The organism is Nitratidesulfovibrio vulgaris str. Hildenborough (assembly GCF_000195755.1).
Taxonomy (GTDB): Bacteria; Desulfobacterota; Desulfovibrionia; order Desulfovibrionales; family Desulfovibrionaceae; genus Nitratidesulfovibrio; species Nitratidesulfovibrio vulgaris.
In genome coordinates, this window is sequence record NC_002937.3 from 2689763 (window position 1) to 2804288 (window position 114526).

General features: G+C 63.3%; 101 protein-coding genes, 3 tRNA genes, 3 rRNA genes and 1 other RNA gene (2 of these 108 cut by a window edge). 55 read left to right on the forward strand and 53 right to left on the reverse strand.

Annotation, left to right across the window (positions count from 1 at the left end; translation table 11 throughout):
* A protein-coding gene (locus DVU_RS12050) for an ABC transporter ATP-binding protein (RefSeq protein WP_010939846.1) crosses the window boundary here: on the forward strand, positions 1–499 show its 3' portion. Its footprint begins 467 nt before the window's first position; 499 of the gene's 966 nt are visible here — the last part of the coding sequence; its start codon lies beyond the left edge, outside the window; the stop codon is at positions 497–499.
* A 94-nt stretch (positions 500–593) separates the two neighbouring features.
* On the forward strand, positions 594–1244 hold the full coding sequence (locus tag DVU_RS12055) for a response regulator (RefSeq protein ID WP_010939847.1): 651 nt from the start codon (positions 594–596) through the stop codon (positions 1242–1244).
* A gap of 131 nt (positions 1245–1375) precedes the next feature.
* On the opposite strand, the gene DVU_RS12060 is transcribed toward DVU_RS12055, so the two are convergent.
* Positions 1376–1462 (reverse strand) — tRNA-Leu (locus DVU_RS12060).
* A 108-nt stretch (positions 1463–1570) separates the two neighbouring features.
* Here DVU_RS12060 and DVU_RS12065 point away from each other — a divergent pair.
* The gene (locus tag DVU_RS12065) at positions 1571–2260 is read left to right on the forward strand and encodes an Hpt domain-containing response regulator (protein WP_010939848.1); all 690 of its coding nucleotides are present in this window, start codon (positions 1571–1573) and stop codon (positions 2258–2260) included.
* Positions 2261–2908: 648 nt separating this feature from the next.
* On the opposite strand, the gene rrf is transcribed toward DVU_RS12065, so the two are convergent.
* The 5 genes from rrf to DVU_RS12090 all read right to left on the reverse strand — a co-directional run bounded on the left by rrf (position 2909) and on the right by DVU_RS12090 (position 7999).
* Positions 2909–3023 (reverse strand): 5S ribosomal RNA (gene rrf / locus DVU_RS12070).
* A 102-nt stretch (positions 3024–3125) separates the two neighbouring features.
* Positions 3126–6055, reverse strand: a 23S ribosomal RNA gene (locus DVU_RS12075).
* A gap of 148 nt (positions 6056–6203) precedes the next feature.
* A tRNA-Ala gene (locus DVU_RS12080) sits at positions 6204–6279 on the reverse strand.
* Between the two features lie 22 nt (positions 6280–6301).
* Positions 6302–6378: transfer RNA gene (locus DVU_RS12085), tRNA-Ile, on the reverse strand.
* A gap of 72 nt (positions 6379–6450) precedes the next feature.
* Positions 6451–7999: ribosomal RNA gene (locus DVU_RS12090) — 16S ribosomal RNA — on the reverse strand.
* The 16S, 23S and 5S rRNA genes sit together here with 2 tRNA genes alongside, the layout of an rRNA operon.
* 582 nt (positions 8000–8581) lie before the next feature.
* On the opposite strand from DVU_RS12090, the gene DVU_RS12095 reads away from it, so the two are divergent.
* The 7 genes from DVU_RS12095 (at position 8582) to DVU_RS12125 (ending at position 18722) form a co-directional block, all read left to right on the forward strand.
* Positions 8582–9211, forward strand: coding sequence for a tetratricopeptide repeat protein (locus DVU_RS12095; RefSeq protein WP_010939849.1), 630 nt, complete (start codon positions 8582–8584; stop codon positions 9209–9211).
* Between the two features lie 130 nt (positions 9212–9341).
* Positions 9342–13373: a response regulator gene (locus tag DVU_RS12100; protein ID WP_014524531.1), complete on the forward strand. Its 4032-nt coding sequence runs from the start codon at positions 9342–9344 to the stop codon at positions 13371–13373.
* A complete protein-coding gene (locus DVU_RS12105) occupies positions 13370–13810 on the forward strand; it encodes a response regulator (protein ID WP_010939851.1) in 441 nt (146 codons plus the stop codon). Before DVU_RS12100 ends, DVU_RS12105 begins: the two co-directional genes overlap by 4 nt.
* A 72-nt stretch (positions 13811–13882) precedes the next feature.
* Complete coding sequence (locus DVU_RS12110) at positions 13883–14470, forward strand: TetR/AcrR family transcriptional regulator (protein WP_010939852.1); 588 nt, start codon at positions 13883–13885, stop codon at positions 14468–14470.
* Between the two features lie 232 nt (positions 14471–14702).
* Positions 14703–15209 (forward strand): DUF1499 domain-containing protein, encoded by a 507-nt coding sequence (locus DVU_RS12115; RefSeq protein WP_010939853.1) that lies wholly within the window; start codon positions 14703–14705, stop codon positions 15207–15209.
* 461 nt (positions 15210–15670) lie between these two features.
* On the forward strand, positions 15671–16603 hold the full coding sequence (locus DVU_RS12120) for a magnesium transporter CorA family protein (protein WP_010939854.1): 933 nt from the start codon (positions 15671–15673) through the stop codon (positions 16601–16603).
* Positions 16604–16841: 238 nt separating this feature from the next.
* On the forward strand, positions 16842–18722 hold the full coding sequence (locus DVU_RS12125) for a methyl-accepting chemotaxis protein (RefSeq protein WP_010939855.1): 1881 nt from the start codon (positions 16842–16844) through the stop codon (positions 18720–18722).
* Positions 18723–19242: 520 nt separating this feature from the next.
* Here DVU_RS12125 and ettA read toward each other — a convergent pair.
* From ettA to DVU_RS12140, 3 genes are all read right to left on the reverse strand, one after another.
* A complete protein-coding gene (ettA, locus tag DVU_RS12130; protein WP_010939856.1) occupies positions 19243–20925 on the reverse strand; it encodes an energy-dependent translational throttle protein EttA in 1683 nt (560 codons plus the stop codon).
* Between the two features lie 191 nt (positions 20926–21116).
* Positions 21117–22502, reverse strand: a complete 1386-nt coding sequence (locus DVU_RS12135) for a sensor histidine kinase (protein WP_010939857.1) — start codon at positions 22500–22502, stop codon at positions 21117–21119.
* Positions 22471–23151 carry a response regulator transcription factor gene (locus DVU_RS12140; protein ID WP_010939858.1) on the reverse strand — a complete coding sequence of 227 codons (681 nt, stop codon included), beginning with the start codon at positions 23149–23151 and terminating at the stop codon, positions 22471–22473. The genes DVU_RS12135 and DVU_RS12140 overlap by 32 nt, the downstream gene beginning before the upstream one ends.
* A gap of 328 nt (positions 23152–23479) precedes the next feature.
* Here DVU_RS12140 and DVU_RS12145 point away from each other — a divergent pair, with 328 nt between their 5' ends.
* Entirely contained in the window at positions 23480–25045 is a 1566-nt protein-coding gene (locus DVU_RS12145) for a DUF438 domain-containing protein (protein ID WP_010939860.1), read from the forward strand.
* A 145-nt stretch (positions 25046–25190) separates the two neighbouring features.
* On the opposite strand, the gene DVU_RS12150 is transcribed toward DVU_RS12145, so the two are convergent.
* The 15 genes from DVU_RS12150 to DVU_RS12215 form a co-directional block, all read right to left on the reverse strand.
* Positions 25191–25700, reverse strand: coding sequence for a tail assembly protein (locus tag DVU_RS12150; protein WP_010939861.1), 510 nt, complete (start codon positions 25698–25700; stop codon positions 25191–25193).
* Positions 25693–26031 carry a hypothetical protein gene (locus DVU_RS12155; protein WP_010939862.1) on the reverse strand — a complete coding sequence of 113 codons (339 nt, stop codon included), beginning with the start codon at positions 26029–26031 and terminating at the stop codon, positions 25693–25695. The genes DVU_RS12150 and DVU_RS12155 overlap by 8 nt, the downstream gene beginning before the upstream one ends.
* A gap of 2 nt (positions 26032–26033) precedes the next feature.
* Entirely contained in the window at positions 26034–27086 is a 1053-nt protein-coding gene (locus DVU_RS12160) for a hypothetical protein (RefSeq protein WP_014524532.1), read from the reverse strand.
* 115 nt (positions 27087–27201) lie between these two features.
* Complete coding sequence (locus DVU_RS12165; RefSeq protein WP_164562126.1) at positions 27202–27624, reverse strand: hypothetical protein; 423 nt, start codon at positions 27622–27624, stop codon at positions 27202–27204.
* Positions 27621–28196, reverse strand: a complete 576-nt coding sequence (locus DVU_RS12170; RefSeq protein WP_010939865.1) for a hypothetical protein — start codon at positions 28194–28196, stop codon at positions 27621–27623. The genes DVU_RS12165 and DVU_RS12170 overlap by 4 nt, the downstream gene beginning before the upstream one ends.
* A complete protein-coding gene (locus DVU_RS16880) occupies positions 28193–29074 on the reverse strand; it encodes a hypothetical protein (protein WP_223295100.1) in 882 nt (293 codons plus the stop codon). Before DVU_RS16880 ends, DVU_RS12170 begins: the two co-directional genes overlap by 4 nt.
* Positions 29047–30150 (reverse strand): hypothetical protein, encoded by a 1104-nt coding sequence (locus DVU_RS16885; protein WP_223295101.1) that lies wholly within the window; start codon positions 30148–30150, stop codon positions 29047–29049. Before DVU_RS16885 ends, DVU_RS16880 begins: the two co-directional genes overlap by 28 nt.
* Before the next feature lie 141 nt (positions 30151–30291).
* Entirely contained in the window at positions 30292–30846 is a 555-nt protein-coding gene (locus DVU_RS12180) for a hypothetical protein (RefSeq protein ID WP_010939868.1), read from the reverse strand.
* A complete protein-coding gene (locus DVU_RS12185; RefSeq protein WP_010939869.1) occupies positions 30836–31279 on the reverse strand; it encodes a hypothetical protein in 444 nt (147 codons plus the stop codon). Before DVU_RS12185 ends, DVU_RS12180 begins: the two co-directional genes overlap by 11 nt.
* 140 nt (positions 31280–31419) lie before the next feature.
* Positions 31420–31821 (reverse strand): hypothetical protein, encoded by a 402-nt coding sequence (locus DVU_RS12190; RefSeq protein ID WP_010939870.1) that lies wholly within the window; start codon positions 31819–31821, stop codon positions 31420–31422.
* A gap of 26 nt (positions 31822–31847) precedes the next feature.
* Positions 31848–32762, reverse strand: coding sequence for a major capsid protein (locus DVU_RS12195; protein ID WP_010940670.1), 915 nt, complete (start codon positions 32760–32762; stop codon positions 31848–31850).
* An 11-nt stretch (positions 32763–32773) separates the two neighbouring features.
* Complete coding sequence (locus tag DVU_RS12200) at positions 32774–33526, reverse strand: hypothetical protein (RefSeq protein WP_014524534.1); 753 nt, start codon at positions 33524–33526, stop codon at positions 32774–32776.
* Entirely contained in the window at positions 33519–33926 is a 408-nt protein-coding gene (locus tag DVU_RS12205; RefSeq protein ID WP_010939872.1) for a hypothetical protein, read from the reverse strand. Before DVU_RS12205 ends, DVU_RS12200 begins: the two co-directional genes overlap by 8 nt.
* Positions 33916–35625, reverse strand: a complete 1710-nt coding sequence (locus DVU_RS12210; RefSeq protein WP_010939873.1) for a portal protein — start codon at positions 35623–35625, stop codon at positions 33916–33918. Before DVU_RS12210 ends, DVU_RS12205 begins: the two co-directional genes overlap by 11 nt.
* The gene (locus DVU_RS12215) at positions 35625–35843 is read right to left on the reverse strand and encodes a hypothetical protein (RefSeq protein WP_011791744.1); all 219 of its coding nucleotides are present in this window, start codon (positions 35841–35843) and stop codon (positions 35625–35627) included. Before DVU_RS12215 ends, DVU_RS12210 begins: the two co-directional genes overlap by 1 nt.
* A gap of 665 nt (positions 35844–36508) precedes the next feature.
* On the opposite strand from DVU_RS12215, the gene DVU_RS12225 reads away from it, so the two are divergent.
* Genes DVU_RS12225 through DVU_RS12235 form a run of 3 tightly spaced genes read left to right on the forward strand, consistent with a single transcriptional unit; the run spans position 36509 to position 38754 of the window.
* Positions 36509–37135, forward strand: a complete 627-nt coding sequence (locus DVU_RS12225) for a hypothetical protein (RefSeq protein WP_010939876.1) — start codon at positions 36509–36511, stop codon at positions 37133–37135.
* Positions 37136–37150: 15 nt separating this feature from the next.
* Positions 37151–37996 carry a flagellar motor stator protein MotA gene (motA, locus tag DVU_RS12230; RefSeq protein ID WP_010939877.1) on the forward strand — a complete coding sequence of 282 codons (846 nt, stop codon included), beginning with the start codon at positions 37151–37153 and terminating at the stop codon, positions 37994–37996.
* Positions 37997–38022: 26 nt separating this feature from the next.
* A complete protein-coding gene (locus DVU_RS12235) occupies positions 38023–38754 on the forward strand; it encodes an OmpA/MotB family protein (RefSeq protein ID WP_010939878.1) in 732 nt (243 codons plus the stop codon).
* 33 nt (positions 38755–38787) lie between these two features.
* On the opposite strand, the gene DVU_RS12240 is transcribed toward DVU_RS12235, so the two are convergent.
* Both DVU_RS12240 and DVU_RS12245 read right to left on the reverse strand, forming a co-directional pair.
* Complete coding sequence (locus DVU_RS12240) at positions 38788–39546, reverse strand: hypothetical protein (RefSeq protein WP_014524535.1); 759 nt, start codon at positions 39544–39546, stop codon at positions 38788–38790.
* Positions 39539–41098 carry a hypothetical protein gene (locus DVU_RS12245; RefSeq protein WP_010939880.1) on the reverse strand — a complete coding sequence of 520 codons (1560 nt, stop codon included), beginning with the start codon at positions 41096–41098 and terminating at the stop codon, positions 39539–39541. The genes DVU_RS12240 and DVU_RS12245 overlap by 8 nt, the downstream gene beginning before the upstream one ends.
* A gap of 535 nt (positions 41099–41633) precedes the next feature.
* On the opposite strand from DVU_RS12245, the gene DVU_RS12250 reads away from it, so the two are divergent.
* The 12 genes from DVU_RS12250 (at position 41634) to DVU_RS12305 (ending at position 54677) form a co-directional block, all read left to right on the forward strand.
* Positions 41634–42023, forward strand: a complete 390-nt coding sequence (locus DVU_RS12250; protein WP_010939881.1) for a PA2779 family protein — start codon at positions 41634–41636, stop codon at positions 42021–42023.
* Between the two features lie 46 nt (positions 42024–42069).
* Entirely contained in the window at positions 42070–42636 is a 567-nt protein-coding gene (locus DVU_RS12255) for a peptidase C39 family protein (RefSeq protein WP_010939882.1), read from the forward strand.
* A 212-nt stretch (positions 42637–42848) separates the two neighbouring features.
* Positions 42849–43328, forward strand: a complete 480-nt coding sequence (locus tag DVU_RS12260; protein WP_014524536.1) for a tetratricopeptide repeat protein — start codon at positions 42849–42851, stop codon at positions 43326–43328.
* A gap of 602 nt (positions 43329–43930) precedes the next feature.
* On the forward strand, positions 43931–44779 hold the full coding sequence (locus DVU_RS12265; RefSeq protein WP_010939884.1) for an ectoine/hydroxyectoine ABC transporter substrate-binding protein EhuB: 849 nt from the start codon (positions 43931–43933) through the stop codon (positions 44777–44779).
* A 17-nt stretch (positions 44780–44796) separates the two neighbouring features.
* Positions 44797–47799, forward strand: a complete 3003-nt coding sequence (locus tag DVU_RS12270) for a PAS domain S-box protein (RefSeq protein ID WP_010939885.1) — start codon at positions 44797–44799, stop codon at positions 47797–47799.
* A gap of 371 nt (positions 47800–48170) precedes the next feature.
* Positions 48171–49391: a sodium:calcium antiporter gene (locus DVU_RS12275; protein WP_010939886.1), complete on the forward strand. Its 1221-nt coding sequence runs from the start codon at positions 48171–48173 to the stop codon at positions 49389–49391.
* A 332-nt stretch (positions 49392–49723) separates the two neighbouring features.
* Positions 49724–50452: a DUF3298 and DUF4163 domain-containing protein gene (locus DVU_RS12280; RefSeq protein WP_010939888.1), complete on the forward strand. Its 729-nt coding sequence runs from the start codon at positions 49724–49726 to the stop codon at positions 50450–50452.
* A gap of 28 nt (positions 50453–50480) precedes the next feature.
* A complete protein-coding gene (locus DVU_RS12285) occupies positions 50481–51713 on the forward strand; it encodes an alpha/beta hydrolase family protein (protein WP_014524537.1) in 1233 nt (410 codons plus the stop codon).
* A 282-nt stretch (positions 51714–51995) separates the two neighbouring features.
* Positions 51996–52808, forward strand: a complete 813-nt coding sequence (locus DVU_RS12290; protein WP_010939890.1) for a hypothetical protein — start codon at positions 51996–51998, stop codon at positions 52806–52808.
* A gap of 495 nt (positions 52809–53303) precedes the next feature.
* On the forward strand, positions 53304–53651 hold the full coding sequence (locus tag DVU_RS12295) for a hypothetical protein (RefSeq protein ID WP_010939892.1): 348 nt from the start codon (positions 53304–53306) through the stop codon (positions 53649–53651).
* Positions 53648–54283, forward strand: coding sequence for a terminase small subunit (locus DVU_RS12300; protein ID WP_014524538.1), 636 nt, complete (start codon positions 53648–53650; stop codon positions 54281–54283). Before DVU_RS12295 ends, DVU_RS12300 begins: the two co-directional genes overlap by 4 nt.
* A 187-nt stretch (positions 54284–54470) precedes the next feature.
* Positions 54471–54677 (forward strand): hypothetical protein, encoded by a 207-nt coding sequence (locus DVU_RS12305; RefSeq protein WP_010939895.1) that lies wholly within the window; start codon positions 54471–54473, stop codon positions 54675–54677.
* Between the two features lie 42 nt (positions 54678–54719).
* Here the strand turns inward: DVU_RS12305 and DVU_RS12310 are convergent, their stop codons facing one another.
* Positions 54720–55097 carry a hypothetical protein gene (locus tag DVU_RS12310; RefSeq protein WP_010939896.1) on the reverse strand — a complete coding sequence of 126 codons (378 nt, stop codon included), beginning with the start codon at positions 55095–55097 and terminating at the stop codon, positions 54720–54722.
* Positions 55098–55108: 11 nt separating this feature from the next.
* Entirely contained in the window at positions 55109–55687 is a 579-nt protein-coding gene (locus DVU_RS12315) for a tetratricopeptide repeat protein (protein ID WP_010939897.1), read from the reverse strand.
* A gap of 103 nt (positions 55688–55790) precedes the next feature.
* On the opposite strand from DVU_RS12315, the gene DVU_RS12320 reads away from it, so the two are divergent.
* Together DVU_RS12320 and DVU_RS12325 are read left to right on the forward strand one after the other, a co-directional pair.
* A complete protein-coding gene (locus tag DVU_RS12320) occupies positions 55791–56276 on the forward strand; it encodes a hypothetical protein (protein WP_223295102.1) in 486 nt (161 codons plus the stop codon).
* A gap of 88 nt (positions 56277–56364) precedes the next feature.
* Positions 56365–57240, forward strand: coding sequence for a lipoprotein (locus DVU_RS12325; RefSeq protein ID WP_010939899.1), 876 nt, complete (start codon positions 56365–56367; stop codon positions 57238–57240).
* A gap of 240 nt (positions 57241–57480) precedes the next feature.
* On the opposite strand, the gene DVU_RS12330 is transcribed toward DVU_RS12325, so the two are convergent.
* Both DVU_RS12330 and DVU_RS12335 read right to left on the reverse strand, forming a co-directional pair.
* Complete coding sequence (locus DVU_RS12330; protein WP_011791730.1) at positions 57481–57777, reverse strand: hypothetical protein; 297 nt, start codon at positions 57775–57777, stop codon at positions 57481–57483.
* 26 nt (positions 57778–57803) lie between these two features.
* Positions 57804–58223 carry a hypothetical protein gene (locus DVU_RS12335; RefSeq protein ID WP_223294653.1) on the reverse strand — a complete coding sequence of 140 codons (420 nt, stop codon included), beginning with the start codon at positions 58221–58223 and terminating at the stop codon, positions 57804–57806.
* Between the two features lie 845 nt (positions 58224–59068).
* Between DVU_RS12335 and DVU_RS12345 the strand changes: the two genes are divergently transcribed.
* The 3 genes from DVU_RS12345 to DVU_RS12355 all read left to right on the forward strand — a co-directional run bounded on the left by DVU_RS12345 (position 59069) and on the right by DVU_RS12355 (position 61412).
* Positions 59069–59803, forward strand: a complete 735-nt coding sequence (locus DVU_RS12345) for a S24 family peptidase (RefSeq protein WP_011791726.1) — start codon at positions 59069–59071, stop codon at positions 59801–59803.
* Positions 59804–59881: 78 nt separating this feature from the next.
* Positions 59882–60091: a hypothetical protein gene (locus tag DVU_RS12350; RefSeq protein ID WP_014524541.1), complete on the forward strand. Its 210-nt coding sequence runs from the start codon at positions 59882–59884 to the stop codon at positions 60089–60091.
* A 187-nt stretch (positions 60092–60278) separates the two neighbouring features.
* Positions 60279–61412: a glycosyltransferase family 4 protein gene (locus DVU_RS12355; RefSeq protein ID WP_010939904.1), complete on the forward strand. Its 1134-nt coding sequence runs from the start codon at positions 60279–60281 to the stop codon at positions 61410–61412.
* A gap of 122 nt (positions 61413–61534) precedes the next feature.
* Here DVU_RS12355 and DVU_RS12360 read toward each other — a convergent pair whose 3' ends face one another.
* The 3 genes from DVU_RS12360 to DVU_RS12370 form a co-directional block, all read right to left on the reverse strand.
* Entirely contained in the window at positions 61535–62704 is a 1170-nt protein-coding gene (locus tag DVU_RS12360; RefSeq protein WP_010939905.1) for an HlyD family secretion protein, read from the reverse strand.
* Between the two features lie 62 nt (positions 62705–62766).
* Complete coding sequence (locus DVU_RS12365; RefSeq protein WP_014524542.1) at positions 62767–64392, reverse strand: cache domain-containing protein; 1626 nt, start codon at positions 64390–64392, stop codon at positions 62767–62769.
* Between the two features lie 165 nt (positions 64393–64557).
* Complete coding sequence (locus tag DVU_RS12370; RefSeq protein WP_223295103.1) at positions 64558–65637, reverse strand: hypothetical protein; 1080 nt, start codon at positions 65635–65637, stop codon at positions 64558–64560.
* A 231-nt stretch (positions 65638–65868) separates the two neighbouring features.
* Between DVU_RS12370 and DVU_RS12375 the strand changes: the two genes are divergently transcribed.
* From DVU_RS12375 to htpG, 5 genes are all read left to right on the forward strand, one after another.
* On the forward strand, positions 65869–66171 hold the full coding sequence (locus DVU_RS12375) for a TIGR03905 family TSCPD domain-containing protein (RefSeq protein ID WP_010939908.1): 303 nt from the start codon (positions 65869–65871) through the stop codon (positions 66169–66171).
* A gap of 352 nt (positions 66172–66523) precedes the next feature.
* On the forward strand, positions 66524–67264 hold the full coding sequence (locus DVU_RS12380; protein ID WP_010939909.1) for a hypothetical protein: 741 nt from the start codon (positions 66524–66526) through the stop codon (positions 67262–67264).
* A 21-nt stretch (positions 67265–67285) separates the two neighbouring features.
* Positions 67286–68020, forward strand: coding sequence for a lipoprotein (locus DVU_RS12385; protein ID WP_010939910.1), 735 nt, complete (start codon positions 67286–67288; stop codon positions 68018–68020).
* 65 nt (positions 68021–68085) lie between these two features.
* Positions 68086–68529, forward strand: a complete 444-nt coding sequence (locus tag DVU_RS12390; protein ID WP_010939911.1) for an alanyl-tRNA editing protein — start codon at positions 68086–68088, stop codon at positions 68527–68529.
* 180 nt (positions 68530–68709) lie between these two features.
* The gene (gene htpG, locus DVU_RS12395; RefSeq protein ID WP_010939912.1) at positions 68710–70623 is read left to right on the forward strand and encodes a molecular chaperone HtpG; all 1914 of its coding nucleotides are present in this window, start codon (positions 68710–68712) and stop codon (positions 70621–70623) included.
* Positions 70624–71021: 398 nt separating this feature from the next.
* Here the strand turns inward: htpG and DVU_RS12400 are convergent, their stop codons facing one another.
* From DVU_RS12400 to DVU_RS12425, 6 genes are all read right to left on the reverse strand, one after another.
* Complete coding sequence (locus tag DVU_RS12400) at positions 71022–71693, reverse strand: GntR family transcriptional regulator (RefSeq protein WP_010939913.1); 672 nt, start codon at positions 71691–71693, stop codon at positions 71022–71024.
* A gap of 143 nt (positions 71694–71836) precedes the next feature.
* The gene (locus tag DVU_RS12405; RefSeq protein ID WP_010939914.1) at positions 71837–73237 is read right to left on the reverse strand and encodes a Na+/H+ antiporter NhaC family protein; all 1401 of its coding nucleotides are present in this window, start codon (positions 73235–73237) and stop codon (positions 71837–71839) included.
* Positions 73238–73299: 62 nt separating this feature from the next.
* A complete protein-coding gene (gene cuyA / locus DVU_RS12410) occupies positions 73300–74298 on the reverse strand; it encodes a D-cysteate sulfo-lyase (protein ID WP_010939915.1) in 999 nt (332 codons plus the stop codon).
* Positions 74299–74347: 49 nt separating this feature from the next.
* Positions 74348–74737, reverse strand: coding sequence for a RidA family protein (locus tag DVU_RS12415; protein ID WP_010939916.1), 390 nt, complete (start codon positions 74735–74737; stop codon positions 74348–74350).
* A gap of 1197 nt (positions 74738–75934) precedes the next feature.
* Positions 75935–76330, reverse strand: a complete 396-nt coding sequence (locus tag DVU_RS12420) for a hypothetical protein (RefSeq protein WP_223295104.1) — start codon at positions 76328–76330, stop codon at positions 75935–75937.
* A gap of 731 nt (positions 76331–77061) precedes the next feature.
* On the reverse strand, positions 77062–77643 hold the full coding sequence (locus DVU_RS12425; protein ID WP_010939921.1) for a hypothetical protein: 582 nt from the start codon (positions 77641–77643) through the stop codon (positions 77062–77064).
* A gap of 956 nt (positions 77644–78599) precedes the next feature.
* Between DVU_RS12425 and DVU_RS12430 the strand changes: the two genes are divergently transcribed.
* A complete protein-coding gene (locus DVU_RS12430) occupies positions 78600–79925 on the forward strand; it encodes a D-alanyl-D-alanine carboxypeptidase family protein (protein ID WP_010939924.1) in 1326 nt (441 codons plus the stop codon).
* Positions 79926–80282: 357 nt separating this feature from the next.
* Here DVU_RS12430 and queD read toward each other — a convergent pair whose 3' ends face one another.
* The 3 genes from queD to queC all read right to left on the reverse strand — a co-directional run bounded on the left by queD (position 80283) and on the right by queC (position 82283).
* Positions 80283–80645, reverse strand: coding sequence for a 6-carboxytetrahydropterin synthase QueD (queD, locus tag DVU_RS12435; RefSeq protein ID WP_010939926.1), 363 nt, complete (start codon positions 80643–80645; stop codon positions 80283–80285).
* Positions 80646–80907: 262 nt separating this feature from the next.
* Positions 80908–81558 (reverse strand): 7-carboxy-7-deazaguanine synthase, encoded by a 651-nt coding sequence (queE, locus tag DVU_RS12440; protein ID WP_010939927.1) that lies wholly within the window; start codon positions 81556–81558, stop codon positions 80908–80910.
* Positions 81555–82283 carry a 7-cyano-7-deazaguanine synthase QueC gene (gene queC / locus DVU_RS12445; RefSeq protein ID WP_010939928.1) on the reverse strand — a complete coding sequence of 243 codons (729 nt, stop codon included), beginning with the start codon at positions 82281–82283 and terminating at the stop codon, positions 81555–81557. Before queC ends, queE begins: the two co-directional genes overlap by 4 nt.
* 377 nt (positions 82284–82660) lie before the next feature.
* Between queC and DVU_RS12450 the strand changes: the two genes are divergently transcribed.
* Entirely contained in the window at positions 82661–84226 is a 1566-nt protein-coding gene (locus tag DVU_RS12450; protein ID WP_010939930.1) for a multicopper oxidase family protein, read from the forward strand.
* A gap of 146 nt (positions 84227–84372) precedes the next feature.
* Positions 84373–85137 (forward strand): substrate-binding periplasmic protein, encoded by a 765-nt coding sequence (locus DVU_RS12455; protein WP_010939931.1) that lies wholly within the window; start codon positions 84373–84375, stop codon positions 85135–85137.
* A 24-nt stretch (positions 85138–85161) separates the two neighbouring features.
* Here the strand turns inward: DVU_RS12455 and DVU_RS12460 are convergent, their stop codons facing one another.
* Genes DVU_RS12460 through DVU_RS12480 form a run of 5 tightly spaced genes read right to left on the reverse strand, consistent with a single transcriptional unit; the run spans position 85162 to position 89209 of the window.
* Positions 85162–85638, reverse strand: a complete 477-nt coding sequence (locus DVU_RS12460; protein ID WP_010939932.1) for an HAD family hydrolase — start codon at positions 85636–85638, stop codon at positions 85162–85164.
* Positions 85639–85640: 2 nt separating this feature from the next.
* Positions 85641–86507: an ABC transporter ATP-binding protein gene (locus tag DVU_RS12465; protein WP_010939933.1), complete on the reverse strand. Its 867-nt coding sequence runs from the start codon at positions 86505–86507 to the stop codon at positions 85641–85643.
* A 31-nt stretch (positions 86508–86538) separates the two neighbouring features.
* A complete protein-coding gene (locus tag DVU_RS12470) occupies positions 86539–87411 on the reverse strand; it encodes a PstA family ABC transporter permease (protein ID WP_223295105.1) in 873 nt (290 codons plus the stop codon).
* 47 nt (positions 87412–87458) lie between these two features.
* The gene (locus DVU_RS12475; protein WP_014524545.1) at positions 87459–88331 is read right to left on the reverse strand and encodes a PstC family ABC transporter permease; all 873 of its coding nucleotides are present in this window, start codon (positions 88329–88331) and stop codon (positions 87459–87461) included.
* Complete coding sequence (locus tag DVU_RS12480) at positions 88331–89209, reverse strand: phosphate ABC transporter substrate-binding protein (RefSeq protein ID WP_010939936.1); 879 nt, start codon at positions 89207–89209, stop codon at positions 88331–88333. Before DVU_RS12480 ends, DVU_RS12475 begins: the two co-directional genes overlap by 1 nt.
* Positions 89210–89654: 445 nt before the next feature.
* Here DVU_RS12480 and glmU point away from each other — a divergent pair, with 445 nt between their 5' ends.
* The 8 genes from glmU to DVU_RS12520 all read left to right on the forward strand — a co-directional run bounded on the left by glmU (position 89655) and on the right by DVU_RS12520 (position 96691).
* Positions 89655–91022 carry a bifunctional UDP-N-acetylglucosamine diphosphorylase/glucosamine-1-phosphate N-acetyltransferase GlmU gene (glmU, locus tag DVU_RS12485; protein ID WP_010939937.1) on the forward strand — a complete coding sequence of 456 codons (1368 nt, stop codon included), beginning with the start codon at positions 89655–89657 and terminating at the stop codon, positions 91020–91022.
* Between the two features lie 31 nt (positions 91023–91053).
* The gene (locus DVU_RS12490) at positions 91054–91290 is read left to right on the forward strand and encodes a cell division protein ZapB (protein ID WP_010939938.1); all 237 of its coding nucleotides are present in this window, start codon (positions 91054–91056) and stop codon (positions 91288–91290) included.
* Positions 91291–91309: 19 nt separating this feature from the next.
* A complete protein-coding gene (gene zapA / locus DVU_RS12495; protein ID WP_010939939.1) occupies positions 91310–91573 on the forward strand; it encodes a cell division protein ZapA in 264 nt (87 codons plus the stop codon).
* A gap of 22 nt (positions 91574–91595) precedes the next feature.
* A non-coding RNA gene (gene ssrS / locus DVU_RS12500) (6S RNA) lies at positions 91596–91779 on the forward strand.
* 185 nt (positions 91780–91964) lie between these two features.
* Positions 91965–93524, forward strand: a complete 1560-nt coding sequence (gene rny, locus DVU_RS12505; RefSeq protein WP_010939940.1) for a ribonuclease Y — start codon at positions 91965–91967, stop codon at positions 93522–93524.
* Positions 93525–93621: 97 nt separating this feature from the next.
* A complete protein-coding gene (locus DVU_RS12510; protein ID WP_010939941.1) occupies positions 93622–94245 on the forward strand; it encodes a trimeric intracellular cation channel family protein in 624 nt (207 codons plus the stop codon).
* A 555-nt stretch (positions 94246–94800) separates the two neighbouring features.
* The gene (locus tag DVU_RS12515; RefSeq protein WP_010939942.1) at positions 94801–95970 is read left to right on the forward strand and encodes an FAD-dependent oxidoreductase; all 1170 of its coding nucleotides are present in this window, start codon (positions 94801–94803) and stop codon (positions 95968–95970) included.
* Position 95971: 1 nt separating this feature from the next.
* Positions 95972–96691 (forward strand): succinate dehydrogenase/fumarate reductase iron-sulfur subunit, encoded by a 720-nt coding sequence (locus tag DVU_RS12520; protein WP_010939943.1) that lies wholly within the window; start codon positions 95972–95974, stop codon positions 96689–96691.
* A 221-nt stretch (positions 96692–96912) separates the two neighbouring features.
* On the opposite strand, the gene DVU_RS12525 is transcribed toward DVU_RS12520, so the two are convergent.
* Complete coding sequence (locus tag DVU_RS12525) at positions 96913–97665, reverse strand: LuxR C-terminal-related transcriptional regulator (protein WP_014524547.1); 753 nt, start codon at positions 97663–97665, stop codon at positions 96913–96915.
* A gap of 181 nt (positions 97666–97846) precedes the next feature.
* Here DVU_RS12525 and DVU_RS12530 point away from each other — a divergent pair, with 181 nt between their 5' ends.
* The 3 genes from DVU_RS12530 to DVU_RS12540 all read left to right on the forward strand — a co-directional run bounded on the left by DVU_RS12530 (position 97847) and on the right by DVU_RS12540 (position 100903).
* Entirely contained in the window at positions 97847–98113 is a 267-nt protein-coding gene (locus DVU_RS12530) for a phage regulatory CII family protein (RefSeq protein ID WP_010939945.1), read from the forward strand.
* Between the two features lie 127 nt (positions 98114–98240).
* The gene (locus DVU_RS12535) at positions 98241–99704 is read left to right on the forward strand and encodes a hybrid sensor histidine kinase/response regulator (RefSeq protein WP_010939946.1); all 1464 of its coding nucleotides are present in this window, start codon (positions 98241–98243) and stop codon (positions 99702–99704) included.
* Entirely contained in the window at positions 99701–100903 is a 1203-nt protein-coding gene (locus DVU_RS12540) for a pseudouridine synthase (RefSeq protein ID WP_010939947.1), read from the forward strand. The genes DVU_RS12535 and DVU_RS12540 overlap by 4 nt, the downstream gene beginning before the upstream one ends.
* A 13-nt stretch (positions 100904–100916) precedes the next feature.
* On the opposite strand, the gene DVU_RS12545 is transcribed toward DVU_RS12540, so the two are convergent.
* Positions 100917–103934, reverse strand: a complete 3018-nt coding sequence (locus DVU_RS12545) for an ATP-binding protein (protein WP_010939948.1) — start codon at positions 103932–103934, stop codon at positions 100917–100919.
* Between the two features lie 338 nt (positions 103935–104272).
* Here DVU_RS12545 and DVU_RS12550 point away from each other — a divergent pair, with 338 nt between their 5' ends.
* Positions 104273–104719, forward strand: a complete 447-nt coding sequence (locus DVU_RS12550) for a flavodoxin (RefSeq protein WP_010939949.1) — start codon at positions 104273–104275, stop codon at positions 104717–104719.
* A gap of 121 nt (positions 104720–104840) precedes the next feature.
* Here the strand turns inward: DVU_RS12550 and DVU_RS12555 are convergent, their stop codons facing one another.
* Complete coding sequence (locus DVU_RS12555) at positions 104841–105023, reverse strand: hypothetical protein (RefSeq protein ID WP_010939950.1); 183 nt, start codon at positions 105021–105023, stop codon at positions 104841–104843.
* A 432-nt stretch (positions 105024–105455) separates the two neighbouring features.
* Positions 105456–106097, reverse strand: a complete 642-nt coding sequence (locus DVU_RS12560; RefSeq protein WP_010939951.1) for a DedA family protein — start codon at positions 106095–106097, stop codon at positions 105456–105458.
* A 784-nt stretch (positions 106098–106881) separates the two neighbouring features.
* Here DVU_RS12560 and DVU_RS12565 point away from each other — a divergent pair.
* Positions 106882–108432, forward strand: a complete 1551-nt coding sequence (locus tag DVU_RS12565; protein ID WP_010939952.1) for an L-lactate permease — start codon at positions 106882–106884, stop codon at positions 108430–108432.
* 148 nt (positions 108433–108580) lie between these two features.
* Here DVU_RS12565 and DVU_RS12570 read toward each other — a convergent pair whose 3' ends face one another.
* Entirely contained in the window at positions 108581–109261 is a 681-nt protein-coding gene (locus DVU_RS12570) for a flagellar brake protein (protein WP_011791700.1), read from the reverse strand.
* A 567-nt stretch (positions 109262–109828) separates the two neighbouring features.
* Positions 109829–110611 (reverse strand): LexA family transcriptional regulator, encoded by a 783-nt coding sequence (locus tag DVU_RS12575; protein ID WP_010939955.1) that lies wholly within the window; start codon positions 110609–110611, stop codon positions 109829–109831.
* Positions 110612–110869: 258 nt separating this feature from the next.
* Here DVU_RS12575 and DVU_RS12580 point away from each other — a divergent pair, with 258 nt between their 5' ends.
* The 3 genes from DVU_RS12580 to DVU_RS12590 all read left to right on the forward strand — a co-directional run.
* Positions 110870–111328 (forward strand): hypothetical protein, encoded by a 459-nt coding sequence (locus DVU_RS12580; RefSeq protein ID WP_014524550.1) that lies wholly within the window; start codon positions 110870–110872, stop codon positions 111326–111328.
* Positions 111329–111562: 234 nt separating this feature from the next.
* Positions 111563–113758 (forward strand): Mu transposase C-terminal domain-containing protein, encoded by a 2196-nt coding sequence (locus DVU_RS12585; protein ID WP_014524552.1) that lies wholly within the window; start codon positions 111563–111565, stop codon positions 113756–113758.
* Between the two features lie 8 nt (positions 113759–113766).
* Positions 113767–114526 carry the 5' portion of an AAA family ATPase gene (locus DVU_RS12590; protein ID WP_010939958.1) on the forward strand. The gene runs 26 nt beyond the window's last position, so 760 of the gene's 786 nt are visible here — the first part of the coding sequence; the start codon lies at positions 113767–113769; its stop codon lies off the right edge, out of view.

Genomic DNA, 114526 nt, shown 5'->3' on the forward strand with positions numbered 1-114526 from the left:
CAGCGGGGGCATGCGTCAGCGCGTCATGATAGCCATGGCCCTTTCATGCGGCCCGCGTCTGCTCATCGCCGATGAACCGACCACAGCCCTCGACGTGACCATTCAGGGCCAGATACTCGGCCTGCTTTCGGATATAGCAGCCACGGGCCGCGCATCGGTACTGCTCATCACCCATGACCTCGGCGTCGTGGCCGAGACTGCCGACGATGTCATCGTCATGTACGCAGGAGCCATCGTCGAACACGCCCCGGTGCAAGAGCTTTTCGCATCGCCGTTGCACCCCTACACCAGAGGGCTGATGCGGTCGGCCCCGCCCGTGCATGGCGAACGTTCACCGCGACTCGAGGCCATTCGCGGCAATGTACCTCCACTGGACGACCTGCCCTCTGGCTGCGCCTTCCGAGACCGGTGCGAGCACGCCTTCGAACGTTGTGCAACGGCAGCACCTCCATTGTTTACTCTGGGAAAACAGATGGTTCGATGCTGGCTTCATGCCTGAGCCGCCCCGAATCAAGAAAGGTTTACAATTCAGGGCTAGCCAATTATACATTGCATCATAGACACATTCACAACTTCAGCACGGTGCAGCCTCTATGCCCATTACCGTCGTCATCGTAGAAGACCTCGATATCGTCCGCGAAGGCATCAAGGCCCTGCTCGACGCCAATGGCGAATTCATCATCGTCGGCGAGGCCTCGGACGGCATCGAAGCCTTGCGTATTGTCGAGAAGCACGCCCCTGACATCGTGCTCATGGACCTCACACTCCCTGTCATGGAGGGGGCCGAGGCCATCCGTGAAATCAAGCGCAGGCGCGAGACAACCAAGGTCCTTGCCCTGACGGCACACAAGAAGGACAGCCTCATCTACAAAACGCTCAGTGCCGGGGCGGATGGCTACCTTCTGAAGAACGCTTCGCGTGACATACTCTTTCAGGCCATGCAGACCGTACTGGCAGGACGGCGGTATATCAGCCCTGAAATCTCGGACCTGCTCATCGACGACTTCCTCCGGCACGGTCGCCGCGACGAGGCTTCGATGCTCGACCTCTTGAGTGACCGCGAAAAACAGGTGCTCAAGCTGGTGGCGGAAGGCCACGGGAACAAGGCGGTGGCCGAAAAGCTGTGCATCAGCCACAAGACCGTGGAGAAGCACAAGGCCAACCTCAAACGGAAACTCGGTACAGCCAGTACGGCTGAACTTGTCACCTTCGCCATCGAACACGGGCTGACTGTCCCTGCCTGACAGCAATCGCAGACGATACGAGGCCCTTCGTACCCTTACATGTACGAGGGGCCTCGTTCTTTGTGGATGATTCATAGGTGATGAACAGACAGGAAAAGGGTCGCAACTTGCGTTGCGACCCTTGCTTCCGATGGTGCCGAAGGGGAGACTCGAACTCCCACTGGGGAACCCCAACTAGACCCTGAACCTAGCGTGTCTACCAATTCCACCACTTCGGCGCGAGAGAGGTGTATAGTCCTGATGTCCGGTCTTTGCAAGCAATTTTTCTATTGGCTTCCCTCTGAACGAGAGCGTACGACAAAACTGAATCCATACAAGGAGGGGCTATGCGCCTTCTCGTCGTCGACGATGTTGCAGTCAACAGGACGTTGCTTGCAATGTGGCTTGAAAGGATGCTCCCCGGTTGTACCATCGAAATGGCGGCAGGCGGGAAGGAAGCGCTCGCATTGTACAAGGAAAAGCAGTTTGATGGCGTACTTCTTGATTACCGCATGCCTGACATGGACGGGCGCGAGGTCGCCATCGCCTTGCGGCAAATCGCTACGGGTATGGGGCATACACTCGCCATCATCATGCTCACTGCTGATACCGGCGTGGATGTACGGGATATCGCCGACAAGCTTGTGGAAAAACCGCTACATATCGGTGATATCATGACAGCACTCGCAACTGTAGGCCTCTTGCGACTGGTTCAAGGCCAGTTGAACACTTCGCAGACAGCCGGAGTTCCCGAAGAACTACGAGGGCTGCTGCCAAAGGTCGTGGAAACGCTGCAGGGGCAAGTGCATCGGGCCTGTGTTGCTCTCTCGGCCCAGGACTGGAACGCGCTACGGTTTGAGGCCCACGGCATGCGTGGTGTCGCAGCGAACTTCAACCTTGCGAGTGTCCTTGTCGCTGCCGAATCACTGGAGGCCGCGACCGAAGAACGAGACCCCGGCTGTATCGGGCAGATAGTCGAATGGCTCACGGCAGCCATTACCCGCTGCGCAGCCGAATGCACATGTTCCCAGGAATAGCCAGACTCAATCCGGAACCTCGCAAATGGACTCTGGGCCTCCCCGGCAGTGTCCAGAGGGGCATCTGCCGCTGAGACCGAACCTCTGCGCGCCGCTCGTGAGTTCATCGCCAAGGCACCTCGTGTGGTCAGGCCGCCCACATAGACACGCACGCTTCCCTCAAGAGACACAGACAAGCCGCCCTTCCGTGTGCACCTGCCGTTGTTCTCTATCGAGATAGCTACCGCGATATGCCGGGGAATGTTCGCCATATTGTCTTCACCCACTCTGATGAAGTCTGCACAGTCAAAGTGGGAAGCTGGTGTCCCGACTGCACCCTCATCCTTCAGTCGGATAGCAGCTTATAGGGCTGATATTGACGCCAAGGAGCGAGCCTTTCCAACAAGGCTATGCAGGCTTGGCGCAGCAGAAAGAGGGCATCAGAGGGAGAGCCCAGACAGGGGCCTATCCTGCGGCAAGGAGGGATGCTCCGAGCGGATGTCGGCGAAGGGGTCAGAGGGCTTGATACGCTCCAATGGGGGGCCTCGAGGAGGGACGTCATGCGGCCCAGAGGGGGTGGACTTCGCAAGGCGGCGCGGCTGGTGCCAGAACGCACGAAGGGGCGGCGACCGATATGGTCACCGCCCCTTGTGTTCTGAAAAAGAAAAGTCCTGGCGTCGGCCTACTTTCCCACGAGCTACCCCGCAGTATCATCGGCGATGGAGGGCTTAACTTCCGAGTTCGGAATGGGATCGGGTGTACCCCCTCCTCCATGGACGCCAGGACAGATTCTTTGGTCACCGTCCGGGAAGGCTGGCTATGCTCACGCCGCCACTTCGCACGGGACCGAAATAGAATCAAATAGGGTGGAAAGGAATTTTATGAAGAAAACAAGGCGCTCGGGCTATTAGTACTGGTCAGCTCCATGCGTCGCCGCACTTCCACCTCCAGCCTATCGACCAGGTAGTCTACCTGGGCCCTTCAGCTCTAAAAGAGGGGAGAACTTATCTTGAGGCAGGCTTCCCGCTTAGATGCTTTCAGCGGTTATCCCTTCCACACATAGCTACCCTGCTATGCCGCTGGCGCGACAACAGGACCACCAGAGGTATGTCCATCCCGGTCCTCTCGTACTAGGGACAGGCCCTCTCAATTCTCCTACGCCCACAGAAGATAGGGACCAAACTGTCTCACGACGTTTTAAACCCAGCTCGCGTACCACTTTAAACGGCGAACAGCCGTACCCTTGGGACCTGCTTCAGCCCCAGGATGTGATGAGCCGACATCGAGGTGCCAAACCGCGCCGTCGATATGAACTCTTGGGCGCGATCAGCCTGTTATCCCCGGCGTACCTTTTATCCAATGAGCGATGGCCCTTCCATGCGGAACCACCGGATCACTAACGCCGACTTTCGTCCCTGCTCGACATGTCTGTCTTGCAGTCAAGCTCCCTTATGCGTTTGCACTCGACGCCTGGTTTCCAATCAGGCTGAGGGAACCTTTGCGTGCCTCCGTTACAATTTGGGAGGCGACCGCCCCAGTCAAACTACCCACCAGACACTGTCTCCCTCCCGGATCACGGGTAGGGATTAGAGCCTTAGACTTGCAAGGGTGGTATTTCAAGGATGGCTCCCCCCATACTGGCGTACAGGGTTCACAGCCTCCCACCTATCCTACACATGCAAGCCCAAAACCCAATGTCAAGCTATAGTAAAGGTGCACAGGGTCTTTCCGTCTTTCTGCGGGTACACGGCATTTTCACCGCGACTTCAATTTCACCGAGTCTCTGGCCGAGACAGTGTGGAGATCGTTACGCCATTCGTGCAGGTCGGAACTTACCCGACAAGGAATTTCGCTACCTTAGGACCGTTATAGTTACGGCCGCCGTTTACCGGGGCTTCGATTCGGAGCTTCGCTTGCGCTGACCCCTCCTCTTAACCTTCCGGCACCGGGCAGGCGTCAGTCCCTATACGTCGTCTTGCGACTTCGCAGAGACCTATGTTTTTAGTAAACAGTCGCCACCACCATTTCACTGCGGCTCTCCGAGGCTTTGGATGTATACCCTACACCTTAGAGAGCACCCCTTCTTCCGAAGTTACGGGGTCATTTTGCCGAGTTCCTTGGCCAGAGTTCTCTCGAGCGCCTTGGGTTATTCACCCCACCCACCTGTGTTGGTTTCCGGTACGGTCTGTACGCACTATACTTAGGAGCTTTTCTAGGGAGCATGGACTCGGCGACTTCAGACCTTGCGGTCACGGACTCGTGTCTCGGCCTTAAAGGGGGCGGATTTGCCTCTCCCCCAAGCCTACGCACTTGCACCGGCTAAGCCAACAGCCGGCTCGCTTATCCTTCTCCGTCCCTCCATCGCGCGAACGCACAGGTACGGGAATATTAACCCGTTTCCCATCGACTACGGCTTTCGCCCTCGCCTTAGGGACCGACTAACCCTGGGAAGATTACCTTTACCCAGGAAACCTTGGGTTTACGGCGAACAGGTTTCTCACCTGTTTTATCGTTACTCATGTCAGCATAATCACTTCTCTGCAGTCCAGCGTACCTTCCGGCAAACCTTCAGCCCACAGAGAACGCTCCCCTACCGATCGTACTGGACGATCCCGAAGCTTCGGCTCCATGCTTAGCCCCGTTACATTTTCGGCGCAGAGTCATTAGACCAGTGAGCTATTACGCTTTCTTTAAACGATGGCTGCTTCTAAGCCAACGTCCTGGCTGTCTGAACAACTCCACCACCTTTCCCACTGAGCATGGAATTGGAGGCCTTAGCTGTCGATCTGGGCTGTTTCCCTTTTGACGACGGACCTTCGCACCCGCCGTCTGACTCCCGGGGTACATCTCTGCGGCATTCGGAGTTTGAAAGGGTTTGGTAATCTGGTGGGACCCCTAGCCCTGTCAGTGCTCTACCTCCGCGAGACAATTTCCCGAGGCTATACCTCAATATATTTCGGGGAGAACCAGCTATCACCGAGTTTGATTGGCCTTTCACCCCTATCCACAAGTCATCCAAAACGTTTTCAGCCGTTACTGGTTCGGTCCTCCACAAGGCTTTACCCTTGCTTCAACCTGCTCATGGATAGATCACCCGGTTTCGGGTCTACTCCGTCGTACTTATCGCCCTTATCAGACTCGCTTTCGCTACGGCTCCACTTTCGCTTAACCTCGCACGACAGAGTAACTCGCTGACTCATTATGCAAAAGGCACGCGGTCACATCTCAAGGATGCTCCCACAGCTTGTAGGCAACAGGTTTCAGATTCTATTTCACTCCCCTGACAGGGGTTCTTTTCACCTTTCCCTCACGGTACTAGTGCACTATCGGTCGCTGGTTAGTACTTAGCCTTGGAAGATGGTCCTCCCAGATTCCCACGAGGTTTCACGTGCCTCGCAGTACTCAGGTGCCTCTAGGGTGACGTTCGGTTTCAGATACGAGGCTATCACTCGCTATGGCGGAGCTTTCCAGCTCACTTCTCCTGCCTAGTAGTCAATCCCACATCGAGGTCCTACAACCCCGGATGGTCGAAACCATCCGGTTTGGGCTAATCCCGGTTCGCTCGCCGCTACTTCGGGAGTCTCGTTTGATTTCCTTTCCTCCGGGTACTGAGATGTTTCACTTCCCCGGGTTGGCTCCCTGCAACCTATTTGTTCAGTTGCGGGTGACAGGACATGACTCCTGCCGGGTTTCCCCATTCAGACATTCCCGGATCAAAGGATGTTTGGCTCCTCCCCGAGACTTATCGCAGCCTACCACGTCTTTCTTCGCCTTCCAGCGCCAAGGCATCCACCTGTTGCCCTTGGTAACTTGTTCTCTTCGAACTTCCTTTCCAACCCTATTCAATTTTCAATGAGCTTCGGCTTACCGCCGAGGCCAGGCGCGAACCTGGATGACATCCACGAATCTTTCGTGACTGCGACCATATTCGCGCATGACAAAGAGCCATCCGTCGTCCACCAAATGGTGGAGGCGAACGGGATTGAACCGTTGACCCCCTGCGTGCAAGGCAGGTGCTCTCCCAGCTGAGCTACGCCCCCACTTGGTGCGTGTCGCCTGACGTGGTGGGCCTGGGAAGACTTGAACTTCCGACCTCACGCTTATCAGGCGTGCGCTCTAGCCACCTGAGCTACAGGCCCGTCGGCTCTGCTTTGCAAAGAGCATTTCGGCTCCTTGAAAGTGAGCAGCGAGTCGGGAGTTTCGTATTCGGTAAAGGAGGTGATCCAGCCGCAGGTTCCCCTACGGCTACCTTGTTACGACTTCACCCCAATCATCGGCCCTACCGTAGACGGCTGCCTCCATTGCTGGTTAGCTCACCGGTGTCGGGTAAAACCAACTTTCGTGGTGTGACGGGCGGTGTGTACAAGGCCCGGGAACGCATTCACCCGAGCATGCTGATCTCGAATTACTAGCGATTCCAACTTCATGCAGTCGAGTTGCAGACTGCAATCCGGACTGGGACGCACTTTTTGGGATTGGCTCCACCTCGCGGTATCGCTGCCCTTTGTATGCGCCATTGTAGTACGTGTGTAGCCCTAGGCGTAAGGGCCATGATGACTTGACGTCGTCCCCACCTTCCTCCCCGTTAACCGGGGCAGTCTCACCAGAGTGCCCAGCATTACCTGGTAGCAACTGGCAATAGGGGTTGCGCTCGTTGCGGGACTTAACCCAACACCTCACGGCACGAGCTGACGACAGCCATGCAGCACCTGTCTCGGAATTCCCCGAAGGGCACCCTTCCTTTTCGGGAAGGTCTTCCGGATGTCAAACCTAGGTAAGGTTCTTCGCGTTGCATCGAATTAAACCACATACTCCACCGCTTGTGCGGGCCCCCGTCAATTTCTTTGAGTTTCAGCCTTGCGACCGTACTCCCCAGGCGGGATGCTTAACGCGTTAACTACGGCACCGAAGCTCAAGGCCCCGACACCTAGCATCCATCGTTTACGGCGTGGACTACCAGGGTATCTAATCCTGTTTGCTCCCCACGCTTTCGCACCTCAGCGTCAGTACCGGTCCAGGTAGTCGCCTTCGCCACTGATGTTCCTCCAGATCTCTACGGATTTCACTCCTACACCTGGAATTCCACTACCCTCTCCCGGACTCTAGCTCGGCAGTATCAAAGGCAATTCCGCGGTTGAGCCGCGGGCTTTCACCCCTGACTTACCAAGCAGCCTACGTGCGCTTTACGCCCAGTGATTCCGATTAACGCTCGCACCCTCCGTATTACCGCGGCTGCTGGCACGGAGTTAGCCGGTGCTTCCTTTGGAGGTACCGTCAGACCACGGCTGATTAGCACCGTGGCGGTTCTTCCCTCCTGACAGAGGTTTACGATCCGAGGACCTTCATCCCTCACGCGGCGTCGCTGCGTCAGGCTTTCGCCCATTGCGCAATATTCCCCACTGCTGCCTCCCGTAGGAGTCTGGGCCGTGTTCCAGTCCCAGTGTGGCCGGTCATCCTCTCAGACCGGCTACCCATCGTCGCCTTGGTGGGCCGTTACCCCACCAACTAGCTAATGGGACGCGGACTCATCCATGAGCAGTAGCTTGCAAGCAGAGGCCACCTTTCCCCCGAAGTTGAAATCGGAGCGTATTCGGTATTAGCGACCGTTTCCAGCCGTTATTCCCAACTCATGGGTAGATCATCCACGCGTTACTCACCCGTGCGCCGCTTTACTCGGACCGAAGTCCTTTCACGCGCGACTTGCATGTGTTAAGCACGCCGCCAGCGTTCAATCTGAGCCAGAATCAAACTCTCCAGTTAGTAATTGGAGAGACCACATCCCTTTCGGGACATGACTCAAATAGGCTGATCTTCTATTCTCCCGACTCGCTATTCACTTTTCAAGGAACCGAAAAACAGGCCGCGCGTTTCCGTCGCGGCGAGGAGGCGTTATGCCCCGCTTCGCCTTCGCTGTCAACCGCCTTTCGAAACTTTTTTTCGATGGCGTCACGAACCTGTTTCTCAAAGATCGTGCGACTCGTGGGCCAAGCGGCCGTCCTCGTCGCGGAGGAGCCTTCTAGGCCTTTTCACGCCCCGCCGTCAACGACTTTTTAGAGCAACTTCGCATTTTCTAGCGTCGGCGCATGGCAAACCGTTGGGGCCAAACGGTTCAGGCTTCTCGAAAAATGAAGGATACTGGCCTCGGCAGTCACTCCGCACGGTGCATCCCGAGTTCCAACACAGTCCGACCATCTGGACTGGACAAATCAGACATTCCTCTTGCCCGACAGCCCGCCCCCGGCTATCACTCTGGGGCAAACGCCATTCTCATAGCGATGACGACCGTGTTCGCCTCAAGATTCCATCCATAACCGCCCTCAAGAACCATCCGCCGGAGACTCTATGCCAGCCAAAGCCACCCAAGCTTCCGAGACCCCGGAAGGCTTCGTCCGTAAAAGCACTTTCTACATGGCCGTCGCGGTCGCCCTTGTTGCGGGCCTCTACCTCGGCAACGTACTCACCAGCACCCTTGCCCCCGGTCAGTCCCCGGTCACCAAGAAGCAGGTATCCGCCCCGTCAGGCGAACAGGCAACTTCGCAAGTACCGCCTGAAGTGATGAACCGCATCCTCGAACTTGAACAGGCTGTCATCAAGAACCCGCAGGATGCCGATGCATGGACGCACCTCGGTCATCTGTACTTCGACACCCATCAGGCCAAGGAAGCCATCCGCGCCTATGAGCGCTCGCTGGCACTCAAGCCGAACGACCCCGACGTCATCACCGACCTCGGCGTGATGTTCCGGGCCGACCACCAGCACGACAAGGCCCTCGCCGCCTTCGACAAGGCCGTCAGCATCAACCCCAAGCACGAAATCGCCCTGTTCAACAAAGGCATCGTGCTCTATTTCGACATGGAGAAGAAGGACGAAGGCCTTGCCGTGTGGCGTAAGCTGCTTTCCACCAACCCTGCGGCCAAGGCGCCCGACGGCACGCCCCTGGACGCCATGATCAAGCAACTTTCCGCGAAATAGCGGGGAGAGGGGCCCAAGCCCCCTCGCCCCACGAGACGATTTGCTGTATGTTCCGGGCGGGTCCGACGACCCGCCCCTTTCATTTGATCGACAACCTCAACGGCCGCAAGGTCTACCTGCGACACCGCACATGCCCGACCTTCTCCACCTGAGACGCCCCGCCCGTTACGCCATCGCCGCACTCACGCGCATCGCGTCCATCGTCATACTGTCCTGCGTTCTGCTCCCTGCCGCCAGCCACGCGGCTGTGCGCCCGGTGAGCATCGAGAGTCTGCGTTCCGTCCTGCCCCTTGCCCCGTTCATGGAGTACGTCGTCGACCCGACCGGCGTGCTGACGCTGGACGAGGTCTTCTCCCCGTCACACCAGAACGGGTTCACTCCGCTCGACGCCGGATTTCCGCTGCGCTCTTCGGGCGGGACATGGCTGCGCATGACCATCGCCCCGCGCCCTGCAGACATGCCCGCCGCGCAATTACTGCTCGACCTCGGCGACGACCTGCCGGGTACGGCACATATCTATGTCCCCAAGCGACCGGGGCCCGCAGAGACAGTCGAATGGCAGGAACAGGCGACGGAAGGACGCAACGTCTTCACCCTGCCCGACCCGCTGGGCTACCCCATTCCCATCTATATAAAGCTCGAAGGGGTGCCCGGCCCGTGGTTCGCACCGCAGCTGCGTACGCCCCACAACGCAGCCACGGCCATGGACAGACTGGCCCGACCCGCCATCGTGGTCGCACTGGGCGTGGTCATGCTGCTTTGCCTGTTGCGCGGCATCACCGAACGTGGCGAATGGCGCATATGGACGAGCCTCTTCACCGCCGCGGCCCTGACGCAGGCCGTCTTCGGCCCTCCTGCCACACCCAGGGGCGTCATCGACCCCCTTGCCCTGCCCGGTGTGCTCGCCCCGGGCATCGCCCTCATGTTGCTCCCGCATGTGGCGCGCCACATGCTTCGTACCCGGGAGACGGCCCCCCGGCTCGACAGTCAGTACATGTTCCTTTCCCTTCCGGGAGCGGCGCTCGCGCTTGCGCCCCTGCTTCCCGGCATGGCATGGACTGCCCGCCTGCTGCCTCTATGGCCGCTGTTCATGTTCCTGCTCGTTCCCACGTCTCTCGCCGCCGTCGTACGGCGTCTGCCCGGTGCACGGCGTTTCCTTGCCGGATGCCTCGCGCCCCTCGCCGGGACGTCGCTCTCCATGCTGGCCATCGGCAGCCCCGCGCCCGCGGCCCTCATCGCCTCCGGCCCCATGTGGGGGCTTGCCTGCGGCGCATTGCTCATCGCCGGGGCCGGAACGCCCCGCACCCGCAATGAGACGGATGAACGCTCCGGCCTGCCTGGGCGCGACGCCCGCACCCGGCGCAATCCCGCTGCCAGCCGCCCCGACCTGCTCGACCCGCTGGCCGGAGAACCGGGGCTGCGGCTCATCACCCCTGAAGAACAGCGTAGCAACGACATCGCCGACATGGCGCCGACGGCTGCGGACAGCCCACTCTCACTCGACGCCCTCGCGCCCATGGACACGGCCGACCTCTCCTTCCCCGACACGGGCGGACGTCTCGTGCCGGGACAACAGGACACCTCTGGCCGAGACCATGCCGGACACGCCGAAGCAGGCAGGGCCACCCCCGAAGGCCCTCGCAACGTCGACCCTGCCCTCCTCGCCCGCATGGAAGACGCCCTGCGCCAGCCCATGGACTCATTGCAGCAGGCGTTGACCGGACTTTCCGACTGCTCATTGCCTCCGCTGGCACGCAGTCAGGCTGAGAGCGCGCTCGACGCGGCACGGAAGCTTGGCGTTCTCACGGGCGACCTTCGCAAGGCCAGCCATGGCCCCAAGGCCATAGTGTCACGCAGGGCGGTCTTCGACCTGCAGCGCAGCCTGCGCGACGCCCACGACGCCGTCGAGGAACGCGCCGAGGCCAAGAATCTGGCCCTGTCGTGGTTCATGGCCCCCCATCTTGCGCAGGTCTACGAAGGAGACGCCCAGCGCGTGAACGAGACCCTCAGGCTGCTGGTGGAAAGCGCCGTCGGCGCCACAGACAAGGGCTCCATCCACCTTTCCGTCCGCCGTGTGCCCGACAGCACCGACCCCGGACACCTGCTCTTCACCGTCACCGACACGGGCGCGGGCGGCCCGCCCGAACGCCGGAGCACCATCGCCCTGACGCGGGCGTGGGAACTTGTCGCCGCCAGCAACGGTACACTCAACGTCGACAGCGGCCCCCAAGGGACTGCCGTCTCGTTCTCCGTACACCTGACCGCCCTCTCCGGCGACCTGACAGCACCACGCCCGGCGGTGGTGGAAGACATGGATGCCCCTGCGGCCCCGGCCCCACGTCCCCGACCGTTGCGCGTGCTCATCGCCGACGACGTGCCCAGCAGTCGGCAGTTGCTCACCTTCTATCTTGAAGGCCTTCCACACGAAACGCTCGAGGCACGCAGCACCGACGAATGCGTGGGCCTGTACCGTCGCGCCCCGGCGGGGCTTGTCGTCTTCGATGGTGACATGCCGGAAGACGACATCGCCACCGCCGTCAGTGACATCCGCGCCTTCGAAGGCGAACTCGGACTCGCCCCGGTGCCTCTGCTGGTACTGGTCAGCCACGACGAACAGGGCCGCCGGCTGCTGCAGACCGGATGTTCCGAGGCCCTCGCCAAACCCATCACCCGCACCAGTCTCCGCGAGACCGTTCTCCGTCTTGCACCGTTGCCCGTTCAAGGGGTTGCGGCGACCGGGGCCGACGTTGCTTCGACAGAGGCCGAAGGCAGTGACGCACCAAGCCCGGCAGAAAACCGGGCACAGGCAGACACGCCACACGAAATGGCGTCCCTGCCGCCTGACCTGCCGACACTCTCGCTGGACGGCACTCCCGAGAGGGCCGGAAGCCTTGCCACAGGCGGGATGACAGCCTCCGGCACCGGGCTTGCCCCGTCGCCGACGGATGCATCACCACTGACGCTGGCGTCGGCATCGGGCATGGACCCAATGCACGAAGGACACCCCTCGACAGTTGCACACGTCGATGACGGGCCTCTGCACATGGAAGGCGCGCCCGCCCCGGCACCTGACATCTTCGCCACACTCGACAGCACCGACTTCACAAGCCCCGCAGCCCCTGACAGCCATCAGGCGCAACCTTCCGGCATGGCCGAAGAGCGCGGGGAAGTCGACGGCGAGTCGTGGTATCCTTGGGACCGTCCGGCGCAAGCGCCCAAACCGCGTCCGGCAGACGAGCAGAAGCCCGAAGGCACCGCCAAGCTGCCAGACCTGTTCGGTGAGGCGACGCCCGCCGGAAGCAGCCAAGCGGACGACCTGCCGCTTCTCGACCTCATCATCACCGACCCTGAACAGGATGCCGAAGATGATGTCCCGGCCACGCCCTCGAAGAAGGCAGAGCGTCTAGCGCCCCTGCCCGAAGAGCCCGGCACAGCGTTCTCCGGTGAGCAGCCTGCCCCTGCTTCCCCGCCTGTGGCGGATACAGGGCATGAACACGCGGCAGCCGCATCGCCGCACGCTGCGCCCCACCGTCACGATGAGCCGCAGGCGCACCAGCGACCTGAAGACGACGGCCTCGCCGCCCACGACTCGCCTGCATCGGACGAGACGGAAGTGGCGGAAGCGGATGACAGCGGGCGTCCCGGCTACGACCTCTCGGCCCTCGCCCGCGCCTCTGCCAATCTTTCGGCTGCCGTTCGCGCTTCGGCCATCGCCGAGGAGGCAGCCCGCACAGTGACACATACAGGCAAGCCCGCCAGTGCCGACGCACACGCGTCCGACGATAGGGCGACCGCCTCTGATAGCGATGCCGGACAGAGCAAGCCACTGCTCTCCGCACACGGGGAACTGCTGGACGCTTCGCTTGCGCCTCTGGTTCCCGGTCTTGTCACCACCCTCGAGGCGGCTCTTGAAGACGCCCTCATCGGGCGTGACCAGGACGACACCCTCGCCGTCGAAGAGGCCTCGTGCCGCATCGCCGGAAAGGCCGAGACCTTCGGCCTTCGGGTGCTGGAGCGCATCGCGCGGTGTGTGGAACGTGCCGCAGCCGCCGACGACATCGAGGCGGTACGCGACCTGTTGCCCGAACTGCAGGCCGCCGTGGAACGCAACACACTGGCGTTACGCGCCGCGCCGCACGCAACCAAGGGCACCGATCGATGAAGTCCGTGCTCATCGTCGATGACGAAGCCATTTGCAGGCTGCTCTTCACACGTGTGCTGCAACAGGCCGATTATTCCGTTGACGCCGTCGAGTGCGGCGCAGACGCCCTCGAGGCCATCGAAGGGCGGATGTACGATGCCATCCTGATGGACATGCAGATGCCCGGCATTGACGGCTGCACACTGGCCCAACGCATCCGGGGACGCTTCGACGCAGCATCCGGCACCGCGCCACGCCTTGTGCTGCTGTCAGCCACCCATGCGGATGCGCGCCCGCAAGCCCACGCCCCGTGGCCTTTCGACGCCCAGATAACGAAAGACGCCGCCGTGGACGGACTCTGTGCCTTCATGACCCGCCTCTTCGAGAAAGACGGGGCCACCCCTGCCGCCATGCCCGCCAATCCTTCAAGGATTGACCTTGGCACGGCAACTGGGTAAGCCCTTCTTGCCGGATGAGTAATCACTGCGTGCCCTGACTGTGGCACAGCAACATACTAAAGGAATATACCGATGAAGCGCGATACTATCCTTTCCACAGCAGCCCGCCTGTTCGCCGAGCGCGGCTTCAACAACACCCCCACAAGCCTGCTGGCACGCGAGGCGGGTGTCGCCGAAGGTACCATCTTCCGCCATTTCAAGACCAAGGATGATATCTTTCTCACGCTCATCCGCAATGTGAAAGACCAGCTCATCAGCGACATCGAGAAGTACCTCGAAGTCCGCGCCCCTGAGACCAGCATCGAAAAGGTCGTGTCCATCATCAAGTCGTTCTATGTCTTCGTGAAGAAGAACCGTATGGAGTTCAGCCTCATCTTCCGTGATGCGCCGACCCGCTACGGCGAACGCAACGACAACGTCTTTCTCGCCATCAAGGACATCTACACCTATCTGGGCGACTATGTGCTGCAAGCCCTTCAGGAAGGACAGCGCGACGGTTCCATCCGGGCGGACATCAACACCCGCGATACCGCGCACATGCTGGTGAGCACCATGGCTGGTCTCGTGCGTGCCATCCACTTCCAGTTCATCGAACCCAGCGACGACCTGCTGCGCAATGTCGTCGACAACTGCACGAACTTCCTCAAGCCGCGCGCCTAACGCATCGGGCCTCGGATTCCGGTCGGGGCGACGACCCTATCCCCTCGGCCGCCAACGCGCCTGACGCCAGCGCACACGATACCGCGCACCTGACTCCACCTGCGACGCATGCCATCAAGCGGGGCCTTCGGCCCCGCTTTCCACTTGTATGGTGCCGCGTTCATGCTATGGTCTATGCCCAGCCACACAGACGGCCCAAAGCTGCCGAGACCCCAGCGAGGATGGTTCTGCCATGCGTTATGCGATACTGCTCATTGCAGGGACATGTCTTGGTATCGCCGCGTGCTCCTTCGCGGCGAAGCCCTCCGGCGACACTGCCATGGAGCGCCCGGCTTCTTCCGTGGCGTCCTGTTCCGACAGGGAGGGCACTGTGCCTGCGCTGCTTCCTCCCTGCCCATCAAGCCCGAAGTGCGTCTCCAGCATCGCTGGTTGCGCCCCTGAAGGGCGCACCGTCCCCGCGTTCGTCGGCGACGTACCCGGCGTCATCCCCGAAGCCCTGACAGACGCCGTGCTGCAACTTCCCGGCTGCACCATAGAGACGCGCACCCCCGCCCGCGTGCATGCCCTCTGCCGAAGCCGCGTGTTCGGCTTCATCGACGACCTCGACCTTGCCGCAGAACAAGACTCCACGCTCGTGCACGTGCGGTCGTCGGCGCGGCTTGGCTGGTGGGACTTCGGCGTCAACCGCGCACGGGTCGAACGACTGCACGCGCTGTACGGACAGCGAGTACAACGCTGACGAGCCCCCCGGAACCGCCCCAGCCAGACAGCACGGACAGGGTTACGACTTTTTGTCGCTTGCCAAGCGCCCACGACGGACGTAAAGCAGTGACCGACACAACCACATTGCCCGTCAGACGGGACAGGAGGAAGCCGTGGATTCCGGCGACAGTAGCAGTCGACCTAGCTTGTCGACCCCTGCGAGAAGAATGCCCAACAACGGCTCCTGACCTGCACGACGGCGCATCCGCCTTCGTGGGGCCGGAGTCCCGACGGAGGTGGAGCATGACCACACCCTGCCTTGCCCACATGCGGCGACTGCGCAGAAGACTGCTGCAGGCCGCGCGACCGCTCTTCATACCGGGACGCAACCCGGACCCGTACTCGTGAAGCTCACTTCGCGTCCGTAGGAGACGCTCCGCAAGGGGCGTTGCAGCGGGGCACGCATGCCCTGTCATCTGACGTACGGAGGGTAGCTCCATGATCTCAATATTCAAGACGATTTCCGGTCGACTCGACCGCATCGACGATTTCGAACCCGGCTGTTGGGTCAACCTCGTCGCCCCCACCGCCGCGGAAGTGTCGCAGGTGGCAGACCGCTACGGCATCGCCGCCGACTATCTGACCGACTCTCTCGACGCCGACGAACGTGCGCGGGTCGAGGTCGAGGACGATGCCATCATCATGGTGGTGCGTGCGCCCATGCCCAACGAGAAGAACCCGCAGGTACCCTTCACCACCCTGCCCATCGGCATCATCATCGCACCCGACGCCATCATCACCATCTGTGCAGCGGAAGGCGACCTCGTCACATTCCTGCTCAACGGCAAGGTGCGCGCCCTTGATACGGGCAAGCGCATGCGACTCGCCATCCAGCTTCTGCAGAAGGTCGCCCTCACCTACCTCTCCGACCTGCGCGCCATCAACCGCAAGTCCGAAGCCATCGAACGGGAATTGCAGAAATCCATGCGCAACAAGGAACTGCTCGAACTGTTCAGCATCGAGAAGAGCCTCGTGTATTTCATCACCTCTCTCAAGGCCAACGACATCATCATGGAGAAGCTGCGCAGCTCGCGGCTTGTACACCTCAGCGAAGACGAGATGGACCTGCTGGAGGACGCCATCATCGAGAACAGGCAGGCCATCGGCATGACGACCATCTACACCGACATCCTCAGCGGCCTCATGGACGCCTTCGCCTCTGTCATCAACAACAACATGAACACGGTCATGAAGATGCTGACAGGCGTGACCATCGTGCTCATGATTCCAAACATCATCACCGGTGCATACGGCATGAACATCGACGTCCCCCTGCATGATTCGCCCTATGCCTTCATGTTCGTGGTCGGAAGTTCGCTGCTGCTGTGCTGCCTTGCCTGGCTGCTCTTCACCAAGAAGCGGTGGATGTGACATAGCCACGGCGCTGGCGTGCCCCCGATATCTGGCAACCGGCCTTGACGCCCCGTACTGCCGCAAGAAGACCCCGTACATGGCACGGGGTCTTCTGCGTTCAGTGACGGACTCCGTGAGCGGGCCTCGTTCTCTTCGGCAAGACGCCCTTCATGTCGGGTTATCCTTGCAATAAAGGATACAGCGACGCTACGATGCCATATCGCATCCTGCGTATTCGCCATTTCAGGAGTCTGCCATGCAACACCGCCCGGCCCTCGACCTCGCACCCGAGGCTGCATCCCGTGGACGTTTCCAACCCGGCGTGGGGGCAAGACTGCTCCTCCTCGTGGGGGGAATCGTCGCTCTTTTCGTACTGACCATCTTCGTGGGCATTCTGCCCACCGTCGAACAGCGACTTCTAGCAGCACGCGGAGACGCCCTGCGCAACATGATCCAGAACGTGGACAAGTTGCTTCAGGAATACGACGCCCGAGTCCAGAAGGGGGAGTTCACCCGCGAAGAGGGCATGAAGCGTGCGGCACTGCGCATCGGTTCCATGCGATACGGCAACAACGACTATTTCTGGATCAACGACACGGGAACGCCCTACCCGACCATGATCATGCACCCTGTCGCCACCCAGCTTGTGGGCAAGGTGCTGGACAGTCCCAACTACCAGCGTGCAACGGGCTGGCGTACTGCGCCGGGTGAGGATTTCAACGCCTATCCCGCTGGCAAGAACCTCTTTCAGGCGTTCGTCGATGTGGTGCAGCGCAACGGCAGCGGGCTTGTCTCGTACGCATGGCCCAAGCCACTGCCGGGAGGAGGGGCCTCAAGCGAGCTTTACAACAAGGAGTCGTACGTCACTCTTTTCCGCCCATGGGGCTGGATAGTGGGCACAGGGGTCTATGTGGACGACATCGAACGGGATGTGACAGCGTTACGGCTGCGCGTGCTCACCCTTTCCGGCGGCATTCTGCTGCTGGTATGCGCCTTCGGCTGGATTCTCATCCGTTCCATACGTCGCCCGCTTGACAGCCTCGCCAGCTACGCCCGCAAGGTTGCGGATGGTGACCTTGGGGCACACGTCTCAGGTTCGTTCATCGCAGAATTCGGCGAACTGAAACACTCTCTCGAAACCATGGTCGAGGCCCTCCGGACAAAGATAGCCGAAGCACAGGAGAAGACGGACGAGGCTTCGATCATGGCACGGCGCGCCGAAGAGCAGACACATGCCGCAGAGGCAGCCCGCGAAGAGGCGGAGCGTGCCCGCAGTGAAGGCATGGTGGACGCCGCCAACCAGCTTGAAGCCATCGTCCGGGATGTGGGCAGGGCTGCCTCCGCACTGACGGGACTTGTACGGGTCGCCGCCGAAGGTGCAGGCAGGCAGCGTGCACGCGTTGGCGAGACCTCGGTGTCGATGGAAGAGATGAACGCCACGGTTCTGGACGTGGCCCGCAATGCGGGACAGGCCGCCACGACGTCCGAGGCGGCCAGGGCCAAGGCGCAACAGGGCGCAGGCGGTGTCGAGCAGGTGGTGGCATCGGTGGCGCAGGTCGAGCGGGAGGCGGCGAGCCTGCGCGAGAGCATGGGGGCCCTGTCCAAGAGGGCAGACGCCATCGGTCAGATCATGTCTGTCATCTCGGACATCGCCGACCAGACCAACCTGCTGGCGCTCAACGCCGCCATCGAGGCTGCACGGGCCGGAGAGGCTGGCCGCGGCTTCGCCGTCGTCGCCGACGAGGTGCGCAAGCTCGCCGAAAAGACCATGAACGCCACCAAGGAAGTGGATTCCGCCATACGGGGCATCCAGCAGGGCACAGGTGAGAGTTCGCGCAATGTCGATGCCGCGTCGCGTGCAGTGGGAGAAGCCGCGGAACATGCACGGGCAGCCGGGGAATCGCTGGGCGAAATCGTGCGGCTGGCCGAGCAGGTGTCAGACCAGATACGCTCCATCGCCACTGCGAGTGAAGAACAGTCGTCTTCGAGCGAATCCATCGCCCATGCCCTTGACGGGGTGGCAGGCGTAGCGGACGACACAAGTCGGGCAATGGATGATGCCATGCACAGCCTGCGCGACCTTGAAGGTGGCACTACCAACCTCACGAGACTCATCGAACGGCTCAAGAAGAGCTAGAAGACCAGCATCCAGATGGCAAAGGCCCCCCCGCCTTGCGGCGAGGGGGCCGTGTTGCGCGCGGATGGAGCGACCGTTACCGCGTCAGCTTGCGGAACTTGATACGGTGCGGCGTGACATCTTCCATGACGGGCACCACCGCAAGCGGCGGATGCCCTCGCGCCCGTGCGGGGAACGCGGTCCCCGCACGACGCGCGCTACGCGCAACCCCTCATGCCGGACGCCACACGCCGCACAATGACAAAGGCCCCCCCGCCTTCCGGCGAGGGGGCCGTGTCGCGCGCGGATGGAGCGACCGTTACCGCGTCAGCTTGCGGAACTTGATACGGTGCGGCGTGACATCTTCCATGACGGGCACCACCGCAAGCGGCGGATGCCCTCGCGTCCGTGCGGGGAACGCGGTCCCCGCACGACGCGCGCTACGCGCAACCCCTCATGCCGGACGCCACACGCCGCACCATGACAAAGGCCCCCCCGCCTTGCGGCGAGGGGGCCGTGTTGCGCACGGATGGAGCGACCGTTACCGCGTCAGCTTGCGGAACTTGATACGGTGCGGCGTGTCGGCGTCCTTGCCGAGGCGTGCCTTGCGGTCGGCGTCGTACTCGGAGTAGTTGCCCTCGAAGAACACCACCTTCGAGTCTCCCTCGAAAGCCAGTATATGCGTGGCGAGACGGTCGAGGAACCAGCGGTCGTGGCTGATGACCAGCACGACACCTGCGAAGTTCTCGATGCCGTCTTCAAGGGCACGCATGGTGTTCACGTCGAGGTCGTTGGTGGGTTCGTCAAGCAGGATGACGTTGGCCCCTTCCTTCAGCATACGGGCCACGTGCAGGCGGTTGCGTTCACCACCGGAGAGCACGTCGACCTTCTTCTGCTGGTCCTGCCCCATGAAGTTGAAGCGCGAGCAGTAGGCACGGGCGTTCACCTCGCGGGTACCGAGCTTCACCGTGTCGTACCCGTCGCTGATGAGTTCGTACACGGTCTTGCCGGGGGTGAGCGATTCGCGATTCTGGTCGACATAGGCCAGTTTCACCGTATCACCCACGGTCAACGTCCCGGCATCGGGCTGTTCCAGCCCTGCTATAATCTTGAACAGCGTGGTCTTGCCCGCGCCGTTGGGGCCGACGATACCGACGATGGCACCGGCGGGGATGATGCATTCGAGCCCTTCGATGAGCATCTTGTCACCCATCGACTTGCTCACGCCCTGTGCCTCGATGACCTTCTTGCCAAGCCGCGGTCCCGGCGGGATGTAGATTTCAAGGTCGGGTGCGCGCTTCTCACTCTCGTGGCTGAGCATGGCCTCGTAGGCGTTGATGCGTGCCTTGCCCTTGGCATGACGCCCCTTGGGGGACATGCGTATCCACTCGAGTTCGCGCTTGAGGGTCTTCTGGCGTTCAGCTTCGGCCTTGTCTTCGTTGGCGAGACGCTTCTCTTTCTGCTCAAGCCACGACGAGTAGTTGCCCTTCCACGGGATGCCGCGACCACGGTCGAGTTCGAGAATCCAGCCCGCCACGTTGTCGAGGAAGTAACGGTCGTGGGTGACGGCGATGACGGTACCGGGGAAGCCTTGCAGGAACCGCTCAAGCCACGCCACCGACTCGGCGTCGAGGTGGTTGGTGGGTTCGTCGAGCAGCAGGATGTCAGGATTCTGGAGCAGCAGGCGGCACAGGGCCACGCGACGGCGTTCACCACCGGAGATGACCGAAACGGGCGTATCGCCGGCCGGGCAGCGCAGGGCGTCCATCGCCATCTCGAGACGGGCGTCGAGGTCCCATGCGCCCTTGGCGTCCATCTGCTCCTGCACCTTGCCCTGACGCTCGATGAGTGCATCCATCTCGTCGGGTTCCATGGGGTCGGCGAAACGGGCGTTGATCTCCTCGAACTCCTTCACGAGGTCGACGATATCCTGCACGCCCTCTTCGACCACCTCGCGCACGGTACGGGTCTCGTCCACCAGCGGTTCCTGTTCGAGGTAGCCGATGGTGAAACCCGGAGCGAGCACGGTCTTGCCGTCGAAATTCTGGTCGACCCCGGCGAGTATCTTCAGCAGCGACGACTTGCCCGACCCGTTGAGGCCCAGCACGCCGATCTTCGCGCCATAGAAGTACGAAAGGGAGATGTCCTTCAGGACTTCGCGCTGACCATGTCTTTTGGTCACGCGAATCATGGAATAGATGATCTTGTCCGGTTCGTTGCTCATGGTCCACCTGTTGTGGTTGCTTTCGGGGATGATGCCGCAGGCTGCGGCCCCATGAGCTTTTGCAGACAAGCGCGCGTTTGTCCAGTCTTGCGGCTGCCGGACGCACGTTCGCGCCAGCCTGATGTTGCAGAGGTCGCCGTACACCGATGCCCTACGACGCCCCGCCTGCCCATGACGGGAACGCTGGCCGCCTAGTGCTGTGGCAGGAAGATGCTGAACACCGTCCCTTCACCGGGTGTGCTCGCCACATCGATGCTGCCTCCATGCTGCTCGACGATGGCCTTGCACAGCGAAAGGCCCAGTCCATGACCGGATGGCCTGTCACCGCGACCGACGCGGAAGAGCTTGTCGAACACGCGGGCAAGATGCTCCGGGGCGATGCCTACGCCCGTGTCGGACACGGCGATGACCACCCCACCCACCGTCGCCGCGCCCTCGACCCGCACCGAACCACCGGGTGTGAACCTGAAGGCGTTGTCCAGCATGTTGAGCAGCACAAGACGCAGCCGTTCCCTGTCCGCCTCCATCTGAAGCGACTTGGGGCATGCCACCGAAAGGGCTATTCCCTCGCCCTCGGCCAGTGGTGCGAAGAACTCCTCCACCTCCTCCAGCAGGTCGCGCATGGGGAAGCTGGTACGCCGAAGCTGCATGGTACCCGATTCGGCTTCAGACAGGTCGAGCACCATGCCCACCATCTGTACCAGCCTGTCGTATTCCGAGAGTTGCCGGGCGAGAAGGTCGCGGCATTCCTCGACGGATGCGCCCTTCAGCAGGGTCATCTCCGCCTGTGTGCGCAACCGCGTCAACGGCGTGCGCAAATCGTGGGCCACATTGTCGAGCATCCTTCGCATGTTCTCGATGAGCGAATCGATGCGAGAGAGCATCAGATTGAACGTGGCTGCCAACAGGTCGACCTCGTCCCCGTTGCCGGTGCGTTGGACCCGCGCCGTAAGGTCACCCCTGTAGATGCGTAACGCAGCCTCGCGCACGCGCGACACACCGAGAAGCGACGTGCGCGTGGCGGCTGCCCCCGCAAGCAGCGCGAGCACGATGCCGGGGAGGAAGCACAGGGCGGCAGCTCGCCCGAGCATGGTCAGCGTCGTGCGACTGGTGAAGTCGCGATGGCCCACCTGCACGATGGTGCCATCATCGAGGCGCCCCGTCACAAGGCGCAATTCGACCCCGCTCACCACCCCTTCGACGATGAGGTTGCGTCCCACCATATCGGCCGGGGTGGCGTCCATGACGGAGAGGAACTCCGTCCAGTCTTCGGGCGAGGGGAGCATCTCGTCGGATTGCGGTGTGACAAGGCGTACGATAAGGCGCCGCGACCCAATGAGATTGATGATTTCGAGTGCGGCATCGTAGCGTTCCTCGTCCGTGGCCTCCTTCACGGCCGTGAACTGCCGCAACGCCTCACGGGCGATGTCCATGTCGCGCCCTTCAAGGGTACGCTGCATGTAGCCGTACACCGCCAGACTGAAGGCCAGTGCAGACACGCAGAAGAACAGTGCGTGGATGATGGCCAGCCGCGCAACGAGACGGCTATGCCACGGCGTCTGCGAGTCCGAAGACATAACCCACGCCGCGCATGGTATGAATGACCCTCGGGGCGCCGTTGCGCTCCGTCTTCTCGCGAAGCTGGCATATCTGCACGTCGATGATGTTGGAACCGGGCATGAAGTCATAGCCCCACACCCGCTTCACGATCATGTTACGGGTGACCACCGTGCCCGCGTTCTCCATGAGCAACAGCAGCAGCGCGAACTCTCGCCCCTTGAGGTCCATCTCGCACCCGTCGCGATAGGCCTTGCGGTGCACGAGGTCGAGCATGAGCCCCGAATGGGTGAGCGACATGGGCCTGCCCGCACTGCGACGGCGCAACGCCGCAAGCCGCGCCAGCAACTCGGAGATGGCGAAGGGCTTGGTGAGATAGTCGTCACTGCCGCTTTCGAGATGCCGCACCCTGTCCTCTACGGATTGACGGGCGCTGAGCACCAGAACAGGCACGGTGTCGCCCCGCTCACGCAATTCGTGCAGCAGGTCGGCACCATCACCATCCGGCAGCATGAGGTCGAGAACGATGGCGTCCCACGCCCCGCTGCCCGCCTTCTCTCTGGCTTCATCCAGCGTGGAGGCCACCATCGCCTCGTTTCCCGCGTCCACAAGCGCCTGCGCCGTCGTCGCGGCTATGGTGGCGTCGTCTTCGACGATGAGTATGTTCATGAATCCCTCCCGTGCGCGCACTCTGCTTCGCTTGCGACGACGATGCACATTATTTGTTCATAAGCCTCGTGCCGCATGCCACGGACTGACAGCCCGACGTGCCTCGCCATCGGAATGCACTCTACGCCATGCGCCTTCGCCGGAAAAGAGGATACCGGTGAACAGGTACTGTCCCGCATACATCTTTACAGAACGCTGGCAGGCGCATAGCCTGTAGAATCATCCATCCGACGCAATCCGGAGGCCGCATGGCGAAAAGGCACGACTTCGCGTCTCTCCGGTCAGGCTTCATGCCCCCATTCACGAACAGGTGTAGCAAGGAGGATTCATGCTGCTTTCGGCTACCACATCCATACATGACCTCGTCACATCGCATCCCTATCTCATCGAAGTGCTGGCAGACTACGCACCAGCCTTCGCCAAGCTGCGCAACCCGCTGCTTCGCAACACACTGGGGCGTGTGGCGACCCTCCAGCAAGCCGCAGACCTAGCGGGGCTTGAACTCACCGGGCTCATGGCCCACCTCGCACGCGCCATCATGGAGCATACGAAAGAGGCCGTAACGCTCGTCCCGCGCGGGGCCGAAACGCCCGCACATGCCGTGGCGGACGGTGACAGCGGTTGCGGAGGCTGCACACCCCGCCCCGCAGAAGGCAACACGGCGGACCGCGCTACGCGCCTTGCGACACTGCGTGCCCTGCTGGAGAGACTGCACCAGGGAACACCACTGGCCGACCTCAAGGAGGCCTTCGCCTCTGCCGTGGGTGGCATCTCCGCAGCAGAAGTCGCATCGCTGGAGAAAGAACTTGTGGCCGGAGGCGTTGCGGAGACGGAAATCAAGAGGCTGTGCTCGCTGCACGTGGACATCTTCCGCGAGGCCCTCGCACCGCAACACGTGCCGGACATGCCGCCCGGACACCCCGTGCACACCTACCGCGCCGAAAACGCGGAGGCGACACGCATCGCCGACGAAATCATCAGTCAGATAGACAGGATGCGCAGCGTACCCGGCGACACGGAGTCGCCCCTCGACGAACTGGCGTGGTCGTTCAGCCGCCGCCACGTGGCCGACCTGCTTGCCGACCTTGCCCATGTCGAACGCCATTACACGCGCAAGGAGATGCAACTCTTCCCCATGCTCGAGGAGAACGGCATCGAAGCCCCTCCGAAGGTGATGTGGGAGGTGCACGACGATATCCGCAGTCTGCTTCGCAAGGCCCGCGAGACCGTGGAAGGCCCCTCGCCCGTGGCCGCCGCGACCGTGGCGCGTGATGCGGCACTTGCCGTGAAAGACATGGTGGACAAGGAGGAGACGGTGCTCTTCCCCATGGCACTGGAAAGCCTGACCGAAGCGCAGTGGGGCCGTGTCAGGCACGGCGAGGATGAAATCGGCTATGCGTGGGTGACCCCCGAAGGGGAATGGACGCCGCAGGCGGCGGACACTCCGGAATCCCTGACGATGGAAGGGGCTGCTACCGGGACACCTGACCGGGTGACGCTGGGGACGGGTACCCTCACCGTGGAGACCCTCGACCGCATGCTGCGCACCCTTCCCCTCGACCTGTCCCTTGTCGATGCCGAAGACCGGGTGGCCTACTACACGGACTCGACGCACCGCATCTTTCCCCGCAGCGCCGGAGTCATCGGGCGTAACGTGCGCAACTGCCATCCGCCCAAGTCGGTACATATGGTCGAAGAGATCCTGGCCCGCTTCAAGACCGGAGAACGCGACGAGGCCGCCTTCTGGATAGAACTCGGAGGGCGCTTCCTGCACATTCGCTACTTCGCCGTACGTAGCGACGAAGGCCGTTATCTCGGTTGTCTTGAAGTCGCACAGGACGTGACGGACATCCGGGCCCTCAGCGGTCAGCGGAGGCTGCTCGACTGGAATTGAGGCACGGCCCCCGATAACGGATGAAGAGCCCCTGTCGCGCCATCGTCATGTTGGCGTGACAGGGGCTTGCTCCGTCTCTGCGGTCCGGCCTGTCGTGCACCGGAGTCCTCGCGATGCGCTGCCGGACGACAGTATGCCATCTCCCCTACACCGGATAACTCACGACCACGGCATCCAGCACCTCGACGGCAGCTGCGGCGGCGACGGCGGCAAGCAGTTCATCCCGGCGCGCGACCAGCTTCTGCCGGGCATACTCAAGCCCGGTGAGGTCGGTCGCAGCGAGCAACGCGGCTTCCACGGCCACCGTGGTGGGGGTGGGGTCGGAGATGGCGACCACTCCGGCAAGGGCCGCATCGTGCCCTGCCCGGATGGCAACCAGCTTCGCAGTCTTGGCCTGTTCCAGCGTCAGGGGCGGGGGCGGTGCATCGGCAGCGGCACGGGCCGACTCCCACGCGGCGAGGGCTGGCACCACCAGTGCATCGTACTCGGCTTGGGTCACCGGGGTGTTCGGTGTGCCGTCGGTGTGTTCCACCCATCCGGTGCGTCCGTCCCACTGGATGGCGTGCACGTGCCCCGGCAGGGTGAGGCTCACGTCGAGGCCCCGCCCATCCACGATGACGAGGCTGTCGGCGGGTACGATGGTCACTCTAGGCATGGGGCACCTCCTGTAGGGCGATGGTGCGGGGATGCGCGGTCGCGCCCGCTGCGTTGTCCGCGCCGAGGGCGGCGAGGGTGATGGCCTGTGACGCCTCTGCCGCACGCACCATCTCGTTGCGCAGCGATTCGGTAGCCGCCGCGCCCTGCCGCACCTGCTGTGCGTTCTCGATGAGCAGCACGGGCAGCCACGCCAGCGAGCATCCCCACTCGTCGATGTCCGCCCCGGTCTGCGGGTGCGTGCCGCGCAACTGCGTGAACAGGGCGCAGTCCAGTTGTCTGCATTCAGCGAAGCCCGCGAGCGGGCACAGGTTCTTGCGTTGCATCTGCATAGCTAGTCCTTGGTGGCGATGATGACGTCGATGTAGGCGAGGCGCAGGTCGAGGCCGTGGGTGTGTGAACCGTTGCTCCCCTGCGTGCCGGTGACGAGTTGCGTCGAGTTGGTGGCCCCGGTGCCGTTGTCGGTGGTGCGGATGACCTGAATGCCGCCGCCTGCGTTACCGGCCCTCCTCACATAGGTGCCTACAGAGTCGATGACCTCGTGTGCGTGCCCCGGCATCTGCGAGGCGACCAGCGTCGTCGAGTCGACCATCGTACGGCTAAAAATTGAAGAGAAACCCGTGACGCCACCACTCGCCACAGCCCCGGAAACCACGCGCAACGCCCTGTCGTTCATGGTCGTGTCCTTCGTCCAGCCCGTGGGGGCCGTCGACTGCTGAAACAGCAGGCGCGTTCCGGCGGGAAAGGGCTTCACGCCTTCCAGCCCGTACCCGCCGCCCACCGATACAACCACGGCCTTGCCTGCGGCCTCGGCGACAGGGATGGGCAGGATGCGGCTTGCCGCCTCGTCCCGTGCTGCCTCGGCCCCCGTCTTCGCCGCTTCCGCCCCTGCCCGCGCGACCTCTGCCTCGGCCTTCGCCGCAAGTGCCGCCACAGAGCTTGTCATGGATGCGGAGACGGATGCATCCAGCTTCTGGAGCAAACCGTCAGGATTCACGTCGGCATGGATGCCGACCTTGATGCACCTCGCCAACTCGTCACGCAGTTGCTGCGCCATGAGTGTGAGACGGTCGCACGCCTGTTCCAGCACTTCGGCATCGAGCACCCCGGTATTCCGCAAATCCACATCTTGCGTGAACGGCTGGTCGAGCCAGATGGTGAGCCGTTGCCCTTCCGGTACGGAGCACTCGACAATGCCGCCGCCGAAACCCTCATCGCAACGGACGACATAGTCCCGTCCCTGCTCGAGAAGGACCAGCTCACCCTCGTCGGCACTCAGCCCCGCGCGGACATGCTCGGGCCGGAAGAACGCAAACCCCACCGGCCACTGTGTCTGAACGCCATCGCCCCTGTAATGCTCGACTGTCGGCCTTGATACGATCGTCATGGGCACACCTCCGTATGCCGTTCATTCTCCATAAGGGCAGCGTAAAGAATCCGGCACGATGCCCCCCACCACCGGAAGTCCGGCGCCGTTCCTGTCCTCGTCCGGCCCTGTCCCGTCATCGCGCAGTCCTACCTATGACCAGTCCGGTACGCATGGCCCGACGAAACCTGTCCGCGTCATCCTCGGCGGGAGAGAGCAGCGACTCCGCCCGCCAGCGCGCCATGTCCGCACCATACCGGGCATCGGCGGCCCGGCGTCGCGTCTCATGTTCCGTGACCGCCGCTTCGGCCCCCGCCTGTTCCGAGGCGTCCACGAGCACATCGAGTGCGCTGCCCGAAGCCATCTCCACGCCAGACGCCGCCAGCATTGAGCGCGTGCGCCCCGCCGTCCGCGACGCCTCGTCGCGCTGTGCCTTAAGCCTTCGCTCACCTTCCGACTCGATGAGGCGTGCCCTGTTCTCCTGCTCGTCGGCACTGCGTCCGTAAGCCTCTGCCTGACGGTGCCGTGCACGTGCGGCACTGTCGTCGAACAGGTTCATGCCCGTCTGCACAAGCGAGCCCACGAGGGCCCCCCCAATATCTCCGCACATGGCGTCACCCCTCCGGTCATACATGGATGCATGAGAGCCCCCTCCGCCCCCACGGGGCGCACAGGAGCAAGAAAAAGCCCGCACCGTGCCAGCCACCGCTCCATGGCGGGGTACGCGGCAAGTTGCGCGGGCGACAGGACGTTGACGAGTACCGGCCACACGGCACGCAGGCGGGCCGCGAACAAGGGCGCAAGCCGGGCCAGCGCCCGGCCTGCACGGTCGAGTGCCGGCGTGCCATACAGCCATACGGCGGCGACCCCCGGAAACTGCGCATACGGCCGTGCCCCACCCAGCGCGATGCACCGCCCATCGTGCAGCATCGCCCAGCGGACGGGTGAAAGGGCGAACGCGCGTGCCGCCGCAGCCTGTGCCGCCCTGCCCGAAGCCTGTTCCATCTCCGACGCATCGGTCTTGCGTAGCCGCGGTAGCACTTCGCGCAGGTGACACCTGCGGGCGGGCACCACCCGGTAGCCGCGCATGCCCGTATGGACGCCCCGGCATTCCGCGATGACATCGCTCATATCTCTCCCGCCTCCACGTCGAAGGCCACGGCAAGCACCGTGCACGGCAACGGGTCGTGCTGACGCAACACCACCGTGGCGCTGTCCCCCGTCATGGCGTCGAGTGTCACTTCGCGCTCTCCGCTGAACAGGGACGGCGCGGTCCCGGTCACATCGCGGGCGGTGCGGAACGAAAGCTCACGCAACCTCGTCGCGTCCGGCCCGGCATGCAGCCCAAGCGACCGATGCAGGCGCACCCGCGCCCTTGTCGCCCGCATGGGCCTGCCGCCCCCGGCGATTTCATTCCCCGCAACGCCGAAGGGCATGGGCACGAGTTCGCTCATGAAGGGCAACCCCGCATGGATGACCGAAGCCGGGCGGTCGAGGCGCACCCTGCCTTCCGCAACGACCTGCGGGGGATGGACGGCACCGTCGGCAAGGAGGTGCACCGTGCGCCCTTCAAGATGTTCCAGCCCGCCCACTTCGACCACGGGGTCACCCCGGTATGAAAGGCCGGAGTCGACGAAGAAGGCCTCGACAGCTGCGGTGTCGCCTTCGCCGTAGCCCGCGCCAAGGTTGTCGCCATCGAAGGGCGGGTCGAGACGCTCGATGCAGCACCGCACCATGCCGCCGCCCTCACGGCGCACGGCGACCCACAACTCGTCGCCCGCCGTTCCGGGGATAGTGCAGACCGAGAGCACCGCCCCATCCGTGACATGACGATGCCAGCCTGCCACCTCGTGTTCGGGGATGCGCGTCATGGCGATGAGCCCGCCGTCTTCAGTGACGCACCACACCGTGCCTGAAGGCGATTGCTGCCACGCCCAGTCGATGATGCGCCGCCCGCGTGTGAGATGTTCCGCGAGGATGGTCAGGTCGGTTCCGGCATAGCCGTCCACATCAAGGCTGTAGCGGAACTCGCGTACGACGCGCCCCCCCGTTGCAAGGCCAGCACGGCATCCCCGACGGAGAGAGGCTGCACGTCGCCCGACCCCCTCGACGACTGGCGTTCGAGCGAACACGACAGGGGCGAGAACGGCTGCTCGCCCTGACCGGAGAGCGTCCACTCCCCGCCCCCCGTCCCCACGAGCAACCTGCGGGCGGGCATGAGCCAGCGCACCGCGCTGACTGTATCGGCAGCGATGGTCACGGTGACGGCGTCGTCGTCGCGCAAGGGACGCGAGACGGAGAAGTTGCCGTAGGCCCCCGAACGGCTGGCCCATATGGTCTGCGGCCCGTTGCGCGTTCCGGCGAAGCAGAGACGCTGCTGCCAGAAGACCGCGCACGAGGGCCAGTCGCCTTCGCCGGAGAACGGGTTGCGGGCTTCGGGCGGCCCGGCGTCGAAGTCAGGGGTGCGCCCCGTGTCGGTATAGGTCTCGCCAGCCCCGGCACTGCCCAGAAAACCGTACACCGAAGCGCCGCCGCCCGCCCGGTAGACACGGTATTCGCCCGCATCCTGAACGGGCGTCCACGCCAGCGTCACACTCGCCGTCTGTGACAGGGCATCGGGCCCCGTCACCTGTAGCTGAGGGGTGGGCAGACTCTCCTCACCCGATTCGCGATGCACGGCGGTGACCACATACGTCCATGTCCGGCTGCCTGCGGGCTTGACCGTGCAGTGCAGGCCTTCAGGCGGCGACACACCCGGCAGGAACGACACATCCACCAGCCGCCAGTCCGCATGCCCATGACGTTCCAGCCGACGCGGCGGCCCCGCATGGCTGACGAGGTAGAGCATGTCCGCGGACTGGCACCAGCGCAGCGCGGTCAGCTGTTCGCCCGCCCATGGGGTCTCAAGCCGGAACGGTTCGCCATCGCCACCCAGCACAAGTCCACCACCGTGCCATATGCGTAGCGAACGCGGCCCGAATTCAAGGACATACGCCTGCGCCTCGCTGAACACGAAGGGGATGAGGCGCACCGGGCCTGCCGGGTCTGCGGCCAGCCCATGAAACGTAAACCCGGCCTGCGCCATGCCCCGCCGTGGGGGTGCAGCAACATGTTGCACAGGCTGGCGCATCCGTTGGGATAGCGCGCCTGATCGACCCGTGCGGCCATGAGCGGCGAGAGTTCCCCGGCGTTGAAACTGTTCCTGACGATGGTCGCGCGCGCCATGTCACCGCACCTCCAGCCACGGGTTGCCCTCGTCGGGGTCTGCCGCCCCCTCGGCTGCATCGGCCATGCGGGCGAGGTCGAACGCCGCCGCGAAACGTTGCAGCATGGTCTGTTCAAGGCGGGCATTGCCCATGAGCGGCACAGCCAGCGACGACGCCAGACGCCGCGCCAGCATCTCGGTGAACAGGGCCGGAAAACGCCCGGGGTCGGTCACGCGCACCGTGAGCACGGCTTCCGCAGGTGTGGCGTCCGTGTAGAGCACCCTGTCCTCCACCACCTCGAAGGGGTCGCCCGCGCGCAGGTGCCGCACACGCAGGCAGTCGCCCGGCAGCCTGTAGGAGCGGGCGTAGCCGAAGGGCGGTGCACTCTCCATGGGCGCGAGACGCGCGTAGCGTGTGGCGAAGTTCCAGTGATGGCTTTCGAGAAGCTCGTCACGAGTCTCCACATAGTGACGCGCGCACAGGTCGGCCTCGCGTGAATGCTGGTCGAGGGAGAGAATCTCGGGCGCACCGAGGTAGCGCAGGGCACGGTTGCATATGGCCACGTCACTGCCCATGGGATTCGCCCTCTCCGTCGTTCCCGTCCTGCCTCGCGCTGGCGCTCCCCCCCTCGATATCTCCGGACGCCCCCGTGGGAGCGTGTTCCCGTCCGCACACACCGGTCCGCCCCTGACGGCGCATCTGGCGCTGCCCTGCCACGCGCGCCAGACGGCGCAGCGTCTCCTCGTCCGCATCGGCGGGAAAGACGACGCCCATCGCGGCGAGGCGCGCCTGCAGGGTGGCGCGGACGAAACGGCGCATGTCTCCCTCGCCGGGCCTGTCATCCGCACCATGACGCATCGCGCTCTCGTCATCGGACGTGTCAGCGCATGGTGTCTCTGCCCGGGCTGCATCATCCTTCGCCTTCTGGTCGCCCGCGCGCTTGCGACCGTCGGCGTCCTTGGTGGCACCTTGGCGTTGCGACGCCTCGCACAGGTACATTCTTCCCATGATATTCTCCTTTTGAACCCCGGCACGCCCGCACCCGACGGGGCTGCGCACCTGTTCTGCTTCCTGCTTGCGTCCTTCAGGGGGCAGGTGCGACGCACGACCACGCCATGCGCCGCAACCTGCCTTGAGGTCATGCGTGGCTAACGGGGCTGGACGTCGAACAGCACGTCCACACTGCCCGACGCCTCGGGGTCATCGTTTCCGAACACCACGCGGATACGGGCCCGGCAGTCCGACGGCACAGGCAGGCGTGCAAGCACGTCACCGGGTTCCCACGTACGGGGGCCACCGGAAAAGGTGCGCCTGAACGATACGGGAACCGGCGCGAAGGCGATGCCGTCCGTGCTGTCCTCCAGTCCCAGCGTGAGGCTCTTTCCATCGCCGAGGGTGACAGGCGTCGCCGCCACCATCACCATCTCGGTCGTACCCAGCAGCCCTCCGGCATGGTGGGCTCCCCCGTTGCCCTGCACGGTGGCGTTGCGGGGCATCTCCTGCCTGCTGGCAGGCTGCGTGTCGTGGATGCGCAACATATTGCGGTACATGGAGATTCTCCTTGCTGTTGTGGCTGCTACAGGGCTGCGCGGGGTTCCGTGCCGTCCATGAAGTTGTAGGAGGTGACGATCTCCACACCGTTCCAGTGGGTGATCTGCCTGTCGAGGTCACGCCCGCCGGGGCCGATCTGCAACGCCCCCGCCTTGTAGCGGCACAGCATGTTGCGGGTGCGCTCATGCATGAAGAGGTAGGTGGAACCGGGGGTGGCGCGCACTTCGGCGAGGATGTCGTCGATCATGGCTTCGGTGGGCACGTGGTCGCGGCTGATGTTGACCACGGCAGCCACGCTGCGCGGGTCGCCGATCTGCACGCCGAGATACGCCTTGAGACGCAGCCCGTAGACCAGAACCCCCTGATGCGGGCCGGAATGCGCCTTGTAGAGGTCGCCCCCGTTGATGGGCTGCGTGTCGAGCACCGCCCCCTGCTTGAAACACTCGGGGCTGTAGAGGCCGCAGGTCTCGCCCTCGCTGAAGCGGACGGCGATGATGGAATAGGTGCCGTCGGCAGTGGCACCGGCGTCGGTGGCCTTGCCGTGGTCGAGCGCCCACGCCCTGAAGTTGTCGTAGACGATGCGCTGTTCGGCAGCCATGCCGGAACGGCGCAGCACCTTGGGCAGCTTGCGGGCGAAGTACTTCTCGCGCCCGCCGAACATGTTGGCGGTGTCTTCCGGCACCTCGATTTCACCGCCGAGGATGGAGAGGTCGACCTTGCGCAGGTCGCTGGTCACCTCCACGCCCGGCAGCGGCGCGTTCATGGCCACCCAGCCGGCGCCCTGCACCTCGGTCACGTCCTCGTACATGTTCCACAGGCCGTGGCTGGCCTCATGGAAGGGGATGATGCCCAGAATGGGGGCTTCTTCCGTAAGGCCGTCCACCTGCTGCGGCTGTCTGCTCGCGAAGGCCGCTGCCAGTTCCTTGAGAGTCTTGCCCATACCTTCTCCTCCTAGCGTTTGAAGACAACTGTCTTGAGAAACTCTTCCGTGCTCAGCGGGGTCTCATGCCCGCCGCCACCGCCACGCACCGCGCCGAGGCTGTCCTCGCCGAGGGTTTCGGCGAGATGCGCCATGAGTTCGACGAACTCCGGCGCGTTGCCGAGACCCGATTGCGCCAGCGTCGCCAACCGGCCCTCCATGCGTTCGTCAAGCACGCGCAACGACCCGCGCGCTGCATCGAGGCGGTTCTCGTAGGCGGTGCCCCAGCGTTCACGCAGGGCGGTTTCACATCGTGTCAGGGCCTGTTCCTGCCCGGCGCGGCTCTCATCCAGCCAGAACCCCACGGCAGCCTGCGCCTGTTGCGGCGTAAGCCCCGCCCCGGTGCAGAAATCCCGGAACCTGCCGGTCAGCTGCGGGTCTGCCGACACGCCCTCGGGGAATGCGAAGCTGTAGTCCCCGGGGGTATGACCACCCGCCGTGTCCGGCACTTCAGCCGCGGGAACGCCCGTTGTCGCCGGGCCCTCCCCCGCCGCTGCGGGAGATGCCACCTGCGAGGCCGAACGCGTGGTTGGTTCCTCCACTCCACGCGCCTGCGTCGCAGACCTGCCCGCAACGGCCCCCTGCATCGCGGGGCTTCCGTGACCGACCTGACCGAATTGACCGGCCTGACTGGCCGCGGCGTGACCGGAAGACACGGCCCCCTCGCCACCTGCCGCAGTCGGAGGTGCCTGCGGCCCTGCCGTCTGCACACTCGTCTCACTCATCGTTCCTTCTCCCCTTCAAAGGTTCATCACCCAGTTGTTCCCTTGCCCATTGCCGTGCCCCCTCAAGCTGGATGCGCAGTAGACTTGCGGGGTCTGCCAGCGCCACCTCGGCCATGCGGTCACGCCCGTAGTCGTGCAGTGCCGCTGCCCCGCGCAGACTGGCCCCGCACCGCCCGAGACGCGCCCCCAGCCCTGCGGCATCAAGCCAGTGCCGCACCACCCGCACACCCGCACCTCCTTCGATGGCGAGCACGGTGGTCAGGTCTTCGAGGTAGGCGGCGAACCGCACCTCTGCCTCGCGCGCCACCTGTCGGGCGGCCTCGGTCTCCTCTGCCAGCAGGTCTGTGAGTCCCGCCCCGTCCAGTGCCATCAACCGGGCCAACGTCGCGTCAGCCTGCATGGGGTTCTCCTGTTCCGCTGTTGCCGCCACCTGTGACAGGGCTGGCAGGCCCGTGCGCCATGCCGTCCTCCGGCATGCCGTGTTCAGCCGCCCCGACGGCAGACGCTGGAACCGGCAGCGACATCAGCGAGGCGATGGCGGTTCCCGTCAGGCCGTTCCGCGCCGCACGCAACGTGGCGACCTCCGCATCGGAGCGGACGACACGGGCGGGCACCCCGGCGATGGCGGCGAGTTCATCCACCGCCTGTTCGAAGTCCACCTTGTCGAGCACCTGCGGGGCGACCCCTGCCAGGGCCGACACATCCGACGCGAAACGCCGTATGGCCTGTGCCGTCACCACCCTCTGCGCCTGTGCCAGTGCCGAGACGTACTCCACGCGCATCGACCGTCCGGCCAGTTCCGGCGGGGGCGGTGGCAACAGACCGCCACGCCGCAGGATGCCGTAGGTGCGCTCCAGCAGGGGGTCGAGCAGTTCGGACTGATGGCGCTCGATGACGGGCCCGAGCATGAGGAGCTTCTCCTCGCCACGCTCGAGCACCTCGGCGGCGGTGATGTTGGAGCGCCCCTCGGCCGTGAACATCAGGAAGAGGTCGTTGAAGAACCCCTCGCGCACGGCACGGCGCACATCCTCCATCTTGTGGGTGACGGCCCCGATGTCCGGATTGATCTGATAGAGAGGGCCCACCGACTCGCCCTGCCCGGGGGTGACGTAGTTCTGTCCGCCGGGGATGAGGTTGAGGCGCTGCTTGAAGCCGCTGGGCACCCGCATGGGCGGGTTGACCACCTTGTGGATGGCGAGAAGCTGACTGCGGGCCATCTCCTGCAGCATCTTCACGTCGGGCAGCACATCCATGCCGGGGGAACGTCCATAGATGTCGCCCCCTGCCACGTCCCAGCGTGCCGCCAGATGCGGGAACTCCTCGAAGCCCCCCTCGTGCAGCAGCCCCTCGGCCCCTTCGGTCTCCCACGTCAGCGACTGCCACGGCATGTTCACCCCGCCGAGGCCTCCGCTGGCGGTCTTGCCAGCTTCGCCGGCGTTGCGACGCACTCGCGGGCGCACCATGTGCACCAGCGGGACGGAACGTTCGGGATCGCGCCGGAGCATCCGGCGCACCCGGCGCGAGAGACGCGCCTCGCCATAGCGTTGGGCCATCTGCCGGGCACTCATCCGCAGACGCCTCACCACGGTATCGACCCTGCCCGCCGCGTCGCACGCCCATGCGAAATCGCCACAGGCGAGGCATGAGAAGCGCATGACCCGTTGCGGGTCGGCCTCGTGGTACATGTCCGCCGACCCGAAGGCCGCCAGTTCAGTGTACAGCCCGTGCACGGCCGCATAGAAGTTGCTGCGCGCCAGCGCCGCGTAGAGGCGACGCTCGACCACATCCAGCCAGCGACGTTCAGGCCCTGCCTCTTCCATGTCCTCGTCGGCAAGGCGCAACCTGAACCACGGACGCGCGGGCGAGGTGAGCCCCCCCTGCATCCCCGCCGCGAGGATGCGTACGGCCCGCGTGGCCGTGCCATCGATGATGCGCGGGCCGCGCCGCGCCGTGTCTCCCGCCTCGTCGGCCCTGCGTGGGCTGTCGATGCAACGGGGCAGGACGAAGTCCTCCACCTCGCGCCACAGCGGTTCCCACACCCGGCGTTCGCGTTCGACACACGACGCGGCATCACGCGCCTCACGCAGTACGGCGTCCATCACCACCCCAGCAGGGTCTTGCGGCGCACATCGGCCTCACCCTGCACGCCCAATGCCCCGGTCAACAGCGTTCCCTGACGCCCACGCGCCCTCAACGCCGCCTTGCGGGCCTCTTCGCGGCCCCTCTCGATGGCCTCGGCCTCCTCCTGTCCCGACTCGTCGACCACCGGCGGTGCCGGGGGCGCGGGTGGGGTATACGACTTGCCGCCTCCGCCCATGTCATGCTCCTTGCCTGCGGGCCGATGCCTCGGCCCCGTCCGTTCTGCCGTCACGCCACCGACCGCTTCGGTGTGCGTCACGTGAACGGGCCTACCACTCCCATCTGGCGGAAATGGACGGAGTGCGGGTGGGCGAGGGGTCGGAACATGTTCCCGGCATGGTGTCAGGCGGGTGGACGGGGCAGAGACACAAGAGGAGGACAGGCGGCGAGGCATGGGTGCACACGGATGACACCACGGAGGGTACCAGTGCGAAATGACTCGGGGAGGGCCGTACCTCGCCGTGCAGGCAGGAGACGAGTCACGGGGCGATGCGGGATTGGATCAAGGAAGCCGGATTACGCTGCAAAACGATGCCACATGCGGCAGGGAAAGGCGGCGTACCGTCGCAAGACCGGGTCATGTCCGCGAAGGGCCGCAAGACGGGGTACCCTGCCACACCGCCCCGGATGAGACGGTGGCCCTGTACCGCATGCAAAAAAACGAGCATGAATATGTTTTCATGCTCGTCACAGCACCCCCAGAACCTAGCCGGACGGTCAACAACGGGCACTGACAGGGCCCGCAACATCGCAAGGGCGGGCAGATGACCGGAAAAGCCCTGTCCGTATGACTTTTCACGAACGTGAATCTCGTCTATGCTCAACTATTGAGGGGGAAACGAGATGCGTATGGATGCCGTGTCGACCACTGCGAAAAGTGGCCCGGAACGTCGCGCCTGCTACCGGGTGGACGCGCCCGCGGGCTTTTTACGCGAAGTGGCCCTGTGGCTACGCCCGAACATGGGAACCAGTGCAATCGTGACGCTGGACTGCCTTGGCGCGCCCGATTTCGTGGCATCAAGTGAACTGCACGGGGTGCGCCTCGAAGACGTCTCGACACGCGGTCTCGGTTTTTCATTCGTCCCGCAGGTCCTTCCCGGAGGGGAGCAGTTGCGGAACCGGTCGCTTTATGTCTACATCAAATTGCATTCGCCTGCCGTGAACCGCGAGAATCCTCGCTACTGTCTCTTCCTCGGGGCACGGGCGGTGCATCTGGCGCAACACGGAGACAGGCTGCATATGGGGCTGCGCATCACGCAACGCGGCACCCCCGAACGCACCTCCAAGGCCATACGCATGTTCGACGTGGCCCGCTTCGGCGTTCGTGAACTCACACGCTGGTGCGACGATATGACCCGCATGGGACGCGGCATGCTGCCACCCGCAACACCGGGGCTCGACATGGAGCAACTTCTTTCGGAAATCGCAGATCAGGGTGCCTCATGCAGGGCATCCGACGACAAACGCTAGCCAACGGTCGCAGGCATGTTCATCATAATCGGTCTCGTCGTCGTCTTCGGCTCCATCATCGGGGGCTACCTGATAGCCAACGGCAACCTCGCCGTGCTCGTGCAGCCCGCAGAAATGATCATCATCCTCGGCGCCGCCATGGGGGCCTTCCTCGCGTCGCAAACCAAGTACACGCTTGGGCTGGTCATCAAGAACATCAAGCACATCTTCGGCGACCCCGGCATGAACAAGGCCCGCTACCTTGAGACGCTGGCGCTGCTCAACTCGCTGTTCTCGAAGATGCATCGCGAAGGTGTCATCAGCATCGAGCAGGACATCGAAAAGCCCGAATCGAGCGCCATCTTCACGAAGTACCCTTCCATCTCCAAGGACAAGCATATCGTGCACTTCATAGGTGACACGCTGCGCGTCTACCTCACCACCGGCGACCCCAGCGACATCGAAAGCCTCATGAAGATCGACATGGAGTCGATGCACGAAGAGGAGATGGTGGCGCCGGGGGCCGTGAACCGCATGGCTGAATCGTTGCCCGGCATGGGTATCGTCGCCGCCGTTCTGGGCGTCGTGCTCACCATGGGCATGATCAACGAACCGCCCGAAATCCTCGGCCACCACATCGGCGCGGCCCTCGTCGGCACATTCGTGGGTATTCTCTTCTGCTACGGCATCTTCGGCCCCATGGCCGCGAAACTGGAGAACCACGCCCACGAGATGCACGCCTACTACAACGTCATCAAGGAAGGCGTGGCAGCCGCCATACGCGGTTCCACGCCTATCATCGCCGTGGAATACGGCAGACGCGCCATTCCGCACGCCTTCCGTCCCACGTTCGCCGAAATGGAAGAAAAGCTGAAGGGCTGATGCCCTGAAGCACCAAGGAGACTGGCATGGGTGGCGGCAAGGGTGGCGGTTCATGGAAGGTGGCCTACGCCGACTTCGTGACGGCGATGATGGCCTTCTTTCTGCTCATGTGGATTCTCAACATGACGTCAAAGGAGACCAAGGAAGGCCTTGCAGGGTATTTTTCAAGCGACGCGGCCAAGATGCAGTCGAACAACGTCTCGCCGGTGGCCAACAACCCCTTCGTGCAGAGTACCGACAAACTCGACACCCGCGACTTCAAGATCACCGAAGTCGAACGCTCGCACTATGCCATCGCCCAGAAACTGCGGCAGATGCTCATGGCGGATGCCACGCCCCAGAGTGCCAGCGGCATCAGTGCCGACGACGTGGGCGTCCAGCTTCGCGTCAACTCCGACATCATGTACGCCCCCGGTTCCGCAGAACTTGCCCCCGAAGGAGCCAAGGTTCTTGATGATGTGATCCGCATCCTCAAGGAATACAACCTGTACCTCGTGGTTCGGGGGCATACCGACAGCGGCGAACCCCGCAACAGCATCTACCCCTCCAACTGGGAACTCTCCGGTGCCCGCGCCGCAGCTGCCGTGCGGTACATCATCACCCACGGCGAGATCAAACCGACCCGCCTGCGCAGCATCGCCTACGCCGACACCCGCCCCCTCGAACCCAACACTTCCCCGGACAGCAGGGCCAAGAACCGCCGGGTGGAATTCTACTTCCACCGCCCCGAGGTCATGTCCTACAGCGTTGTGTATTGAGCCTGCCGCCCCGCCGCCACCCCCACAGCACGGTCATGACGTCGTCATGGTGCGGAACGCATCGCGCGTCAGGACCGTGAGCACCACATCGACCACACGTCCGGCCTCGCCCCCGCCCGGAGTGCCGGGGGCGAGGCGCGTGCCAGCCGGCACGACACCAAGACGAGAGAAACCGAGGTCTGCCGCAAGACGCAGGGCATGGCGATACGGGGCAGGTGTGACGCCCAGCAACGTATCGAGCGGGGCATCCGCACACTGCGGCGCGAGAAGGAACGTCAGCGCCATGGCCCCGGCGGCGCGTGCGGCGGACATCCCGTTCCGGAAGAAACAGAAGTGGACCTGCGCCGCCCTGCCGCTGAACCCGTTGCACCAGAAGAAGCCCTGCGGCACTGCGTGTGCGTCGACACGATAGAGCCATGCCCTTTCAGGCGCCAGCAGACGCGCAAAGGCGCCAAAGTCGGTGACGCCCCCATCGTGGAAGACGACCCGCACGAGGTCGTCCTCCACCAGACGCGTCCACAGCCCTTGCAACCCGTCGATGCCGAAGTCGTCGGTGCCTGCCGTACCGGTCCCGCCGTCATCCTGCCTTCCGGGCAGCCGCACGATGCGCCCGTCCTCTCCGGGGGGCCGTCCGCCACGATCTTTGCGGCCAGCTGGCTGTTCGCCGCCCCCGTCGCCTGCGGTGCCTGCGGCGTCCGGCATATAGCGCACAAGCCGAAGTCCCGTACCGACCGCGGCCCTTTCACCCCCGCGTTCCGCCCCTGCAACGCCGCAACTGCCGTTCTCAACCATAGAGCGGATACTCCATATTGCCGATGGCAGCAGGTTCTGCCGCATCCCACACAGGAAAGGCACACCCTAGGGCGGGGTCGGTGATGCGCGCGAGGCAATCGAGCATGTCGTCATGCCGCGCCACCGGAAACGCCATGAACTCGTCGTCGACGAACTCCCTGACAAGGTCGCGCACCCGCCCTTCTGCATCGACGAAGGGACAGACGTCCGGAAGGTAGAGACGCCCCTGTTCGAACAGGGGGACGAGTCGCCGTATCCTGTCGTTCTTGGGCATGGCACCCCCAAGCGGCACGATGTCGAAGCGATGGTTGCAGCGGGCCTGTTCCGTGCGGATATGCTCGATATCGGCCTGCATGCCGTAGCGTTCATAGCCCACCTTCAGCGGCCTGTACTGCCGGTGGAGACGTAACAGGGCGGCGGCCCTGCCCGTGAGGTTGAGCCTGTCCCGCAGTCCGTCGACAAGGTAGTGGTTGCCGTCGGCCCCGAGTCCCACCACGAGCATCACCGTATAGTCGCTATCCCTCTTGCGCTCTCCTGCCGGGTCGACCAGCAGATACAGGTTCATGTTCGAGGTGCCTGACACTTCTCCCGGCAGCGATGAGGCCCCGGAGGAGGACAGGGACGGGGGGCGGCGCCAGTAGCGAAGCCACGACGACCGGAACCCCTGTGTGGCATCTGCCACCGGGTTCAATAGCATCTGGCAGCCGAAGACATAGGGCCCCATGGCACGCCTTTTTTCGGCGAGGGCGTCGGGCGAGAGCAGAAGCGGCCTGCCCTCCGCCGTACCGTCTTCCGTGGCGGGATGCACGCGTGGTACGGCCGCCTCGCGCTCCAGAATGGCGCGATAGGTGTCGTTGAAATGGTAGCGGGTGCCGATGATACGGCGTCTGCCGCCCCGCGCTCCGAGGTTGAGCGAAAGGGCCCAGCATTCCGTCACCTTGGCGATCATCTCGGGCGAAGAGACCGACTCGCGGGTGACAACGTCATCATAGACCAGCAGGCTGAAGTGCTTCCCGGTGGGCTGACCGTCCACCAGTCCCCACGCCTCCACGGTGGCCTCCTTGGGGTTGGCGCGCCGCCGCACCACGATGCCCTTGTCCAGAGACCAGACCGGAGCCTGCGTCCGGGGCGAGTCCCACAGCACATCGGGATAGCAGCGACGCAGCCATACGTTGCGCTCGAACTCGAGCTTGATCTGATTGAGGAAGTCCTTCGCCACAGGGCGGCTGTGGGAGAAGATGCCCACCGTCACTTCCGGGTCCAGAAGGATGTCACGGATGGTCTGACCGAACGTGATGATGGTGGACTTGTAGTGCTCGCGGGCCCACAGGTCCAGACGACCGTCCGGGGCCGCCTGCACTTCGGCACAACGCTCGAAGGCCCAGTCGTTATCCATGTCGTCACGCCCGAGAAGGCGTGTCAGCAAGAAGAACAGGTCGCGCCGCCCAAGTTCGGCCATGACGCCGGCAAGCCCCTGTTCACCCTGCGCCCTTCCCTCGGCCATGAGGTCGTCGTACATCTCCCGTGCACGACGACGCGCCTTTTCCGGCATGTCATCTCCTTCAACGCCGTAACAGCGGCGACCATGCGCGGTGGCACTGCGAGGCCTTCGCCCCGCATGAACCGACCGTGCGTCCGACGTGGTGCTACCCCGGGTGATCATGAACAGAAGGTGAAAGGATGACCGGAAGTGTATGGGAGAGGTATCCCGCCACGATGGAACGGGGGTGGACAGCAACAGGGCAAGGGCCCCGCGCCGGGACACATGACCGACATCACCGGGCACGCAGGCCCCGAAGACGAATCGCACGAGGACCTGCCGCCAATGGGCCTGACGAGGATGAGCCTATCTGACGCCGGGGCATGCGACCTGAAACGCGAGGGCCCCGGACGCACCCCGCCGGAGATGGATGGCGGCCCCTTCCCATCTACCGGCGAGACCTCACGTATTTCCCCCGCGCACGTCTTGTAAGACGCCCCGACCTTTGCTATCTGTCTTGAAACTTTCTAGAGCCGCTCTCGCAGCAAGGCACCGGGTGCCTCGCGTAACGCGGTGAATCCCCCCCGCCATGGAGGAGTACATGTTCATGATCCAGAACTGGCGTATGTTGCGCCACATCGCTATGGTCATGGTGGCCGTCATGGGCCTGCTCAGCTTCGTACCCCGCGTGGAGGCCGCGTTCGTGCCCAACGCCGGGATGATGGCCGAACAGCGCACCGCCGACGTCGACACCATCCAGAAGGCACTCGAGAACAAGATGGTGGCCGAACGCCTGCAGGCCCTCGGCTACAGTGCCGATGAAGTCAACCAGCGCCTTGCCATGCTCTCCGACGACGAAGTCCACAGCGTCGCCAAGCAGATAGACGCCCTCAATCCCGGCGGCGACGGCGTGGGTATCGTCATCGCCATCCTCGTCGTGGTTCTTCTGGTCGTGCTCATCCTGCACTTCTCCGACCGCCGCGTGGTCATCCAGTAAGAGTCTCCTCCCCTCTGCGGGCCCCGGCCCGCAGAGGGTGCTTTGCATGACGACACACACTCTCCACGGCCTCCGGGCCCTCATATCCGGCCTTCTCTGCTGCCTTCTGGCCACGGGTTGCATGCCCGGGCCAAGACTGCCCGCGCCCGACTTGCATCGCCCTGCGACGTCACACCTCATCGAGGGGCTCCCCTTCCATCCGCAAGAGACCTACCAGTGCGGTCCGGCGTCGCTGGCTGGCGTCATGAACCACCTCGGCTACGAGGTCGCACCCGACACCATCGCCGACGCCATCTTCCGCAAGGACCTGCACGGCACACTCTCTCTCGACCTTGCCCTCTATCCGCGCACGGTGGGCCTCAAGAGTCGCTTCTACGAGGGAAGCGTTGCAGACCTCATGGCTGCCGTCGATGCCGACATCCCCCTTGTGGTCATGGTCGACAACGGCGTAGGGCCGGTGAGCAGCTATCATTTCATGGTCGTGGCGGGCTATGCCCCCGACGCCGTCATCGTCAATTCCGGGCGCACCCGGGGGCAGCGTCTGCCATGGAGCGATTTCATCCCCACATGGGACAGGGCGGGCCGCTGGACGCTACGGGTCGAACGCCCCTGACAGCGCGACCATACCCGACAGGCCTTTGCGCCTGTTGCAAGACATCCCGCAGCAACGATACACTTCCGTGGACAGTGCACAGCGCCTGGCACTGGCAGTGCCATCACCCGCGCCAGTGCCCATGTCATCTTCAGCATACCCCGATGCCGCGCGACTGGTCCGCTGACGGGGCGCACGTCCGCCGCATCCCCAGCCTCACAGCAAGGAGCACCATGCACAACGCCGCTTCACTCCGCCGTCTGCCACGTCCGATGCCCCTCCTCCTGCTGGTCGCCATGCTGACCGTCATGCTCGGCGGCTGCGCCCTGCCCCGCGTGGGGGTGTACAAAGACCCCCTCACCGCCGAAGAACACCTCAAACTCGGCCTCGCCTATGAGCAGAAGGGAGAGACCGACCTTGCCCGCCGGGAATACACCGAAGCGGCACGAGACGTTCCGCAGGGGCATCTGTATCTCGCCAATCTGCTGTTCTCCAGGGGTGAGACGCGCGAAGCCGAGGCTCACTACCGCAAGGCCCTTGCCGGGCTGCCCGACGACCCCACCGTGTGCAACAACCTCGCGTGGTTGCTCTTACAGGAGAATCGATCTCTGGACGAAGCCGAACGCCTTGCGCAAAGGGCCGTCGAACACGCCACGCCCGAACAGCGCAGCAGCTTCGAGGATACCCTGAAGCGTATCCGTGCAGCACGCTAGGGCCGTGCACCAGGGCCGTACGCCAGTGCGGGGTGCCAGTGCAGGGTGCGCCTTGTGCCTGAGACAGACCGCCCCCCCACCCCATGTGCCGGCAGCGACACGTCGTACAGGCACCTGTGCACCGGGAACCCGATGCGAACAGGAACCGCAGCATCGGCAGGCACGCCCTCTGTAAGGCAACCTGGAGGGATTGTTCGCGTTCGTGTGTTGCGTGCGTGGCAGGCGTCTCCTGACGCGCTTCCCGCATCACGTGGCAGCCATGCGCACCTCCCGGACATGTTCCGGCGACCTGATGTCTCGTGGGCATCGTGGGGGCGGCTATGCCATCTGTGGCTCTCGCGCCCCGACCTGCGGGTATGCCATCCGATTGCATATGGGATGACAGGCTGCCGCCACGCATCATCAAGCGCCTGCTGCCATCCGCAGACAGCTGCGGCAGATGCCATGGCATACATCGCCCCCTCCCATGCCTCCCACCACTGCTGCAATCGTCTGGCCTCTGCCATGCAGTATCCAGTGTCGGTACAACATATCATAGCCCCTCACGGCTTCTTCACCATAGGATTCGCGGAACGGCATCGCACATCGGTCAGGAGGAGAGAATGCCCGCCAGAATACGCGTACCTCGGTGGGTTTCGGTGCTCGCGCTGGCAGTCGGCGGCATGAGCCTGCTTTTCGTGACTTCAGCACTGCTTCCCCTGCTCCATACAGACCAGTCCGAATCATGGCGCGACACCATCCGTATCGGGTATGCCATTGAGCCTCCCTATGCCTTCGTGAACAAGAATGGCAACGTGACAGGCGAATCTCCCGAACTGGCGCGCATCGTGGCCCGCAGAGCGGGTGTCCGCTCTACCCGCTTCGTCCTGTGCGATTTCAACAGGCTCATCGATGCGCTCGTCGCAGGCGAAATAGACGTTATCGCCTCCGGCATGTTCATCACCCCGAAGCGCATAAAGCGCATCGCCTTCTCACAGCCCACCACCACGGTTCACCCGGGGCTTCTGGTACAGCGCGGCAACCCGCACAAGATAGACGGCTACGGGGCATTCAAAGCTGGTTCGGGGGTGAGGGTGGCGGTACTGAACGGCTCCGTCGAACAGGGCTATCTGCTGGCATCCGGGGCCTCATCTTCCGCCATGGTCATCGTGCAGACACCTCAAGAGGCGCTCACCGCGCTACACGACAACGCCATACAGGCAATCGCCCTCTCTGCGCCGACCGTGAGCTTCATGGTCGCGTCATCTCCATCCGAGTTCGAAGCCATTGCGGGGTTCACCCCCGGAGAGGCCCCACCCGAGGAGCACTGCGCGTTCGGGTTCCGCCTCGATGACACATCATTGAGGCAGGCCTTCGATGCAGCACTTGCCGGGTATCTGGGGACGCAAGAGCACATCGAAATGATATCGCGTTTCGGATTCGACAGATCAGCCGTACCCCAGACGCGATAAACCACCGGGAAAAAAAGATGGCACACCCTGTAGCCATACTCAGCGGCAAGAAACGCAACATGGGGCTCGGTATCGCCCTCTTCGCCGTGACCGCCTGCATCATGGCGTGGCTCAGCGGCTCGTGGTACCTGACACTGCAACAGTATGCGCCGCTGTCACAGGACATGCGTCTGGCATGGTCCGACCTCTACCGGGGCCAGATGGAGGCTGAACGCCTTCTCGCCGGAGAATCCGGCGGGCGTCCGGGCGCTCAGACCGCCTATTTCAGGCAGGCTGCCGAACGTATCCAGGACGCCGTAAGAATACTGCGGACGAGGAGCGCACTCTTCTCTCTCGACACAGGCCTCATACAGACGAAGGACGATGCCCTCGCGTTCGTCGATGCCATCAACGAAGTCAGCACCGCCACGTACGCGCGCATCCGTGACGCATCGACTCCGAACACGATGCGCATCATCTCGCAACGCAACGACTTCGATGCACTCCATGTCAATTACGAGAAGCTCCAGAGAAGCTTCGACAAGGCGTTCGACAGCCGGGCCCAACGCCTGATGCAGTCCGGAATAGGGCTCATGTCGCTCTGGATAGTCGTTGTGATGTTCCTCGGGTTCCAGTTGCACGGGCTTGCTGAACGGTTCAGGTCTGCAGCCGAACAACTTCGGGAAAGTGAAGAACGCTGGAACTTCGCGCTCGAAGGGGCGGGAGATGGAGTATGGGACTGGAATCTGGCGAAGGGAACCCTCTTTCTTTCCCGAAAATGGAAAGAGATGCTCGGCTTCAATGACGACGAACTGGTCAACGACTTCGAGACGTGGCGATCCCTTGCCCACCCTGAAGACATCGATACGGCACTAGCGACGATCAACAGGTGCCTCTCTGGAGGCACAGACCAGTATGAACACGTATACCGCATGTTGCGCAAGGACGGGACGGCATGCTGGATACTCGACAGAGGCAGGGTCGTCGCTCGTGACGCGGAGGGCAACCCTGTCCGGTTCATAGGCACACACACCGACATCACGGCCCAGAAACTCTCGGAAGAGTCTGCGCGTGCCAGCGGCGAAAACCTTGCCGTGACACTCTCGTCGATCGGCGACGCCGTCATCGCGACCGACAGGGACGGACGAGTGACCCTGATGAACCCGGTCGCCGAAAAGCTCACGGGCTGGACACAATCCAGCGCCATCGGGAAGCCCGTCTCCGCGGTCTTCGTCATCATCTCCGCCACGACGAAGCAATCTCTCCCTTCTCCGGTGGAGGAAGTACTCCGGACAGGTCGAACAGTCTCCCTGTCCAACGACACCACCCTGGTCTCGCGCAGCGGACGCGAATTCCAGATTGCCGACAGTGCCGCCCCCATCCACGATGCTTCCGGCGAGATGTCAGGCGTCGTGATGGTGTTCACCGATGTGACCCAGCAATACCGTTTCAAACGCAAACTCGCCGAGAGCGAGCACAGGTTCAGGACGGCGCTCGATGAAGCCCCCTTTCCCGTGCTCCTGCATGATGCCCGGGGCGATGTACTCATGCTCAACAGGCAGTGGAGCCTTCTGACGGGGTATGAACCTTCGCAAGTGCCGACCATCCATCGATGGAAAGATCTTTCAGACCCCGAAATCGACCCGGAGAGCCGTTTTTCAGGGCAAGCACGCAGCACGGACGGAGAGCAGAACATCCGGTGCAGTGACGGCACGCTACGCACATGGAACGTGAGCATGATCGAACTCGGCGCCATGCCGGATGGCAGGCACATCACCATGCTCGCCGCAGTGGATGTGACGGTCCAGTCCGAGACCATGCGGGCGCTGCAACGCTCCAAGAAAGCGGCAGAGTCTGCGAACGCGGCGAAAACAGAGTTCCTCGCCAACATGAGCCATGAGATTCGAACGCCGCTCAACGGCATCATGGGCATGATGCAGCTTCTCGTGAGCACCCCCCTCGATGACGAGCAGAAACAGTATGTCTCCAACGCCATATCCTCGTCCGGCAGGCTCAGCCAGCTTCTCTCGGATGTGCTGGACCTTTCGCGGATTGAAGCGGGGGGGCTCGTGCTGCGCGATGAATGCGTGACACCCTCCGAACTTCTCGACGCCATCAAGGACCTCTTCACCCTCGGCACGCGGTCGAGTCAGGTGGAACTCGCTCTCGAAATCTCTCCCGGTCTTCCACAGCACATCCTTCTGGATGGCGGGCGACTGCGCCAGATTCTCTTCAACCTCGTGGGTAACGCGCTCAAATTCACAGAGAAAGGCCACATACATGTACGACTCGACGAGCTTGCCATCCACGGGGGCATGCGCCAGTTGCTCCTCATATCCGTAGAAGACACCGGCATCGGGATTCCGCAGGGGGCGATGCGCGACATCTTCAACCCCTTCTATCAGGTGGACGGCAGCCACGTGCGCCGTCAGGGCGGGGTAGGACTGGGACTCTCCATCGTACGCCGTCTGGTCATTGCCATGGGAGGGGCACTGTGCATTGACAGTGCCGAAGGCGAGGGAACACGCATCCACCTGTCGCTGCCCTTCCGCACCTGCGCCCCGGATTCAGGCGACAAGCCCGAAACGTCCGGCGAGACACCGGAGGCAGGTCTCCCCATGGCGCTTGGGGACCCAGCCGCGCTGCACGGCCTGAACCTGCTGCTTGTCGAGGATGACCCCGTCAACCAGCTGGCGACTGCGGGCCTTCTCCGCAAATCGGGTGCGCGCGTCACCATCGCCGCGAACGGACAGGAAGGATTGGCTGCAGCGCTGTCGGACAGCTTCGACTGCATCATCATGGATGTGCAGATGCCCATCATGGACGGTATAGAGGCCACACAACGGCTCAGAAGCGATGGCCGCTATACCGCAAGGGCCGCAACGCCCGTAGTGGCGATGACTGCGCATGCGCTGGAAGGGGACAGGGAGATGTGCCTGGCAAGCGGCATGGATACCTACGTCACCAAACCGGCGACACTCGAGAGTCTTGCGCAGGCGATAGCCTCTTCCATACGCTTGCGTACCCGGAGAGGGCCCTGAGGCACGCCCAGTCCCCCCGCACCTGAAACAGCCCCGACTGCGGCACTGCACCCTTTGCCGACGCTCACACGAACGCCATCGTGGAAGCTGCGAAGGGGGCAGACGGCGTCGCACTCCGGGCAACGTCGCCCGCTGACGGCCCCCCCTTTCTCATGCTTGACAACAGGGCACGGGGGGCGTAATCGCCCATTCACGCAAGGGGAGTAGCTAGCCCAGGCAACGTCAACAGCCTGACGGGAGACCGTCTGGCGTTGCCGTCGTAAGAATCCCGATTCTGACGATTAGCGAGACCTTCATGGCAGCAATGCCGGAGGTCTCGCTTTATTTTTTGCGTGCGGGCCTCCGGAAGACTCACTTTCAGGAGTGGCGAAATGACTTTCAGAGAATCCGTTCCGTTCATCGTGGCTATCGCGGCCACCATCCCCGGCATCCTGCTACGCGTCGTCCATCCGGACATCAGTCCCCTGCTCATGGCCTCTCTCACGGGCCTCGCCATTCTCGGGGCGTCGTTCATGCTCATGTGGGCCTGCGAAGTGGCCCAGATGGACATCCCGCAGACTCTGGCCCTAGCCGTGGTCGCACTCATCGCCGTGTTGCCCGAGTACGCCGTGGACATGTACTTCACATGGATGGCGGGGCAACACCCCGAAAGCAACTACGCGCACTATGCCATCGCCAACATGACAGGGGCCAACCGGTTGCTCATCGGCATCGGCTGGAGTGCCATCGCCATCCTCTACGCGCTGCGCTTCCGCAAGGCGGTGCAGCTTGAAGAGGAACGCCGGTCCGAATTGCTGTTCCTCGCACTTGCCACCGCCTACGCGCTGGTCATCCCGCTCAAGGGCACGCTGGAATGGTACGATGGTGTCATTCTCGTCAGCCTCTACGTCTGGTACATCCGCATCGCCTCAAAGCGCCCCTGCACCGACTGCGAGGTAGAAGGCCCGGCGGAAGCCCTCGCCCATCTGCCCCGCAACACGCGCCGTCTCACCACGCTGGGGCTCTTCCTCTTTGCCGCCGGTGTCATCCTCTGCGACGCGGAACTGTTCAGCGAAAGCCTCGTGGCCTCCGGCAAGGTGCTCGGCATCAACGAGTTCCTTCTGGTGCAGTGGCTCGCACCCATCGCGTCCGAAGCGCCGGAGTTCATCGTCGCCATCATGTTCGCCACCCGCGGTCAGGCAAGTCTGGCCCTTGGCAGCCTCATCTCGTCGAAGCTCAACCAGTGGACCTTGCTCGTCGGCATGATACCCGGCGTCTTCGCCGTATCCTCCGGGTCCATCAACCCGCCCATGCCCATGGACGACCACCAGATGCACGAGTTGCTGCTCACCGCCGCACAGTCGCTTTTCGCCGTGGTGCTCCTCGCGCGCATGCGTCTCGGGCTTCGCGGGGCCCTCGTGCTGCTGGCGCTTTTCATCGGCCAGTTCGCGGCACCGCTGTATGAACCCTATGTGGAGAACCTGCTTGGCATCCCCCACATGCCCGACGGGCTGCACATCGTGTACAGCGGCCTCTACATCGCCCTTGCCCTCGGCATGATGCTCTACCGCCCCGGCCGCCTGTTGCAGTTGCGCGAAGGCCTCAAGGTCTGACGCCCTTCACGGTCCTACAGTAAGGTGCGGGGGGAGCAATCCCCCCGCACGGCCATAACCGCCCAGACGCCGACGGCATGACCACCAGCCGACGCCACAACACCTGTTCCACCTCACCCGCCCTCATGCGCACCGCCCCCGAAAGCACGACCGCAGCCGAATCTTCTTGGCAAGGTGCCGGGCACGACACTGGGCAACGCCCACGAGGCACGGCGAGCGCCACCACAACTTTTCAACAATAACAGAATGTTATATTCATTATTGCAAAGACTTGGCGTCATCAGGGCGGCATGATATGGCATGGCAGCGCAGTCATGCGTTACGGAGGTTCCATGCGCCGATTCGTCATCTGCCTCGCCGCCCTTGCGCTTCATGCCATGCTGTGTTTCCCCGACGTACGAGCGTTCGCGCAACCATCGGACCAGCCCGCACAGCCACCGGCCAAAGCGGCCCCCGGACAGGAAGAAGGCAGCTTCAACATCCATGACGAGCGCACCGACATCGACGTCAGCTACCCGACCTTCGACAATGCAGCCGTGACCGCCGACATCCGCCAGTGGGCCCACCACCTTGTCGATGCCTTCCGTGCCGGTATCGAAGAAGAGCAGCCGCTGCCTTTCAAGAGCACGCTCAAGGTCGGCTATACCGTCTCACACCCTTCGGACGTGGCCCTCAGCATCACATTCGACGTGTACACGTATACCGGCGGTGCACACGGCAACCTCGACCTCATCACGCTTTCGTACGACCTGCGCGACGCCCGGCGACTCTCGCTGGAGAACCTTTTCGCCGACCCGGAGACAGCCCTCGCCCGCATGTCCGCCTATGCCTATGCACGCCTCTCTGCCACACTCGGCGACATGCACGTCGAAGACATGCTTCGTAGCGGCACCACCCCTGACGTGGACAACTACGCCAGTATCGCGCTCATCCCCGGCGGTATCCGCATCCACTTCCAGCCGTATCAGGTCGCACCATGGGCAGCCGGTCCCCAGCATGTGGACATGCCCCTTGAAGACCTCGCCGATGCAGAACCCCGCGCCGCCCTCTGGGGACGGTAGCAGCCACCGTATTCCATCATCGCCCTCCATGTTCGCGCGCATCATCACGTCATCGTCCTGCAAGGGTTGCCTCGCCTCCGACTGCCTGCGCGGCTTCGTCATGGCCCTCGCCTTCTGGCTCGTGCTGCTGCATGCGCCCACACACGCCACGGCGAACATGCACCCCGGCTTCAAGACGATGGGGCTATGGCTTCCCGAAACTGACGAGCGCATGGATGTCGCCGTCTGGTATCCGTCCATCCGCGTACCTAGCGAGTTCCGCATCTATGAGTGGACGCTCGAGGTGTCCCGTAACGGCAAACCCGTGCCGGGACGGTTCCCGCTCATCCTTCTTTCGCATGGCACGGGCGGTTCAAGGTTCTCACACCACGACACTGCGGCAGAACTCGCTGCCAATGGTTTCGTCGTGGCGGCCATCACCCATCCCGGTGACAACATCGACGACACATCCGCCCTGTTCACCCTGCGCCAACTGGTGCAGCGCCCCAGACAGGTCAGCCAGCTGCTCGACCACCTGCTGCGCGACCCCGCCATGCTGGAGATGATCGACCCCGGGCGCATCGCAGCCGTCGGCTTCGGCGTGGGTGGAACGACAGCACTCATGCTGGCAGGGGGCATACCTGACGGGGCAGGGTGGACAGACTACTGCGAGAGGGCGTCGCAAGGCGACCCTTATTGCTCGCCGTGGGCCCGTGCGCGGCTTGACGCCCTGCGCGACGACCTCAAGTCGCTCAAGACGCTTCCGGTCCTGCGCGACACTCGCGTCCGCGCGGCCGTCGCCGTCGCCCCCGCCTACGGCATGCTGTTTTCGCGCAGCAGCATGAGCGCGGTGAACATCCCCGTCAGCATCATCAAGGCGGGACAGGACGAGGTCAACCGAGCCCCTTTCCATGCCGACGCCATCCGGAGTGCCCTCACCCCTTCGCCCGAGTTCGCCATTCTCGCCGAGGCTGACCACTTCTCGCTCATGGCCGCCTGCCCCCCTCAGCTGGAAGGGATTCTTCCCGAAGTGTGCGGCGGGGTCTCCCCCGAGACACGAGAGCGCATCCACATGACGCTCAACGGCCACTTGCTGCGTTTTCTCGTGACTCACCTCGGCAACACCCCTGCGTTCTTTCCCGTTGAAGAACCACAGCCCGCGCCGCCCCCCACGCCCGAGGTGCAGCCGGCACAACCGGAAACGCCACCCGCGGTGAACGCCACCAAGGGCAAGCGCGCCAAGCCCCGTCCGAAACCTCGCGCCAATGCCACGCTGCCCTGACATCGCGATTCTCTAGACACACGACCGCAGCTGAGAATGTATAACATGCTAGAATGAAAAATCTTTTTGCCAGACCATCCGCATTGTCCGGCATGGCGGGGCGCACCAGTCGCCCACGGCAGGGCACCCCGCTGACGAAGTCCCACAACACGCTGATTTCTCTCGACAAAAAAACACATTCCACCGCCCTTCCAAGCCGCTTGACATGGAGAAGACGAAGCACTAGATGCTCTCTCGTGGCAAGGTGCCACAAGTGTTCCGCACGAAGGAACGCGCCACTTCATGCAAGATGTCAAGGTAGCAAAGATGTTCAGCAAATGCTGCGGCCAGACCACATTCAGGCCGTCCATGCTTCTTGCTTTCTTTTTCTCGATAATCACCCTCGCCATTCCGGCAGGTGGTCCGGCTGATGCCGTCTCCACCACGAACGGGGCAGCACAGGCAGCCAATGACGTGCCCCCTGTCGTTCACGCTGGCGAAGGATGGCAGGCCATGCCCGCTGGGGGACGCCCTGCCTACATAGGCATCCATGGCGGTACGGTTCCCGTGAGTCTGCTCACCACCCGCGGCGGGGCGACCATGGTCGCTCTCGTTGGGGAGACGGGAAGCGACTTCCTGCGCGTCTTGCGGGGCGGCAACGCCTCTTCGAAGGCCGAAGAGGTACCGCAGCCTCATCTCGTCGCCAGCGCGGCATCCGCCACAGATGCCCGCCCCATGCCCGCCAAGGGTGAACCAGGCCCCATGCCCATAGAGACCGTAGCCGCTCCGATGCCCAACGCGACCATGCTCGTCGCCTCGACATCGTCCGGCAACATCCCGGTCATCTATGCAGCTGGACGCTCCTTCGAACGCATGGACATCGCCCCTTCCGAGTGGACCCCTTTCGGCCTTGGTGATGAGACCGTCAAGAATGACGGTTCTGGTCACAACACACCCAAGATCAAGGCGAAGAAGGCAAAGGCCAAACAGAAGAAGACTGCGGTGCGCAAGCCAGCCCAGACTCGTCAGGCCAGCAAGAACCCGCAGCACAAGGTGCTCCACAACGAAGGCGGCCCGGTGAGCATCACGACCCCTCTGGTGTTGATCAACGCCTAGTCGTCTCTCTCATGCCCCTAACAGCCCCGCACCGCGGGGCTTTTTTTTGGTGTTACGGCGGCAGTCCGCTTCGGGCTCCATGTCCGCGTCCTGTCCGGACATTACCGGCCGAAGCCCCCGCCCTGCCATCCTGACGCCACAGCGGCCCTCCCGCAGGTCGGTCTTGGTAGCCGTGATACACTCAACCGCCCCCCTCACCGCCCTGTACAGGCCTCAAGACACCGTTCCCACGGCATCCTCGCCACGTCTCAGGCAAGGTCCTGCACACCTGATTGCCGGATGCTGACCAGCGTTACACGACAGCATCCGAACCATCCTGCGGGCACGTCATGACCTCGCTGCGACCGGAACGGACCTGCCACCATGCCGTAGCTATGCACGCACGGCAAGGGCACCATCATCCTCGCTAACAAACACGTCAGGAGACGCCATGCGTGTCACAAGAACGGAGGCAGGCAACTGCGCCGACTCCCGCCCGTTACGGACGGCACACTCATGTCAGGGCAACGCCCCTCGCACCTCGACCCGCGCACTATCATGGAGGCACTCGTGAACGGCGCCAACCACGACTGGAGGCTGGACAGAAGCCTCACCCTGCCCGCCATTCTCGCCATCGTCACGGGCATCATAAGCGCCGCGACCCTCGGCGCCACGCTGAAAACACGGATTGAGACCATCGAAGCCCGTACCGCGGCGTTCGATTCCGAGATGCGTGACGCACGCGCCACCAGCCTTCATGTCGCACGCATCGACGCCCGGCTTGAAGCACTTCAGGAAACCATGGCGGCACTCAGGGATGACATGCGGCAACTGCGCAAAGGCATGACCGGAGACGGCAGATGAAGCAGCGCGCACCGAACCTTCGGGCACGGCAGGAAGACTTCGTGGCGGCAGTACGGTCGGGGCTTTCACCCGAGAAGGCGGCGTTACAGGCAGGCTACGCACCCGCCACGGCAAGGAGGACGGGCCACAGGCTCATGCAGTCTCCTGCCATACGGAGTGCACTCGCAGAATCAGGGGTGGAGGCTGCCCCCCCGGAACACGGCACGCCCGACGTCTCACCTGAACAGGTCGTACAGGAGCTTGCCGCCATCGGTTTCGGTGTCCTCTCCGACGTCTGCTCGTGGTCGGCCGAAGGTATCCGCCTGCACGACTCCACACGGCTTACACGGGCACAGGCATCCATGATCGCCGAAATCCGCGAAGCGTCGTCCGGCAAGGGAGGAGTGCACGTCAAACTGCACTCGAAACTCAAGGCACTGGAAATGCTCGGTCGTCACTTCGGCATGTTCGGCGGGGCGGCGAATGAAGGCGGGGCGACCGTACCCATGATTCCCGAAGAACTGAGACAGCGCATCGACTCGATGTATGCAGGGTACGGTTCCGAAGATGCAGGGCATTTCGGCACGTCCGACGAAGAGACGGATACCGGCGAATCACTGGCAGACAGGGGGGTATACGGCGCGCTGCCATGAAGCGGATGCACGCCGCAGGAAGATGCAAGCGCCATCGTCCCGGCATTCCAGAAGACTCGAAGGGCCGAGGCGTCGGCCCTTCGAAAATCATGGTCGTCACAGACAGGAGGCACTAGCATCTGTATGATGAAGTGAACCCGCCGCAGCCTCGTCGCGGCAGCGGCTTTGTTGTTCAGGAGGCAAGACGATGTACGACAAGTCATTGGAAAAAGAGGAAGCCTGTTGTTCATGCGGACGCTACAACGACCTGCAAGACAACGAACGGGCCCGGGAACTCCACCATGTCGAAGACAGGCTGCTCTGCTTCGACTGCTTCCGTCGGCATGGGCCGTTGTTACGCGGCACTCTCGGAGAAGAGCGCGTTCTGAGCCTCATCGAGAACTGGTACGGCTAACCCTGCGCACCTGCGATTCTGCACGTTATTCCGATCTGCGCCTCAACGCCTCTGCCCCCCCTGCACCGTACCTTGCGAACGAGGGACACACCGTAGCCCCACAGGTTCTCCCGGGCTTGTAAGACCGCAGGTACAGTGCACCAGCTGCTCGCTTCCGTCCGGCAACCGAAGAAGTCCGTCGATCTCCACCTGTTCCCGAAGATAGAGCCCGTCCACGACTTCACCACGCTCGACAAGCCGCGCGTTCTCGTCGTTGTAGAGTGTCAGCGACACAGGTGCACCGTACATGCTGGCCAGTTCAAGCTGGGCATAGGCAGAGCATGCCGCGAGCCTGTCTTCGGGAACGCGGGCCTCGACTTGCGTCGGCCATGCGGCCAGACAGAACGCGAAGGTTGCCGCCAGCGACGCCAACCGCTTCATCCCCGTCCTCCTCATTTGCAGATTCCGGACTCACGCGCCGACTCCATCCCGGTGCAGTCTCCCTTGGAGCAGCCCTTGGCGAAATCGGCGCAGGCTCCCGCCGTGTCATCCTGCTGCAGACGTACCGCCGCCCTGAAGTTCCACGCCCGATGATAGCCGGAATCGAGTTCCAGAGCATGGTCGAGGTCTTTGCGGGCACCGATGAGATTGCCCATTCGCATGGAAACCAGCCCCCGGTAGGTGTAGGCCTCGACACCGGGCTTGAGGCGAAGCGCCTTGGTGAGGTCTTCGAAGGCCTCTTCGTACCGGCCCATCTCACTGTAGGCCAGTCCCCGCCGCTGGTAGGCGGCCGCATAATCGGGTTGCACGGCTATGGCACGGTCGAGGTAGGCCACCGCCTGTACGGGGTCGGAGCACACTTCGCTGTTCCCCCACAGGACGCGGGCAAGGGCGTAGTTCTTCTCCGCCTCGGGCGCGACGTTCCCCGACAGGCCCATCGGGTTGACAGGGGCAAGCGGTGCCTCGTGGGCGGCACAGCCTCCAAGAACGAACAATGTACAACAGAGCAGACAGCGCAGGACAAAGGGCATCCGCAACCTCCATGAATATGCGTCGACCCTGAACACAGTGCGGCGGCATGGTCAAGCACCCATCAGTATTGTTATTGGATATAGACCATGCTATTCATGTCGCATGGACACGACACACACGCCTCACCTCACCGGGAATACACTCGATACGGCGTTGCGCCACCTTGAATCATCTGCGGGCCCTCGCCCCAGACTCTGTGCGGCCATGCTCCCTTGGGCCACAGGCGCTGAAGGACACCGGGCCGCAGCATGGCTGCCTGCGTGGTTCATGCCGCACTTTCACGACGCACTGTGCTCCCTTCCACGCGAAGAAGCACTCTTCGCACTCTTCGAGGATATGGCCCTCCTCGCGCGGGCACATGCCGTATCATGTCGACCGGAGATGATACCGGAACCGCTTGCCGCTGTAATGACCGCTTTCGAGGCAGACGGCGAATGGCACCCGAACGACGGTACGCTGGTGAGCGAATGGTACTGGCTGCGCCTGCCTGCCATCGGCATGGCATCGCGCCTCGGTGCCGACGTGGGGCTGTTCGGGACATCCGGCCAGCCCTTTGCGGCCCACGGGATGCAGACGACCGAAGGCTGACCCGCCGCCGTCTACCCTCGCATGAGGGGCTTGCCCATCTGGACGCCGCCCGCACCTGCGCCTATTGTCATGATTCCACGGAGGAACCATGCAAGCCGCGTCCATCCGCTTTCACGTCCATATCGTGCTCGTTGCCCTCATGCTCACGGCATGGGGCTGCGCGCCTCGCGTCAAGGCCGATGTCCTTGCCGTATCCGCCCCCGGCTACACCGTCTCCGGGCAGACATGCATCGTCCTGCCCGGACCGGGCATGGCTGGCATTCCGCCCTCTCTCTTCGCAGAGGCGAGTGGAAGGGTGCGAGCGGCCCTCGCAGGCAAGGGGTTCAGACCCGTCGAGAACGAGAACGAGGCAGAGATGGCCGTCAGGGTCTCATGGGCCACGCACGGCCCCTACGAGACACGCGAACCCCTCCGCCCCACGCCTTCGTTGTCCAGCCCGTTCGGCTGGGCGCGCCAGATGTCCGGGGCGTACGGCAGGGCAGGCTACGGCGGATTCGGTGTGGGGTATGGCGAGGGCTGGACCATCAAGAACGTCTATCAGCATGAACTCGTCCTCGAAGCACGTCGCCGCAGCCAGACCAAGCCCGACATCCCCCCGACTGCGACCGACACACCCGCCAGTCCGGAGGCGACGTCGCAGTCCCCCGACTACACCCGTCCCCCGTATGCCCCGCCGTTGCCCGTGCCCAATCTGACACCGGCAAGCAGGGGGCGCACGCCGGTCACCCCCCTTCCCCCTGCCGGGTCCGCTTCAGGAACGGTTTCAGGAACAGACGAGGCAGGCCTTGCCCCGTTCGGCGGTGAGGTCCTCTGGCGGGTCGTCGTCAGCAGCGACAGCCAGCGGTCGGCCATCGACCCCATCCTGCCGCACCTCATCAGCGCAGCGGCCCGCTGGATGGGCATCAGCACCAGCACTCGTGTGACCATCGACGAAGAGCTCAATGTCACGCCGCGGGGCGACTGAACGCGACACAAAAGGCGGGAGTGAATCCCGCCTTTCTGCATGACGCCCTCAGTGGCACGGCTGGCAGCCTTCGACGATCGTCCCGTCCGGCGCAACCGCACGGAAGGACCGTTCACACACGGTGTGCGAGCACCAGCCTGACAGGGTTTTTCGACCGCCTTTTGGCCGTCGAAGCATGGAAAAGGCGGGACGACCCCCGCCTTTCCCAGATTCGCCGGGCGTCATGAAGCGCCAGAGGCGCTAGCCCCGCTCTCGGCCGAACCACTTTCGCACGCTCTCCGGGTCGGCCCGGTACTTCCCGTCGGAACAGCGTCGCGCCGGAAACCCTTCGTCACGTATCCAGCGCTTGACGGCTATCTGCCCTGCACCCACTGCGCCGCAGATGGCATCAAGCCCCACAAGGATCACAGGTTCCCTCCCGGCCGCACCCGGCCGGCAGGAGCGCATGGGCGACGGATAGCCCCCCCTGTCATTGCGCCCGTAGTGTGCTGCCATATGGCGGTTCGCCTCTTCCCTCGTTCCTTCACGATAGTCCATGCTTCACGCCTCCTCCTTGAACAGCCCTACTGTACCCAATCCGTCGCACCGCCCACCGCACCATCGGCCCCGTCCTGCCGCCACATCCCAACGGAGGCGGCCGTAGCCGGGGCGGTCTGCCCGTCTCCTCCACCGGCAGGATACAGACCCAGCACCATTCGTGCGCGAACACGCCCGGGTGGGCACGCGCACAGCACCCCCTCGACCCGTACCGTGCCTCCTGCATGCACGATATGGGTACAACGGGACTCAAGTCCGGCATCAAGCACGATGGCATGATAGCCAGCCCCTTCATCCTGCCCCGAGGTTTCAAGCATGAACATGGCCTCCCCTCCACCGGTACGGGTGTATCCGGTCGCAACCGTCACAACACGCCCGACCAGCGTCACGCTGTTCATCTCCATGACCTCCTTCTGACTTTTCGCATCGCAGCTGTCTTCACGCATGCCTCCGCAGTCTGGCATCAGAATCCGAGCACAGTATCCGGTATCCTGTAGAAATCGCGGTCATACCTGTCAGGGGGAATGGCCCCTGACGCCCACGGGTCGTCGAACAGGGCCCCCCGGCCGGAGGCACGGGCATGCGCCGCCTCGCAGGACGGCGAACAGCACGAGTCCTGCATGGAAGCTGGCGTGAAGGGCCGGCCGCACACCTTGCAGGTGCGTGTCACGAATCCCGCGGCATGCGCCGACCTGCCCGCGCAACTGCGTGAACAGAATCGCCGCCGCGGACGGGCGGAGGGAAAGGGCCGCCCGCAATAGGCGCAATGCGCCTCGACGGTCTCTTGCGCCCTGTGTGCCGCCATGCACTGGCGAGAGCAATAGACACCGCGTCCGGCGGCCAGACGCGCGGGGCGCACATCGAAGTTCCTCCCACAATGCCTGCATGTTACGAGCGACATGCCCCACCCCCTTCATAGTACCGGTTGCACGCCTCCAGCGCACGCATACGCGCCCGGACACGTTCCTGTGTCGGGTCCTCATGTTCTGCATAGACTGCGTAATAAAGGCCCAGCAGGCGTCGATGTTCTCCGACCTCGATGTGCATCATACCGGCAACGTCCCTGCCGGTCTCGCCCGCGTCACAGCGCAGGCCTTCCCCCCATCCAGTCTCGTCATGTCTCCCACGGTATTCCATATGCTTTCCGTTTGCGCCCGCAGGCGGTAACAGGTCGAACGTCTCGACGCGTCGTCCGCACACGTATTTCACATTTCGCACACAAACGTCAAGATACAGGTCTTGCTATGGGATTTTGTCTGGACAACTACACAAAATGTGGTACTTTCCGCACATGAACCAGCACGAAGCCACCGTCACCGACGGCGACGAGCTCCAGCAGTTCATCGCCGAGGCCATAGCCCTCGTCGGGGGAGTGCGTGCGCTCGCCTCCATTGCAGGTGTGAGCGAGCGCACCGTCTATGCATGGAAGAACGGCGAGCGATTCCCCAGTCGCACGAACCTGAACCGACTCTCGGAGCATCTGGAGCACCTTTCACGACAGGGCTATTCGCCCAGTGCACCGCAACCGCACTGGCGGGCCCTGCGTGAGCGGATGCCCGGTTCCTATGCCCCACAGCAACCCGACGACACGGACCGCCTCACCGAGGAGTTCGTCTTCGTCGACAAGGCGGAGGCGCGTCCCAGTGCCGGGGGCGGGTCGCTCGAAACAAGCGCCCGCGCCGAGACCCGCTATGCGTTCAGACTGGATTGGGTTCTGCAGAAGACGCCCACTTCCGAGGGGTTGCGCATGATGGAAGTGGCAGGGCGCTCCATGGAGAACACCCTGCACAATGGCGACCTCGTCCTTGTCAACGAGCGCGATGTGCACCTTGTGGAAGACAGGGTCTATGTGGTGAGGGTGCACGACGAAATCTACGTCAAACGGTTCGCGCGCACCCCCGGCTGCTATCACTTCAGGGGCGACAACCGTGAGCTGGCCTATCAGGACATCTCTATCGACCCGCGCGACGAGAACCTCGACTGGGAGGTCATCGGGCGCGTACTCTGGGCAGGCAAGGAGTTGTGACCGGCCCGTCGACCTGCCCTGACTTTTTCGCACATTTTGTGCAATACCTCCCTGACATCCATTCCCGGAGGATTGTACATGCACAGCACACCGTCCGCAGCCTTCCCGCTGCCTGCCGCTGACGCTTCCCTGGCGCCCTTCGTCATCCGCATCGTCGACATCCATGGTCAGGTGGACTATGAGCCCTGCGCCTCGGCAGACGATGCCTGTCGCTGGGCGACAGACGCCAGCACCGATACCGACGCCGATGCCGCGATTTACAGACTCTGGCACGTCGAACGGCCATGAACACCGTTGCCAATCGCCATGCCGGGGCATAGCATGACCCGCAGAGGAGAAGCGGCAGCCTGCTGCACCGTGTACGGCCCGACAGACCGGTCTGCAGCACGGCAAGGCCCCGCCAGACACGGCGCTGAGGCTGCCGTCGACCAGTTGGAACGCGGGGCCCTGCACAACCACCGAAGGAGTACACATCGTGAACCGGCGACGCATTGCCCTGCTGCTACCGCGGCTTGGACGCTACGGCGGCGTGGAACAGTTCGCATGGCACCTTGCAGAGGCACTGGCCCAGCGAGGACACGAAGTGGATTTCATCTGCGCCCGCAAGGAGGGCGAAGCCCCGGCGGGAGTCCGGCCCGTGGTGGTCGGGCGGAAAGGCGGGCTCAAGGTCCTGAAGGCCCTGCACTATCTGGTGCAGGCCGAACGGATGCGCCGACGAGGCGACTACGACCTCACGGTGAGCTTCGGCAAGACGTGGGAACAGGACATCCTGCGCGTGGGTGGCGGCCCCCTCTCCACATTCTGGCAACTCTCCGGCGAGGCATGGCCCAAAGGGCCGCGGCGCACGCTCAAGTGCCTCACACGCCATCTCAGCCCCTACAACTGGCTCACTCATATCATCGAGCGCCGCCAGTATGACGGGCACTGCAAGATCATATGCGTCTCCGACGCCGTGCGCGGATGGACGCTTCAGGCCTTTCCGTCCCTGGCGGCGACACCGCCCGAGGTCATCTACAACCGTCCGCAGCTGGAACGGTTCACTCCCGCGCCGGATACCGGGCGTGCCGCCTGTCGCGAGCGGTTCAGCATCCCCGCAGGGCACGTCGCCATCGGCACGGCGAGCTCGAACTTCATCCTCAAGGGCGTCGGTCACCTCATCCATGCCCTGAGCCTCTTGCCGCCCCACTTCATGCTGCTGGTGGCCGGCGGCCGCAATCCGGGGCCCTTCATGGATGTCGCGCGAAAGCTTGGCGTGTCGGACAGGGTCCGCTTCCTCGGCCGTGTCGACGACATGCCCGCGTTCTACAACGCCATCGACGTGTTCGCGCTGAACACCTTCTATGACGCCTGCTCCAACGCTGTGCTCGAAGCCCTCGCCTGTGGCACGCCTGCATTGTCCACCACGCGCAACGGTTCAAGCCGTTTCCTCCCCGAAGCATGGGTGACCGATGCGCCCGACGACCCGGCAGACCTCGCGGCCCGCCTTGCAGCCCTTGCCAGCGAGGAACGGACGGAGGGCTTCGCATGGCCCGAAGACGTGAAAGCCGGAATACCGGCATGGGTGGAACGGATAGAGCGTGAGATGGAGTCCGGCATCCGACGCGGATGACCTGCCTGCGCCGGGCCCCGCCGCCCGGTGCCGTAACGGCCCCTGCGCCGCACCCTCTGCGCGTCGCCGTGTCGCCCTCGCCAGCGTAGCCGGCACGGCGGGACAACGGGACGGATAACGCTTCAGCGCGCGTTGGCGGTCACGTCCGGGTAGGACTCGCGTACCAGCACCACGGCCTCGTCGACAGCCAGCCCGTAGCGCAACTGCGGTGAAGTCGTCCCTGCCGTTCGCCCCTGCGAAACCTCGGCAGGTTCAGGCACGACACGGGCCCACACCCCGGCCCCACGGCTGCCTTCCCCCCCACGGGCCCTGCGGTCTGCACCAGCACCGGAGCGCGAGGGGGAGACCCCCCCGTCGTCCGCTTGCACGGGACCTTGAGCGACGGGAACACCGGGCACCACCGCAAACCGGGAGTTCGCGGACGTTTCCGCGGACAGGCGCCCGCCAGGGCCGTCTTCGAGAGACACCACCCGCCCACGTATTTCCCCCTTGATACCCTCAAGCCTGACGCTGCACACCATCCCCTTGCGTATGGACGCCTCACGCCCCAGCGGAACACGTCCGACGACCCAGAGGTCGGCGGCATTCGACGAGGCTATTTCCAGCAACGGCTGGCCCGCAGCCACCGCGCCCCCCTCGCGTACAAGGGTCCGGGTCACGATGCCCGCCACATCGGCGCGGATGATATGCACCACCGGGCGCATCTCTGCACCGGGCGAAGTGGCCACGGCCATCTGTCGCCCCTCCCGCAGGGAACGCCACGCACCTTCTGCCTCGGCACGCAGGTTCGAGGCATCTTCTGCCGATTTGCGGGCGGCGTCGTAGGCCTTTCGCGCCTCGCGCTCATCGCGTTCGGCCCTTTGAAGAGCGGCATACGAAACCGAGGCATCGGCGCGCATCCCACGCAACACGACAAGGGCGCGGGCGTGTTCTGTGGACCGGAGTTCAAGCTGCCGCCTCACCCCCTCTTCCACCTTCGACGCAGCCTGCCATGCCGCATGTGCCTCGCGTTCACGCATCTCATGGCTGGCACCGGCGGCATGGGGCATGGCATCCGCCCCCACTCCCGCGGGCACGGCAAGCCGAAGCAACTCGTCGCCCGCGGCCACGACATCGCCCTCGCGAACACGCAACGGCCCGACGACCGACGCGGCCGGCGCGTCGACGACACGCACCACACCTGCCACACGGGGTTCTTCAAGCACCACGCGCCCCATGTCATGATAGTGCCATACACCTGCCGCCAACGCTGCGATGCAGACACCGGCAGCCAGAAGATTCGCGATTCTCATGCATCCGTCCGGGGAGGAAGATTATGCCGCCCACACGGCAACACAACTGGCGGATGCACGGTTCATGCCCGCTCTTCCGCGTCGCACGGGGGGAGTTCCACCATGACCCCCAGCAACCCCTCTTCGCCCTCCGAACTCACGAAGGGTCGCTTCGACACCCGGAATCGCCTCTCCAGCCCGTCGCCGCAGACAATGCGCACATCCATGCTCTGCACACCGCCATCACGCCAGAGAAGCTCTTCGCCACGACGCATCTCCTCAAGGTAGATGGGCAGATACACTCCCGGAAAATCCTCGGGCCGCTTGCCCGCCACCTCGGCAATGTCGACACCCAGAACCAGTTCGGCGAAGTTGTCGTTGCAGTCGATGAACGCCCCCTCCCTGTTACGGAAGAAGATGGGGCACGGGACGGCGTTCATGAGCGACCGCAAGAATTCGAGGCGATGCCTCGCCTTGCCCTCCACCTCGCGACGCATGTCTATCTCTTCACGATAGGCGGCGTTGAGGCGTGTGAGCTCGAGGGTACGCTCCTGGACCCTGTCCTCAAGACGGGACGTATGGGCCTCGAGGTTGCCCATGAGCCGGTTGAAATCATCGGCGAGGCGGCCCACCTCGTCCTGCCCCTCCGGCACGAAGCGCACGGCAAGATCGCCCTCCGCCCCTCGCCGGACGGCATGGGCCAGCCTTCGCAGGGGGCCGAGGGCAGCCGCCACGCACCACCAGCCCAGAAGCGCAAGCATGACCCCGCCCCCCGTCACAGCCACCATCGTCACGTTGCGCAACTCGAGTACCGGAGCCTGCAACTCGTCCATGTAGCCCGATGCGACCACGATCCAGTCATATTCGGGCATGTAGGTGAACGCAGCCACCTTCTCGCGGAAGCTGCCATCACCGGGGTTCTTCCATGTATAACGGATTCGCCCTTCACGCCGTTCGAGCATCTCCTGCACGAAACGTCGCCCCGAACCGTCGCGCCAATCCTGCCCAGTGTGCTCGTCCCGCCATGGGTGGATGAGCAGTTCACCTCCCCCGGTGAGCATGTAGGCGTAGCCTGTCTCGCCGATGCGGAACGAAAGCACCGTGTCCTTGAAGGCATTGATATCCACAAGATCCCGGAATTCATCACGGTACGCCGATGCGCTGATGATCCAGTCCCATGGCTCGTAACGGACCATGTACAAGGCCTTGGGACGCCGCCGACTTTCGCCGGGATTGCGCCATTCATACTGTATATAGCCGCTTTGCCGGCGCAACTGTTCCTGGACGAACGTGTAGTTTGATAGATTCTGCCCCACCAGCGGCACCTGCGGATGCACCTGCATGACGCCGGTCGACCCGATGACATAGACATAGCCTGATGTTCCCACACGAAGTGCCAGCAACATCCGCGCGGCCTGCGCCTTGGCCTCTTCCTCGCTCATGCGGCCGGTGCGCGCGAGTGCCCCGTAGGTGGAGACGATGTCGAGGGCCTTCTCGGAAACGGCCCGGAGGTAACTCGTCACGGAAAGGTCGGCCGCAAGTCGCACCACGGTCTGGATACTCTGTGCCGTATCCTCGACACGCGACTGCACCTCCCTGTCCATGACGCGACGCATGCCCATGTAGCTGTAGGTTGCCGTGCCCGCCACTGCCAGCAGAAAGACGGCCAGAAATCCGACGAAGAGCCTGCCGCGTATGCCTGAGAACATGGGGTACACTCCATTGCGTTCAGAATGTACCCCATTGTGACAGATAGCGGTCGATGAAGGAAGTGCGGCGCGAAAAGCCGGTGGCCCCCGGCCGCTTCGGCCTCAGGGATTCAAACAGAAGAAACGTGCAAGGGCACAGGTGGCAGGCACGCCCGCAATACGACATCAGGCATCGCGACGGGCTGCCATCTGGCGCAAGCGGGCCGCCAGCCAGAGGACATCGCCAGGGGTCACGGCAGAGAGGCCCGGCGTGACGACGATGACGGGCAACACCTCGCCCTGCGTCGTCAGACACTCAAGGCGGGACGGGCCGAGTATCGGCATCGCCACCCGGAAGCCTTCAACATCATCGAACTCCCGCTCCCAGAGCGTATGCTTCCGGTCGAAGAGCCTCTCGCCCGCCTGCAGCAGTCGCCCGCGCACGGCAAGCCAGCCTCCCCCGAAGACCCCGCGCAAAAGGCGCCCCATGACCACATAGGTAAAGAAGCCTCCGACGAAGACCATGACAAGACCTTCGACAAAGCCGCCTGCAAGCATCAGCGACAAACCGTAGCCCACAACGCACAGAAGCGCACCGCTGACAAAAGCCATCAGACCCAATGCCGCACCTCCGGGCGAGACCGACCATTGCCAGCTTCGCCCTCTGGCGTCCTGCGCCAATGCAGACCCCGGAGAAGGTTCCCGGGGCACCCCGGGACATGCCGCCACGGTTCCGTCGCCGACGGCCTCCCCCCCTGCCGCAGCCGTCTTCCCCGGAGGCGTCCCGGATGAGGGCCCTCCACCGGCCTCGAACGGAAGCCCCATATGTGCCGCAAGCGACTCGCCAAGACGGGTCAGCGGTTCCTGCCGCGAACCACGGTCGAGCCCTATCCAGCCACCATCGCACAAGACCAGCGCAAGTTCACAGTGCCTCCCGCCCCGTCCGACACGCATGGTGCGCAACGCCGCGACCTCGCACAGGGGCACCTGCGCCACGTCGGCCCTTCTGCGGCCAAGCAGATAGACAGCCCCTTCAATGGCATCGAAGACAACGTCGCGCATCCGTGCCCGCAACAGGCCGACCACAAGCAGCAGCATCAGCGACGCGACAAGCAGAAAGACACCGCCAAGGGCGTCTTCCCCCATGACAAGCCCCGCCCCGGCAAGACACATCGACGACAGAAGCAACGCCATGCCCGGGGCCGCCTTGTATTCGGGGCCGGGCACCAGCCGCATCACCCCTGCGGAATCTTGCGATACGCGCATGAAACCCATTGCTCCTCCCGATTCGTCCCTTGCGGGATGTCACACGCTTTTCATCGTCAGGACATGACAGCACGGCATTACAACCGCCCTGCATCATGCCGTTTTTCTATCCGTCTTGCTAGCCCGAGACGTGCGGACAGCCAACTCCGGGGCTTTACAAGTCGCCCTGTGGACCCTATCCATGCACCTCACGCGGCAACTGCCGCAACCAGATGAAAGGAGCCTTTTCCCATGCATCAGTATGTACCCAAGGGCGTATGTGCCAAACAGATAAGCTTCTCCATCGAAGACGGCCTTCTCCACGATGTGCGCTTCGCCGGTGGCTGTCCCGGCAACCTTGAAGGCATTTCGCGTCTGCTTGAGGGAATGCCCGTGGAGGCTGTCATCGAAAAGTTCTCCGGCATCACCTGCGGCAACAAGCCGACCTCGTGCCCCGACCAGCTTGCGAAGATACTCGCGCAGGTCGAAGCCGGAGAACAGCCCACCCGCCCGGCGCAGCCCGTCTCGTTTGGCCTGCGCCCCCTCGGCCTCTAGTCTCTTCCTGCCTCCTGGGCCTAGACAGACGTGACATACGCGGCCCTGCCCTGTGACCGGGGCGGGCCGCGTTTCTGTGTGCCACCCGCCATCGGCCTACGATGCCTCGTTTCGCGAAACCCCGTCGTGGCGACGTGCTGACGCCCTCATGCCTGACCAGCCCCGGTACGGACGCGACCAAGCCCCCCGGGATGACGCGCCGGCACGACAGGACACCCCCGGATACCGTTGACACCCGCAGCGCGCAGACATAAGACGCGAATGACCCCGCCGCAGAAGTCCCGGCACCCGTCCGGCACTGCGGCAACGCGCATCCACGCGTCTGTCAGGTGTCCCCATCGAGGAGTACGAAATGCCTTCCTGCCTCCACTGCCGCACCATCCGGGTCGCGGCCCTCTGCCTGTTGCTGCTTCTCAACGCCTGTGTGGCCGACATGAGCGGCCCCGAACGCCATCTCGAGACATCCGCACCTGCGCGTGTGTATGACGACAGCACTCCGGTGCAGGTGTTCGACGCCTATACGCTCTCCACCTTCATGGGCCGCCACGCCGAGGCCTGCGCGAAGGCGGGGCTCACGCCCGCACAGCTCAAGAGTGCCGAACAACAGACCTTCGCCGCCGGTGACTGGCGTCCCGACGACTATGGTCAGGCACTGCGGCAACGGCTCGACCTGCGCTCGTTCCCCTCATTGCTGACCGGCTTCACCAACGACTCGCAACGCACACATCTCGCTCCGTCGTGGCAGACCGTCCAACTCGACAAGACGGCCTACACCGGGCGGACAGACGACCTCGAATGCACCTATGTGGTGTTCGCCACCGCCGACTGGAACGGCAACGGGGTGCGCGACTGGCTCGTCCTGCATACGCAGCAGTCGCCGCACGACCGTACCCTGCGCCTGGCCTTCTGGCTCGTCATCACCGACCCGCAGCCCAAGGGCGGCCTGTTGCAGGCACAGTTGCTCGCCATCGACGAATATGAAGGACTGGCAGCCCGTTCCATCCCCGCCGGGGAAGCTCGCGACTACGTGGCGGGCATCCTCAACGACCGCATCCTGCCTGCGGCCGGGCGTCCTGCCTCGGCCCCCCGGTAAGCCTCTCAACGGAGCCATCCCATGCGCACAACGCATCGCATAGCCATCATGCTGCTTTCCCTCGTCCTGTCGGGCTGCGCCATGCAGCAGCCCGTCGAGGTGCTTCGCCCCGACGAGTTCTCCACCATGGCAACCCGCCTGCGCACCGAACTCGTCCGACGCGGACTCCTCGACGAGAACGGGGCCTATGAACCGGGCCTGCCCATGAACAGCCACGGCGAATACCGCCCGGCCTCGTTCGGCGAAGAACTCTACAAGCGCCTCTCCACCCGTTTCAGGATGCCCGACGCCGCCACCGGCGGCCTCACCCCCGAGACATTCGCCGCCTCGGCCTCGCCGCGCGACGATGTCCGTATCGGCAAGGGCGGCTTCGTCATGGCGCAGGGGATGGATATCATCACCGTCTCCATCATCGCCGTCACGGACTGGAACGGCGACGGGGTCAACGACTGGCTCCTTGTCTGCCGGGTGAAGCCCCTGCTGGGCAACGGCCCGCGCGACTACTACCTTGCGGTCGACAACGTCACGGCCGAAGGGGTACTGCAACCCAAGATCATCGCCATCTACGACTGTCAGGACGGCACTTGCGTCCTAGTCACCGGCAAGGCGCGCAAGGATGTTCTCGGCTTCGACCCGGAACACCCCTATGTGGACGCCACCCCCGGCGACCAGGTGACGCTGCCGCCCGGCAGCCCCGCCCCGACCGGGGGCGTGCACGAGGACAGGCGAGTCGAAGAGCAGTCGCTCGCCAACTGACCGTACGACACTCGTGTGGCGCATTCTCCGGGGTGCGCCACACCGCGTTCATGCAAGGAGCAATCATGGGCAAGGACTACGCCACCGACATGCACACGGCCGAACACGTCCTCAACGGGGTCATGGTCGCCACCTTCGGCTGCGGACGCTGCTTCAGTGCCCACATCAACCCCAAGAAGTCCAAATGCGACTACCACTTCGACGGGGTGTTCAGCGATGCCGAGGCGCGCCTCGTCGAAGAGAGGGTCAACGCCATCCTGCAAAGCGGGCAACCTGTCGTCGAGACCTTCCTCTCGCGCGAAGAGGCGGCCGTCCGCTTCGACCTGACCCGCCTTCCCGCCGATGCGGGCGAGACCGTGCGTGTCATCTCCGTAGGTGAGCATGACGCCTGCCCGTGCATCGGCCCCCACGTGGCGAACACGCTCGAAGTGGGAACACTTCGCATCATCTCGCACGACCTGAACGACGGTGTATTGCGACTGCGCTTCAGACTCGACGCGGCTTCATAGCCCCCTCCCTCGCCCCTGCCGCTGTGCATCGGCGACCTGCCGTCTCGGCCGTCCACAGGGGTGTGAACGTCTATGGCGGTCGCACGCATTCCGCCGCCCTTCTTGACACCGTGCCGATGCGTCCTACTTGAAACCCGCAAGGGGTTCGCCCAAGGGCCCCAAGGACAAGGAGGAACACGCATGGCAACAGCACCCGCCTCGCACGCCTTCCGCACCGAAGTGCGGAAGATGCTGCACATCATCACCCACTCGCTCTACACCAACCGCGAGATATTCCTGCGCGAACTGGTCTCCAACGCCTCGGACGCACTCGACAAGCTGCGCTTCATCCGCAGCCGCGGCGATGCCGTCGTCGCCCCCGACCTCGCTCCCGGTATCGACATCTCCGTCGACAAGGAGGCACGCATCCTGACCATCGCCGATACCGGTGTCGGCATGACCAGACAGGAACTGATGGACAACCTCGGCACCATCGCCCGCTCAGGTTCGGAGCAGTTCGTCGCCGACCTCGCCGCGGCGGAGAACGCGAAGGATGCGGACGCGGCATCCATCATCGGTCGCTTCGGCGTGGGCTTCTACGCGGTCTTCATGGTCGCCGACCGGGTTGAGGTCACCTCGCGTTCATACATCGAAGGCGAAGCCGCGCACACATGGACGTCTGACGGGCTTGGGGAGTTCACCGTCGAAGAAGCCACGGGCGACATCCCGCAACGCGGCACCGTCATCAAGGCCCACCTGCGTGAGGATGCCGCGGAGTTCCTCGAAAAGTACCGTATCGAGGGCATCCTCCGTAAGCACTCGCAGTTCATCTCCTTCCCCATCCGGGTCGACGGCGAACAGGTCAACACCACGCCCGCCCTGTGGCGCGAGCCCAAGTTCTCCATCACCGACGAACAGTACGCCGACTTCTACAAGCATCTCACCTTCGACACCGAAGCGCCCCTTCGCACCCTGCATGTCAGTGTCGACGCTCCAGTGCAGTTCACAGGACTCGTCTTCGTACCACCGCACGGGCAGGAGGTGTTCTCCATGGGACGCGACCGGTGGGGGCTCGACCTCTACGTACGGCGTGTACTCATCCAGCGAGAGAACAAGGACCTGCTTCCGGAGTATCTCGGCTTCCTCAAGGGCATCGTCGACACCGAAGACCTTCCCCTCAACATCTCACGCGAGACGCTGCAAGAGAACGTCGTGGTGCGCAAGATAGGGCAGACGCTGACAAAGCAGGTGCTTGCAGACCTCGCCCGACTCGCCGCCGACGACGCAGAGGCCTATGCCACCTTCTGGCGGCAGCATGGCAAGGTGTTCAAGCTGGGCTACAGCGACTACGCCAACCGCGAGAAGTTCGCGCCGCTGCTGCGTTTCAACTCGTCGCATCATGACGACGCGCAAGGCCTCACATCGCTGGACGACTATATCTCCCGCGCCCGTGAAGGGCAGAAGGAGATATGGTACATCGCCGCGCCGGGGCGTGAAGCGGCCCGACTCGACCCGCGGGTGGAAGTCTTCCGCCGCAAGGGGCTTGAGGTCCTCTATCTCCTCGAACCCATCGACGAGTTCGTTCTGGAGACCCTTGACAGCTACAGCGATTTCTCGTTCAAGGCCGTCGAACACGCCGATGGAGAGAAGCTGGCCCAATTCGAGGATACCGGCCCGGCAAGGGACGTGACCCCGCTCACCGAAGACGAAGACGCCGCCTTCGCGAGACTCATCGAACGCATGAAGGCGCTTCTCGGTGATGCCGTCGAAGACGTACGCATCTCTCACCGCCTTGCCGACAGCCCTGCGTGCCTCGTACAACCCGGTGGTGCCTCCACGTCGTCCATGGACAGGCTTCTGCGGGTGCTGCACAAGGACGAGTCGGTGCCGCGCAAGGTGTTCGAGGTCAACCGCGACCATCCCATCCTGCGCAACCTGCTCAAGGTCTTCACCAGCGACGCATCCGACCCGCTTGTGGAAGACACGACCCGACAGTTGTTCGCCACCAGCCTCATGCTTGACGGCTACCTCAAGGACCCGCATGAACTTGCGGCCATGATGCATCGACTCATGGAGAAGTCCGGAGACTGGTACAAGGCGGTACGGGGCCTCTAACCTCTGTTCCTGACCCGTCATCCATCACGAAACGGCCCCGGTATAGAACCGGGGCCGTTTTCGCTCACATGCCGATGACCAAAAGGAAGCGGAGGCTACTGCCTCCGCGACATGACGCACACACGCCAAGCGAACCATGCCACTCGGCGAATGTCTATGGGTGCATGGGCCGGGGCAGGCAGTGGCCCCATGTTCCGGTCGTTTCATGGTCCTTCAGGTTCGTGACGACCCGAAGCAGCCTGCGGTCTGACAGGGCGAAAGCCCTGCGTCATGCGTCATGCCTCATGCCTCAAGGAAGGGGCGGCCCTGCCTTCGGCAAAACGGGGTGTGCTCCCCGAAAATCAAGACACCGTAAGGGCCCGGCGTTCGCATGGATGCTCGCCACGTAAGGGGCAGGCTCAAGGATGGGGCATCATGTCCGTACCCCAGCGGGCCATTCGCCTGCCAGAGTCCACATAGTGGTTGCGGATGGTGCTTTCGATGAACACCGGGTCGCGTGTGAGCATGGCCTCGAGTACGACCTTGTGACGCCGGAGAACCTCTTCAGGGGTGAATGCCGTGCGCCAGTAACGGAACAGCAGGAATTTGGAGATGCCCTGACAGGCGCGACGCGAAAGTTCGACCAGAAGCTGGTTGTCCGTGCGCGAAAAGATGACGTCGTGGAAGGCCGTGTCGAGTGTCGCAAGTTCGTCCATGTCACCATCACGGGCCACACAGTCTGCCATGCTGTCGACAACGGCCTTGAGTCTGGCGAAGTCGTCATCCGTAAACATGTGGATGGTGGAGGCAGCCGCAGCCCCTTCCAGCACACCACCCGTGAAATAGCTGTTGCGTATCTCTTTCGATGTCAACGTGGCGATGGACTTGCCGCGCTGTGGTGTGGAAACGATGAGGCCTTCCTGTACGAGGAGTTGTAACGCTTCACGGATGGGCGCACGGCTGATTGAAAGGCGCGAGGCGAGAAGCACTTCGTTGACCTTGTCACCCGGTGCGAATTCGCCAGCGAGGATGCGCTCCTTGATATATTCGGTAATCTGGTGCGAATAGGTCTGTTTGGTGATGCCCTGCATGCGTTCCTCTGTGCTGTTGTTCTTCGTGCTGATATCGGCACACCAGACCTGGGTCAAGCCGTGTGGCTGCATGACCCAATATGAAAGGAGGCTGCCTCATGCAGCCTCCTTTCATATCGAGCGGTGGGGGGAGGCGCGAGCGGCTAGGCCGCTTCCGAGAGGGGTTCGGCATTGCCACCGAGCTTGCGGTTCCAGCCCGTGTAGGCCGAGAAGACCAGTACGGCGAGCAGTGCCCATGAATACGGGTTGTACAGGGCGGCACTGATGGGGGGAACGCTGATGCCGTAGGCTTCACCCGCACTCACCACGGCGGCGTACCATGCCGCGACGACAATATGCCACGGCAGCATGAAGAACACGGTGCAGACGGCGCAGTCCATGAGGTTGGCCCTGCGCGCAGGGGCCAGGTCGAACTTCTCGCCGACAGGGCGCACGAGCGAGGGACCCACGAGAAGTTCCGCAGGCGCGTTGGCCGATATCGGAACGGAGGCGACGACGGTGACGCCGATGATGAAGAACTCCGCCTGCCTGACAGAGCGCACGATGGCTCCCTCTGCGGCGTTGAGGATGCGCTTCATGATGCCTGTCTCGACGAGTATCTGCGTCACGGCGAGGATGAGGATGGCGAAGATGATGGCACCCACGACACTGTTGATGCCATCTTCGATGATGCCGGTGGAAATGCCGCGCTTGGCAGGTATGCTGAACAACGTCTGAAGCGTCAGGTTGCCCGTGACCATGCCGATGACGGCAGCACTCACGTTGCCGTAGATGAGTGACTCGATGATATGCCGCCCTGACAGGGCCGCGGCCACGACGACGACAAGGGCAAGCAGCATGAACGCACCCAGCGGGTTCATGCGTGCCTGTATCTCGGGCAGGGGTTGCAGTGCTCCGCCCCCCCCGAAGACGAGGAACACGCCAGCCGCGATGGTGGCGGCTGCCATGGCAAGCGGGAAGCGGCTGCGGACAACATCACGCATCGTCGCCCCTTGTGTGTAGGCGGAGACGATGGTGGTGTCGGAGATGGGTGCGAGGTTGTCGCCGAACGCCGCCCCCGACAGAATGGCGAGGCCCAGCATGGCCGGGTCTGCCCCGAGGAAGTGCCCGGCAGGATAGAGAACCGGAGTCAGGGCTATGCAGGTGCCCGTACTCGTACCGGTGCCAAGGGCAAAGAGCATGGCGGCCACGAACACCATGAGTGTGAATACGGCACCCTGTGCGCCTGTGGTCATGCCCATCCAGAGCAGGCCGTCCACAAGCCCCCCTGCGACCATGAGCTTGCCGAACACTCCGGCGAAAAGCCACGCAGTGACGATGACGATACCAGTCTTGTCGCCGATGCCACGCATGGCGGCCTTGCAGTAATCGGCTTTGTTGCGGGCAAAGAACAGCCCCAGTGTTATGGCAATCCATGCACACGCCCAGAAGGGTTTCGTGCCTCCACGCTCCGCTACGGACAGCCATACAAGCCCACCAACGAGCGTGATGAGCGGAACGAGTCCCCCCAGTATGCCACCGTGCATTTCAAGGCGCTTTTCCATGATGTGCTCCTTCTATGCGAACCGTGATGTGAAAAGGGCACCACGCATGTGGTGCCCGGGGGTTACTTGAACGTATCGAGGTAGGCGTAAAGCGCTGGCGATCCACCGGTGTGCAGGAAAAGCACATTCGAACCTTCGGCAAAGTAGCCGCTACGCACGAGGTCCACAAGACCGGCCATGGCCTTGCCCGAGTACACCGGGTCGAGCAGTATGCCTTCGGTCTGGGCCAGAAGACGCACGGCTTCGACCATGCTCTCGGTGGGCAGCGAATAGCCGGGGCCCACATAACCGTCAAAGCAGGTCACCGCTTCATCGGGGAACTCGCCACTCATGCCCACGCGCTGCGCCGTCTCGCGGGCCAGCTTGCGCACCAGTGCCTCCTGGTCGGCCTTGGTGCGGCTCACGTTGATGCCGGAGACAGGGATGTTGGCGTTGTTGCCCACCATGCCGACGACGATGCCGGCATGGGTCCCGGCGCTACCGCTGGGAACCACCATGTGATCCACCTTGAGTCCCATGTCGAAGAGTTGCTGGAGGGTCTCCTGCGCGCAAGAGACATAGCCGGTGGCCCCGATGGGGTTCGATGCTCCACCGGGGATGATGTAGGGAGTACGCCCTGCTTCCTTGAGGCGTGCAGCGAGTGCTTCCATTTCCCCCATCATGTTGGAACCGCCGGGCACGACGGTGATGCTCTTCACACCCATGAGCTTGAACAGGAAGTTGTTGCCCGAAGCTTCGGGCTTGTAGCTGCCCTTGACACGCTCCTCAAGGACGAGATGGCAGTCGAGCCCTTCCTTGACAGCCCACGACAGGGTCAGGCGGCAATGGTTGGACTGCACGGCCCCGCAGGTGATGATGGTGTCAGCGCCCTTGGCGAGGGCATCCGCCATGCAGAAGTCCAGCTTGCGGGTCTTGTTGCCCCCGGCGCAGCCGGGCAGCAGGTCATCACGCTTGATGAAGATGTTGACCTTGCCGCCCAGAGCCTTCGAAAAAGCCGGACACGATTCGATGGGGGTGGGGTCCTTGACATAGCCACGTCTGGGAAAAACAGCGAGATTCATGGTGTCTCCGTGTGTCGGTTGTATTGAATGGTGCGGCCTTATGGCGCACCTAGCCTTCGAGGGCGAAGATGGCTTCTACTTCGATGGTTCCTCCAAGGGGCAGGGCTGCCACCTGAATGGCACTGCGCGCCGGGAACGGGGTTGCGAAGTACTGTGCGTAGACGGCGTTGACAGCCTTGAAGTCCGCAAGGTCCGCCATGAAAACCGTGGTCTTGACGGCATGGTCGAGCGTGATGCCCGCAGCTTCTGCAATGGCCCGAAGATTGGTGAAGACCTGATGCGCTGCCGCTTCGATATCGTCCTTGATGAGAGTGCCGGTGGCGGGGTCGATGGGCAGTTGCCCTGAGACGAAGAGAAGACCTTGGGCACTGATGGCCTGAGAATAGGGGCCGATGGCGGCGGGTGCCTTTGTGGTGCTGATGGATTTTTTGGCTGTCATGGCTACTCCGTTTTTTGTCGACTGTATAAATGTCGACATTTTTAACGTCACAAGTCCGCCTTACGTGATTTGCTTCACAAGTGTCAACGGAAAAACTTCGATGCGGCATCAGCGCGATGGCATGAGCCCTCAAGAAAAGGGCTCGTGCCCGACCTCGGTCAGTGTACCGACGACACCTTCAGGGTTGTGCCCGCAGTATTTCACTGTCTCTGCCGCCGGACGACTCTGGACGAGGCCCAAGGCAGCGTTCGGTCTGGCAGGCGTGGTGCCTGCCACAGCGTATCCATGACCTCCCGGCTTTTCCTTTATGACAAGGTCATCTGGCTTTCAGGCCCTTGTCACCGGGAGCTACTGGCCTCTTCACATGCCCCTGTCCTCGGCTTGCCGACGGGATGAAGACTGCGGTCGTTACGAAGCGAGAGCTCAACGTGCCACGGCTTTGCCTCGCCCCTGCCCCCCGGTACAATGAACTCAATGATCCGAATTTATGTAAAATACGGCAGAGTGAGCATTCTTCAAAAGCAGCACGCGCCCCGCTTCCGGCAGCGGTGAACCCTGCCGGCTCACTGTGCCGGGTCACTGCCTGCGCCAATGACAAGAAGAAGCGGAGGCTGGTGCCTCCGCGACATGACGCACTCGCGCAGGACGAATGAGCCCGGACGCCAATGACGATATCTCCGGCGCAGAGAACACGGCAGGCGTTCGCTTCAGGCAGGGGTGACCCCTGCCGGCTCACTGTGCCGGGTCACTGGCTGCGCCAATGACAAGAAGAAGCGGAGGCTGGTGCTCCGCGACATGACGCACTCGCGCAGGACGAATGAGCCCGGACGCCAATGACGGTATCTCCGGCGCAGAGAACAGGGCAGGCGTTCGCTTCCGGCAGGGGTGAACCCTGCCGGCTCACTGTGCCGGGTCACTGGCTGCGCCAATGACAAAAAGAAGCGGAGGCTGGTGCCTCCGCGACATGACGCACTCGCGCAGGACGAATGAGCCCGGACGCCAATGACGGTATCTCCGGTGCAAAGGACACGGCAGGCGTTCGCTTCCGGCAGGGGTGAACCCTGCCGACTCACTGTGCCTGGTCACTGGCTGCGCCAATGACAAAAAGAAGCGGAGGCTGGTGCCTCCGCTTCTTTTTGCGGGGATGGTCCGAGGAGTCCGGACGCCGCATTGCGGCTACGACGTACCGGAAAATATCTACGCCACGCGCTCTTCAAGGCGCACGCGGTCGAGGTCTACGACTACAGGGTCGATGAGGGTGAAACCGGAGGGGTTCGACCAGTTGAACTCATCCGCGGCACGCCCTGCGTAGGTCACGTCACTCAGGGCGCTGAACCCTTCCGTCAGACACGGTGACAGGTCGAGTACACGTGCGGCAAAGGCATTGGCATCGAAGGAATCGACATTGCGCCACACCCATCTGTAGGTACAACGTTCGTCGGTGAAACCCATGACAGCCATGAACCGGGCACGCGAACCAAGGAAGAGTTCAGGATTCAGCGTCGTTCCCGTTGCCATCAGAGCCTTGGTGTCAAAAGGTACCGGCTGACCATCCACGGTCAGCTGAACAGTTGTCGCTGCATCGATACGCATACCGAAATTCCGAGTGTTGCCCCGGCGCCACCAGTTCATGTACTTCTGTGAGTATATCTTGCGGCCGTTGGTGCGGATGTTTTCCGCAGTACGTGACGAGACGGGATGCAGAGCCAGGTCGCAGCTGCTACCGGTGAAAGTAAGGACGATATCCATTGATTGACCTCTCAAACAACACATGATCTCTAAAAAAATCCTGCACTGAGGCAAGATTTGCCAGGCCTTGCGAGTGAGAGCCTCCGGTGAACAGCCACATGCGTCGGTTGCAACGACGCTACAACATCAGGTACGGCACGGCTCAGCTTTCGCAGGTTGGTCACCCAACCAAGACGCCCTCACTTTGCCTCAGTCGGCACAAACAGTCAACAGGATTGTAGCAGAAAGTCGATTTTACGAAGCACCCAACATTGATTGCGCACATAGTTGTGAAAAAATTGATCAAGCCGGTCGAAGCCTCCTTTCCCGTTCCCGCCGCGCCTTTTCGCAACCAGCGACAGATCGCCAATGCATGGCGGATATCCAGATATGACATGCTGCATTCACATCGTTTTCAAACCTTGCCATTACCATCGGCGACCAGAAACACCTGCAACGCTGCGCCGCGCGATGGGGCCAGCACATACCAAAAAAAGGCGGAGAGCGACGTGTGGTCGTCGCTCTCCGGGGGAAGGGAGGATCATTGAAGACTGGGAAGGGAGGGTATGCAGTCAGGCGAATGCCTGTTCATGCCATCAGGCAGGTACCTTCGAAGAAGATCGCGACTCGGCTTCGACCTCACGCCGCACCTCGGCGAGGTCGATAACAATGGGGTCGATGAGGGTGAACCCGCTGGGATTGCACCACGAATCATCATCGGCGCATCTGCCATTGTAGAAGACGGAGTCGACGACATTGTAGCCTTCTGTCCGGAGAACGCGATCCCAGTTGAGAACCTGAAAGCGGAAGTTCTTCGGGTCGAAGTCCTGAACATCATTCCATATCCACTTGAAATTGCACCACTCATCGTCATATCCAAGAACAGCGAGATACTTGGCGCGGCTTTCCAGATACATCCGGCGACGCACGGCATGCACATCGCGGTAAAGAAGCTGGTCGTCGAACGGGGTCTGCTTTCCGTCAACGTACAGGCGCACCATGCTGTCCGGCCCGACGCGCATGCCGAAGGTGCGAGTGTTACCCTTGCGCCACCAGTTCATATACTTTTCCGCGTAAATCGCCCGCCCGCGCTTACGTATGGTCTCGGCGGTCTGCGGAGAAACGGGATGAAGAGCGATGTCACAGCTTTGACCAGTGATTTCAAAGATGATGTTCATGGATTCCCTCTCGTACTACAGATTGTTTCCGCCGGGCCTGCAAGGCTGCGTCATGTTGAACCAGCTATTCTGCCCGTAAGTGAGCATACACTGTGCCATTGCGTAATAAGGGATCGCGCATCTGCCAGCACATCCCCGCACTCGCTTGCGAACAAAGCATAGTTATTTTTTTCACAACCTGTCAAGCGTCGCCACCTGTTCCGTGCAATACCCAGTCTGCGGGAAATTGCGCGGTTACGCCCCACCAAAGCTCATATTCTTCGCGAAAGACATAGCATGGTGCATGCGCTTTTTCGCAATTATCACCCTGCCAGCCTTCAGACCGGAGGACACAGGCGCATGGTAGTGCGCTCGCCGTATGAGCCCTTCATGATGATGGACGGTCCAGACGTCGCATCATCCGGAAGGCACGACGACAAGACGGGATAGAAGAAGGTCGCTGGTGCCTCGTCATACCGCAAGCCCATTCCCTCTCGTCTCCATTCGACCATGCTCACTGCCGGTCATGCCCATCAATGCACTACAACTGTTGCGTCCAGAGAAAAACAGTCGGCAAACATCCACAGTTCGATACTGCATCGAACGGCTACACCCCTCTTCCCAAAAGGGTTTCGCAGCCCCTGCCCGCATCGCGCATGCCCACCGGACAAGCTCGAAAAACTCTAAAAAAAGTCAAACATCAAGACTGATTGGGCTTTGAGAAGATCATCGTCGGACTTCTGCAACCTCACACCACGAAACTGCAGAACAGGACCATTTCCATGCAACAGTCCCATCGACCTGGCGGGTATTCCTTCACCGTACAGCCGCGCCAGCATACATGCCCGCCGATGACGGACCATGAACCGTTTTTTTCTTGTCAGCACACAGGCGGTGCAGTAAGGTCGGCATGTTCAAGTCAGTTCACAACCACGCAACCCCTATCCTCAAGCTGCTACCTTGCACCGAGAGGCAGAATGGCACACCAGAGCATCCCCGGACATGGCAAACGCTTTCCCGGCCAGCTAGGCATCGTCCTTCTGGTGCTGACTTTCGTTGTGGCAAGCGTCTGCGGGGCACATGCCTCCGAAAGGCTCAATGTGGTATCGGCGTTCCTGATAGACCAGAACAGCCGACGTGTGCTCTTCGAACAGAACGCTGACGCGCAGATTCCTCCCGCTTCGCTCACCAAGGTCATATCGATGTATGTGGCCCTCGACCATATCAGGGCCGGAAAGGCCTCTCTCGCAGACAAGGTCAAGATCAGCGCCCGTGCGGCCCGAACAGGCGGTTCTCGCATGTTTCTCACCCGCGGAGAGACTGTATCGCTTGACGAACTGCTTATGGGCATGGCTGTATCCTCTGGCAATGACGCCAGTGTTGCAGTGGCTGAGCATATCGCGGGCAGTACCGACCGGTTCGTACAACTGATGAACGCCAAGGCACGTGCACTGGGGATGACGGAAACGACATTCCGCAACGTCAACGGACTGCCTGCAGCGGGGCAGAAGACGACAGCGCGAGACATGGGCAAGCTGGCAGTCAGCTATCTCACTGCCCATCCGCAGGCACTGCGCTACCATTCAACGCGCTTCATCAGACACAACAAGGTCATCACGACCAACAAGAATCCCATGCTCGGCAACTGCGAAGGGGCCGACGGCCTCAAGACCGGCTGGGTATGCGCGTCGGGCTACAACCTCATATCCACTGTCAAACGGGGCAACACCCGCCTTGTTGCTGTCGTCCTCGGCGCGGAGAACAGTCAGGTTCGCGGTCAGGAGATGAACAGGCTCATCGACGCAGGCTACAGGTCGTTACGGGGTGAGGGGCCTTCAGTGGCTGCCGTCCTGCCCCGCCTCTCGCCTGCCGATTATCGGATCGACCTGCACAAGACCAACTCTCTCGCCTATGCCGAAGTGAGCAAACACAAGAAGAAGATCGCAGCCCGCAAAGGCAAACTGCGGGCAGGCAAGACTGGCTCCAAGCAGCACGCCTCGGCGCAGGTCAGCAAGTCCTCCAAATCATCCAAGGCCGTCAAAGGCAAATCTCCGGACAAGTCTGCAGCTACATCCAAGGCTGTCGCCACAGTGCGGCGAGAGAAAGCCAAGGCGGTTCCTTCGAACAAGTCTGTCCGGGCTACCAAGGTGCAGCAGGCCCGCAAGGCTGCCGTCGCCCGCAAGACAGAGACGAAAACGACCGTGAAACGGTCCAAGCCCGCCACCGCCGCTTCGACCAAGAAGACGGCAGCACCGCCTCGTACTCCCGTACAGCGCGCCGAACGCACAGACAAACGGGGCTAGGCGGGGGGCGGAACACGCCCCGGCCCGCACGATGTCTTCTCTTTTCTCTCTCCCGGTCAGCCTGATGTCCATTCACGCTCTTCCGCACTTCATGGCAGCCTCGTAGCGGTCATGCCCCACGCTTTGCGTGCTGGTGCAGGCTTACATCTCGATGGTGCCGCCTCTCCTCCACTCCATGCTTCTTGCCCGAAGAACGCCTCGGGCGCCTGCCCTTCAGCAAGGTTGAGTCTCAGCCCCCCTGTCGTGCGAACAAGGCGACAGCGGCAACAAGACACGACAGCCCCGGCGCGCAATCGCCGGGGCTGTCGTGTCATTCACCCATGGATACCAGCAGGGCAAACATCTGTCTGCGGGGTGTCAGGCGGAATGCCCCCTATAGACGGCACCCGATGTGGGACTCTCGCGCACGACGACCTTGGAAAGCAGCGGGAGGGATGTCACAAGGCGTTCCCACAGCCAGCGGGCGATGTTCTCGCTTGTGGGGTTCTCGAGTCCTTCAATATCATTCAGGTAGGCATGGTCTAGCTGGTCCACGACCGGGCGCGCCACGCGCTTGACGTCTCCGAAATCCATCACCCAGCCGTTGTCTCCGTCGAGAGGCCCGGCAAGGTGGACTTCAACACTGAAGGTATGCCCGTGCAGGTTGCCGCACTTGTGCCCCTTCGGAACACAAGGCAGACGATGTGCCGCGTCGAACGACAACGTGACGAAAAGTTCCATGACGACTCCTGACGTATGATATCGGTCGAACCGGGCGACCGGATTGATGGATTTCCACCCGGGAAAACAGCGTGCCATCTCAGAAGGCTGCGCACTCTGATTGCCTGAGGACGAACAGACATGGCCCATGACAGGGCATCGTCTATCCGGCATGGGATGCTTCTGGCGGCATTATCACGTGCCGATGCCGCGGGATGGGACACCCCGCCTGACCATTGTCCGTACCGGATACCATGCACCGGGACGGTTGAAAACGCCCCGGCTAGGGGATTCCGAGGTACTTGTGCGTCTGGAGGCAAAGTCGCCATCTGGGATGTGCAAGGCACCACCGCACAGCCTCCGACTCTGCATCGCCTCTGCCTGCATCCCCAAGTCCGTCTCTAGGCTGCATGAGAAGGTAGGTGAAAGCGAGAGATTCGTACGATTCAGGGCAAATGCCCTGCTGCGGCCAGACGAGTTTGAGCTCATCCCCGGAGGTGACGGCAAGCCGGGTTCCGGCCTTCGGGCTCACGGTCACCCAGTCTATGCCCTCCGGCAGGCGAACGGTGCCGTTGGTCTCGATAGCGACTTCACAGCCGTGGGCATGGAGGATGTCGATCAGGGGACGGTCGAGTTGCAAGGCAGGTTCGCCGCCGGTGAAGACGACATACGGACGGTATCCTTCTCCGGTCTTGTAGGGAAAGGCGGCGAGGATGGCTGCGGCGAGCGTCGCGGCATCTTCGAAGACGCCCCCGCCCGGACCATCGGTACCCACGAAATCAGTATCGCAGAAGGGGCACACGGCAGCGGGCCTGTCCTGCGCCCACCCCGTCCACAGGTTGCAACCCGAGAAACGGCAGAACACGGCGGCACGCCCTGCGCGCATCCCCTCGCCCTGCAACGTGTGGAAAATCTCTTTGACACGATACGTCATCGCCCTTCCCCATGGACCGCATGACCGGCGACGTACGCATCCCAGCCTGCGCGCCGCAGTTCACAGGCGGGGCATGTGCCGCACCCGTACCCCCACGGATGCCGGACATCGCGCACACCCTTGTAGCAGGTATGGGAACGCTCGAGCACCAGTTCGACGAAATCCTGCCCGCCCTCATCACGCGCCATGTCCCACGTCTGCGCCTTGGTCAGCCACATGAGCGGCGTGTGCACCACAAAGCGGGACTCCATACCCAGATTCAGGGCCACCTGCATCGCCTTCATGGCATCGTCACGGCAATCGGGGTACCCGGAGAAATCCGTCTCGCACACACCAAGGACAAGATGCCTGATGCCCTGCCTGTAGGCACATGCTGCCGCAGCCGTCAGGAACATGAGGTTGCGCCCCGGCACGAATGTGGAGGGCAGCCCGTTGCGACCCATCTCGATGGCCACGTCATGCGTCAGTGCCGTCTCGCCCAGTTCGCGGAAGAGCCCCATCTCGACGACGGTGTCCGTGCCGAGATGCGCTTTCCATCCGGGGCGGACGTCGCCGATGGCGGCAAGAACGTCCTGCCTGCACTGCATCTCCACATCATGCCGTTGCCCATAATGAAAGCCGATGGTGGCCACGGTGCGGAAACGGTTGAGGGCCCAGCCGAGACACGTCGTGGAATCCTGCCCACCGGAAAAGATGACAAGGGCATTGCCGTCGCAAGAAGGCATCTTGGTTCTCCAGTATCGATGAATTGTATGTATGATGTTACGCCGGTGGAAGATGCGGGCCATACGGTGGAAGCACAGACCTGACAAACGGACCGGAGTCGCTTTCCGCCTTCCGCTGCCCTACGAGGCATGACAATGTCACCGGACGCACGTTTCGCATCTGGCTATACCGCCATGAAGGACTTGTAAAGCCACACATGCCGATGTGATACTCTTGTACCGACGCAACGCGAACTCACTCCAAATGCCTGTCGTTCTTGCATTGTCAAACAAAACGACCTATGCAATGACTCACGTTTGAGGCCCCATGACGCACCAAGGCGCAACGGGTGCCACGGTCAGGCGCAGACATGCCACTTCGACCACGGGAGAAGGCGATGCCCCCTCGCATACTTCACCGCCGCGACATCCTGCGTTACGGGCTTGCCGGACTCCTTTCTCTCGCAACGCATCCTCTTGCCTGGGCGGTCGCATCCGAACGCCTCCCCGTCACCGGATTCGGGGCACGCACCTTCGACACCCCTGTCCCCTTGCACGGTACACCCGACGGGCCTGCCATGCTCGAAGCCTGCCAGCCGCTTGCCGTCTCCATCGGCCCCGGGGCCCCGGGCGGCAACGCAGCGCCCTTCGCCTTCACGATGGCCCGCAACACTGCCGCGGCCCTTGAAGAGAGCAGTCATCCGGGCTCTCCGCTTCTGCGTCTCCAGTCCGGCTGCACATTCCGCGCCCGTGTCAGCAACAAACTCACCACACCCTGCACCCCCTTCTGGCGGGGCCTGTTGGCAGACTGGCAGACGCCCCTGCCCGCCAGCCCTCTCGAATCCGGCGCAGAGCATACCTATGCCGCCACCGTGCGAAACAGGGCGGGTACGCTTCTCTATCAGGCACTGACCCCCGGCATGGCCGCCCCGCAAGTACAACTGGGGCTGTGCGGCCTGATGCTCGTCGAAGACGCCACCGAACGCCTTTTCGCCCGCCAGTACGACCTGCACCTCGGCACTACCGACCTCCCGCTGCTCATCCACGACTGCACTCTGGACGGGCTGGGCGCATACGCGACGACGCAAGCGGCCTTCGGCAACGCCCTGCTGGTCAACGGAGTCATAGGCGGAGTCATCGACGTACCTGCCGCCTTCGTCCGGCTACGGCTTGCCAACGGCTGCGCGTCACGCATTCTCGATGTCGCCCTGCAACATGCCGGAAAAGACCTGCCGGTGACGCTCATCGGCACGGACTGCGGACTGCTTCCCTTCACTGAACGAGTCGAAGGATCGTTTCTCGGCCCCGGAGAAAGGGTTGAATACCTCGCAGACCTCAGGGACATCCCTGCCGGGACCGACATCTACATCGTCAGTCGCGCCTTTCCGTCCTCCTATTTTCCTGGCAGGACAGCCATACCGCCTGAAGGGACACCCTTCGCGCTCTTGCGCCTCCGGGTCGGCGCACCGACCGGGTCCCGCATCACCACGCCAGCACCGATGCGACTTGCGGAACCCTTCGCCCCTCTACCGGCCCCGGGCGGCCCGGCCCGCAGGGTCTCCATCGTCTGGCCCCACGGCCTTCATGCCATCGACGGTCAGGCATGGACCGACACTCCCCTGCAACTGCCCCATCGACAGCGCGAAACATGGGAGTTCAGCAACGCCGCAGACGGCGTTCCCTACCCGCTGTACTGCGGCGGCCTTGCCTTCCGTGTCCTGACGCGTCGCGGCGGACCACCAGCGGTACAGGCGCGTGCCACGCACCCGGAAGGGAGACACCCTGCGGATGAGGGACTCAAGGACACCGTCATCATATGGCCCGGCGAAACGGTCCGCATCTCGCTCGATTTCAGCGTCCGCCGTGCGCCGGCGGCCATTCCCCTCGTCTTCGGGGCAGCACGCCTCGACGCATTCGACGCAGGGCAACGGCGCACCATCGTCCTGCCGCCTCTCACTCGTTGACAGCACGAACACTGCCCCCTACTCTCATGAGATACCTACATGTGCCACATGCCGCCGCAGGCATCACCTCCAGCAAGACGGAGAAGCGGCCCCCCTCGCCGGAGACAGGACGGCCAGACACTGCGCGCCGATTTAAGAAAGACATCGTGGAACACCACAACAGGCAGAGTATCATGCGCCGTGCGTTCACCCTGATCATCATGACCTTCGTACTGACGATGCCCCGTACAGGCGTCGCTCAGCCGCTTGTGTTCTTCGACACGGTGAACCCACCCTTCATGTACGAATACAATGGCACGGTCACAGGCATCTACCCTCGTCTCATCGGGGAGGCCTTCTCCATCATCGGGGGCACACCGAAAGTGGCCGCACTCCCATGGGGCAGACTATATGCAGAACTCACGGCTGGCCGGGGCTGCGTCGGCGGTCTCTACTACACCCGCGAACGTGACAGCCGCTTCCTGCTGACCAAGGCCTATTTCCACGAAGAACTGCTGGCGGTCTTTTCCGCCGAATCCGGACGTGAAGCCAGGACCATGGAAGACCTTGCGGGGCTTCGCGTCGGGCTGGTCAGCAACTGGAGTTACGGCGACCTTTTCGATGAAGCGAGACGTCGCGGGCTGTTCCGGCCCGAATTCGCAGGAAGCGAAGAACAGAACCTGCTGAAGGTGGCTGGCGGCAGGCTCGATTGTACCATCGTGGCGCGCGCTTCGGCCATCTGGCTAGGAGAACGACTGGGCATAACGCGCAAACTCCACATAGGCCCGACGCTGGACAGACGTGCCATTCACATGGCCCTGCCCCGCAGCATAGAGAACGTGCACCTTCGAGACAGGCTTAACGACGCCATCGACCTTCTCTTCAAGGCCAACCGTCAGGACGCCATCGCCGCCGAAGAGGTCATGCGCTGACGGGCGACGCACCGCCGCACGGGCTCAACACCGGAGTGTCGCCACCAGCCTGCCGTGCTCAAGCAGCAGGTCGAGCCCATCGTTGATGTCACGGACAGCGACCTGTGCGGCGACCAACGTGCCTACGGCAACACCTTCATCCCCCATCACAGCCACGGACAGGGCGGCGTCGCGCAGCATGAGTTCGTCGTTGCGCCCGTTGCCCATGGCGACACACGTGCCAGCCCCGCACCGCATGAGGGCTTCGAGCTTGGCCTTGTCCTGTGCCCCTTCACACCCTTCGAGGACCTCCACGTCAACGGGCAGTGCCGCCATCTCCCTGCGCACGGTCCCGTGTGTGTCCGCGGTGAGCACCACAACGCGCAAGTCCCCGGCAAGACGGCCGATACGTTCGGCGACGCCGGGCACAAGCCGTCCGTCGCGTGCAATGGTGCCGTTATAGTCGAGGAGCAGTGTCTCAAGGCGTAACGTTTTCACACCGGGAATGACATATTCAAGCATCTTCAATCCTCAAGATGGTGTTCGAGTTCAGCCACATCAGGAAGTCCCGCACCGTGACGGTTCCAAACACGGACGACACGCCCCGCATCGACGAGGACAAGATTGTCCGCAAGGCGCAACGCCTGCCGCAACCCGTGGGAGACCATGACCACGGTGCGCGTGTGACCGAGAGACGTGATGCGCTCCTCGATCGCCCGTGCAGACGCGATGTCCAGAGACGCCGTAGGTTCGTCGAGCAGCAGGAAGGCCGGGCGAAGTGCCAGCGCCCGTGCGAGGCACAGCCGTTGCTGCTGCCCGCCAGACAGGCCAAGGGCGTTCTCGTCCAGCCTGTCATGCACCTCATCCCATAATGCCGCCTCGCGCAACGCCTCCTCCATGCGAGGGGCGACCTCCGTCTCGGGAAGGCAGAGGACATGACGCAAGGTCATGTCCATGTTGCGCCGGATGGAAAGCGGCAGCACATCGGGGGACTGGAAGACCATCCCCATACGCGCACGCAGCCATGACGGGTCGCCCACGGCACCGGAATAGGCGTCGACAACCCGCCCGTCCAGCCGTAGCAGGACACGCCCCGTCGTCGTGCATCCCGGCAGGCATTCGTTGAGACGTTGCAACACCCGGAGAAGGGTCGACTTGCCGGACCCGGAACGCCCGATGAGCACCGTGGTCATGCCGGACGGCACGTCGAGGTGCACATCATGCAACACCTGCCGCGTACCGAACGCCACCCGCACCCCGGCGAGTCGTGCCGCGAGGCCTTCCGGCAGCGCACACGCCGCAGACTGTTCCGCGGGGCTGCGTCCATTGACACGCCCAGAGGTCGCCCGCTGCAGAACACCTCGAACGGCACGCATGATGCTATCCTTCATGGCCTATCCTCCCCTGATACTCGCCTGATACTCACCTGATGTCCTCTGATGTTCCCTGACAGGGTGACACAGGGAGCACGCCCCGCCATTTCCGTTCAAGAACCCGCTGCAACAGCCATGCACCTGCCAGCAACGTCAGCGACAGCACGAGCAGCACCGTTGCCGCCCCGAAACCTCGCTGGAGTTCGACGGCATCACGGTACTGCGACGACAGATAGAAGATGGTGAAGGGCAGGGCCTCAAAACGCTCCCCAAGACCGGCGGGCAAGCCCACGCTGGCGACCACCCCCGTGAGCATGATGACGGCGGTGTCTTCGGCAGCGCGCCCGGCAGCCAGCAGCACGCCCCCCAGGATGCCCCGCCCGGCGGCGGGCAGCAGCAGATGCCGCAGCCTCCCCCACGTATCGAGCCCAAGCGCCGCCCCGGTGAGTCTCAACTGCGCAGGCAACGCCTCCAGTGCGCCTCGCGTGGTCACCACCAGCACAGGCAACACCAAGAGCGCCAGACACACCGAGGCAAGCAGGAGGCCTGTCGAGGCGTCAGGCGCGACAGTGCGCCGCAAGGCAAGCAACAACGTGAATCCGAACAGCCCCATGACGATGGATGGCACCCCCGCCAGCAGGTCGACGGCAAGTCCCAGCAGGACTCGCGTGCGAGGGCTTGCAAACAGCGCGAGGTGGATGCCGCAGCCTATTCCCGGCAACACGGCAAGGCCAAGTGCCACCATGAGCAGGGCGAAGGTTCCGGCACATGCGGGCCAGATGCCATCCCATACCGGAACGGCCCCGGTCATCGCAGCCAGCGGCGACACGTCACCGAACAGCAATGCCGGTCCCAGTGCAGGCAGGCCACGCATGAGTACGACGCCCAGCAAGGCCGCAACGCCCACCAGCGTGACAGTCATGGATACCATCACGAAGATGCGCCATAACGCAAGATTCGCGCAACGCCTCAAGTTCGCCCCCTGAATTGCGCTCCCGATCGCGCAAGAACACGCAAGACGAGCTGCACGGCGAGATTCAGAAGCAACAGAAGACACCCGGCCACGAACAACGAACCGTAGGTTCCACTGCGGCTATCCGTCGCAAGGACGAGTGCGATGTGGGCGGTAAGTGTCCGGACGCTTTCCAGAGGTGACCCCGGTGACTGCACCGCGTTACCGGCAAGCATGAGAGGCAGCAGCGTGTCCCCCATCGCCCTGCCAAAGCCAAGCGCCGCTGCACCAGCCATATGCCGCCAACACAGAGGCAGCACCATGTGCACCATGACCTGTCCGCGATTGAGCCCCATGGCCGCCCCCGTGAGACGCACCCGTTCAACTGTCGGCCCCATGCCCGCCTCCATGACAAGCACCATGGTCGGCACCACCAGCAGGGCAAGCACCAGAGAAGCCGTAAGCCAGCATAGCCCCGTACCACGTCCCGCAGCCTCGCGCACGAGTGGCACAAGAAGGAACAGGGCGGCGAAACCGTAGACGACGGTCGGGACGGCGGTCAGGCAACGCACCAGCCCCCTGAACATCTGCCCCACACCACTGGGGGCAAGACCGTTCATGCCGCAGCAGATTCCCAATGAAAGAGGAAATCCGATGACAAGAGCGATTCCGGCCACCCCCATCGAAGCCTGAAGCATGGGGAGAACGCCATAGGAGCCTGTGGCGGGCTTCCAGTCACCCGCTATGACGGCAAAACCCTGCCCGTCCATGAAGACGGGCAGGGCGAAGAGACACAGGAAGGCGAAGATGGCGACAAGAGCCAGTGCGACCGAGGCGGCGCAGAGCGCACACACGGTCGTGACCACGCCGCCCTTCCAGCGGCGGAGCATCACCGGCCTGTGGGGATGTAGCCGCTGGCGCGGATGATATCGGCACCTTCGTCGGTGAACAGATAGTCGATGAAGGCGCGGACAAGTCCGGTGGGCTGACCCTTGGTGTTCATGTAGAGCTTGCGGGTGACCGTATAACTGCCGTTGGCGGCGTTCTCCTGCGTAGCCACCATGCCGTCGAGCACCGGGGCCTTCACCGAAGTGTCGATGTGGCCGATGCCCACATAGCCTATGGCCCCGGCATCCTGCGCCACGGCGGTCTTCATCGCGCCATTGGAGGGCACGACATTGGCCGAGGCTGCGACGGCGCCCTTGGCAAGCAGCTTGCCGTCGAACACCTCGCGCGTGCCGCTGGCCTCGTCACGCGTATAGAGGGTGATGGCCCTGTCCGCACCGCCGAGTGCCTTCCAGTTGGTCACCTTGCCCGCGTAGATGTCGCGTACCTGTGCCGCAGTGAGCGCGCCGACAGGGTTGGCGGGGTTCACAACCACGGCCACGCCGTCGATGGCGAAGGGGAACGAGACGAGACCGTACTTGGCGACCTCGGCCTCCGAAAGCGCACGCCCGGTGTTGCCGATGGCCACAAGGCCCTCGCCCACCTGCTGGACCCCGACGCCGGACCCGCCGCCCGCGACGGAAATCCGGATGGCGGCATTCTGCGTCATGATGCGCTTCGCGGCCTCTTTCATGACGGGGATGTGCGCCGTACCTCCGGCGATATCGAGATTGCCGGACATGCCCTTGAAGGCTTCCAGCGGTGAGGCGGCATGGGCAACCTGCGCAAGGACGACGAAGGCGCAGACGACGAAGGCGTGGCCCGCGGCACGAACGAGACGGTCGCGGTACGTGGAGAGACGGGTGGAGATGACGCGTGACATGACGACTCCTTATCGCGTTACAGCCCTGCGGGCAGCTTTGATGGTGGGTACAGGCAGGGACAGTACCCGCTCACCGACAGCATGGACAAATCGAAAGACTCTATGATCGAAGCGGTCAACGATAGCCACGGGCTATAAGGCGCGCCGAAAGCGCACGGGGTGCCGTCACGCGGGACGGCCAAGGCGCCCCGGCGCCTCCTCGGCGTGCGACCTCACCCCGATCTCTTCGCAGTGCATACAGGCCGTGCCTCGCCGGGCTAGAGCCCCCGGCCTTCTCACGCCCCATCAGGAGGGGGCAGGCAGTGTCGTGCATCTGGACAGCGGCCCCGTCGGGGGATAGTGTGCGACCACCCGCCAAGGCTCGCCATTACTGGCGTAGCGGCGAACAGGCCCTCCCCCCCCCCGCGGGGCAACGGGCGAACAACATCCCTCATCCGGAGGCATCATGGCGTCAACGACAGGCGCTCTCATACTGGCAGCGGGCAAAGGCACCCGCATGCATTCCGACAAGCCGAAGGTCTTGCAGACTATCCTTGGCGAACCGATGCTTCGCTTCGTCATGGATGCACTGGCCCCCGTTTTCGGCGACCGGGTCTGGACGGTGGTCGGCCATCGGGCCGACATGATATACGCGGCATTCGCAGGCGAAGACGCGCGCTTCGTGGTGCAGGAACAGCAGCTTGGCACGGGCCACGCCCTGCAGATGGCTTGGGAGTCGCTGCGCGCAGCCGGTCTCGACCGCGTCGTGGTCGTCAACGGCGACACGCCGCTGCTTGCCACCGAGACCATCGACTTCTTCCTCAAGGAAAGCGCCGAGGCGGACATCGCCTTCATGACGCTCACCCTGCCCGACCCGGGTGCCTATGGTCGAGTGGTGCGCCACAACGGCCACGTCGCTGCCATCGTCGAGGCCAAGGATTACGACGAGGCCCTCTACGGCCCCGAACCCAGTGAGATCAACACCGGCATCTACGCCCTCAGGCTCGACGCCGTCGAATCGCTCCTGCCGCGTCTCACCAACGCCAACCGCAGTGGCGAATACTACATCACGGACCTTGTGGGACTGGCTGTGGCAGAGCGCATGAACGTGCTCGGCATCCAGTGCGGTGAAGACCCCAACCTGCTTGGCGTGAACAACCCTGCCGAACTCATCCGTTCCGAGGCGTTGCTCCGCACCCGCCTCGTCATCGGACACATCGAGGGAGGCGTACTCATCCACGCCCCCGAGACGGTACGCATCAGCCCCCGCGCCACCATCGAACCCGGTGCGGAGATATACGGCCCATGTGAAATCTACGGCACCAGCCGCATCGCCCGCGGTGCCGTGGTGCATTCGCACTGCTGGCTGCGCAATGCCGAGGTGGAATCAGGCAGCGAGGTCAAGTCGTTCAGCCACCTTGAAGGCGCCACGGTGGGAAAGGGTTGCAGCGTGGGCCCCTTCGCACGGCTTCGGCCCGGTGCCGTCCTTGACGAAGAGGCGCGCGTGGGCAACTTCGTGGAGATGAAGAAGGCACGTCTGCACAAGGGTGCCAAGGCCGGACACCTCACCTACCTCGGCGATGCCGACGTGGGGGCGGGAGCCAACATCGGCGCAGGGACCATCACCTGCAACTATGACGGAAAGAACAAGCATCGCACGGTGATAGGCGCAGGCGCCTTCATCGGCAGCAATACGGCACTGGTTGCCCCGGTCACGGTGGGCGACGGCAGTCTCGTGGGGGCCGGGTCGGTCATCACCAAGGACGTTCCCGAAGCCAGCCTCGCCATTGCCAGAGGCCGCCAGACCAACCTTCCGCGCAAGCCCAAAGCTTGATTTCGCGCCCTGAAAGGGCTAGGGAATACTCATGGAACTGCTAGACCTGCTAGAAAACCGCGTCACGTCGCTTCTTGCGCAGCTCGAATCCCTGCGCGAGGAAAACCGCACCCTCCGAGAAGAGGTTGACAATGGCCTTGCGGCGTTGGCCGAAGAGAATCGTACCCTCAAGGAAGCCCTTGAGCAGGAACGCAGCGTCAAGGATGCCGTCCTCGGACGCATCGACTCGTTGCTGACAACGCTCAAGGACAAAACTGGCGACGCCTAGGGCGCGCCAGCGGGTCCGAATGCGCAGCTTCAACCTCACCGTTCTGGGGCTAGAGGTCTCCTTCAAGGCGGAGGCCGACCCCAAGCGCGTTGAAAGCGCCAAGGCCCTTGTTGAAGAACGGTTCGACAGGCTCAAGTTTCATGGAAGACAGCTGAGCAAGGAGAAGCTGCTGACCTTTCTGGTTCTGGGACTGGCCGACGACCTGTTGCAAGCTAACCGGCGCAACGACGAGACGCGCGAGCGCATCGCCGCTGTGCTGGCCAAGATAGAAGAATTGGCGTGATTCCCGTCGCGCCTTGGCATCAGTACCCCTGGAGTGTGCGTGATAGATATGCCATCGCTGACCTCACAAGCTTGAAATAGGGCATCGGTACGGTGGACCGGTGTGCACGCCCGGCATGACCGGGTAGCCTGAAGGCCCGCCCGAGAAGCCCCCCTGGTCAACACCAGGTCCTGCTTTGGTATGTCACACGGCTCTCCGGGGCCACTGGCCCCTTCGCCGCAGGTCACGACGCCCGACAGCATCCGCGTTTGCATATGAGTGCGCGGAGCGGCCCGGAGCGACGCGGCAGCACCTTGCCTGAATCCCGTCTTCCGTCTTCGGGGTACGGTCGGCATATTGCCGGTCGACTTCAACCGGACGCACGTCCGACACCATAACGGGAGTTCGAGGTATGGGGCTCATGATTTTCGCATATATCGCCATCGGCGCGGTGCTTGGCGCAGGTACGGGTTACCTGCTGCACAGGTATGTCAGCGCAAAGCGCATCGGTGACGCCAACGAACTGGCAAAGCGCATCGTCGAAGAGGCCCGCAAGGAGGCCCAGGCCCAGAAGAAGGAGATACTCCTTCAGGGGCAGGACGAGATATTCAACCAGAAGCGCGAGCTGGAGAACGAGTTCAAGGAACGCGAACGCGAGCTCAAGGCCCGCGACCGCAAACTCGAAGAGCAGGGCGAACGTCTTGAGGAGAAGCTCGAAAAGGCCACCCAGAAGGAACATGAGGTGCTGGCCATAGAAAAGGAGCTCACCCGCAAGGAGCGTCGTCTCGCCACGCTCGAAGAGGAACTCGAAGGCAAGATCGCCGAACAGGACCACCGCCTCGAAGAAGTCTCCGGCCTCACCGCCGAAGAGGCACGGGCGCGCATCATGGAGGAGGTCGAGGCCCGTACACGCCACGAATCCGCCAAGATGATACGCGTCATCGAGATGGAAGCCCGCGAGACCGCAGACCGCAAGGCCAAGGAAATCCTCGCCAGTGCCATCCAGCGCTACGCGGGCGACTACGTCGGTGAACAGACCGTCACCGCCGTGACCCTGCCCAGCGAGGACATGAAGGGCCGCATCATCGGTCGCGAAGGGCGCAACATCCGCGCGCTGGAAGCCGCCACCGGGGTCGACCTCATCATCGACGACACCCCCGAGACGGTCATCCTCTCCGCATACAGCCCCCTGCGCCGTCAGGTCGCCAAGATGGCCCTCGAACGCCTCATCCAGGACGGACGCATCCACCCTGCCCGCATCGAGGACATCGTCCGCAAATGTGAGCAGGAACTCGAAGTGCAGGTTCGCGAAGTCGGCGAACAGGCCACCTTCGACGCGGGTGTGCACGGCATCCACCCCGATATCATCAAGCTGCTCGGCCAGTTGCGCTACCGCACAAGCTTCTCGCAGAACGTCCTGCAACACTCCCTCGAAGTGTCAGCCCTGTGCGGCATGATGGCCGCCGAACTTGGCATGGACATCAAGAAGGCCAAGCGCGCAGGTCTGCTGCATGACATCGGCAAGGCCGTCGACCATGAGGTCGAAGGTCCGCACGCCCTCATCGGCGCCGACATCGCCAAGAAGTACGGCGAAGGCAAGGACATCATCCACGCCATCGCCGCGCACCATGAGGACCAGCCCCCCAAGACCGCGCTGGCGGTTCTGGTCCAGGCCGCCGACTCCATCTCCGGAGCGCGTCCCGGGGCCCGCAAGGAACTGCTCGAGAACTACGTGAAGCGTCTCGAAGACCTCGAGAACATCGCCACGGGCTTCGAAGGCGTCTCCAAGGTCTACGCCATTCAGGCGGGCCGCGAGATACGGGTCATGGTCAACTCCGAGAACGTCGACGACGACCAGACCTACATGCTCTGCAAGGACATCGCCGCCAAGATAGAGAAGAACCTCACCTACCCCGGCCAGATACGCGTCACGGTCATCCGCGAACGCAGGGCCGTGGGGTACGCCAAGTAACGGCCGTCCCTGAGAATGCGCGACAAGAGCCCGGCCATCAGGCCGGGCTCTTTCCATAACGAAGCCCCAACAGCCCCCGACGGCAGACGGATAGCCCATGCAGGACATGCTGTACGCCCTTGACATCTTCGGTACGTTCGCCTTCGCCGTGGCAGGGGCGCTGAAGGCAGCACGCCACGAACTCGACGCACTGGGCGTCCTTGTGCTGGCTACGGTCACAGGAGTGGGCGGAGGCATGGTACGCGACATGATGCTCGCCTACGGCCCTCCGGCGGTGTTCCACAACGACGCCTACCTGCTGGTGTGCCTCGCCGGGGGACTGCTGGTGTTCTTCTTCGCGCGCGGTGTCGCGGCACGGCGCAACCTCGTGCGTTATGCCGACGCGGTGGGGCTTGGCGTCTTCACCGCCATCGGTGGTGCGAAGGCCATGGCCTTCGGCCTCGGCGGACTCCCCGTGGTCTTTCTCGCCGTGCTCACCGCCACGGGCGGCGGCGTCATCCGTGATGTGCTCGTGGGAGAAGTGCCCGCCGTGTTGCGCACGGATTTCTATGCCACGGCGTCCATCCTCGGCGCAGTGGCGCTGCTTGGGCTGGCAGCACTGGGCAGACCCCCTCTGGAACAACTCGCCGGAAGCGCCGCTGTCACGACCGGGCTGCGACTCATGGCCATATGGCTGCGCATGAGGCTTCCGCGCATCCCGCGCGTCGATGACGACGACTGACCGGCACCACACGCCGCTGCCTCCCCAAACGGGGACGACGCGCGGCGCATTCCAGACACCACCGTCCCATTCCAGCCCTCTCCCCCGCCACCATCACCCCGCCGGGGCACATGGGGGCAGCCTCCGATGTCACCAGTGCAGACAACCCGACCCGCGCGAGGCCCGACGACTGGCACCATTTCCGGTGAGTCTGGGGTCACCGCAGTATCCTGTGGGCCGGGGCACCTCCTCCACTCGCCACCCTGCACGCACCTCCGACACACGGCTTTCATCGCACGGCATTCGGACATACACCGGCGTCGCGCACAGCGCCGCGTACGCCACCGTTTTTCATGCAACGGACACAGCTTGCAGCGTCCCTACTACGTCCCTTGCCCCCCCGCCACCTCGTCGACGCAGCATCACCGCACGTTCAGTGCCGGGCCATCACATGCCGGGGTACGCGGTGGGCATTCACGCCAGCAGCCGCACAACATGCCGTCCGGTTTCATCTTCCTGTGGCGATGCCCGCCCCACCGTGGTAGAAGGTCCTAAATCATCCATGGAGTCTTACGCATGGAACATATCGCCATCATAGGCGGTGGTGGCACTGCCGCCGCCCTCGCCCACGACCTCGTGCTGCGGGGCTTCGCCGTCAGTCTCTTCGAACGTGGGGAGTTCTTCTCCGGGGCCACCGGCAGGCATCATGGCCTGCTGCACAGCGGAGGCCGCTATGCCGTCAACGACAAGGAAGCGGCCCGCGAGTGCATCGAAGAGAACAGGTTGCTGCGGACCCTCGTACCCGAAGCCATCGAACAGAACGGCGGACTCTTCGTCGCCATGGACGACGAAGACATGGACTACCTTCCCGTGTTCGTCGAAAGCTGCGCCGAATGCGGTATCCCCACTCGCCAGATGAGCGGGGACGCCGCCCGTGAGCTTGAACCGGCCCTCTCCGCATCCGTACGTGCCGCCGTGCAGGTGCCGGACGCCACCTTCGATGCATGGCGGCTTCCGCTGCCCTTCCTCGCCACGGCGCGCGCCAACGGGGCACAGACCCATCATTTCACCGAAGTCGTCGGCGTCCATACCCGTGCCGGGGCCGTGCACGGGCTGCGGGTACGCGACATCCGACTCGGCACGGAACGCGATGTGGCAGCTGATGTCGTCATCAACGCCGCAGGGGCATGGGCCGGGAACATCGCGGCACTGGCAGGCATCGAAGTCCCCATCCAGCCGGGGCCGGGTGTTCTGGTCGCCATCGAGGGCCGTGTCACGGAGATGGTCATCAACCGACTGCGCCGCCCCGGTGAAGGCGACATCATCGTGCCGCAGCGCATCCTCTCGGTGCTTGGCACGTCGCTATGGCTTGCGGACGCCCCCGACCGGCTGTCCATCCCCGAGGAACACGTACAGCGCATGGTCGACAACTGTTCGCACATGGTACCAGCCTGTGCCGACAGGCCCAGACGCTCTGCATGGAGTGCCGCGCGTCCGCTCATCCGCGACCCCGGTGCCTCCCGACTGCAGGACATCAGCCGCACCTTCGACTGCTACGACCACGGCAAACGCGACGGCGTACGCGGGTTCTTCTCCATCATCGGGGGGAAGGCCATGACCCTGCGCGCCATGGCGGAGAAGACCGCCGACGTCATCTGCGCCAGTCTCGGCCTCGATGCCGGAGCGCATCCATGCCGCACGCGTACCACGCCCCTCCTGCCCTACAGGGCCTTCTACAGGAGTTGACATGCCCGACACCCCGGTAACCTTCAAGGTCTTCCGTTGCGCCCCCGGTGGCGAAGCCTCACGTTTCGACACCTTCGAGGTCGCCGTCCCCGGTCACGCCTCCGTGCTTGACGCACTAGACGCCATCCGCGTGGATATCGACCCCACGCTCGTCTACCGCCACTCATGCCACCACTCCAGTTGCGGGACATGTGCCATGCGCATCAACGGGCGCGACCGTCTTGCCTGCATAACCCCGGCCCACGAAGCCGCAGCGGAGTCGTCCGTGCAAGGCACGGTCACGCTGGAACCCTTGCGGGGCCTCCCCCTGCAAGGCGACCTCATGGTGGACATGCGCGCCTTCTATAGGCACTTCGACGAGCACTGGAGCACCCTGCGTCCTTCAGAAGGACGGGCACAGGCTGCCTTGCCCGCCGGAATCGAGCGGTTCACGCGTCTTGAGAACTGCATCGAATGTGGTTGCTGTGTCTCGGCCTGCCCTGTCACCGGCACAGAGACCGGCGACGGAACGTCTTTCGCCGGGCCTGCCGTACTCGCCGCCGTGCGCAGGGAAATGGGGCGCGGGCCGGATGTGCCCGAGGGACTGGCGGCCCTTGCCTTCGGCCCCCATGGTGAACAGCACTGCCAGCGGCATCTCGCCTGCAGCAGGGCCTGTCCCAACGGCGTCTATCCCGCACGCGCCATCATGGACTTGCGGCGCATGCGGGAACGCAAGGAATGACGTAAAAGAGGAGGAGAGAAGCCGGACTGCCATCCCGAAAGGGGACCGCATGGGCCGCAACGTGTCGCTGCTGCCTCGCGCCAAGGAGGGGCGCAGCGAGGATGTATCCGGCCCGACTGTCGATGCGCTGTGTCGGCAACGCCAGCCCCAAGCGGCCCATGCTCTGGGGTTTCACGTGTCGTACACGAAGGCCGACAGCGTTGCGGCAAGCGCGCCTTGCGTCACCCTTTTTCCACAAGGTGGTCCCGCAGCCGTAACGGCAAACCCTGCCGCTGGGCGAACGCCCTCACTTCCGCAGCGCTGTGCAGACCAAGCTTCGCCATGAAGTTGGCACGGTGCTTTTCCACCGTCTTTTCGCTCACCACCAGAAGGTCTGCAATCTCCCGGTTACGGAATCCTTCGGCCACGTAATGCAACACTTCGCGCTCACGCGGGGTGAGTGCCTCCCACCCGCCGGTCCGCCTGTCTTCAAGGGCCCACCCCTGTCTGCACCGTGTGGCCAGTCGCCCCGCCACCGAAGGACTCACGAAAAAACCACCTGCGAGGACACTGCGCACTGCGAAGCGCACCTCTTCGTGGTCCGCCTCCTTGAGCAACAGACCATCCGCCCCTGCCGCGACAGCAGGGTCGAGGCAGTCGCCGCCATGCCCGCACAGGATGAGTACACGTTCGCCCCCCCCGCGGGCCCTGATGAGGCGGGCGAGAAGGACACCATCCTTCTCCGGCAGGCAACAGTCGAGCAGCAGAAGGTCAGGGCGCGCCCTGTCACACACAGTGAGGACGCCACCCCCGCTGGACACCTCGGCAACCACGGACACCCCGTCCATCACGCCGAATAACGCCTTGAGCCCCTCGCGCACCAGCGGCTGCGCGTCCGCGACCAGAATCCTGCCTCCCGGTTCCACACTTTCCCCCGTTACGATGGACAATACGACCCATGCACCGTCTTGTACGGTGCGCCAACGCGCCGACATGAACGCCTGTCAGATATAGGTATCAACCTACCACAAAAATACTGTCTACGCCAACCATCATCTACTTACAGCGGCCCGTTTACATGGGTCCGCGATCCATGCTTGTAGATATAATAGGAAAAGCCCTCGTCGCGGGGCGATCAAACGCTGCCAGCTGCATTACAACCGATGGGAGGGTATCATGCGGCAGTCGATCACGAGCATCACACAGTCCATGGTCCTTGGCGCGCGTCAATCGAAGAAGATCGCAGAATGTATAGGAAAACCCTATCCGACCATGATGCGCGAGCTCAACCCCTTCGACCACAGTGCGAAACTAGGGGCAGAGACCTTGCTGGAAATCATGAAGGTGACACGCAACGTTGCCGCGCTCGAATACATGGCCCGCGAACTGGGGTACAAGGTGACCCCGTGCGAGGGTGACGGACAGTTGCGCCATTGCGACTGACCCGGTTGTCCGCCATGCCGCCTGTCTTCGCCGGGGGCTACGGCCTCCGGCGAAGACAGGTCTTGCAAACCCGGCCTTTTTGAAGCAACCTTGCGCCGTTCCAACGCCACCATGCAAGGGTCGCCTCATGTCGTCACCACGCATACTCATCGTCGAAGACAGCCCCTCTACGCTGCGCGAGTTGCGTCGCGCCCTCGAAACCGAACTGGGGTTCACCGTGCTGACTGCGGGCTCACTCGCCGAAGCGCGTAGTGTGCTCGATCATCACGGGCCCGACTTCTTTCTCGCCGTTCTCGACCTTGTGCTTCCCGACGCATCCGACGGCGAAATCGTGGCCGCCGTACGCGCCTATGACATCCCGGTGGTGGTCTTCACCTCGCAATTCGACGAAGCGACACGGCACTCCATCCTCGCGCAAGACGTCATCGACTATTTCATCAAGAACGAATGCGCCATCGGCGACCTTACGGCAGCCGTCTCGCGCCTGTGGCGCAACCGGAACACCCGGATTCTGGTGGTGGACGACTCGACCTCGATGCGCACGTTCCTGAAGGACGAACTGCGACGCTACATGTTTCAGGTCTTCGAGGCATCGAGCGGGGCCACGGCCTTGCGACTGCTCGAACGCAACCCTGACATCGCCGTGGTCATCACCGACTATCTCATGCCCGGCATGGACGGTCTTGAGCTCACGCGCCGCATCCGCAACCGTTGGGGACGCGAGACCGTAGCCGTCATCGGGGTCTCGGTGCAGTCCGAGATGCCCCTGACCGTGAGCTTCATCAAGAACGGGGCCAACGACTTTCTCACCAAGCCCTTCCACCGTGAAGAACTCTACTGCCGTACCGTGATGAACGTGGAGATGGTCGAACGCTCGCGCAGCCTCATCGAGCTCAACGACCTCAAGAACCGGTTCCTCGGCATGGCGGCCCATGACCTGCGCAACCCCATCAACGGCATCAGGGGCTTCACGCGGATGCTGCTCGACGGCATCCTCGGCCCGCTCAACACCGACCAGCGCGGCATCCTCTCCACGGTGCACGAGGCGAGCAATGACATGCTCCTCCTCGTCAACGACCTGCTCGACGTCACTGTCATCGAAAGCGGCACCCTCGAACTCGACATCGTACCCGGCCCCTTGCAGGAACTGGTGCGCGAGCGCATCTCGTTCGCGGTGCTGGCAGCCGGGGCCAAGAACATCCAGATCATCCAGAACATCGACGACATCGAAGGCTGCGCCTACGACAACCGGCGCATGGCACAGGTGTTCGACAACCTGCTGTCCAACGCCATCAAGTTCACTCCCGCCGACAGTGCCGTCCGGGTCGCACTGCACAGGGAGGGAGACAAGGCAGTCTTCAGCGTGTCCGACGAAGGGCCGGGCATCAAGGCCGAGGAACGCGAGTTGCTCTTCGAGTCGTTCCGCAAGCTTTCCGCACGGCCCACCGGCGGCGAATCGAGCACGGGCCTCGGGCTTACCATCGTCAACCGCATCGTCACCGCCCATGGCGGTTCGGTATGGGTGGACGACGCCCCCGCCTCCGGTGCCACCTTCCATGTCTCGCTTCCGCTGACGCCATCTCCCGCATGACGCACGACGCCCGTCGCATCACCATCGCACCGGACGACGCGGGTCGACGCCTCGATGCCGTTCTCGCGCCTCTGTGCCCCGGCATGGGACTGCGCGGCAGACGCAGGCTGTGCGACGAAGGGCTTGTTCTGGTGAATGGGCACCCCCGCCGCCCCGGACATCATGTGGCCACCGGTGACGAGGTCGTGCTGGTCGACGCCGCAGACGGCACGACCGGGCAAGGCAAGGCCGGGCCGAGTACGACCGGGCCGAGTACGACCGGGACAGATACGGCCGAAGCAGCCATGGCAGCCCGCACCTCGGCGGGCACGACATCGCCGGAGGGGACTGCGTGTGACGCAGAAGCCCTCCTACCCGCACCCGGCCCCGTTGCCGACCCGACAGGTCACCCGAAAGGCGAAGACCCGCTCGCCCCCCTTCGCCCCGGAGGAGAGGCCCACGCTGCGGGACTCCGCCTCATCCTCCCCCTTGACGGTGCGACAGACTCTCCTCCCCCCACGGGCGGGGTTCCCCGTCTGGTGGCCGTGTACAAGCCGGGGGGGCTGCACTCTGCCGCACTCGCGGGAGGGCGTGCGCCGAATGCCGAGAACCTGCTGCCAGCCCTGAAGCTTCTCAACAGGCTAGACGGCCCCACGTCCGGCATCCTCATGCTGGCGGGCGACACTGCGGGTGAACGTCAATGGCGGAAAGCGGAGGATGAGGGCGGAACACGCAAGACCTACCTTGCCGTCTGCACAGGGCGGCTTGAGAGGGGCACGGTCGTCCGCGCCGCGCTGGACACGGCACGCCGCACCGTGACGCGGGTCCGGCCCTGCGACACGGACGACAGGCTGCGCCACACCGAGGTCGTGCCGCTTGCCCACTTCAGGCTGGGCGACCTCGCGAACCTCATCACCGACGACACAGCAGGTGCACCGGCATGCGATGAGACCGTCACGCTGGTGTGCTGCCGCATCCGCAAGGGCGCACGCCACCAGATTCGTGCCCACATGGCTCACATCGGCCACCCCCTGCTGGGCGACGACGTGTATGCGGCCCCGGCATCGCCCCCTCCGGGGCGGATGCCCCTGTTCCTGCATCACAGCCGCATCACCCTGCCGGGATTCTCGGCGGCATGCCTTCCTTCATGGCTGGAATGCCTGCCCGACGCCGCAGCGGCTGCCGCCCGGCGCATCCTCCTCGACGACGAGAGGCCCTGACCCCGCTGCCGCATCAGGGCATGGCTGCCGCCAGACGCAACAGCACCCGCTCCAGTTCGCCCAGTTCGATGGGTTTGGGGATGTAGGCGCTCATGCCTGCCGCGAGAAAGCGCTCGCGGTCGCCCTCCATGGCGTGGGCCGTGAGCGCCACCACCGGCGGCAACGCACGCGCCTGTTCGCCGGCTTCGGCGCGAATGCGCGCGAGGGCCTCCAGTCCGTCCAGTTCGGGCATCTGGATGTCCATGAGTACGCAGTCGAAACGGCCCTCCCGCAGGGCTTCGACGGCTTCCAGCCCGTTGGTGACGCAGACGGCCTCATGTCCCAGATGATGCAGGCAACGGCTGAGGGTCATTCTGTTGACCGCCTCGTCCTCGGCGACAAGCACCTTGAGAGGGCGACGCAGCGCAGGGGTGCTGTCCATGACGTCGCAGGTCACCCCGCCACCGGAGGGAAGCCTGAACGGCAGGCAGACATGCACCGCCGTGCCCTCTCCCAGAGCGCTCTCGACGTTGAGCCCCCCGCCCATGAGATGCACGAGGCGGCGTACGATGCCAAGCCCGAGCCCCGTCCCCGAATATCTGCGCGTCGTCGAACCGTCGAGTTGCGTGAAAGGCTCGAAGATGGACATGAGCCGGTCGTGGGGAATCCCTATGCCGGTATCGGATACGGAGAACAACAGCCGCACGCTCTCTTCCGTACGCCTCACGGCGCACACCTCGACCCCCACAGTCCCCTCGTGCGTGAACTTCATGGCATTGCCGAGCAGATTGAAGAGTATCTGCCGCAGCCTGGTACCGTCTCCCCACACCTCGCAGGGCAGTTCGTCACAACGCCACCGCAGGCGAAGCCCCCTGATGCGCGCGTCCTGCGCGAACATGTCGTACACCTGCCGCACTGCCTCTTCAGGTGAAAAGCGGTCGTGCCGCAATTCCATGCGTCCGGCTTCGATGCGCGACAGGTCGAGGATGTCGCTGAGAACCCGCAGAAGCGTGCGCCCCGAATCGAGGGCGATGTGCACAAGTTCGTTCTGGTCACGGTCGAGGTCGCCCGCCTCCAGCAACTGGAGCATCCCCAGCATGCCGTTCAACGGTGTCCGCAGTTCGTGACTCATGTTGGCAAGGAACTCGCTCTTGGCCCTGTTGGCCGATTCCGCATGCTCCTTGGCGAGTGACAGCCTGTGCAACGAGCGACGACGTTCGAGGTGTTCGAGCATCCCGCGCATGAGCAGGTCGAGTTGTTTGATGTCGGCACGGGTGAAGGGAGTAGGCTTGTCGAGCAATACGGCCACAGCCCCAAGTCTGCCGTCGAGCCTGACCGGGACGGCAAGATGCCGGGCGTGCGGCCCGTGCCTGCCATGGGTGAGTTCACTGGCCAACGGCCCCATGCCTGCCGCCGCCCGGGTCATCAAGTCGTCCAGACGGGCCCGGTCGGGTTCCGCGACATGTCCGGCATCGGGCTGGGGCGGCACGCGTCGCGGCCCTGCGATGCCCTCGGGCTCATCCGGGCCCCTGCCACCTGCCGCGCCCCCATCGGTATCATCCCCCCCGGCACCGCCATGCGCCACGGAGGCCCATTGCCAGCCTTCCGTCCCGAAGAGCGGGTCCCCATGGTCCACGATATGCCTGATGACCCGCGTTTCGGGGTCATGGAGCACCACGCGGCCCACCCGTGCCCCCGTCAGCTGCATACTTTGCGTCAACGCATACCGCGCGACCACCTCCTCCGGCTCCTTCATGCGGAAGATGCGCTGCAACGCCGCCATACGCCGGGCATTGCTGCGTCGCTCCTCGCGCCCGCGCACCCGGTCGGTCACGTCATGGAACATGCAGGCGAACTGGCGTTCGGCAGGCCGATAGGCCGACACCTTGAAATACTTGCCAAGATCACGGTTGAACGCCTCGAACGTCACAGGAACCCCCGTGAGGGCCACCTGACCGTAGCGCTGCAACCACTCGCTCTCCAATCCCGGCAGTACATCCCGCGCCGTGCGCCCCACCATCTCGGACGCCAGCAACCCGGTCATACGTTCGAAGGCCGGATTGACGGCCAGAAAACGATAGTCGACGGGTACTCCGGCCCCGTCGCAGATGATCTCATGCAGTGCGAACGCACTCAGCATGCCGTTGAACAGGGCACGGTAGTCCTCGGTTGCCCTGCGCATGGCCGACACGTCGCGGCCTATGCACAATACCGTGGCGTCCCCTCCATCAGGGGCGGGCTCGGGAACGATACGCCACTCGAAGAACCGGCGCCCCTGCCGCGTGCGCTCTTCCAACTCCGCCCGCTGCACCTCACCGGAGGACATCGCCAGCTGGACTCTCTCCCGCAGTTCACGCAGCATCGCAGGCTGCTGCCCAAGTGGCTGCCCCGTCACGTGACCAGAGGGCAGTCGCTTGCTGCGCACGAAACGACGCAACGCCGGGTTCGCAAAGAGCAGCCGTCCACGCGCATCGAAGCGCACCACGATGTCCGGAATGTTCTCCACCAGCGTGCGGTATCCGCGCTCGCTGGTTACGAGTGCCGCCCCGGTCTCCTGCGCGGCCGTGATGTCCTCGGATATGGCGATGACATCGCCAAGGGGCAGTCTGCAGAAGATGCACCGCCAGAATCGTCCCCCACCGGCTGCGCCATGTCGCAGGGCCGGAATCTCGAGGGTTCCCCCTTCCGCATGGACCCGGCGCAGGGCCTCCCCGAAGGGGGATTCCACAAGCCATGGCAGCAGCGAACCGAGCAAATCGGGGGATTCGGGCAAGTCGGGCGAACCGTCATCGCCATTGCGGGGCACATTCTCGAGATAGGCCTTTGCAAGGGGATTCATGTCGATAAGGCGTGATGCCCCCACATCACGTGCGACGCGCCACACGAAGACCATGACGGGTATGCGCTCGAAGACGCTTCGATAGAGTGCCCCGGTACGCCGCAGTTGTTCCACCTGCGAATCGTGCAACACCCTCTCGCGACGAAGGGTCCGGATGGTGCTCTCGGCCTGTACCATCCGGGCACGGTGTTGCTTGTCCTTACGTCGCGCCATGCCACCTCCCTGCCGGAGTCTGCGCGTACGAAGTGCTGCCCTCAGGTACGGCGCACTCATCGATGAGGCGAAGCCGCCATCTCGGCCATCTGTGACCATACCTACCTCAAAGCATCCCGCAATGATATTGCGCCCCCGCGTGATGTGCATTTTTATCTTGAAAACAAAAATCAATTTCAATATACACGAGTCACGCCCTTTCCACACCGGGCACAGCAAGGACAGGATGACGATGCAGAAGAACGACCGAACCACCCCATGCCCCACCCTCTGCCGGTGTACACCGCCGTCGCCCCGCTGACGGGACGGCGGCATGAAAACACCCAGGAGTGCAGACCATGCCCAAAGCCCTCATCGTCTACGGTTCCACCACAGGCAACACGGAATACACCGCCGAAACCATCGCACGTGAACTTGCCGATGCAGGGTACGAAGTCGATAGCCGGGACGCGGCCTCTGTCGAGGCTGGCGGTCTCTTCGAAGGCTTCGACCTCGTCCTTCTCGGATGCTCGACGTGGGGTGACGACTCCATCGAACTGCAGGACGACTTCATTCCCCTTTTCGACTCCCTCGAAGAGACGGGGGCGCAGGGCCGCAAGGTGGCCTGCTTCGGCTGCGGCGACAGTTCCTACGAGTACTTCTGCGGGGCTGTCGACGCCATCGAAGAGAAGCTCAAGAACCTCGGTGCCGAAATCGTTCAGGACGGTCTTCGCATCGATGGCGACCCCCGCGCCGCCCGGGACGACATCGTCGGCTGGGCGCATGACGTGAGGGGCGCCATCTAGTCACACGCGGGCGACCTCACCTCCCCGGCCATATCTTACAACCGGGTCGTGACGCATGACGGCCCTCGCTGCATACAGTCTGCAAAGGAGTATCACCATGACCACCGCCAGTTCCATATCCTCACTGCACGAAGCACGCAGGGCCTTCGGCCGGGGCATACGCTCCGCCCTCCTTTCGGGGGGGCGTCGCCCAGATGCGCCTGCCGGACATGCGGTAGAGGAAAAGGTGCACGCCGCAAGAGAGGAAGCGCACCAGAGGACGGACGACCATGCGTGATTGCCTGCCCTTCTTCGCCGCTGTCATCGCCCTTGAAATCCTCGTGACATCGCTGATGCTGGGATGATGCCCGTCTGATACCCGCCTGGTACTCGCCTGATACTAGGCTGATGCTAGCTGATGCCGGGAGGATGCGGGGCTGACGCACTCGCTACGCTCGCGACGGGAACGTCCCCGGTGCAGCGTGTCCTCAAAAGGGTCGGGGGAGAACGGATCGTTCCGGACAAGCCGCGGACATCTCGCGGTCTAGGCCCCTTGCTGTACAGCTGAGCCGCGGGCGGCATACCTCGGCCAGCATCGCCGAAGAGACACAAGCGCCGTTCTGGTCGTTTCTTGCGGTTCCTTCACCAGAAGGGTCCGCCTCCCTGACCGCACTCGCCTCCAGACGGAAAGCCCCCTGTACCGTAGTGGTACAGGGGGCTTCCTACTGAACGTATCGTTCGCGCTATGCCGCCGCAATCAGCCCCGCCGCCGCATCCGCGACCGGACGAGGTCGACGGCGATGGGCAACACCGAAACCACGATGATGGCATAGATGAGCACACTGAAGTTGCGCTGCACGAAAGGCGTGTTGCCGAGGAAATAGCCGGCGGAGACCAGCGAGGTCACCCACAGGATGCCGCCGCTGATGTTGAACATGAAGAATCGCGTAGGGCACATGGTGGCGACACCGGCGACAAAGGGCGCGAAGGTGCGCACGATGGGGATGAATCGCGCCAGCACGATGGCCTTGCCCCCATGTCGTTCATAGAAGTCATGTGCCCGTTGCAGGTGCTGTTTGTTGAGAAAACGTGTCTCCCGCTCGAAGATGGCGGGCCCCACATGACGGCCTATCTCATAGTTCACGGCATCGCCGCCGACGGCGGCAGCCAGCAGCACGCCCATGAGCGTGGGGTAATCGAGATGCCCTGCCCCGGCGATGGTCCCCGCCGCGAAAAGCAGCGAATCACCGGGAAGGAACGGAGTGACCACCAGCCCCGTCTCGCAGAAGACGATGCAGAACAGGATGGCATAGGTCAGCGTCCCATACTCTCCGACCAGTTGAAACAGGTACTTGTCGACGTGAAGCAGCAGGTCTATCAGATGCGTCAGCATTTCCATCGGGTTTCCTCCTGCGGGTGTCCGCGCCCCTCTCTATCCCAAGCCCTTTGGCCGCACAAGCGTATCGGACGTCGCCGCGCATCCCCCGCGGCACGACGTCGTGACCTGCCCGTTGCAACGCCATGGCATGAGGCACGGGTGCACCTGTGCTTCCGCTGCCGCACCGGCCTCGCCAGACCGCCAGTCCAGACATCCGGATGCCTGTCGCCGCCCCGTCGCCGGACTTCCTGCCGGACCGCCCGCGAACGTTCACCCTGCTGGACTGTCGGGACTCTGAAAAAAGTCACACTATGCAACCGCCGGATATGCTCCCGCAACATCGCCCTCTGTCTGGCACACCAGATTATCAGAGCGCTACATCATTTGGTGCTTGCCATTTCATCCGTTGCCCCCTACAGTACCACCTGTAACGAATAGAGGGGCTTCCGGGTGGATGCCCTGCCACGTCGCCACAAGAGGCCAGACCATGAGAACGCAACACGACACCGCAACCTGCCGCACCGCTCGTCCGGTCGACGTGGCGTGTGTTTCGTCAGCGTCCTCTTCCGTCGGCATCTCCCTGTCGTGCAAGGCCCCCTGCGGGGCCTTTTTCGTTTTCCGTTCGTTTACCTTCGGCTATTGGTATCGTTCCATCACCTAGGGACACGAGCGGACTTACCCCGTCGCAGGCATTCAGGGCCGGGACACCGCAAGTGTCCCGGCCCTTTCGCATGTTCCGGGGGGCACGCCCCACGACGTCAGGCAATCACCCGGCAGCCACCACCGCACCGGAGGAGCACAACGCATGTACACAGCTTCAGTCCTACTGGCCTTTCTTCCCGTGGTCGCCATCTTCCTGCTGTTGCTCGTGTATCGCGTCGCAGCGGATACGGCGGGCTACATCGGCTGGGGTGTCGCCGCCCTCGTGGCCATCTTCTGGTTCGACACACCCGTGCAGGTCGTCCTGCTGGCAAGCGCGGCCGGGCTTGTGGCCTCGCTGCCCATCACGCTGGTCATGGGTGCGAGCATCCTGCAGATTTCCGTGATGCAGGAGACGGGCGCGGTGGCGCGCGTCGTGGCGCTCATGAAGAGCATCGCCCCCGGCCAGCAGGCCGTTCAGATCATGCTCATCAACGTGGGCTTCGGCATCCTGCTGACGTCACTGGGAGCGGTGACGGTGTCGATCCTGCCGCCCATCATGCTGGCGCTGGGCTATTCCACCATGACGGCCATCCTGCTGCCCGCCATCGGGTACGACGCCCTGTGCACCTATGCCCTGCTCGGCATTCCCGCCGTGGTGTACGCCAACTTCGTAGGCCAGCCGGTCAACGAGGTCGGCGGCTACTTCGCGCGGTACATGCCCGTCATCTCGACCTGCATCGCACTGGGCATGCTCCAGCTCACCGGGGGCATGAAGATGGTGCGCAAGGGCCTTGTCCCCGCACTTGTGGCAGGCCTCACGGCGGGCTTCACGGCCATATTCATGGCCCGCCTCGGGCTGGTCACCATCACGGGCATCGCAGCGGGCCTTGCGGTCATCGCCGTGCTGATGCTGTACATCCGCCTCACGGGCAAGCCCCTCCGCGACAGGAACCTGCTTGCCGAGAACGACCTCGCGGCGGAACGCCACCTGTCACTGGCGGCGGCCTGTTCACCGTGGATTCTGCTGACCGTGGTCTCGCTCGTGCTCAATGCGCCCTTCCTGCCGTTCTTCGACTTCACCTTCAAACAGCTCTCCATGCCCGTGGAGATCATCCCGCGCTCGCCCGAGAGGATTCGCCTCTTCTGGCAGGCGTACTTCTGGGTCATCGTGTGCACCTTCGCCGCGCTGCCCTTCCTCAAGGCCACGAAGGCGCAGGTGACCTCGGCCCTCGGCAAGGCTGGCAAACGCGCCCTGCGACCCATGATGTCCGCCTCGGTGTTCTTCGCCATCGCCTACGTCATGAACCATTCGGGCAAGACGCCTGACTGGGTGCTGGCCGACAAGCTGCACAACATGGTCTACCTCATGGCAGATGCCTCGGCGGCGACATTCGGCAAGTTCTATCCGCTGGTGGCCCCCTACCTCGGGCTTCTGGGCGGCTTCATCAGCGGTTCCGAATCGTCGTCCATCGCCATGCTCACCAAACTGCACCTCTCCACTTCGGAGTCCATCGGGGCCTCGGGTCTGCTGGTCGCAGCGGCCAGCGGCATCGGTGGCGGACTCGCCAGCGTGATATCACCCGCCAAACTGCAGAACGCAGCGGCGAGCATCGACCGCATCCGTGACGCGGCACAGGCCATTCGCCCGGCCTTCGTCATCGCCATGCTCATCACGGGTGTCTGTTCGGTGATGACCATGTTCTGGGCCTATTAGCGACCGACAACAGGAACCCCGCGTCTGACGCGGGGTTCCACTGATCAAAGGCCGGTGCATGACGCCCCGGCCCGAAAGACATGCCATGTCCTGTCACCGTTCCTGGCCACGCACACCAGTGATGCCCTGCCCGCGTCCCCGTCCGGCATCAGCGCACGACACGGTCGGCGCAACTGGTGCCCACGAGAAACGCGGCGGCGTCCACATACGCGCCGATGGCGGCGACGACGGGTTCCGGTGCATCCCTGAACTCGAGCCCGCACACGATGCGCCCGCCCTCACCCGCCACATTGCGGACAACGGCCCCCACTTCCACGGGCTGCTCGCCACCGGGCAACCTGAAGGAGCACTGGACCTCCGTTCCCGCAGCAAGAGTGGGGAGCCCCTCCTCCTCGAAATAGGCGACCTTGCATCCACCACGCGACACATCGAGCAGGTAGCCTGCCATGTTGCCCGCCTCGTGGCGGAGCAATGCCGGAACGGAGCAGTTGACCCACGCATCCTTGCGAAGGCTCACCGCTTCGACCGATTCGGGATGACGCAGGAAGAGCAGCCGGTGCGGCACCGCGACGGATGTCTCGATGGTGGTTTCGCAACCGTGCACTTCACCGGTGCAATGGAGGTAGCGCAGGACGACGGGCTTGTCCGGGTAGAGGTGGTCCTTGAGCGCGAGGTTCGACGGCATCTTCACGATGAGATAACGGCCCGCATCCCAGCCGACAAAGACCGACATGAAGCGGTCGCCCACACCTTTCGGTTCCACCACCACACGGTCACCGACACGGGCATCGAACACACGGACATGCACACCGGGTCTGCCTTGATTCATGAGGTCTCCCTTCCTCCGCAGCCACGTCCTGCACACGGCAGCCAGTCCGCCGGGTACCGATACGGGGGCTCGTGTTACGCACGGCACAGATGCCACACTACACGACCAGCATACATGAGTGTTGCCGTGTCGGGCAACACACGACCAACAGACGAAGGGAGTACACACGCTGCCGATGGCAGTCGGCCGCATATCTCCGTGCCGATGCCCACGCAGTGCCATGTCATGGGCCCAAGCCTCGCCGCAGTGGTCACTAGGTACGCACACTGGGGAGGCGTTTAGTTTGGCACAAGGCGTGAGTTCGAGAGCGTCAGGTGTTTTGCCTTGACGCACAAAGGTTTACAATGAAGTCTTGTGCCAAATATCGCGCTACGCAAAATATGATGCGGATGTGAAAAAATGGAAGAAAAGCGCGCGCGGATTGGCACAGACCAACCCCACTTTAGAACGAAAACGGGCGGCCCTGTCGGGTCGCCCGTTTGTTTTATGTAGATGCTTCGTGCAAGCAGCAAAAAAGCTATCTAGAAAAAGGACTGCATTTTGCTGCGCAGGTGTGGCATTTGCGCTTCAGTTCAATTCTCTGCCAACCCACACCGCACGTCCAATAATGCGTATTCCATTGGAAAGGTCGCCTCGAGCGTCAATTTCCAGAGGTGGATACACGGCGTTATAGCTTGAAAGCACGATTTTTCCCGGCGCTGCATTCACCATCTTCAGATAGACCACATCCTCAACGCCAACAGCATAAACTTTGCCCGCGCGCGGGTCTCTCTGGCTCTGGTCGATGAGAACCACGTCGCCGTTCATTATATTGGGTTCCATACTATCGCCATCCACGCGCATCAGCACCATATGCGAAGGCTGCCCCTTGCGTAGCAAGAAGTCTGTGCGGAAGGCATAGCGACGCTCAATATTAGCCCCAGTCTCAAAGCTGCCATTGCCTGCACTCAAGCGGGCTTCGACCATAGGTAGCATCATGATTTCGCAGTCGTCACATTCGATGACGTGCGCCTTTCCGGCATGAGCCAAGGGGGGCGTCATTTCTTCCTGCGCAGACTCAGACTTTGTAACGACACGAGCTATGGGGTCGCCCGCCCGAAGCATTCCCACGCGGACGGGTTCCATTGCTACAGCTTCAGGCTGTCTTCCAAAGAAGAGCCAATCACTGCTGATTCCTGTTTTTTCAGCAAAAGACTGTATCCACACCGGGGGAACTTCCCCACGCTTGCGCGCACCGCTAACCGACTGCGGCGTTATGCCCAGTATTCTTGCTAAATCAGAATCGTTTTTAGCTCCAGAGGCGACCATCAGTCGTTCTAGAACGGCTTCAAACGATTTCGCTCTTTCCATGTTGAACTCCGAAATTAACAAACTAGAAGCGATAAGCTTTTTATTTATACAAATGCAAGACTTACATATTTAGTGCGCATTTTAAACTTAGAAATGAAATTTTTGGTTGAAACAATAAGCCTAAGACTGTAGAAGTGGCTTGCGGGCGGTAGAAAAACAACCGTGACAAGTTAACCTTATCTGCCCGTGCACACCCGGTCAACGTCCAGAGCGTTAGAGAGTCTGGACGGTGACCTCACAAATGAACGGACGGTAACGGTGAACACGGTGACGCTCTCCCTCTTTGACGACAGCGCGGCACGCCTTGCCGGGCTGAACGCCACCCTGAAGACAGCCATGCAACGCACTATTGCGGCAAGTGGGCTGTCACGGGAGCAGGTCCTTGACCGCATGAACACGCTAGCGAAACAGGCGGGGGTGAAGCTCACCACGGGCAACGCCCACCAGCTTTCGCTGGCGACGCTCGACAAATGGCTGAACCCGGCTGACCGCGAGCACCTGCCTTCCGTTCTGGCTCTCCATGTCTTCTGCCTTGCCGTGAACAACGTGCAGCCCTTGGCGCAACTGCTGGGGCTGCACGGTTGCGGCGTGATGACAGCCGAAGACAGACGGCTGCGCGACTACGGGCAGGTCTGCTGGGAATCAAAGCGGCGGCGCAAGGCCGCCCGTCAACTGGAACTGGAGCTTGAACATGGACTTTCGCACGGGCGCAGGTAAGCAGCGCCAGACATTCCGCATCCTTGAGTGGCTACACCGTAAGGGCATCAAGCAAGGCTCCATCGCGGCAGAACTGGGTATCAGTTGCACGCTGGTTTCTGACACCATTCGCGGCCGCCGAAACAACAGGCGCGTTCTCCGCGTCCTTGTGGAGCGAGGCTGCCCCGTCACGTTCTTGAGCTTGCCTTCTGACATGGCATCCCGCCACGCCGCATAAGGTCAAAGGAACTGACGATGGCAAAGACGCCTGACGCATACACCACGCAAGAGTTGGTGCCGCTGCTGGGTATACAAACCCGTGCTGTTCAGATTCGCGCCAAGCGAGAAGGCTGGGCCTCTCGCCCCCGCAAGGGGCGTGGCGGCGGCAACGAGTGGCTTGTGGCGTCCATGCCCCGCGCAACCCGCGAGGCCATCGCAGACGGCCTTCTGCGCACATCGGCCCCCGCATCGCTTCCCGCGACTTCGGCCCCTGCCGAGACCCGCCCGGCCCTGCCGCCCATCGACCCGGCAGACCCTCGCCGGGGCATCGTGGCCCGCATGGCGTCGCTTTCGGGCTACACCCAGCGCCAGCGCGAAGTGGCCTTCGCCCGGCTGGCCTTCATCCGCGAGATTGAGCGTCTTTCGGTGCTCACCGGCGTGGAGGCCGCCATCAACAAACTGGTGCAGGACGCTGGCGACGGCGCGCTGCCCCCGCATCTGATGGACTTGGTGCGGGCAGCCAACGACCGTTACGGCGACGGCGGCAAGCGCGGCCTGTCGCGGCGCAGACTGTATGCGTGGCGGGCGGGCTACTTGGCCATGGGTGAAGAGGCACTGGTGCCCAAGCACGCCACGCCCGACCTCTCTGTGCCACCGTGGGCGGACGCCTTCATGACCCTGTTCCAGCGGCCGCAGAAGCCGTCCATCGCACGGGCGCACCGTGACCTGTGCAAGGCTTACGCGACCGGTGAATTGGGTGAACTAGCGGGACCGCCGCCCTCCATCCACGCCGTGCGGCGGTGGGTGGCCAAGGTGGCGCGGCCCGACCTTGAGCGTGGACGCAAGACCGGCAACGCGCTGCTCAAGATGCAGCCGCACCAGCGGCGGTCTACGGCGCACATGCTGCCGGGCGACTGCTACACGGCGGACGGCACCACCTTCGACGCCGAGATACGCGACCCGTACAACGGCAAGCCGATGAAGCCCGAAATCACGCTGGTTCTGGACGTGGCCACGCGCCGTTGCGTGGGCGTGTCACTGAACTACGCGGAGAACGCACAGGGGGTGCTCGACGCCCTGCGCATGGCCTGCCTGTATGGCGGCGTGCCCGCCATGTTCTATTCGGACAACGGCCCCGGCTACGACAACCGCCTGCTGAACGCCCCCGGCACGGGGATGCTGGCGCGCCTTGGCATAGAGCGGCGTGCCTCCATTCCCGGCAGACCGCAGGGCAAGGGCCTGATGGAACGCGCGGTGAAGACCATCTGCGAACCCGTGGCGAAGGCCATGCCCACATGCTCGCACCGCGACATGGACGGCGACGCGGCCAAGAAGGTCTACAAGATTACCCGCGCCGACCTGAAACGCGGCGGGCGTTCGCCGCTGCTGCCCACGTGGGAGCAGTTCAAGACGGCCATGCTTGAGCGCATCGTCGAGTACAACACCACTCCGCACCGGTCGTTGCCCGTCATCACCGACGAGAACGGCCGACGCCGCCACATGTCGCCGGATGATGCGTGGAAGTACCACGAGGACAACGGCTGGCGGCCCGTGAGCGTACCGGCGGACATTTCCCATGAGGAGTTCATGCCCGCAGAACGCCGCATCGTGCGCACCGGCGAAGTGCGCTTCGGCGGTGGCGTGTACTTCTCGCACGACCTTGCCCCGTACCACGGCGACGCGGTGATGGTGCGTTACGACGTGTGGGACGCCTCGCGTGTCTATGTGTGGACGATGGATGGCCGCCGCATCTGCGAGGCCGTTCTGGACGCCAACAGCACGCCATACTTCCAGCAGAGCCAGATAGATGCGGCCCGTGAAAAGCGCGAGCAGGCGCAGTTGAAGCGCCTTGAACGCAAGGCGGCCGCCATCGCCCCCGGTTCATTCCTCACCGTGGCCACCGGCCGCACCCGTGAAACCCCGCTCATGGCCGACAGTCTCGCGCCCCGCGACCAGCTTCCGGCGCAAGAGACAGCCGCCGCCCCCGTCACCGTGGACGTGACCCCCCTTCGCCCCCAGACCACCGAACCGGAACGCCGCCCCTGCTTCGCGCACGCGCATGAGCGTTACGAATGGCTGATGCACCACAAGGACCGCTGGCTGGACAAGGACGAACCTTGGCTGCGCCGCCATGTGGACACCATCGACTACGCCGACAACCACGAACGCTACGTGCATGAAGGCATCGCATGGCCGGGCTGGAAGGCCGAAACCGACAGCGAAAAGGATTAGGAGACGCCATGTTAAAGCAATTCGTCAGAACGGAGAACTACACGCGCTTCACGGCGGGCATTCAGGCCGTGGAACAGCGGGGCGCGGCCGAGGCGGGCATGATGCTCGTCCACGGTGCGCCGGGCTTCGGCAAAAGCCACATCGTCTACCATTGGGCCATAGAGGCCGGGGCCGTGTTCCTGCGGGCCAACGTGGACTGGACGCCCAAGTACTTCCTCGTGGAACTGGCCAAGGAACTGCGCATCGACCCGCGCGGCACGGCGCAGCAACTGTTCGGCCGCCTGCTTGAGCATGTGGTGGAGACACAGGCCCCGCTGGTCATCGACGAGGCCGAGTTCACCCTGCACCAGAACGCCGCCGTGCTGGAGAAGATACGCGACCTTTCCGACCGCGCCGAAGTGACCGTGGTGCTCATAGGCATGGAGCGCATCCAGCAGAACATCGCCCGCCACAAGCAAATCAACAGCCGCATCGCACAGGTGGTGGAGTTCAAGCCCGCCACGCTGTCCGACGTGACCCATGCCTGCGCGCAACTGGCAGAGGTGCGGCTGACGCCCGAACTGGTGGGCGAAGTGCACCGCCTCTCCGGCGGCAGGATGCGCGAGGTGCTGAACATCATCGCCGCCATAGAGCGCGTGGCGAAGGTGAACGAACTGACCGAAGTGGGCATGGCCGATGTGTCCGGGGTGCCCCTGTCCTATGACTGGCAGGCCCACACCCCGCGCATGGTCGCCACGGGCAGGCAGACGGGGCGTGCATCCCGCGCCA

Excerpts from the sequence above, each read along its gene's own strand:
- DVU_RS12055 (WP_010939847.1), top strand. The coding sequence starts at position 594 with ATGCCCATTACCGTCGTCATCGTAGAAGACCTCGATATCGTCCGCGAA.
- DVU_RS12065 (WP_010939848.1), top strand. The coding sequence starts at position 1,571 with ATGCGCCTTCTCGTCGTCGACGATGTTGCAGTCAACAGGACGTTGCTT.
- DVU_RS12095 (WP_010939849.1), top strand. The coding sequence starts at position 8,582 with ATGCCAGCCAAAGCCACCCAAGCTTCCGAGACCCCGGAAGGCTTCGTC.
- DVU_RS12100 (WP_014524531.1), top strand. The coding sequence starts at position 9,342 with ATGCCCGACCTTCTCCACCTGAGACGCCCCGCCCGTTACGCCATCGCC.
- DVU_RS12105 (WP_010939851.1), top strand. The coding sequence starts at position 13,370 with ATGAAGTCCGTGCTCATCGTCGATGACGAAGCCATTTGCAGGCTGCTC.
- DVU_RS12110 (WP_010939852.1), top strand. The coding sequence starts at position 13,883 with ATGAAGCGCGATACTATCCTTTCCACAGCAGCCCGCCTGTTCGCCGAG.
- DVU_RS12115 (WP_010939853.1), top strand. The coding sequence starts at position 14,703 with ATGCGTTATGCGATACTGCTCATTGCAGGGACATGTCTTGGTATCGCC.
- DVU_RS12120 (WP_010939854.1), top strand. The coding sequence starts at position 15,671 with ATGATCTCAATATTCAAGACGATTTCCGGTCGACTCGACCGCATCGAC.
- DVU_RS12125 (WP_010939855.1), top strand. The coding sequence starts at position 16,842 with ATGCAACACCGCCCGGCCCTCGACCTCGCACCCGAGGCTGCATCCCGT.
- ettA (WP_010939856.1), bottom strand. The coding sequence starts at position 20,925 with ATGAGCAACGAACCGGACAAGATCATCTATTCCATGATTCGCGTGACC.
- DVU_RS12135 (WP_010939857.1), bottom strand. The coding sequence starts at position 22,502 with ATGTCTTCGGACTCGCAGACGCCGTGGCATAGCCGTCTCGTTGCGCGG.
- DVU_RS12140 (WP_010939858.1), bottom strand. The coding sequence starts at position 23,151 with ATGAACATACTCATCGTCGAAGACGACGCCACCATAGCCGCGACGACG.
- DVU_RS12145 (WP_010939860.1), top strand. The coding sequence starts at position 23,480 with ATGCTGCTTTCGGCTACCACATCCATACATGACCTCGTCACATCGCAT.
- DVU_RS12150 (WP_010939861.1), bottom strand. The coding sequence starts at position 25,700 with ATGCCTAGAGTGACCATCGTACCCGCCGACAGCCTCGTCATCGTGGAT.
- DVU_RS12155 (WP_010939862.1), bottom strand. The coding sequence starts at position 26,031 with ATGCAGATGCAACGCAAGAACCTGTGCCCGCTCGCGGGCTTCGCTGAA.
- DVU_RS12160 (WP_014524532.1), bottom strand. The coding sequence starts at position 27,086 with ATGACGATCGTATCAAGGCCGACAGTCGAGCATTACAGGGGCGATGGC.
- DVU_RS12165 (WP_164562126.1), bottom strand. The coding sequence starts at position 27,624 with ATGAACCTGTTCGACGACAGTGCCGCACGTGCACGGCACCGTCAGGCA.
- DVU_RS12170 (WP_010939865.1), bottom strand. The coding sequence starts at position 28,196 with ATGAGCGATGTCATCGCGGAATGCCGGGGCGTCCATACGGGCATGCGC.
- DVU_RS16885 (WP_223295101.1), bottom strand. The coding sequence starts at position 30,150 with ATGGCGCAGGCCGGGTTTACGTTTCATGGGCTGGCCGCAGACCCGGCA.
- DVU_RS12180 (WP_010939868.1), bottom strand. The coding sequence starts at position 30,846 with ATGGGCAGTGACGTGGCCATATGCAACCGTGCCCTGCGCTACCTCGGT.
- DVU_RS12185 (WP_010939869.1), bottom strand. The coding sequence starts at position 31,279 with ATGGGAAGAATGTACCTGTGCGAGGCGTCGCAACGCCAAGGTGCCACC.
- DVU_RS12190 (WP_010939870.1), bottom strand. The coding sequence starts at position 31,821 with ATGTACCGCAATATGTTGCGCATCCACGACACGCAGCCTGCCAGCAGG.
- DVU_RS12195 (WP_010940670.1), bottom strand. The coding sequence starts at position 32,762 with ATGGGCAAGACTCTCAAGGAACTGGCAGCGGCCTTCGCGAGCAGACAG.
- DVU_RS12200 (WP_014524534.1), bottom strand. The coding sequence starts at position 33,526 with ATGAGTGAGACGAGTGTGCAGACGGCAGGGCCGCAGGCACCTCCGACT.
- DVU_RS12205 (WP_010939872.1), bottom strand. The coding sequence starts at position 33,926 with ATGCAGGCTGACGCGACGTTGGCCCGGTTGATGGCACTGGACGGGGCG.
- DVU_RS12210 (WP_010939873.1), bottom strand. The coding sequence starts at position 35,625 with ATGGACGCCGTACTGCGTGAGGCGCGTGATGCCGCGTCGTGTGTCGAA.
- DVU_RS12215 (WP_011791744.1), bottom strand. The coding sequence starts at position 35,843 with ATGGGCGGAGGCGGCAAGTCGTATACCCCACCCGCGCCCCCGGCACCG.
- DVU_RS12225 (WP_010939876.1), top strand. The coding sequence starts at position 36,509 with ATGCGTATGGATGCCGTGTCGACCACTGCGAAAAGTGGCCCGGAACGT.
- motA (WP_010939877.1), top strand. The coding sequence starts at position 37,151 with ATGTTCATCATAATCGGTCTCGTCGTCGTCTTCGGCTCCATCATCGGG.
- DVU_RS12235 (WP_010939878.1), top strand. The coding sequence starts at position 38,023 with ATGGGTGGCGGCAAGGGTGGCGGTTCATGGAAGGTGGCCTACGCCGAC.
- DVU_RS12240 (WP_014524535.1), bottom strand. The coding sequence starts at position 39,546 with ATGGTTGAGAACGGCAGTTGCGGCGTTGCAGGGGCGGAACGCGGGGGT.
- DVU_RS12245 (WP_010939880.1), bottom strand. The coding sequence starts at position 41,098 with ATGCCGGAAAAGGCGCGTCGTCGTGCACGGGAGATGTACGACGACCTC.
- DVU_RS12250 (WP_010939881.1), top strand. The coding sequence starts at position 41,634 with ATGATCCAGAACTGGCGTATGTTGCGCCACATCGCTATGGTCATGGTG.
- DVU_RS12255 (WP_010939882.1), top strand. The coding sequence starts at position 42,070 with ATGACGACACACACTCTCCACGGCCTCCGGGCCCTCATATCCGGCCTT.
- DVU_RS12260 (WP_014524536.1), top strand. The coding sequence starts at position 42,849 with ATGCACAACGCCGCTTCACTCCGCCGTCTGCCACGTCCGATGCCCCTC.
- DVU_RS12265 (WP_010939884.1), top strand. The coding sequence starts at position 43,931 with ATGCCCGCCAGAATACGCGTACCTCGGTGGGTTTCGGTGCTCGCGCTG.
- DVU_RS12270 (WP_010939885.1), top strand. The coding sequence starts at position 44,797 with ATGGCACACCCTGTAGCCATACTCAGCGGCAAGAAACGCAACATGGGG.
- DVU_RS12275 (WP_010939886.1), top strand. The coding sequence starts at position 48,171 with ATGACTTTCAGAGAATCCGTTCCGTTCATCGTGGCTATCGCGGCCACC.
- DVU_RS12280 (WP_010939888.1), top strand. The coding sequence starts at position 49,724 with ATGCGCCGATTCGTCATCTGCCTCGCCGCCCTTGCGCTTCATGCCATG.
- DVU_RS12285 (WP_014524537.1), top strand. The coding sequence starts at position 50,481 with ATGTTCGCGCGCATCATCACGTCATCGTCCTGCAAGGGTTGCCTCGCC.
- DVU_RS12290 (WP_010939890.1), top strand. The coding sequence starts at position 51,996 with ATGCAAGATGTCAAGGTAGCAAAGATGTTCAGCAAATGCTGCGGCCAG.
- DVU_RS12295 (WP_010939892.1), top strand. The coding sequence starts at position 53,304 with ATGTCAGGGCAACGCCCCTCGCACCTCGACCCGCGCACTATCATGGAG.
- DVU_RS12300 (WP_014524538.1), top strand. The coding sequence starts at position 53,648 with ATGAAGCAGCGCGCACCGAACCTTCGGGCACGGCAGGAAGACTTCGTG.
- DVU_RS12305 (WP_010939895.1), top strand. The coding sequence starts at position 54,471 with ATGTACGACAAGTCATTGGAAAAAGAGGAAGCCTGTTGTTCATGCGGA.
- DVU_RS12310 (WP_010939896.1), bottom strand. The coding sequence starts at position 55,097 with ATGAAGCGGTTGGCGTCGCTGGCGGCAACCTTCGCGTTCTGTCTGGCC.
- DVU_RS12315 (WP_010939897.1), bottom strand. The coding sequence starts at position 55,687 with ATGCCCTTTGTCCTGCGCTGTCTGCTCTGTTGTACATTGTTCGTTCTT.
- DVU_RS12320 (WP_223295102.1), top strand. The coding sequence starts at position 55,791 with ATGGACACGACACACACGCCTCACCTCACCGGGAATACACTCGATACG.
- DVU_RS12325 (WP_010939899.1), top strand. The coding sequence starts at position 56,365 with ATGCAAGCCGCGTCCATCCGCTTTCACGTCCATATCGTGCTCGTTGCC.
- DVU_RS12330 (WP_011791730.1), bottom strand. The coding sequence starts at position 57,777 with ATGGACTATCGTGAAGGAACGAGGGAAGAGGCGAACCGCCATATGGCA.
- DVU_RS12335 (WP_223294653.1), bottom strand. The coding sequence starts at position 58,223 with ATGCGTGAAGACAGCTGCGATGCGAAAAGTCAGAAGGAGGTCATGGAG.
- DVU_RS12345 (WP_011791726.1), top strand. The coding sequence starts at position 59,069 with ATGAACCAGCACGAAGCCACCGTCACCGACGGCGACGAGCTCCAGCAG.
- DVU_RS12350 (WP_014524541.1), top strand. The coding sequence starts at position 59,882 with ATGCACAGCACACCGTCCGCAGCCTTCCCGCTGCCTGCCGCTGACGCT.
- DVU_RS12360 (WP_010939905.1), bottom strand. The coding sequence starts at position 62,704 with ATGAGAATCGCGAATCTTCTGGCTGCCGGTGTCTGCATCGCAGCGTTG.
- DVU_RS12365 (WP_014524542.1), bottom strand. The coding sequence starts at position 64,392 with ATGTTCTCAGGCATACGCGGCAGGCTCTTCGTCGGATTTCTGGCCGTC.
- DVU_RS12370 (WP_223295103.1), bottom strand. The coding sequence starts at position 65,637 with ATGCGCGTATCGCAAGATTCCGCAGGGGTGATGCGGCTGGTGCCCGGC.
- DVU_RS12375 (WP_010939908.1), top strand. The coding sequence starts at position 65,869 with ATGCATCAGTATGTACCCAAGGGCGTATGTGCCAAACAGATAAGCTTC.
- DVU_RS12380 (WP_010939909.1), top strand. The coding sequence starts at position 66,524 with ATGCCTTCCTGCCTCCACTGCCGCACCATCCGGGTCGCGGCCCTCTGC.
- DVU_RS12385 (WP_010939910.1), top strand. The coding sequence starts at position 67,286 with ATGCGCACAACGCATCGCATAGCCATCATGCTGCTTTCCCTCGTCCTG.
- DVU_RS12390 (WP_010939911.1), top strand. The coding sequence starts at position 68,086 with ATGGGCAAGGACTACGCCACCGACATGCACACGGCCGAACACGTCCTC.
- htpG (WP_010939912.1), top strand. The coding sequence starts at position 68,710 with ATGGCAACAGCACCCGCCTCGCACGCCTTCCGCACCGAAGTGCGGAAG.
- DVU_RS12400 (WP_010939913.1), bottom strand. The coding sequence starts at position 71,693 with ATGCAGGGCATCACCAAACAGACCTATTCGCACCAGATTACCGAATAT.
- DVU_RS12405 (WP_010939914.1), bottom strand. The coding sequence starts at position 73,237 with ATGGAAAAGCGCCTTGAAATGCACGGTGGCATACTGGGGGGACTCGTT.
- cuyA (WP_010939915.1), bottom strand. The coding sequence starts at position 74,298 with ATGAATCTCGCTGTTTTTCCCAGACGTGGCTATGTCAAGGACCCCACC.
- DVU_RS12415 (WP_010939916.1), bottom strand. The coding sequence starts at position 74,737 with ATGACAGCCAAAAAATCCATCAGCACCACAAAGGCACCCGCCGCCATC.
- DVU_RS12420 (WP_223295104.1), bottom strand. The coding sequence starts at position 76,330 with ATGCGTATCGATGCAGCGACAACTGTTCAGCTGACCGTGGATGGTCAG.
- DVU_RS12425 (WP_010939921.1), bottom strand. The coding sequence starts at position 77,643 with ATGAACATCATCTTTGAAATCACTGGTCAAAGCTGTGACATCGCTCTT.
- DVU_RS12430 (WP_010939924.1), top strand. The coding sequence starts at position 78,600 with ATGGCACACCAGAGCATCCCCGGACATGGCAAACGCTTTCCCGGCCAG.
- queD (WP_010939926.1), bottom strand. The coding sequence starts at position 80,645 with ATGGAACTTTTCGTCACGTTGTCGTTCGACGCGGCACATCGTCTGCCT.
- queE (WP_010939927.1), bottom strand. The coding sequence starts at position 81,558 with ATGACGTATCGTGTCAAAGAGATTTTCCACACGTTGCAGGGCGAGGGG.
- queC (WP_010939928.1), bottom strand. The coding sequence starts at position 82,283 with ATGCCTTCTTGCGACGGCAATGCCCTTGTCATCTTTTCCGGTGGGCAG.
- DVU_RS12450 (WP_010939930.1), top strand. The coding sequence starts at position 82,661 with ATGCCCCCTCGCATACTTCACCGCCGCGACATCCTGCGTTACGGGCTT.
- DVU_RS12460 (WP_010939932.1), bottom strand. The coding sequence starts at position 85,638 with ATGCTTGAATATGTCATTCCCGGTGTGAAAACGTTACGCCTTGAGACA.
- DVU_RS12465 (WP_010939933.1), bottom strand. The coding sequence starts at position 86,507 with ATGAAGGATAGCATCATGCGTGCCGTTCGAGGTGTTCTGCAGCGGGCG.
- DVU_RS12470 (WP_223295105.1), bottom strand. The coding sequence starts at position 87,411 with ATGACTGTCACGCTGGTGGGCGTTGCGGCCTTGCTGGGCGTCGTACTC.
- DVU_RS12475 (WP_014524545.1), bottom strand. The coding sequence starts at position 88,331 with ATGCTCCGCCGCTGGAAGGGCGGCGTGGTCACGACCGTGTGTGCGCTC.
- DVU_RS12480 (WP_010939936.1), bottom strand. The coding sequence starts at position 89,209 with ATGTCACGCGTCATCTCCACCCGTCTCTCCACGTACCGCGACCGTCTC.
- glmU (WP_010939937.1), top strand. The coding sequence starts at position 89,655 with ATGGCGTCAACGACAGGCGCTCTCATACTGGCAGCGGGCAAAGGCACC.
- DVU_RS12490 (WP_010939938.1), top strand. The coding sequence starts at position 91,054 with ATGGAACTGCTAGACCTGCTAGAAAACCGCGTCACGTCGCTTCTTGCG.
- zapA (WP_010939939.1), top strand. The coding sequence starts at position 91,310 with ATGCGCAGCTTCAACCTCACCGTTCTGGGGCTAGAGGTCTCCTTCAAG.
- rny (WP_010939940.1), top strand. The coding sequence starts at position 91,965 with ATGGGGCTCATGATTTTCGCATATATCGCCATCGGCGCGGTGCTTGGC.
- DVU_RS12510 (WP_010939941.1), top strand. The coding sequence starts at position 93,622 with ATGCAGGACATGCTGTACGCCCTTGACATCTTCGGTACGTTCGCCTTC.
- DVU_RS12515 (WP_010939942.1), top strand. The coding sequence starts at position 94,801 with ATGGAACATATCGCCATCATAGGCGGTGGTGGCACTGCCGCCGCCCTC.
- DVU_RS12520 (WP_010939943.1), top strand. The coding sequence starts at position 95,972 with ATGCCCGACACCCCGGTAACCTTCAAGGTCTTCCGTTGCGCCCCCGGT.
- DVU_RS12525 (WP_014524547.1), bottom strand. The coding sequence starts at position 97,665 with ATGTCGGCGCGTTGGCGCACCGTACAAGACGGTGCATGGGTCGTATTG.
- DVU_RS12530 (WP_010939945.1), top strand. The coding sequence starts at position 97,847 with ATGCGGCAGTCGATCACGAGCATCACACAGTCCATGGTCCTTGGCGCG.
- DVU_RS12535 (WP_010939946.1), top strand. The coding sequence starts at position 98,241 with ATGTCGTCACCACGCATACTCATCGTCGAAGACAGCCCCTCTACGCTG.
- DVU_RS12540 (WP_010939947.1), top strand. The coding sequence starts at position 99,701 with ATGACGCACGACGCCCGTCGCATCACCATCGCACCGGACGACGCGGGT.
- DVU_RS12545 (WP_010939948.1), bottom strand. The coding sequence starts at position 103,934 with ATGGCGCGACGTAAGGACAAGCAACACCGTGCCCGGATGGTACAGGCC.
- DVU_RS12550 (WP_010939949.1), top strand. The coding sequence starts at position 104,273 with ATGCCCAAAGCCCTCATCGTCTACGGTTCCACCACAGGCAACACGGAA.
- DVU_RS12555 (WP_010939950.1), bottom strand. The coding sequence starts at position 105,023 with ATGACAGCGGCGAAGAAGGGCAGGCAATCACGCATGGTCGTCCGTCCT.
- DVU_RS12560 (WP_010939951.1), bottom strand. The coding sequence starts at position 106,097 with ATGGAAATGCTGACGCATCTGATAGACCTGCTGCTTCACGTCGACAAG.
- DVU_RS12565 (WP_010939952.1), top strand. The coding sequence starts at position 106,882 with ATGTACACAGCTTCAGTCCTACTGGCCTTTCTTCCCGTGGTCGCCATC.
- DVU_RS12570 (WP_011791700.1), bottom strand. The coding sequence starts at position 109,261 with ATGAATCAAGGCAGACCCGGTGTGCATGTCCGTGTGTTCGATGCCCGT.
- DVU_RS12575 (WP_010939955.1), bottom strand. The coding sequence starts at position 110,611 with ATGGAAAGAGCGAAATCGTTTGAAGCCGTTCTAGAACGACTGATGGTC.
- DVU_RS12585 (WP_014524552.1), top strand. The coding sequence starts at position 111,563 with ATGGCAAAGACGCCTGACGCATACACCACGCAAGAGTTGGTGCCGCTG.